Annotated in this window: 105 protein-coding genes and 1 tRNA gene (1 of these 106 running past the window's edge); 29 read left to right on the top strand and 77 right to left on the bottom strand. The window is 66.4% G+C overall.

Going from position 1 to position 115,343, the window contains the following annotated elements; translation table 11 throughout:
- Nucleotides 1-383 precede the first annotated feature (383 nt).
- The 16 genes from tyrS to infC form a co-directional block, all read right to left on the bottom strand.
- Complete coding sequence (tyrS, locus tag FS507_RS12775; protein WP_145943180.1) at nucleotides 384-1,655, bottom strand: tyrosine--tRNA ligase; 1,272 nt, start codon at nucleotides 1,653-1,655, stop codon at nucleotides 384-386.
- 35 nt (nucleotides 1,656-1,690) lie between these two features.
- A complete protein-coding gene (locus tag FS507_RS12780; RefSeq protein WP_075815413.1) occupies nucleotides 1,691-1,864 on the bottom strand; it encodes a Trm112 family protein in 174 nt (57 codons plus the stop codon).
- A 112-nt stretch (nucleotides 1,865-1,976) separates the two neighbouring features.
- Entirely contained in the window at nucleotides 1,977-3,407 is a 1,431-nt protein-coding gene (gene argH / locus FS507_RS12785; protein ID WP_145943262.1) for an argininosuccinate lyase, read from the bottom strand.
- Between the two features lie 36 nt (nucleotides 3,408-3,443).
- Nucleotides 3,444-4,643, bottom strand: coding sequence for an argininosuccinate synthase (locus FS507_RS12790; RefSeq protein ID WP_145943181.1), 1,200 nt, complete (start codon nucleotides 4,641-4,643; stop codon nucleotides 3,444-3,446).
- Nucleotides 4,644-4,712: 69 nt separating this feature from the next.
- Complete coding sequence (gene argR, locus FS507_RS12795) at nucleotides 4,713-5,252, bottom strand: arginine repressor (RefSeq protein WP_145943182.1); 540 nt, start codon at nucleotides 5,250-5,252, stop codon at nucleotides 4,713-4,715.
- Entirely contained in the window at nucleotides 5,237-6,136 is a 900-nt protein-coding gene (gene argF, locus FS507_RS12800; RefSeq protein ID WP_145943183.1) for an ornithine carbamoyltransferase, read from the bottom strand. The genes argR and argF overlap by 16 nt, the downstream gene beginning before the upstream one ends.
- The gene (locus FS507_RS12805) at nucleotides 6,133-7,311 is read right to left on the bottom strand and encodes an acetylornithine transaminase (RefSeq protein ID WP_145943184.1); all 1,179 of its coding nucleotides are present in this window, start codon (nucleotides 7,309-7,311) and stop codon (nucleotides 6,133-6,135) included. The genes argF and FS507_RS12805 overlap by 4 nt, the downstream gene beginning before the upstream one ends.
- On the bottom strand, nucleotides 7,304-8,239 hold the full coding sequence (gene argB / locus FS507_RS12810; protein WP_075815421.1) for an acetylglutamate kinase: 936 nt from the start codon (nucleotides 8,237-8,239) through the stop codon (nucleotides 7,304-7,306). The genes FS507_RS12805 and argB overlap by 8 nt, the downstream gene beginning before the upstream one ends.
- A 10-nt stretch (nucleotides 8,240-8,249) precedes the next feature.
- On the bottom strand, nucleotides 8,250-9,518 hold the full coding sequence (gene argJ, locus FS507_RS12815) for a bifunctional glutamate N-acetyltransferase/amino-acid acetyltransferase ArgJ (protein ID WP_145943185.1): 1,269 nt from the start codon (nucleotides 9,516-9,518) through the stop codon (nucleotides 8,250-8,252).
- Between the two features lie 21 nt (nucleotides 9,519-9,539).
- On the bottom strand, nucleotides 9,540-10,553 hold the full coding sequence (argC, locus tag FS507_RS12820) for an N-acetyl-gamma-glutamyl-phosphate reductase (protein WP_145943186.1): 1,014 nt from the start codon (nucleotides 10,551-10,553) through the stop codon (nucleotides 9,540-9,542).
- Nucleotides 10,554-10,653: 100 nt separating this feature from the next.
- Nucleotides 10,654-13,218, bottom strand: coding sequence for a phenylalanine--tRNA ligase subunit beta (gene pheT, locus FS507_RS12825; RefSeq protein WP_145943187.1), 2,565 nt, complete (start codon nucleotides 13,216-13,218; stop codon nucleotides 10,654-10,656).
- Nucleotides 13,219-13,311: 93 nt separating this feature from the next.
- Complete coding sequence (pheS, locus tag FS507_RS12830) at nucleotides 13,312-14,334, bottom strand: phenylalanine--tRNA ligase subunit alpha (RefSeq protein WP_145943263.1); 1,023 nt, start codon at nucleotides 14,332-14,334, stop codon at nucleotides 13,312-13,314.
- A gap of 131 nt (nucleotides 14,335-14,465) precedes the next feature.
- Nucleotides 14,466-15,353 (bottom strand): TrmH family RNA methyltransferase, encoded by an 888-nt coding sequence (locus tag FS507_RS12835; protein ID WP_440130360.1) that lies wholly within the window; start codon nucleotides 15,351-15,353, stop codon nucleotides 14,466-14,468.
- Between the two features lie 129 nt (nucleotides 15,354-15,482).
- Entirely contained in the window at nucleotides 15,483-15,866 is a 384-nt protein-coding gene (gene rplT / locus FS507_RS12840; RefSeq protein ID WP_075815427.1) for a 50S ribosomal protein L20, read from the bottom strand.
- Nucleotides 15,867-15,967: 101 nt separating this feature from the next.
- A complete protein-coding gene (rpmI, locus tag FS507_RS12845; RefSeq protein WP_075815429.1) occupies nucleotides 15,968-16,162 on the bottom strand; it encodes a 50S ribosomal protein L35 in 195 nt (64 codons plus the stop codon).
- Nucleotides 16,163-16,211: 49 nt separating this feature from the next.
- Nucleotides 16,212-16,733, bottom strand: a complete 522-nt coding sequence (infC, locus tag FS507_RS12850) for a translation initiation factor IF-3 (RefSeq protein WP_075815431.1) — start codon at nucleotides 16,731-16,733, stop codon at nucleotides 16,212-16,214.
- A gap of 285 nt (nucleotides 16,734-17,018) precedes the next feature.
- Here infC and FS507_RS12855 point away from each other — a divergent pair, with 285 nt between their 5' ends.
- Nucleotides 17,019-18,917, top strand: a complete 1,899-nt coding sequence (locus FS507_RS12855) for a DUF2339 domain-containing protein (RefSeq protein WP_145943188.1) — start codon at nucleotides 17,019-17,021, stop codon at nucleotides 18,915-18,917.
- Here FS507_RS12855 and uvrA read toward each other — a convergent pair.
- Nucleotides 18,909-21,755, bottom strand: coding sequence for an excinuclease ABC subunit UvrA (gene uvrA / locus FS507_RS12860; protein WP_145943189.1), 2,847 nt, complete (start codon nucleotides 21,753-21,755; stop codon nucleotides 18,909-18,911). The genes FS507_RS12855 and uvrA overlap by 9 nt on opposite strands.
- 123 nt (nucleotides 21,756-21,878) lie before the next feature.
- Between uvrA and FS507_RS12865 the strand changes: the two genes are divergently transcribed.
- Entirely contained in the window at nucleotides 21,879-22,511 is a 633-nt protein-coding gene (locus FS507_RS12865; RefSeq protein ID WP_260853425.1) for an MBL fold metallo-hydrolase, read from the top strand.
- A 4-nt stretch (nucleotides 22,512-22,515) separates the two neighbouring features.
- Here the strand turns inward: FS507_RS12865 and FS507_RS12870 are convergent, their stop codons facing one another.
- The gene (locus FS507_RS12870; RefSeq protein ID WP_145943190.1) at nucleotides 22,516-23,238 is read right to left on the bottom strand and encodes an aspartate/glutamate racemase family protein; all 723 of its coding nucleotides are present in this window, start codon (nucleotides 23,236-23,238) and stop codon (nucleotides 22,516-22,518) included.
- Nucleotides 23,235-24,644, bottom strand: coding sequence for an NCS1 family transporter (locus FS507_RS12875; RefSeq protein WP_145943191.1), 1,410 nt, complete (start codon nucleotides 24,642-24,644; stop codon nucleotides 23,235-23,237). Before FS507_RS12875 ends, FS507_RS12870 begins: the two co-directional genes overlap by 4 nt.
- 180 nt (nucleotides 24,645-24,824) lie before the next feature.
- Here FS507_RS12875 and FS507_RS12880 point away from each other — a divergent pair, with 180 nt between their 5' ends.
- Nucleotides 24,825-27,119 (top strand): HelD family protein, encoded by a 2,295-nt coding sequence (locus FS507_RS12880; protein ID WP_145943192.1) that lies wholly within the window; start codon nucleotides 24,825-24,827, stop codon nucleotides 27,117-27,119.
- Nucleotides 27,120-27,129: 10 nt separating this feature from the next.
- A complete protein-coding gene (locus FS507_RS12885) occupies nucleotides 27,130-27,603 on the top strand; it encodes a nucleoside deaminase (protein WP_145943193.1) in 474 nt (157 codons plus the stop codon).
- Nucleotide 27,604: 1 nt separating this feature from the next.
- Here the strand turns inward: FS507_RS12885 and FS507_RS12890 are convergent, their stop codons facing one another.
- From FS507_RS12890 to FS507_RS12905, 4 genes are read right to left on the bottom strand one after another with little or no spacing between them, the layout of a single operon-like run.
- Nucleotides 27,605-28,051, bottom strand: a complete 447-nt coding sequence (locus FS507_RS12890) for a universal stress protein (RefSeq protein ID WP_145943194.1) — start codon at nucleotides 28,049-28,051, stop codon at nucleotides 27,605-27,607.
- Nucleotides 28,052-28,101: 50 nt separating this feature from the next.
- Nucleotides 28,102-30,231 carry an excinuclease ABC subunit UvrB gene (gene uvrB, locus FS507_RS12895; protein WP_145943195.1) on the bottom strand — a complete coding sequence of 710 codons (2,130 nt, stop codon included), beginning with the start codon at nucleotides 30,229-30,231 and terminating at the stop codon, nucleotides 28,102-28,104.
- Nucleotides 30,232-30,236: 5 nt separating this feature from the next.
- Nucleotides 30,237-30,821: a dephospho-CoA kinase gene (coaE, locus tag FS507_RS12900; RefSeq protein ID WP_145943196.1), complete on the bottom strand. Its 585-nt coding sequence runs from the start codon at nucleotides 30,819-30,821 to the stop codon at nucleotides 30,237-30,239.
- A gap of 55 nt (nucleotides 30,822-30,876) precedes the next feature.
- Entirely contained in the window at nucleotides 30,877-31,290 is a 414-nt protein-coding gene (locus FS507_RS12905) for a hypothetical protein (RefSeq protein ID WP_145943197.1), read from the bottom strand.
- A gap of 66 nt (nucleotides 31,291-31,356) precedes the next feature.
- Here FS507_RS12905 and FS507_RS12910 point away from each other — a divergent pair, with 66 nt between their 5' ends.
- The gene (locus tag FS507_RS12910) at nucleotides 31,357-32,628 is read left to right on the top strand and encodes a DUF4185 domain-containing protein (RefSeq protein ID WP_145943198.1); all 1,272 of its coding nucleotides are present in this window, start codon (nucleotides 31,357-31,359) and stop codon (nucleotides 32,626-32,628) included.
- Between the two features lie 87 nt (nucleotides 32,629-32,715).
- On the opposite strand, the gene FS507_RS12915 is transcribed toward FS507_RS12910, so the two are convergent.
- A complete protein-coding gene (locus FS507_RS12915) occupies nucleotides 32,716-34,029 on the bottom strand; it encodes an acetyl-CoA C-acetyltransferase (RefSeq protein WP_145943199.1) in 1,314 nt (437 codons plus the stop codon).
- Nucleotides 34,030-34,273: 244 nt separating this feature from the next.
- On the opposite strand from FS507_RS12915, the gene FS507_RS12920 reads away from it, so the two are divergent.
- The 4 genes from FS507_RS12920 to FS507_RS12935 all read left to right on the top strand — a co-directional run bounded on the left by FS507_RS12920 (nucleotide 34,274) and on the right by FS507_RS12935 (nucleotide 39,403).
- A complete protein-coding gene (locus FS507_RS12920; RefSeq protein WP_145943200.1) occupies nucleotides 34,274-35,611 on the top strand; it encodes a 3-oxoacyl-ACP reductase in 1,338 nt (445 codons plus the stop codon).
- Between the two features lie 15 nt (nucleotides 35,612-35,626).
- Nucleotides 35,627-36,553, top strand: coding sequence for a MaoC/PaaZ C-terminal domain-containing protein (locus tag FS507_RS12925; protein ID WP_260853426.1), 927 nt, complete (start codon nucleotides 35,627-35,629; stop codon nucleotides 36,551-36,553).
- Nucleotides 36,554-36,710: 157 nt separating this feature from the next.
- On the top strand, nucleotides 36,711-37,295 hold the full coding sequence (locus tag FS507_RS12930; RefSeq protein ID WP_145943201.1) for a YdhK family protein: 585 nt from the start codon (nucleotides 36,711-36,713) through the stop codon (nucleotides 37,293-37,295).
- Nucleotides 37,296-37,327: 32 nt separating this feature from the next.
- Complete coding sequence (locus FS507_RS12935; RefSeq protein ID WP_260853428.1) at nucleotides 37,328-39,403, top strand: heavy metal translocating P-type ATPase; 2,076 nt, start codon at nucleotides 37,328-37,330, stop codon at nucleotides 39,401-39,403.
- A 5-nt stretch (nucleotides 39,404-39,408) separates the two neighbouring features.
- On the opposite strand, the gene FS507_RS12940 is transcribed toward FS507_RS12935, so the two are convergent.
- The 3 genes from FS507_RS12940 to FS507_RS12950 all read right to left on the bottom strand — a co-directional run bounded on the left by FS507_RS12940 (nucleotide 39,409) and on the right by FS507_RS12950 (nucleotide 44,270).
- On the bottom strand, nucleotides 39,409-41,418 hold the full coding sequence (locus tag FS507_RS12940) for a glucose PTS transporter subunit IIA (RefSeq protein ID WP_145943267.1): 2,010 nt from the start codon (nucleotides 41,416-41,418) through the stop codon (nucleotides 39,409-39,411).
- A gap of 172 nt (nucleotides 41,419-41,590) precedes the next feature.
- Nucleotides 41,591-43,057: a 30S ribosomal protein S1 gene (gene rpsA / locus FS507_RS12945; protein WP_038548998.1), complete on the bottom strand. Its 1,467-nt coding sequence runs from the start codon at nucleotides 43,055-43,057 to the stop codon at nucleotides 41,591-41,593.
- Nucleotides 43,058-43,175: 118 nt separating this feature from the next.
- Nucleotides 43,176-44,270 (bottom strand): isocitrate/isopropylmalate family dehydrogenase, encoded by a 1,095-nt coding sequence (locus FS507_RS12950; RefSeq protein ID WP_145943268.1) that lies wholly within the window; start codon nucleotides 44,268-44,270, stop codon nucleotides 43,176-43,178.
- A gap of 79 nt (nucleotides 44,271-44,349) precedes the next feature.
- On the opposite strand from FS507_RS12950, the gene FS507_RS12955 reads away from it, so the two are divergent.
- A complete protein-coding gene (locus FS507_RS12955; protein ID WP_145943203.1) occupies nucleotides 44,350-45,360 on the top strand; it encodes a DUF368 domain-containing protein in 1,011 nt (336 codons plus the stop codon).
- A 31-nt stretch (nucleotides 45,361-45,391) separates the two neighbouring features.
- Nucleotides 45,392-46,099 (top strand): MgtC/SapB family protein, encoded by a 708-nt coding sequence (locus FS507_RS12960; protein WP_145943204.1) that lies wholly within the window; start codon nucleotides 45,392-45,394, stop codon nucleotides 46,097-46,099.
- A 6-nt stretch (nucleotides 46,100-46,105) separates the two neighbouring features.
- Here the strand turns inward: FS507_RS12960 and polA are convergent, their stop codons facing one another.
- Nucleotides 46,106-48,814: a DNA polymerase I gene (gene polA, locus FS507_RS12965; RefSeq protein ID WP_145943205.1), complete on the bottom strand. Its 2,709-nt coding sequence runs from the start codon at nucleotides 48,812-48,814 to the stop codon at nucleotides 46,106-46,108.
- A 101-nt stretch (nucleotides 48,815-48,915) separates the two neighbouring features.
- On the opposite strand from polA, the gene FS507_RS12970 reads away from it, so the two are divergent.
- Entirely contained in the window at nucleotides 48,916-49,566 is a 651-nt protein-coding gene (locus FS507_RS12970; protein WP_145943206.1) for a TetR/AcrR family transcriptional regulator, read from the top strand.
- Between the two features lie 69 nt (nucleotides 49,567-49,635).
- A tRNA-Leu gene (locus tag FS507_RS12975) sits at nucleotides 49,636-49,720 on the top strand.
- 60 nt (nucleotides 49,721-49,780) lie between these two features.
- On the opposite strand, the gene FS507_RS12980 is transcribed toward FS507_RS12975, so the two are convergent.
- Nucleotides 49,781-50,368: a metallophosphoesterase gene (locus FS507_RS12980; RefSeq protein ID WP_145943207.1), complete on the bottom strand. Its 588-nt coding sequence runs from the start codon at nucleotides 50,366-50,368 to the stop codon at nucleotides 49,781-49,783.
- 92 nt (nucleotides 50,369-50,460) lie between these two features.
- On the opposite strand from FS507_RS12980, the gene FS507_RS17640 reads away from it, so the two are divergent.
- Nucleotides 50,461-50,607 carry a hypothetical protein gene (locus FS507_RS17640; protein WP_186314685.1) on the top strand — a complete coding sequence of 49 codons (147 nt, stop codon included), beginning with the start codon at nucleotides 50,461-50,463 and terminating at the stop codon, nucleotides 50,605-50,607.
- Between the two features lie 5 nt (nucleotides 50,608-50,612).
- Here FS507_RS17640 and FS507_RS12985 read toward each other — a convergent pair whose 3' ends face one another.
- Nucleotides 50,613-51,872 carry a glutaminase gene (locus tag FS507_RS12985; protein WP_145943208.1) on the bottom strand — a complete coding sequence of 420 codons (1,260 nt, stop codon included), beginning with the start codon at nucleotides 51,870-51,872 and terminating at the stop codon, nucleotides 50,613-50,615.
- Between the two features lie 44 nt (nucleotides 51,873-51,916).
- Between FS507_RS12985 and FS507_RS12990 the strand changes: the two genes are divergently transcribed.
- From FS507_RS12990 to ehuA, 3 genes are read left to right on the top strand one after another with little or no spacing between them, the layout of a single operon-like run.
- Nucleotides 51,917-52,879 (top strand): ABC transporter substrate-binding protein, encoded by a 963-nt coding sequence (locus tag FS507_RS12990; protein WP_145943209.1) that lies wholly within the window; start codon nucleotides 51,917-51,919, stop codon nucleotides 52,877-52,879.
- Entirely contained in the window at nucleotides 52,876-53,877 is a 1,002-nt protein-coding gene (locus FS507_RS12995; protein WP_145943210.1) for an amino acid ABC transporter permease, read from the top strand. Before FS507_RS12990 ends, FS507_RS12995 begins: the two co-directional genes overlap by 4 nt.
- Nucleotides 53,874-54,653: an ectoine/hydroxyectoine ABC transporter ATP-binding protein EhuA gene (gene ehuA / locus FS507_RS13000; protein WP_312978094.1), complete on the top strand. Its 780-nt coding sequence runs from the start codon at nucleotides 53,874-53,876 to the stop codon at nucleotides 54,651-54,653. Before FS507_RS12995 ends, ehuA begins: the two co-directional genes overlap by 4 nt.
- 22 nt (nucleotides 54,654-54,675) lie before the next feature.
- Here ehuA and FS507_RS13005 read toward each other — a convergent pair whose 3' ends face one another.
- Nucleotides 54,676-55,062, bottom strand: a complete 387-nt coding sequence (locus FS507_RS13005; RefSeq protein WP_145943211.1) for a hypothetical protein — start codon at nucleotides 55,060-55,062, stop codon at nucleotides 54,676-54,678.
- A gap of 64 nt (nucleotides 55,063-55,126) precedes the next feature.
- Here FS507_RS13005 and FS507_RS13010 point away from each other — a divergent pair, with 64 nt between their 5' ends.
- Both FS507_RS13010 and FS507_RS13015 read left to right on the top strand, forming a co-directional pair.
- Nucleotides 55,127-56,491 carry a DUF4921 family protein gene (locus FS507_RS13010; protein ID WP_145943270.1) on the top strand — a complete coding sequence of 455 codons (1,365 nt, stop codon included), beginning with the start codon at nucleotides 55,127-55,129 and terminating at the stop codon, nucleotides 56,489-56,491.
- 15 nt (nucleotides 56,492-56,506) lie between these two features.
- Nucleotides 56,507-57,739 (top strand): amidohydrolase, encoded by a 1,233-nt coding sequence (locus FS507_RS13015; RefSeq protein WP_145943212.1) that lies wholly within the window; start codon nucleotides 56,507-56,509, stop codon nucleotides 57,737-57,739.
- A 21-nt stretch (nucleotides 57,740-57,760) separates the two neighbouring features.
- Here the strand turns inward: FS507_RS13015 and FS507_RS13020 are convergent, their stop codons facing one another.
- The 17 genes from FS507_RS13020 to hisD form a co-directional block, all read right to left on the bottom strand.
- Nucleotides 57,761-58,657 (bottom strand): patatin-like phospholipase family protein, encoded by an 897-nt coding sequence (locus tag FS507_RS13020; RefSeq protein WP_186314686.1) that lies wholly within the window; start codon nucleotides 58,655-58,657, stop codon nucleotides 57,761-57,763.
- A gap of 57 nt (nucleotides 58,658-58,714) precedes the next feature.
- Nucleotides 58,715-60,130: a pyruvate kinase gene (gene pyk / locus FS507_RS13025; protein WP_145943213.1), complete on the bottom strand. Its 1,416-nt coding sequence runs from the start codon at nucleotides 60,128-60,130 to the stop codon at nucleotides 58,715-58,717.
- Nucleotides 60,131-60,163: 33 nt separating this feature from the next.
- A complete protein-coding gene (gene lgt / locus FS507_RS13030; protein WP_145943214.1) occupies nucleotides 60,164-61,075 on the bottom strand; it encodes a prolipoprotein diacylglyceryl transferase in 912 nt (303 codons plus the stop codon).
- Nucleotides 61,072-61,845 (bottom strand): tryptophan synthase subunit alpha, encoded by a 774-nt coding sequence (trpA, locus tag FS507_RS13035; protein WP_145943215.1) that lies wholly within the window; start codon nucleotides 61,843-61,845, stop codon nucleotides 61,072-61,074. Before trpA ends, lgt begins: the two co-directional genes overlap by 4 nt.
- Nucleotides 61,842-63,194: a tryptophan synthase subunit beta gene (trpB, locus tag FS507_RS13040; RefSeq protein WP_186314687.1), complete on the bottom strand. Its 1,353-nt coding sequence runs from the start codon at nucleotides 63,192-63,194 to the stop codon at nucleotides 61,842-61,844. Before trpB ends, trpA begins: the two co-directional genes overlap by 4 nt.
- Nucleotides 63,195-63,224: 30 nt before the next feature.
- Entirely contained in the window at nucleotides 63,225-64,037 is an 813-nt protein-coding gene (gene trpC, locus FS507_RS13045; protein WP_145943216.1) for an indole-3-glycerol phosphate synthase TrpC, read from the bottom strand.
- 86 nt (nucleotides 64,038-64,123) lie between these two features.
- On the bottom strand, nucleotides 64,124-64,786 hold the full coding sequence (locus tag FS507_RS13050; protein ID WP_145943217.1) for a TIGR02234 family membrane protein: 663 nt from the start codon (nucleotides 64,784-64,786) through the stop codon (nucleotides 64,124-64,126).
- Nucleotides 64,783-66,363 (bottom strand): anthranilate synthase component I, encoded by a 1,581-nt coding sequence (locus FS507_RS13055; RefSeq protein ID WP_145943218.1) that lies wholly within the window; start codon nucleotides 66,361-66,363, stop codon nucleotides 64,783-64,785. The genes FS507_RS13050 and FS507_RS13055 overlap by 4 nt, the downstream gene beginning before the upstream one ends.
- The gene (hisI, locus tag FS507_RS13060; RefSeq protein ID WP_145943219.1) at nucleotides 66,356-66,751 is read right to left on the bottom strand and encodes a phosphoribosyl-AMP cyclohydrolase; all 396 of its coding nucleotides are present in this window, start codon (nucleotides 66,749-66,751) and stop codon (nucleotides 66,356-66,358) included. Before hisI ends, FS507_RS13055 begins: the two co-directional genes overlap by 8 nt.
- A complete protein-coding gene (hisF, locus tag FS507_RS13065) occupies nucleotides 66,748-67,524 on the bottom strand; it encodes an imidazole glycerol phosphate synthase subunit HisF (protein WP_145943220.1) in 777 nt (258 codons plus the stop codon). The genes hisI and hisF overlap by 4 nt, the downstream gene beginning before the upstream one ends.
- Nucleotides 67,525-67,531: 7 nt before the next feature.
- Complete coding sequence (locus FS507_RS13070) at nucleotides 67,532-68,530, bottom strand: inositol monophosphatase family protein (RefSeq protein ID WP_145943221.1); 999 nt, start codon at nucleotides 68,528-68,530, stop codon at nucleotides 67,532-67,534.
- Nucleotides 68,523-69,281 carry a bifunctional 1-(5-phosphoribosyl)-5-((5-phosphoribosylamino)methylideneamino)imidazole-4-carboxamide isomerase/phosphoribosylanthranilate isomerase PriA gene (priA, locus tag FS507_RS13075; RefSeq protein WP_145943222.1) on the bottom strand — a complete coding sequence of 253 codons (759 nt, stop codon included), beginning with the start codon at nucleotides 69,279-69,281 and terminating at the stop codon, nucleotides 68,523-68,525. The genes FS507_RS13070 and priA overlap by 8 nt, the downstream gene beginning before the upstream one ends.
- Nucleotides 69,282-69,318: 37 nt before the next feature.
- On the bottom strand, nucleotides 69,319-69,972 hold the full coding sequence (gene hisH / locus FS507_RS13080; protein ID WP_145943223.1) for an imidazole glycerol phosphate synthase subunit HisH: 654 nt from the start codon (nucleotides 69,970-69,972) through the stop codon (nucleotides 69,319-69,321).
- 78 nt (nucleotides 69,973-70,050) lie between these two features.
- On the bottom strand, nucleotides 70,051-71,310 hold the full coding sequence (locus tag FS507_RS13085) for an MFS transporter (protein ID WP_260853443.1): 1,260 nt from the start codon (nucleotides 71,308-71,310) through the stop codon (nucleotides 70,051-70,053).
- Nucleotides 71,307-71,903, bottom strand: a complete 597-nt coding sequence (hisB, locus tag FS507_RS13090; protein WP_145943224.1) for an imidazoleglycerol-phosphate dehydratase HisB — start codon at nucleotides 71,901-71,903, stop codon at nucleotides 71,307-71,309. Before hisB ends, FS507_RS13085 begins: the two co-directional genes overlap by 4 nt.
- A complete protein-coding gene (locus tag FS507_RS13095) occupies nucleotides 71,900-73,015 on the bottom strand; it encodes a histidinol-phosphate transaminase (RefSeq protein ID WP_145943225.1) in 1,116 nt (371 codons plus the stop codon). The genes hisB and FS507_RS13095 overlap by 4 nt, the downstream gene beginning before the upstream one ends.
- Complete coding sequence (hisD, locus tag FS507_RS13100; RefSeq protein WP_145943226.1) at nucleotides 73,015-74,325, bottom strand: histidinol dehydrogenase; 1,311 nt, start codon at nucleotides 74,323-74,325, stop codon at nucleotides 73,015-73,017. The genes FS507_RS13095 and hisD overlap by 1 nt, the downstream gene beginning before the upstream one ends.
- Before the next feature lie 89 nt (nucleotides 74,326-74,414).
- Between hisD and FS507_RS13105 the strand changes: the two genes are divergently transcribed.
- On the top strand, nucleotides 74,415-76,100 hold the full coding sequence (locus FS507_RS13105; RefSeq protein ID WP_145943227.1) for a hypothetical protein: 1,686 nt from the start codon (nucleotides 74,415-74,417) through the stop codon (nucleotides 76,098-76,100).
- Between the two features lie 13 nt (nucleotides 76,101-76,113).
- Here the strand turns inward: FS507_RS13105 and FS507_RS13110 are convergent, their stop codons facing one another.
- Both FS507_RS13110 and FS507_RS13115 read right to left on the bottom strand, forming a co-directional pair.
- Nucleotides 76,114-76,635, bottom strand: coding sequence for a hypothetical protein (locus FS507_RS13110; RefSeq protein WP_145943228.1), 522 nt, complete (start codon nucleotides 76,633-76,635; stop codon nucleotides 76,114-76,116).
- Complete coding sequence (locus tag FS507_RS13115) at nucleotides 76,632-77,330, bottom strand: hypothetical protein (protein WP_145943229.1); 699 nt, start codon at nucleotides 77,328-77,330, stop codon at nucleotides 76,632-76,634. Before FS507_RS13115 ends, FS507_RS13110 begins: the two co-directional genes overlap by 4 nt.
- 113 nt (nucleotides 77,331-77,443) lie before the next feature.
- On the opposite strand from FS507_RS13115, the gene FS507_RS13120 reads away from it, so the two are divergent.
- Genes FS507_RS13120 through FS507_RS13135 form a run of 4 tightly spaced genes read left to right on the top strand, consistent with a single transcriptional unit; the run spans nucleotide 77,444 to nucleotide 80,340 of the window.
- Nucleotides 77,444-77,974 (top strand): TetR/AcrR family transcriptional regulator, encoded by a 531-nt coding sequence (locus FS507_RS13120; protein WP_145943230.1) that lies wholly within the window; start codon nucleotides 77,444-77,446, stop codon nucleotides 77,972-77,974.
- Nucleotides 77,975-77,985: 11 nt separating this feature from the next.
- Entirely contained in the window at nucleotides 77,986-78,846 is an 861-nt protein-coding gene (locus FS507_RS13125; RefSeq protein ID WP_145943231.1) for a BRCT domain-containing protein, read from the top strand.
- A gap of 16 nt (nucleotides 78,847-78,862) precedes the next feature.
- A complete protein-coding gene (locus FS507_RS13130) occupies nucleotides 78,863-79,366 on the top strand; it encodes a hypothetical protein (RefSeq protein ID WP_145943232.1) in 504 nt (167 codons plus the stop codon).
- Nucleotides 79,363-80,340, top strand: coding sequence for a GTP pyrophosphokinase (locus FS507_RS13135; protein WP_145943233.1), 978 nt, complete (start codon nucleotides 79,363-79,365; stop codon nucleotides 80,338-80,340). Before FS507_RS13130 ends, FS507_RS13135 begins: the two co-directional genes overlap by 4 nt.
- Here FS507_RS13135 and FS507_RS13140 read toward each other — a convergent pair.
- The 4 genes from FS507_RS13140 to dnaE are packed head-to-tail and all read right to left on the bottom strand — an operon-like array spanning nucleotide 80,322 to nucleotide 85,150.
- On the bottom strand, nucleotides 80,322-80,678 hold the full coding sequence (locus tag FS507_RS13140) for an RNA-binding S4 domain-containing protein (RefSeq protein ID WP_145943234.1): 357 nt from the start codon (nucleotides 80,676-80,678) through the stop codon (nucleotides 80,322-80,324). The two genes, FS507_RS13135 and FS507_RS13140, sit on opposite strands and share 19 nt — an antisense overlap.
- A gap of 3 nt (nucleotides 80,679-80,681) precedes the next feature.
- A complete protein-coding gene (locus tag FS507_RS13145) occupies nucleotides 80,682-80,912 on the bottom strand; it encodes a hypothetical protein (protein WP_145943235.1) in 231 nt (76 codons plus the stop codon).
- Nucleotides 80,913-80,932: 20 nt separating this feature from the next.
- Nucleotides 80,933-81,568, bottom strand: a complete 636-nt coding sequence (locus FS507_RS13150; RefSeq protein WP_145943236.1) for an IMPACT family protein — start codon at nucleotides 81,566-81,568, stop codon at nucleotides 80,933-80,935.
- An 18-nt stretch (nucleotides 81,569-81,586) separates the two neighbouring features.
- Entirely contained in the window at nucleotides 81,587-85,150 is a 3,564-nt protein-coding gene (gene dnaE / locus FS507_RS13155; RefSeq protein WP_145943237.1) for a DNA polymerase III subunit alpha, read from the bottom strand.
- A gap of 209 nt (nucleotides 85,151-85,359) precedes the next feature.
- Here dnaE and FS507_RS13160 point away from each other — a divergent pair, with 209 nt between their 5' ends.
- The gene (locus tag FS507_RS13160; RefSeq protein ID WP_260853450.1) at nucleotides 85,360-86,619 is read left to right on the top strand and encodes an ATP-binding protein; all 1,260 of its coding nucleotides are present in this window, start codon (nucleotides 85,360-85,362) and stop codon (nucleotides 86,617-86,619) included.
- A gap of 54 nt (nucleotides 86,620-86,673) precedes the next feature.
- Here FS507_RS13160 and nadC read toward each other — a convergent pair whose 3' ends face one another.
- Nucleotides 86,674-87,591 (bottom strand): carboxylating nicotinate-nucleotide diphosphorylase, encoded by a 918-nt coding sequence (gene nadC / locus FS507_RS13165; protein ID WP_145943239.1) that lies wholly within the window; start codon nucleotides 87,589-87,591, stop codon nucleotides 86,674-86,676.
- Nucleotides 87,588-88,670: a quinolinate synthase NadA gene (gene nadA, locus FS507_RS13170; protein ID WP_260853452.1), complete on the bottom strand. Its 1,083-nt coding sequence runs from the start codon at nucleotides 88,668-88,670 to the stop codon at nucleotides 87,588-87,590. The genes nadC and nadA overlap by 4 nt, the downstream gene beginning before the upstream one ends.
- A gap of 62 nt (nucleotides 88,671-88,732) precedes the next feature.
- Between nadA and FS507_RS13175 the strand changes: the two genes are divergently transcribed.
- Nucleotides 88,733-89,905: an amino acid deaminase/aldolase gene (locus FS507_RS13175; protein ID WP_260853454.1), complete on the top strand. Its 1,173-nt coding sequence runs from the start codon at nucleotides 88,733-88,735 to the stop codon at nucleotides 89,903-89,905.
- Nucleotides 89,902-91,209: a D-arabinono-1,4-lactone oxidase gene (locus FS507_RS13180; RefSeq protein WP_145943240.1), complete on the top strand. Its 1,308-nt coding sequence runs from the start codon at nucleotides 89,902-89,904 to the stop codon at nucleotides 91,207-91,209. Before FS507_RS13175 ends, FS507_RS13180 begins: the two co-directional genes overlap by 4 nt.
- On the opposite strand, the gene rarD is transcribed toward FS507_RS13180, so the two are convergent.
- Genes rarD through lspA form a run of 4 tightly spaced genes read right to left on the bottom strand, consistent with a single transcriptional unit; the run spans nucleotide 91,206 to nucleotide 94,211 of the window.
- On the bottom strand, nucleotides 91,206-92,084 hold the full coding sequence (gene rarD / locus FS507_RS13185) for an EamA family transporter RarD (protein WP_145943241.1): 879 nt from the start codon (nucleotides 92,082-92,084) through the stop codon (nucleotides 91,206-91,208). The genes FS507_RS13180 and rarD overlap by 4 nt on opposite strands.
- The gene (locus tag FS507_RS13190) at nucleotides 92,081-92,755 is read right to left on the bottom strand and encodes a hypothetical protein (RefSeq protein WP_145943242.1); all 675 of its coding nucleotides are present in this window, start codon (nucleotides 92,753-92,755) and stop codon (nucleotides 92,081-92,083) included. The genes rarD and FS507_RS13190 overlap by 4 nt, the downstream gene beginning before the upstream one ends.
- Nucleotides 92,755-93,666, bottom strand: coding sequence for an RluA family pseudouridine synthase (locus FS507_RS13195; RefSeq protein WP_145943276.1), 912 nt, complete (start codon nucleotides 93,664-93,666; stop codon nucleotides 92,755-92,757). The genes FS507_RS13190 and FS507_RS13195 overlap by 1 nt, the downstream gene beginning before the upstream one ends.
- Before the next feature lie 26 nt (nucleotides 93,667-93,692).
- Nucleotides 93,693-94,211: a signal peptidase II gene (lspA, locus tag FS507_RS13200; protein ID WP_145943243.1), complete on the bottom strand. Its 519-nt coding sequence runs from the start codon at nucleotides 94,209-94,211 to the stop codon at nucleotides 93,693-93,695.
- 70 nt (nucleotides 94,212-94,281) lie between these two features.
- Between lspA and FS507_RS13205 the strand changes: the two genes are divergently transcribed.
- The gene (locus FS507_RS13205; protein ID WP_260853456.1) at nucleotides 94,282-95,217 is read left to right on the top strand and encodes a hypothetical protein; all 936 of its coding nucleotides are present in this window, start codon (nucleotides 94,282-94,284) and stop codon (nucleotides 95,215-95,217) included.
- On the opposite strand, the gene FS507_RS13210 is transcribed toward FS507_RS13205, so the two are convergent.
- Nucleotides 95,214-95,813 carry a hypothetical protein gene (locus FS507_RS13210; protein ID WP_145943278.1) on the bottom strand — a complete coding sequence of 200 codons (600 nt, stop codon included), beginning with the start codon at nucleotides 95,811-95,813 and terminating at the stop codon, nucleotides 95,214-95,216. The two genes, FS507_RS13205 and FS507_RS13210, sit on opposite strands and share 4 nt — an antisense overlap.
- A gap of 89 nt (nucleotides 95,814-95,902) precedes the next feature.
- Here FS507_RS13210 and FS507_RS13215 point away from each other — a divergent pair, with 89 nt between their 5' ends.
- Entirely contained in the window at nucleotides 95,903-96,793 is an 891-nt protein-coding gene (locus tag FS507_RS13215) for an asparaginase domain-containing protein (protein WP_145943244.1), read from the top strand.
- On the opposite strand, the gene FS507_RS13220 is transcribed toward FS507_RS13215, so the two are convergent.
- From FS507_RS13220 to FS507_RS13290, 16 genes are all read right to left on the bottom strand, one after another.
- Nucleotides 96,790-98,145: a DNA polymerase IV gene (locus FS507_RS13220; RefSeq protein WP_145943245.1), complete on the bottom strand. Its 1,356-nt coding sequence runs from the start codon at nucleotides 98,143-98,145 to the stop codon at nucleotides 96,790-96,792. The two genes, FS507_RS13215 and FS507_RS13220, sit on opposite strands and share 4 nt — an antisense overlap.
- Before the next feature lie 35 nt (nucleotides 98,146-98,180).
- Nucleotides 98,181-99,521 (bottom strand): HNH endonuclease signature motif containing protein, encoded by a 1,341-nt coding sequence (locus tag FS507_RS13225; protein ID WP_145943246.1) that lies wholly within the window; start codon nucleotides 99,519-99,521, stop codon nucleotides 98,181-98,183.
- A gap of 121 nt (nucleotides 99,522-99,642) precedes the next feature.
- On the bottom strand, nucleotides 99,643-102,849 hold the full coding sequence (gene ileS / locus FS507_RS13230; protein WP_145943247.1) for an isoleucine--tRNA ligase: 3,207 nt from the start codon (nucleotides 102,847-102,849) through the stop codon (nucleotides 99,643-99,645).
- A 285-nt stretch (nucleotides 102,850-103,134) separates the two neighbouring features.
- Entirely contained in the window at nucleotides 103,135-103,293 is a 159-nt protein-coding gene (locus FS507_RS17645; protein WP_186314688.1) for a hypothetical protein, read from the bottom strand.
- Nucleotides 103,294-103,332: 39 nt separating this feature from the next.
- Nucleotides 103,333-104,352, bottom strand: a complete 1,020-nt coding sequence (locus tag FS507_RS13235; RefSeq protein ID WP_145943248.1) for a DivIVA domain-containing protein — start codon at nucleotides 104,350-104,352, stop codon at nucleotides 103,333-103,335.
- Nucleotides 104,353-104,542: 190 nt separating this feature from the next.
- On the bottom strand, nucleotides 104,543-104,839 hold the full coding sequence (locus FS507_RS13240; RefSeq protein ID WP_075815553.1) for a YggT family protein: 297 nt from the start codon (nucleotides 104,837-104,839) through the stop codon (nucleotides 104,543-104,545).
- Nucleotides 104,840-104,845: 6 nt separating this feature from the next.
- Nucleotides 104,846-105,430, bottom strand: a complete 585-nt coding sequence (locus FS507_RS13245; protein ID WP_145943249.1) for a cell division protein SepF — start codon at nucleotides 105,428-105,430, stop codon at nucleotides 104,846-104,848.
- 70 nt (nucleotides 105,431-105,500) lie between these two features.
- Nucleotides 105,501-106,244 (bottom strand): peptidoglycan editing factor PgeF, encoded by a 744-nt coding sequence (pgeF, locus tag FS507_RS13250; protein WP_145943250.1) that lies wholly within the window; start codon nucleotides 106,242-106,244, stop codon nucleotides 105,501-105,503.
- The gene (gene ftsZ, locus FS507_RS13255; protein WP_145943251.1) at nucleotides 106,225-107,496 is read right to left on the bottom strand and encodes a cell division protein FtsZ; all 1,272 of its coding nucleotides are present in this window, start codon (nucleotides 107,494-107,496) and stop codon (nucleotides 106,225-106,227) included. Before ftsZ ends, pgeF begins: the two co-directional genes overlap by 20 nt.
- Before the next feature lie 146 nt (nucleotides 107,497-107,642).
- Nucleotides 107,643-108,356: a cell division protein FtsQ/DivIB gene (locus FS507_RS13260; RefSeq protein ID WP_145943252.1), complete on the bottom strand. Its 714-nt coding sequence runs from the start codon at nucleotides 108,354-108,356 to the stop codon at nucleotides 107,643-107,645.
- 6 nt (nucleotides 108,357-108,362) lie between these two features.
- Complete coding sequence (murC, locus tag FS507_RS13265) at nucleotides 108,363-109,829, bottom strand: UDP-N-acetylmuramate--L-alanine ligase (RefSeq protein WP_222121431.1); 1,467 nt, start codon at nucleotides 109,827-109,829, stop codon at nucleotides 108,363-108,365.
- A 41-nt stretch (nucleotides 109,830-109,870) separates the two neighbouring features.
- The gene (murG, locus tag FS507_RS13270; protein ID WP_145943253.1) at nucleotides 109,871-110,977 is read right to left on the bottom strand and encodes an undecaprenyldiphospho-muramoylpentapeptide beta-N-acetylglucosaminyltransferase; all 1,107 of its coding nucleotides are present in this window, start codon (nucleotides 110,975-110,977) and stop codon (nucleotides 109,871-109,873) included.
- Between the two features lie 3 nt (nucleotides 110,978-110,980).
- Nucleotides 110,981-112,435, bottom strand: a complete 1,455-nt coding sequence (locus FS507_RS13275) for a peptidoglycan glycosyltransferase FtsW (RefSeq protein ID WP_145943254.1) — start codon at nucleotides 112,433-112,435, stop codon at nucleotides 110,981-110,983.
- The gene (gene murD / locus FS507_RS13280; protein WP_145943255.1) at nucleotides 112,432-113,877 is read right to left on the bottom strand and encodes a UDP-N-acetylmuramoyl-L-alanine--D-glutamate ligase; all 1,446 of its coding nucleotides are present in this window, start codon (nucleotides 113,875-113,877) and stop codon (nucleotides 112,432-112,434) included. The genes FS507_RS13275 and murD overlap by 4 nt, the downstream gene beginning before the upstream one ends.
- A gap of 32 nt (nucleotides 113,878-113,909) precedes the next feature.
- Nucleotides 113,910-115,010 carry a phospho-N-acetylmuramoyl-pentapeptide-transferase gene (mraY, locus tag FS507_RS13285; protein ID WP_145943256.1) on the bottom strand — a complete coding sequence of 367 codons (1,101 nt, stop codon included), beginning with the start codon at nucleotides 115,008-115,010 and terminating at the stop codon, nucleotides 113,910-113,912.
- 8 nt (nucleotides 115,011-115,018) lie between these two features.
- A protein-coding gene (locus FS507_RS13290; protein ID WP_145943257.1) for a UDP-N-acetylmuramoyl-tripeptide--D-alanyl-D-alanine ligase crosses the window boundary here: on the bottom strand, nucleotides 115,019-115,343 show its 3' end. 1,205 nt of this gene lie beyond the right edge of the window; the window shows 325 of its 1,530 coding nt (coding positions 1,206-1,530); its start codon lies beyond the right edge, outside the window; it ends in the stop codon at nucleotides 115,019-115,021.

Genomic DNA, 115,343 nt, shown 5'->3' on the forward strand with positions numbered 1-115,343 from the left:
CCGGTGCGACAAAAAATACTTGGTTTGTTACGCTATTGAGTTCTCAAACAACACACGCACACAACAACCCCCACCAAAACCAGGAGGAAGCCACCGCAGCTGATTCACAAGGTACACCACCAGATTACCGGGAAGCAACCCACAGGTTAACAACCCACCACAGCCATCCAGGGCCATCCTTGCCGTCGCAACCACCAGGACAACATCCCGGCGTCTCGCTGACTCGCATCAATCTACACACACCCCCACCACACCCACAAACCACCAGGTCAGTAAGCCCGTCCGGGGCGCAGACGAGAACCAGAACGGCTGCGCCGCCACCTGGTAGCAGGTGGCGGCGCAGCCGCACATCACGTCGTGGTCAGTAGATCCGACTACTTCTACTACGCACCGAGAAGCCTGACTCCCGCGAAACGCTTCTTACCTTTCCGCAGGACCAGCCAGTCGCCGGCAAGGAGATCAGTCTTCCCCGGTACCCATTCCGCGTCAGTGACCCGGACGTTGTTGACGTAGGCCCCACCTTCACCGATCGTCCGACGCACCGCGCCCTTTGACTTCTCCAGACCAGTGGCGAGGAACAGGTCGACGACACTCGTACCCGGGGAAACCTCCGCGCAGTCGGTCTCCGACAGGGCCCCGGACAACGTCATCTCGTCGAGCTCCGCCAGTTCGGCCTTTCCGAAGAGAGCCTCCGCGGCCTTCTCCACCTTCTCGACCGCCTCGGCACCGTGCACGAGTTCCGTCATCTCCCGGGCGAGGGTGCGCTGGGCTTCACGCTTGAACGGGCGCTCGGCGACTTCGACAGCCAATCTGTCGAGCTCGTCCTGTCCCAGGAACGTGAACCACCGCAGGTAACGGATGACGTCAGCGTCGGCGGCATTGAGGAAGTACTGGTACCAGCTGTAGGGGCTCGTCATCTCCGGATCGAGCCAGAGCTTGCCGCCACCGGTCGACTTGCCGAACTTCCTGCCCTCTGAATCCGTCACCAGAGGCACGGTCAGACCATGGACCGTCTCACCGTCGACCCGACGATTCAGGTCCACACCCGAGACGATGTTGCCCCACTGGTCCGATCCACCGATCTGCAGCCTGCAGTCGTGGGTCCGGCGGAGCTCGACGAAGTCATTGGCCTGGAGAAGCATGTAGGAGAACTCCGTGTAGGACATTCCGTCGGTCTCCAGGCGTCGCTTCACCGTGTCGCGGGCGAGCATCGTGTTCAGCCCGAAGTTCTTGCCGATGTCGCGCAGGAAGTCGATCGCCGTCATCTTCGCGGTCCAGTCGATGTTGTTCGCCGGAATTGCCGCGTTCTCACCCTCGAAGGAGACGAAACGGGCGAGTTGCTTCTTGATGCGCCCGACATTCGCCTCCACCTCCTCGACGGTGAGCATGGTCCGCTCCCCCACGTCACGGGGGTCACCGATCATGCCGGTGGCGCCGCCTGCCATGACGATGGGGGTGTGCCCCGCACGCTGGAGCCGGGCCAGCATGAGGAGGGGGACGAGGTGGCCCGCGTGAAGCGACGGGCCTGTCGGGTCGAACCCGACGTACGCGGTCGTCGGTGTGGACAGTTCTTCGCGCAGCGCGTCCAGGTCAGTGGACTGCGCGACGAGGCCGCGCCATTGCAGGTCGTCAAGGACATTGCTCTGCTCGGTCATTCCTGATGGTCCTTCTGTACTTCTCGAGTGGGGGGTCAGTTCGTGGTCAGCGGCCAGCTGACGGCTTCGTCGGCGAGCAGGACGGGGATACCGTCCTGCACCGGATAGGCGACGTTCAGCCGTGGGTTGACCAGATACTCCCCGTGGACCTCCAGGGGTTGTTTGTCCTGGGGGCAGACGAGAATCTCGAGAAGTCGGGGATCGATCATGCGGGTCAGTCTATCCCCATGTCGGCGCCGTAGTCAGCAGAGGGTCCTGATCCCGGACCTCCGGTACGCTGCACCGAGACCGGTGACAGCCCCGGCCCGGGCTCGCCGGGACTCAGCGCAGGGGCGCGGCAGCCCATTCCCTCGCGTCAGCGACGGCCCGGGATACGCGGTTGAGCTGCTCCGCCACCCGCACACCGGCGGTACCGCCCCGTGTCGACCGTGATGCGACAGCCCCGTCGACCGTGAGAACCTCGCGTACATCAGCGGTCAGCACCGGGTGCACGCCGGCAAGTTCGTCGTCCGTGAGCGAGACGAGGTCCACTCCCCTGCTCTCGGCGATCCGCACACACTGCCCCGAGGCCTCGTGCGCGTCGCGGAACGGGACCCCCTGGCGGACCATCCACTCTGCCAGGTCGGTCGCCAGCGTGAACCCGGCCGGAGCCAGTTCACGGAGCCGTTCCGGGTGGAAGGTCAGCGTGCCCACCAGTCCAGCCATCGCGGGCAGCAGCAGCCGCAACTGTGCGACGGAGTCGACGATGGGTTCCTTGTCCTCCTGGAGATCGCGGTTATAGGCCAGCGGCAGTGCCTTCAACGTCGCCAGGAGGCCGGTGTGGTTACCGATGAGCCGACCGGTCTTGCCACGCATCAGCTCGGCGACGTCCGGGTTCTTCTTCTGCGGCATGATCGACGACCCCGTCGACCACTCGTCCGCGAGAGTGACGTACCCGAACTCCGGCGTCGACCAGGCGATGATCTCCTCGGCGAGACGAGAGAGATCCACGGCGACCTGCGCAAGGACGAAAGACGCCTCCGAGGCGAAGTCCCGCGAGCTCGTGGCGTCGATGGAGTTGTCGGCGGCCGAGTCGAAACCGAGTTCTGCGGCGATCGCCTCGGGATCCAGCGCCAGCGAGGAGCCCGCCAGCGCCCCGGAACCGTACGGGGACACCGCCAGACGCTTGTCGAGGTCCCGGAACCGCGCCACGTCCCTCAGCAACGGCTGGGCGTGTGCCAGCAGCTGATGGCCCAACAGGACGGGCTGGGCCGCCTGGAAGTGGGTCTTCCCCGGCATGATGACGTCCGGGTGTGCCTCGGACTGTGCGACGAGGGCGTCGACAACGTCGAGCACCCCCTCGGCGGTCTCACGGACGGCGTCCCGGACCCACATCCGGAACAGCGTGGCGACCTGGTCGTTGCGTGAACGTCCGGCCCGCAGTCGTCCACCGACCTCCGGCCCGACGCGATCGATCAACCCGCGTTCCATCGCACCGTGGACGTCCTCGTCCCCGGCGTCCGGACCGAAAGCTCCGGACGCGACGTCCTCGCCCAACCGGGTCAGGCCGTCGAGCATCGTCGCCAGATCGTCGTCGGAGAGCAGTCCCGCGCGGTGCAGGACCCTGGCGTGGGCCTTCGACGCCAGCACGTCATACGGGGCGAGCACCCAGTCGAAGTGGGTCGACTTGCTGAGCGCGGCCATGGCCTCGGTCGGGCCGCCGGCGAAGCGGCCGCCCCACAGCGCGCCTTCGTTGGTGCCGTGGTGCTCGATCGGGTTCTGTGCAGGGTTGTCGGTCGTCATACGGGACTACTTTCCGCCGCGGTCGCGCTTGTTGGCGATCTTCGAGGACAGGCCGTGGAGTTCGACGAAGCCCTTGGACATCGTCTGGTCGAAGGTGTCACCGGTGTCGTAGGTCGCAAGGTTGAAGTCGTAGAGGGACTCGTCGGAACGACGCCCGTTGACCACGATCGAACCGTTGTGGAGGACCAGACGGATGTCGCCGGTCACGTGCTCCTGGGTGGACTCGATGAAGGCGTCGAGGGACCGCTTCAACGGGGAGAACCACAGTCCGTCGTACACCTGGTTGGACCACTCGGCGTCGATTCCACGCTTGTACCGGGCGAGTTCACGCTCGATGGTCACGTCCTCGAGTGCCTCATGGGCGCGGATCAAGGTGAGTGCGCCCGGGGCCTCGTACACCTCGCGTGACTTGATGCCGATGAGACGGTCCTCCACCATGTCGAGCCGGCCCACACCCTGGGCGCCGGCACGGCGGTTCAGTTCCTCGATCGCCTCGAGCACGGTCACCTGGCGTCCGTCGATCGCGACGGGCTTGCCTGACTTGAAGGAGATGGTCAGTTCATCCGGCGCCTGTCCCAGGGACGGCTCCTCGGTGTACGCGTAGAGGTCCTTCGTCGGCGGGTTCCACAGGTCCTCGAGGAACCCGGTCTCGACCGCGCGGCCCCACACGTTCTGGTCGATCGAGAACGGCGACGACGCCGACTGCTCGATCGGGACGTTGTTCTCCTCGGCGAAGGCGATCGCCTTGTCACGGGTCCAGGCGAAGTCACGGGCCGGAGCGATGATCTTGAGGGACGGGTCGGTGTCCATGAAGCCGACCTCGAAACGGACCTGGTCGTTGCCCTTGCCGGTGCAACCGTGGGCCACATGCGTGCCGCCGTGCTGCTGCGCTGCGTCGACCAGGTGCTTGACGATCAGCGGACGCGAGATCGCGGAGACCATCGGGTACTGCTTCATGTACATCGCATTGGCTTTGATGGTCGGCAGGCAGTACTCCTCGGCGAACTCGTCACGGGCGTCGACGATGATCGACTCGACGGCACCGGCACCGATGGCGCGCTGGCGGACGGACTCCATGTCCTCGCCGCCCTGTCCGAGGTCGATGGACACCGCGACGACGTCACCACCGGTCATCTGCTTGAGGTACGGGATGGCGACGGTGGTGTCGAGGCCTCCGGAATAGGCGAGTACGACGCGGTCAGTCATGGTGTTCGTCAGTCCTTTCGGATAGAGGGGGATTGAGCGGGTGTAACAGTGACATTGTGTCCCGGCTTCTCAGCTGAGTGTATCTGGTGGCGCGGGCTCACCGTGCACGGACGGTACCGGCGACACCGAGATCTCGTACAGGTGTTCAGCCAGCGCCCGTCCGTTGACGGGGTCGCGGGCCAGGACGAACACGGTGTCGTCGCCGGCGATGGTCGCGACGACCTCGGGGAGGTCGGACCTGTCGATGACGCTTGCCAGGTACTGCGCCGCCCCCGGCGGGGTACGCAGCACGGCTGTGTTGCCTGAGTGGTCCGTCCCGACCAGCAGCTCGACCAGGATGCGGCGCAGCCGCGCCGGTCCGTCCGCCGAGAGGTCGGTGTCCGTGGCTCCGAGGCTGTAGAACGACTGCCCGTCGGCCCGCACCTTCCGTGCTCCGAGATCGACGAGATCGCGGGACAGGGTGGCCTGGGTGATGTCCACCCCTTCGGCGGCGAGCAGATCCTGGAGCTGACGTTGGCTGGCGACCCTGTGGGTGTCGACGAGCCTGGAGATCAGTCCCTGCCTGGCCGACCGTGTCAGGGGCGACGGTTGGTTTATCGCAGCAGCCATTCCATCAGTGCCTTCTGTGCGTGGAGACGATTCTCCGCCTCGTCGAAGACGATCGACTGCGGCCCGTCGATGACACCTGCGGTGACCTCGTAGCCGCGGTAGGCGGGCAGGCAGTGCATGAACACCGCGTCCTTGTCAGCGGTGTCCATGAGATCCTCGTTGACCTGGAAGGGCACCAGCGCCTCAGTGTCGCGGTCCTCGTCCATACCCATCGAGACCCAGGTATCGGTGATGACGACGTCGGCCCCGGTCACGTCCGGCACGTCGGTGACCGTCAGCCGCGCGCTTGTCTCGTCCGCGCGGAGCCTGGCACGGTCGATGAACCGCTGTTCGGGCTGGAATCCTGCAGGTGCGGCGATGGTGATGTCCACCCCCGCCGTCGCGAACCCGAGCATGTAGGAGTTGGCCATGTTGTTGGCCCCGTCTCCGAGGTACACGGCCTTGAGCCCCTTCAGGTCACCCTTGTGCTGTCGGATCGTCAGCAGGTCGGCGAGGATCTGGCACGGGTGGAAGTCGTCGCACAGGGCGTTGAGGATCGGCACGGTCGCGGTTTCCGCCATGTCATGGAGATTCTGGTGGGCCCCGGTCCGCCAGACGACGGCGTCGACGAAGCGGGAGAGCACGGCACCGGTGTCCTGGTAGGACTCCTTCTTGCCCATCTGGGACTTTCCGGAATCCACGACGATCGGGTGGCCACCCAGCTGGTTGATCCCGACGTCGAAAGAGAACCGGGTGCGGGTGGAGGTCTTGTCGAACAGGACGGCGACGGACTTGTTCTTCAGACTGGTCCGGTAGGGGTCCTTGACCATCTCCATGCCGAGGTCGAGAATCTCGGCCTGTTCAGCGACGGAGACAGCATCGTCCGCGAGGAAGTGACGGGTCATGACAGCAGCTCCTTGAGTGTTGCGAGGGATTCACGGACGTCGGTGTCCGTGATGGTCAGCGGAGGGACGAGCCGCAGGACGTCCGGCGATGGTTGATTGACCAGCAGGCCGGCGGTACGCGCATCGTCGGCGAGACCGGGATGTGGTTCATGCAGCACAACGCCGAGCATCAGGCCCCGTCCACGGATGTGTGAGACCGCTGCCACCGGCTCGAGTTCTGCGCGGACCAGTTTCTCCATGTCGACGACGTGACTGAGCAGGTCCTCCGTACGGATGGTGTCGATGACGGCACAGCCTGCGGCGCACGCGACAGGGTTACCGCCGAACGTCGATCCGTGCTGTCCCTTCGACAGCAGTTGTGCGGCCGGGGTGACGGCGACACAGGCACCGATCGGCAGGCCGCCGCCGAGCCCCTTGGCCAGGGTGACCACGTCCGGAGTGACGTCCTCCACCTGGTAGCCGAACCACCTGCCGGTACGTCCCATCCCTGCCTGGACCTCATCGACGACCATGAGGATCCCGTACTCGTCGCACAGCGCGCGGACGTCGGTGAGGAAGCCCTCGGGTGCGGGAACGACTCCTGTCTCGCCCTGGATCGACTCGAGGAAGATCGCGGCGGTGTCGGCGGCGCGACCGTCCTTCTCGACGAGTGCGCGCAGCGCGTCGATGTCCCCGTAGGGGTAGAACTCCACCCCGTCGGGGAGGGGCTCGAACGGGGCCCGTTTATCCGGTTGCCCGGTCAGTGCGAGCGACCCCATGGTACGGCCGTGGAAACCGTGCTCCGCGGCCAGGACGCGGCCGCGGCCGGTCAGGCGGGTGATCTTGAACGCGGCCTCATTGGCTTCGGCGCCCGAATTGGAGAAGAACACCTGGGCTTCAGGGCCGGTCAGGTCCTGGAGCTTGCCGGCGAGTTCGATGACCCGCGGATGGGCGTGGATGTTCGAGGTGTGGCCGAGGGTGGCCACCTGCCGTGAAACAGCGTCAACGAGGGCAGGATGGGCGTGGCCGAGTGCGTTGACGGCGATCCCCGCCAGCAGGTCGATGTACTCACGGCCCTCTGAGTCGGTGACGCGTGCGCCGGAGCCGGAGACCAGTTCCACGGCCGGCGTGCCGTAGGTCGGCATGACGGCGGATTCCCACCGTTCCTGCCAGTCAGTCCAGTCAGTGTCATGCATGGGGAGACTCCCAGTCGTCACGGGCGATCATCGTGCCGATACCGCCCTCGGTCATGAGCTCGAGGATCACGGAGTGTCGTTCGCGCCCGTCGATGACGTGGGCCGCGGAAACCCCGGTGCGCACCGCACTGAGGCACGCCTCCATCTTCGGGATCATCCCTGCGTCCAGGTCGGGGAGGATCTTGTCCAGTTCGTCCGGTGCGATCCTGGAGACCAGTGAGCTCTTGTCCGGCCAGTCGGTGTAGAGCCCCTCGACGTTGGTCAACACCACCAGGCGCTCGGCACCGACCGCGGCGGCCAGGGCACCGGCCGCGGTGTCGGCGTTGATGTTGTAGACGTTGCCGTCTTCGTCGGGTGCGAAGGGCGCCACGACCGGGATCCGGCCGGCGTCGATGAGATCCATGAGAACGCTGGCGTTGACGTGCGCGATGTCACCGACCCGCCCGAGGTCGACCTCCACGCCGTCGACCGTCGCCGTGCGCTTGACCGCGGTGAACAGTCCGGCGTCCTCACCCGAGGTGCCGACGGCGAAGGGCCCGTGCTGGTTGATGAGGTTCACCAGCTCCCGTCCGACCTTGCCGAACAGCACCATGCGCACGTACTCCATGGTCTCCGGGGTGGTGACGCGGAATCCGCCGACGAACTCCCCCGGCAGGTCGACCTTGTTGAGCATCTCGGTGATCTGGGGCCCACCACCGTGGACGACGATCGGGTGAGCACCCACCGTCCGCAGGAAAGCCATGTCAGCGGCGAAGGCGGCTTTGAGCTCCTCGTCGATCATGGCGTTGCCGCCGTATTTCACGACGACGATCTTGTCACGGTAGTGCAGCAGCCACGGCAACGCCTCAGCGAGGACGTTCGCCCTGGTGGCAGGGTCGAGGTCGGTGGCGCCGCGGTAGACGACCTTCTCGGGGTCGGGCTCGGTCATGACGGCTCCTCTATGAGCTGTAGGCGGAGTTGATGTGGACGTAGTCGTGCGAGAGGTCGGTGGTCCAGACCGTGGCCGTGCCCTCTCCCCCGGTGCCGAGGTCCACGAGTACGTCGATGTCGGGACCGGAGAGGTCGACGTCGCGGGCGCCGGGCGCACCGGTGGCGTTGACACAGACGGGCCGGCCGTTGAAGCTGACTGAGATCCGGTCAGGCTCCATGGAGACAGGTGCCATGCCCACCGCCGCGAGGGTCCGTCCCCAGTTGGGGTCAGAGCCGAACATCGCGCACTTGAACAGGCTGTCGCGCCCGAGGACGCGTGCCGCGACCTTCGCCTCGGCATCGGAGTCCGTGCCGGTGACGGTGATCGACACCCGCTTGGTCACACCTTCCGCATCCGCCTGCAGCTGCTTGGCGAGATCCAGGCAGACGCTGTGCACCGCGGTGCGGAACTCCTCCTCCGACGGGGTCACTCCCGAGGCACCGTTGGCCATGAGGATCACGGTGTCGTTCGTGGAGGTGGAACCGTCGATGTCGACGCAGTCGAAGGTGACCTCCGTGGATGCCTTGAGGGCCGGCGTGGGATCCTCGACACGTGCGTCGGTGGTCAGCACGACCAGCATCGTGGCGAGCGACGGGGCCATCATGCCCACCCCCTTGCCCATACCGCCGAGGGACCATCCGTCACCGTGGTAGACGGCCTGTTTACTGACGAGGTCAGTCGTCATGATGGCTTCGGCGGCCGCGGTGCCGGATTCCGGGGACACCGCGTCGGGACGCCGGACCTCCGTGGTCAGTGTGTCGACTCCGCTGAGGATCTTGTCCATCGGCAGGGTGTCCCCGATCAGGCCGGTGGAGCACACCGCCACCTCCGAAGGGGCGACCCCGAGCTTCTCTGCGACGGCGTGCACCGTCGCCTCGGCGTCACGGTCACCCTGCTCACCGTTGCAGGCGTTGGCGTTCCCGGCGTTGAGGATCACCGCACGGAACGTCCCGTCGTTGTTGGCACGGGTGAGTTTCACCGGTGAGGCGACGACCCGGTTGCGGGTGAACACGGCGGCAGCCGTGTAGTCGGGCCCGTCGTTGACCACGAGGGCCATGTCCGGATTGCCCGACGGCTTGATGCCCGCAGTGGTCGACGCTGCCCGGAACCCGGTCGCCGCAGTCACGCCGAGAGCCCGGGTCGTGTTCTCGACCGCGTCAGCGTCCTCGGTGTCCCGTCCATCCGTCAGCCGGTCCGGGAAGGTGGCGGAATCGTTCGGGTCGAATTCTTCGCTCATGGTGATGTTGTCCTCGTTCTTTCAGAGTCCGGCCATCGGGAGACCTGCGGTCTCGTTCCAGCCCTGGATCAGGTTCAGGCACTGCACGGCTGCACCCGCGGTGCCTTTGGTCAGGTTGTCGATCGCACTGGTCGCCACGACGACTCCGTCGGTCACAGTGACCTGGATGTGCACCATGTTGGTTCCGACCACGCTTTTGACCTCGGGCTGCTCACCCTCGGGGAGGAGATGCAGGAACGGCTCGCCGGCGCAGAAATCCTCGTATGCGGACCGGAGCTCGGCAGCGGTCCCCTGTGCCTGCGCGGTCACGGTGGTGAGTATGCCTCGTCCGAGCGGGGCAAGGACGGGGGTGAAGGTCACGCGTGCATCACCGCCGGAGGGAAGGACCCGCCTGATGTTCTGGGCGATCTCCGGAGTGTGCCGGTGGGTACCGACCTTGTAGGCGCGGACATTGCCCATCGTCTCACCGCCGAGGAGCTCGACAGCAGGCTTCTTGCCTGCACCTGTGACGCCGGTGACCGAAACCACGGAGACATCAGGACTCATCAGTCCGGCACTCATGCCGGGCAGCAGGGCGAGGGTGGCACCGGTCGGGAAACACCCGGGGACCGCGACGCCGCGCGCCGAGGCGATCATCGGCCGGTTTCCCGGAAGCTCGGGTATGCCGTACGGCCAGCTCCCCGGATACGTCCCCCCGTAATAGGCGTCCCAGTCCGACTCGGAAGAGAGACGCCGGTCGGCACCGCAGTCCAGGACGGCGGTGTCGCCGAGATCCAGTGATGACGAGACCCCGTGCGGCAAGGCGAGAACAGCGACATCGTGCTTCGACAGGAGGTCCTCCGTGGTCGCCTCGACGACACGGTCCGCCAGTTGCGGGAGGCCGGGGACGAGACTGCCGAACCGCTGGCCGGCATTGGAGGCACCGGTCAGGGCGCCTATCTCGAAGTCCCGACCGTAACCCGGGTGGTTCAGGAGAAGACGGAGCGCTTCCCCTCCCGCGTATCCGCTGGCGCCTGCGACTGCAATGGAAATCATTGTGCAAGTATGCACCGAGGAACGACGCGGCGCAAGTTATGCAGATCCTCGATTTTTATGCATCCCGATCACGGTCCCCCCGCCACCGACACCGCGTCCGTCAGCCCCGCAGGGTCGCACCGACCTTCTCCGCGGCAGCCGAGACCGCCGACTCCCGGGCCTCCGACGCCTCATCCTCGGTGAGCGTGCGGTCAGGAGCACGGAACCTGAGGGTGAAGGTCAGCGACCGCTTACCCTCTCCGAGAGCATCCGAGTGGTAGACGTCGAAGAGACGGATATGCTCGAGCAGGTCACCGGCGCCGTCTTCCAGCGCCGCCTGGACCTCGGCGGCCGGCGTCGTCTCGTCCACGACGACGGCCACGTCCTGGTTGACAGCGGGGAACGGCGAAATCACCGGGCGGGGGAACGACTCGGCCAGCGGTAACGCGTCAAGGTTCATCTCGAGCGCCACAGTCCGCTTCGGGAGGTCCGCACGCTCACAGACCTGGGGGTGCAGTTCACCCGCGTGGCCGACGACGACGCCGTCAACGAGGATCTCCGCGCACCGTCCCGGGTGCCAGGGCAGGTACTCGGCGTTTCGCAGGCTGATCTCGACGCCCACGGCGCGGGCGACGACCTGTGCCGCGTCCAGTACGTCACTGGCTTCGAAAGCCACCGCATCGCCCCAGGTGCCGTCGAGGATCCGGTTACCTGCTGCGATCACGGACACGTTCAGGGGCTGTTCCGGCAGTGAGGACAGGAGGGTGGAGATCTCGTCCACGGAGGGCCTGGCAGCCACCGACGGCATCGGCGACGTTCCCGACTCTGCGGTCGGACGGGTAACCTGTTCCACTCCGTAGAGTGCGACGTCGTGCTGTCCCCGGGCGATGTTGCGGCGCAGCGAATCGATCATCGAGGGCAGCAGGCTGGTACCGATCGTCGCGACGTCGCTCTCCAGGGGGTTGAGAACCCGCACGGCCTGTCGGCGGGGATCATCGGCATCGAGTCCCCACACGTCGAAGACGTCGTTGGGGACGAACGGGCTGGGGAGTACCTCCACATAACCGTTCCAGGCCAGTGCATGTCCGACTGAGCGACGCATGCGCTGGCGCGGCGAGAGGCCACGACCGGCCGGAGCTGTCGGAACGATCGACGGAATCTTGTCGAGCCCCTCAAGACGCAGCACCTCCTCGACCAGGTCGGCCGGCATGGTGAGGTCCGGGCGCCAGGTCGGGGGCGTCACCTCGATCGCCTTGGCTCCGTTGGCGTCACGCTCTCCGGTCTCACGTACCGAGCACCCCACCTCGGTCAACCGGGAGACAGTCGTGCCCGTCGGATAGATCATTCCCGCCGTCTTACCGGGGCGCGAGGTGTGCATGTCGATGACCGGCATGTCCGGGACCTGCCCCACCAGGCTGACACCCTTCTCCACCTCGCCGCCGGCGATGCGGGTGAGCAGCGCGACCGCGAAGTCGAGCGCCGCCTCGATCACCGCGGGATCCGTACCCCGCTCGAAACGACGTGATGATTCGGAGGACAGGCGGTGACGTCGGGACGTACGCGCGACGGTGATCTGGTCGAAATGGGCAGCCTCGAAGTAGACGCTCGTCGTCGCGGCAGAGATCTCGGAGGTGGACCCGCCCATGACCCCGGCCATCGACTGGATTCCGGTCTCGTCCGAGATCACCACGTCCTCACCCGACAGGGTGCGCTCTACGCCGTCGAGGGTGGTGATCTTCTGCCCCTCGGGAGCCCGGTGCACGTGGAGGTCGCCGGTGATGCGGTCGGCGTCGAAGGCATGCATCGGCTGCCCGAGCAGGAACATGATGTAGTTCGTGACGTCGGTCGGCGCATTGACCGGACGCTGACCGCACAGCAGGAGTTCGCGCTGCAGCCAGTACGGGGACTCTGCGTCAGCGGCGATCCCGGTGACCTTACGGATACCGAAACGCGCGCACTTCGTGTCCTCGTCGACGGTGATCTCCGGAAGGTCACCACGGTCCGTGCCGTGGGGAAGGCCCGCGAGCAGATCGGTCGGCAGGGCCGCCGCCGCGGGATCGTCGGCCGGGTCACGGAACGTCAGGGAGAAGGAACTGGCCAACTCCCGTGCCAGACCGCGGGCCGACAGCGCATAGCCCCGGTCCGGCGTGATGTTCACGTCGAAGACGGTGTCGTCGAGGCCGAGGAAGTCGCGCGCATCCTCGCCGACGACGATGCGTGGGTCTTCTGCCTCGGTACCACGGATGGCGATGATGCCTGCGGTCTGAACCTTCGCCAGGCCCAGCTCGGCGGCAGAACACACCATGCCTTCAGACGTCCTGCCGTAGGTCTCCCGGGCGCTGATCTCGAAACCACCGGGCAGGACGGCTCCGGGCAGGGAGACGATGACGATGTCGCCCTCACGGAAGTTCCGGGCACCACAGATGATGTGCTGGAGGTCGCCGGATCCGTTGGCCGTCGCGACATTCACGTCGCAGTAACGGATAGGCTTCTTGAACCCCTCGAGTTCCTCGATGTGCTCGACGCGTCCGAACACCAGCGGACCGGTGGTCGCTTCGATCTGCTCATAACCTTCGGTTTCGAACCCGACACGCACGAAGCCGGCGTCCAGCTCTTCAGCGGGGACGGCGAAGGGTGCGGTGGAGGTCTTGAGAAGGCGGGTGAGCCAGGACTGTGAGATCAGCATTGACGGGTGCTCGGTTCCTCTAGGTTGTTACGGGGTTGTTCCGGTGGTGTCGCAGTAGGACGTGGGCCGGGCCTGACGGGACGCCGGCCGGACTCAGCCGCGGATACCGAAAGGTTCGGTGAAGCGGATGTCGCCCTCCACCATGTCGCGCATGTCGGGGAGTCCGTTGCGGAACTGCAGTGTCCGCTCGATCCCCATGCCGAAGGCGAAGCCGGAGTAGGCCTCGGGATCCACTCCCACAGCCGTCAGCACATTGGGGTTGACCATGCCGCAACCGCCCCATTCGATCCAGCCGGCGCCGCCCTTCTTGTCGGGGAACCAGACATCCACTTCCGCCGAAGGTTCGGTGAAGGGGAAGAAGTTCGGACGGATCCGCGTGACCGCATCCTCGCCGAAGAGGGTGCGTGCCAGGTGGTCCAGCGTGCCCTTGAGGTGGGCCATCGTCAGGCCCTTGTCCACGGCCAGTCCCTCGACCTGGTGGAAGACGGGGGTGTGTGTCGCGTCCAACTCATCGGTACGGAAGACCCGTCCCGGGCACGCGATGTAGACCGGGACATCACGTTCGAGCAACGTCCGCACCTGCACGGGGGACGTGTGCGTCCGCAGGACCTGCCGTGAGCCTTCGGGCCCGACGTGGAACGTGTCCTGGAGCGTTCTCGCGGGGTGGTCCGGCAGGAAGTTGAGTGCGTCGAAGTTGAAGTACTCCGCCTCCACTTCCGGCCCCTCGGCGATCTCCCACCCCATACCGACGAAGATGTCCGCGATCTGCTCGGAGAGGATCGTGATCGGATGCTGGGCACCGCGCTGGCCGCGTGCGGTCGGCTGGGTGACGTCGATACGCTCCGCGGCCAGGACTTCCGCGTTCCGCTTCTCCTCAAGAGCGGTCTTCGCCTCGGCGTACGCCTTCTCGATTCGCCCGCGGGCCTGGTTGACGAGACGGCCGGCGTCCTTGCGCTGGTCCTTCGGCAGGGAGCCGAGGTTACGGCGTGCGGACGGCACGGGAGCGTCGTCACCGAGGTGGGCACGACGCAGCCCGGCCAGGGAATCCAGGTCCCCGGCAGCGGCGAACGCCTGTACGGCGGCGTCAGCCGCAGCCTCCAGTCCGGCTTCACTCATGTCGATGTCGTCAGCCACCTAGCGCACCTCGCACTCATTGTTGTCCCGGTCGATCCCCTTTTGGAGTCGATTCAAGATGATACCAATGTCACCCGCGCACCAGGATGTCGGGCACGACCTGCGTTACACCGTCACGCGCCCCGGGCCACCCGTGCCGTCTCATACAGGCAGATCGCCGCTGCGGTCACGAGGTTCAGGCTCTCTGCCCTTCCACCCATGGGGACTGACACCCTGACATCCGCCAGGTCCTGCCAGTCGCCGAGACCGTGGGCCTCGTTACCGAACAGCCAGGCGATCTTCTGTCCGAGCAACGGGACGTCGCCGTCCTGCGACGCGGCGGCAGCGTCAAGGGAGATGTCTCCGTCCCCGGCGGTCGCCAGCACGGTGTAGCCACGGTCGTGGAGCAGGTCGATGACGTCGGCGACCCCCGTGTGACGCGCGACCGGGAGATGGAACAGGGACCCGGCCGAGGACCGTACGGCCTTACCCCCCTGGGGATCCACCGTCGATCCGGCGAATACGACGGAGGCTGCACCGGTGGCGTCGGCGACACGGACCAGTGCGCCGGCGTTCCCGGGCTCGGCCGTCTCCACCGGTACGGCGACCAGATCGCCCTGCACCGCCTCCGACAGGTCTACGAGCTGACTCTGGCAGAGCGCGAAGATGCCGGTGGGAGACACCGACTCCGACAGGGCTGACGCGGCACGGACGGTGATCAGATGGACACGGACTCCACGGAGATCCTCACCGGTCAGCTGGTCAAGCTGGGCACCGATACTCTCCAGGCCCTCCTCGGTGAGGTAGACCTCGACCACGTCGCCGTAGCGCAACGCCGCAGAAACGGCGTTGGCGCCCTCGGCGAGGAAGCGTCCGGCCTTCTTCCGCGCAGCGGCACGGTGCAGCTTCGCCGCGTTGACGATACGCGGTGTCCGTTCAGTGAAGGGTTCGTCAGCCATCCAGGTCCGCCAGTCGGATGCCAGAGGCCGTGCGGGGGGTGGTGCGGACGGGAGTTCAGTCATGGTCAACGATCCTACCGCGGCGCGGGAGCTGACCCACCGGCGAGGCTGTCCCGGTGTCCGGATACGCGAAAACCGCGCCGACCGCCCGTGGATCGTACCGGGCGGTGACGCGGTGGGACGCCGGCGACCTTAGTTGGACAGCGGCGCGTTGACGTCCGCCGGGAGGGCGGCCTTGGCTGCCTCAACCAGGGCGGTGAAAGCCTGCGGATCCGAGACGGCGATCTCGGCCAGGTTCTTCCGGTCGACCTCGATGCCTGCGAGACGCAGACCCTGGATCAGACGGTTGTAGGTGATGTCGTTCGCACGGGCGGCGGCGTTGATGCGCTGGATCCACAGCTTGCGGAACTCGCCCTTGCGGGCACGACGGTCGCGGAACGCGTAGGTCTTGGAGTGGAGGACCTGCTCCTTGGCCTTGCGGTACAGGCGGGAGCGCTGGCCACGGTAGCCGGAGGCCTCGTTGAGAATTTCGCGGCGCTTCTTCTTCGCGTTCACTGAGCGCTTGACACGTGCCATGGTGGGACGTCCTTATCTTCTAGCTTCTTGATCTTCGGGAACTACCGGTGCCCCGGCGGTTCCTGGAATTACGGGTTACGAGTCGAGACGAGAGAAGGCGCTCAGGCCTTGCCCAGCAGACGCTTGACGCGCTTGACGTCCGCCGGTGCAACGTCCTCGGTGCCCTTGAGGCGACGGGTGCGCTTGGAGGGCTTTCCCTCCAGGAGGTGGCGACGGTTGGCCTGCTCGCGGCGCAGCTTGCCGGAACCGGTGACCTTGATGCGCTTGGCGGTGCCCTTGTGGGTCTTCTGCTTCATCGTGGATCCTTAACTTCTTCGTGGATAGGTGCCGACCGGGGTCGGGGAACTACTTCTTGCCCTTGCGGACAGGTCCCAGCACCATCGTCATATTGCGACCGTCCTGCTTTGCACGGGTCTCAACAACGCCGAACTCACGCACATCCTCAGCCAGCCGCTCGAGCAGCCTGAAACCCAGCTCAGGGCGGGACTGCTCTCGTCCGCGGAACATGATGGTGACCTTGACCTTGGACCCCTTCTCCAGGAACCGGACCACGTTGGACTTCTTCGTCTCGTAGTCGTTGTCGCTGATCTTGGGGCGGAACTTCTGTTCCTTGACCACGGTCTGCTGCTGGTTCTTCCGAGCCTCGCGAGCCTTCTGGTCCTGTTCGTACTTGAACTTGCCGAAATCCATGATCTTGCACACGGGCGGCTTGGCGTTCGGTGCAACCTCGACCAGGTCGAGATCCGCGTCATAGGCCAGCTTGCGTGCATCGTCGATACGGACGATACCGACCTGTTCGCCACCCGGACCGACGAGTCGGACCTCGGGAACTCGAATCCGGTCGTTTATGCGAGCTTGTGCGCTGATGAGAACTCCTCAGTAGCAGTGGTAGAAACGTGTACCGCGTACTGCGAGTGTTATCCCCCGGACGGCACTTCTGTACCGCACCTCGGACGGCCGCCGGTTCTCCACGGGGTGGCGATGGGCGACCGTTCCAGTGACCCGAGCCCTGCCGGAGAGGCGGTCTCAGGTGGGAGTGACTCCACTTGCAGCCTGACATCGTTGACAGGCGGTAGTGCGCACAACACTAGCACTGCACTGCCGGACACACAAACTCCGCATCCGTGGACATCTGCCTGGTAGTTTTAGCTCATGAACAGGATGTACACGTCCGAGGAGTCCGGGGGCCGGCCACCTGACATCGACCAGCTGCGCCGCGAACTCGAGTCGGCCCTCCTGCGCTCGGAAAAGGCGCACCACGAGACGGTGAGGATCACCACGGAACTGCTGGCCCGGCTGGACACGGCACCGACGGAACCGACAGAACCGTCGACACCAGCGAAAACTGAAGCACCGGCTGGGGAGGCCGACGCCACGCGACCCGAATCATGGCCCACGGCCCGGTCGGCCGGGCCCGGGCCGTTCCCTGCACCGTCGGGAGCCAGCCCCCAGGTGGAAGTATTCGGGGGCGGGGCGGAGCCGGCACCACCGGGGCCGGTCTCCAGGTTCCTGGAGGACAAGGACAAGATCACCGTCGGAGTGTCGGTGTTGGGCGCTGTCATCACCGTCATCGGACTGGTCTTTCTCGCGGTCCAGGCATTCAGCCGTGGGTGGCTCGGGCCGGCGAGCGCGGTTTCCGGGGCGGCCGTGCTCTGCCTCCTGCTGATCATCGGCGGTTTCGCGGTACACCACCGTAGTCCCCACGGTCCCACCGCACCAGCACTGATCAGTGTCGGAGTCCTCGGCATGTTCACGGACCTCTGGGTGCTGGTGTTCGGCCTCGAATGGACGAGCCCGGCACTCGGGGTTGTCCTGGTCGCAGGGATCGCTTCCGCCGGGCTCCTGACAGCCTGGTCCTGGTCGCATCAGGTTCTCGCGGTGATCCTGCTACTCGCCGGGACAGGGTTCCTCACACCGGCGGTGATCCACCTGTTGCAGGTCGCGTCGTCCTCCCGCTTTGACGCCCTGTCACTCATCGTCCTCGCTCTCATCGGCGCCGCAACCACCTGGCACCGGGAGTGGAAGGCGGTCGCCCTGTCCTCCGCCGCCGTCTTCGTTCTCGGGACAGTCGTTCTGTACGGCGACGGCCAACGGGTCACGCTTGTCGCCAGTTCACTCGTCGGGGTCGCCGTGATGTCCTGCCTGGCATGGTGCACACCGGCGCAGCCAGCCGGTCTGTCCGCCCTGTCACGGTGGCTACCGGTGTCCACAGTCCCTGTTATCCTGCTGCTCTCCGACGGGTCGGACCATCTGTCCGTCGCCGCCACCACGGTCGCGTGCCTGCTCATCGCCGGCGGCCCGGTCGTCTATGCGGCAGCGGGGTCCGTCGTGTCGAAGATGCCGCTTCGTCCCGACGTCCCAGACCACGACGGACGCTCCCCCGCACTACGCGCGGCACTGTGCTGCGGCGTCGCCGGGATTGTCCTCGTGCTGATGATCCGTCAGGACGACCCGTATGCCACAGCGTCACTGTGGTGGATGATCGCGCTCATCGGGGTAGCCACGATCCTGTTGCTGTTGTCGGACCGGGTGCCGGTCCCTCTGGTCTGGATTGTTTTCGCCGTGACCCTCATCTACGCCGTGCCCCGGGCGTTACCTGCCTGGGTGGACACGGACGCCTCCCCTGTCCTGATGTGGCCCGCTCTCGTCCTCACGGCCGCCCCGGGTGCACTGGCGCTGGTCTACTCGCGGCGGTTGGGTGCCACGAGAGAGATCTCACTGATCCTCGCTGCGGTGGTGCTGGTCGTGGTCACCTCAGCGCTTCCGTTGATCTTCCTGACCGCGAGTGAGTCTGACGTCGCGTTCATGGCGGGTCACCTGGTGACCTCGGTGACATGGATGGGGCTCGGAGTCACGATGCTCGCCCGGGACAACGGAGCGTCCGGGCTCGCACTGGCACTGCTGGCGTCGGCGAAACTGGTGTTCTATGACCTCTCGGCCCTGGCAGGCCTGATCCAGGTTGCGGTCTTCATCATCTGCGGGGCGATTCTCCTGGGTGCCGCGATTCTGCGCGAACGCAGACGGGATCACCCCGCCCCGACGTCAGAGTAGCTCTGTGAGGAATGAGCCGGTGTGGGACGCATCCACCGCGGCGATGTCCTCCGGAGTCCCCTCCGCAACGACGGTTCCGCCGCCCGAGCCCCCCTCGGGGCCCATGTCGACGACCCAGTCCGCGGCCTTGATCACATCGAGGTTGTGCTCGATCACGAGGACCGTGTTGCCCTTGTCCACAAGACCCTGGATGACCAGCATCAGCTTCCGGATGTCCTCGAAGTGCAGACCCGTCGTCGGCTCGTCCAGGATGTAGACGGTCCGCCCGTTGGAACGCTTCTGCAGCTCGCTGGCCAGTTTCACACGTTGGGCCTCACCACCGGACAGTGTCGTCGCTGCCTGACCGAGCCGCAGGTACCCGAGCCCGACATCGACGAGCGTGTCCAGGTAGCGGGCGATCGACGTGATCGGGGCGAAGAACTCGGCGGCCTCGTTGATCGGCATGTCCAGGACCTCGGAGATTGTCTTCCCCTTGTAGTGGACCTCGAGGGTTTCCCGGTTGTACCGCGCGCCGTCACACACTTCACACGGGACGTAGACGTCCGGCAGGAAGTTCATTTCGATCTTCAGCGTCCCGTCGCCACGGCAGGCCTCACACCGGCCGCCCTTGACGTTGAAGCTGAAGCGACCGGCCTTGTACCCGCGGACCTTCGCCTCGGTCGTCTCGGCGAAAAGGGTGCGGATCTTGTCGAAGACCCCGGTATAGGTCGCCGGGTTGGACCGGGGGGTCCGACCGATCGGGCTCTGGTCCACCCGAACGAGCTTGTCGAGCTGATCGAGGCCGGTGACCTTCTTGTGGTGCCCCGGGACCTGCCGTGCACCGTTGAGCTCATTGGCGAGAACCTGTGCAAGGATGCCGTTGACAAGACTGGACTTACCGGAGCCTGACACGCCGGTGACGCAGGTCAGGACTCCCAGCGGAAAACTGGCGGTGACATTCTTGAGGTTGTTCTCCGTCGCCCCGTGCACCGTGATCGACCGCGACAAGTCCACCTCACGTCTCTTGTCGGGGACGGCGAGGACCCGCCGCCCTGACAGGTACTGGCCGGTGAGCGATTCCTCTGCGTCGACGATGCCGTCGGGCTCCCCTTCGTAGACGATCTTCCCGCCGTACTCACCTGCACGTGGGCCGATGTCGACCAGCCAGTCGGCTGTCCTGATGGTCTCTTCGTCATGTTCCACCACGATCAGGGTGTTCCCGAGGTCCCGAAGATGCTGAAGTGTGCTGATGAGTCGCTTGTTGTCCCGTTGGTGCAGACCGATCGAAGGTTCATCGAGGACGTAGAGCACCCCGGCAAGACCGGAACCGATCTGCGTCGCCAACCGGATACGCTGTGCCTCACCACCGGACAGGGTGGCCGCCGCACGGGACAGGTTGAGGTAGTTCAGACCGACGTCGAGGAGGAATGTCAACCGTGCCTGAATCTCCTTCAGTACCCGGCCGGCGATCATTTCGTCACGCTTCGACAGGCTCAGCCGGTCCAGGAAGTCGCTCGCAGCCTCGATACTCAGGTCCGAGACATCCGCGATCGACTTCTCGCCGAGTTCCGAACTGATCGTGACCATGCGGATCTCCGGCCGGAGACGGGTTCCCTCACAGGTGGCACACGGAACTTCCCGCATATATCCGAGATAACGTTCCTTCTGGTGCTCGCTTTCCGCCTGGTCGATCTTGCGGTGCAGGTAAGGCATGACGCCCTCGAAGGGGGCCGAATACTGGCGCGACCGGCCGTAACGGTTGCGGTAACGCACGGTGATCTCCTCGGGATGCCCGTGGAGAACGGCCTTCCGTTCCTTTTTCGTGAGTTCGGACCACCGCGTCCGCGGGTCAATGCCGATATTCTCCGCCAGCGCGGCGAGAAGCTTGTCGAAGTACTTGTGGTTCGGGCTGGATGCCCAGGGGGCGATGGCGGACAGCAGCGGTGCATCATCGTCCGGGATGATCAGCTTCTCATCGACCTCCAGGCGCGTACCGAGGCCGTCGCACACCGGGCATGCCCCGTACGGACTGTTGAAGGAGAAGCTCCGGGGTTCCAGTTCGTCGATCGCGAGCGGATGACCGTTCGGGCAGGCCATGTGTTCGGAGAACCGACGGTAACGGTTGTCGTCGGTGTCCTCGAGGCTGACGAAGTCGATGACGACACGGCCGTCCGCGAGCCGTAGGGCCGTTTCCACCGAGTCGGTGAGCCGTTGCTTCTGGGAGGACTTGACCTGGAGGCGGTCGACGATCACGTCGATGTCATGCTTGACCTGCTTTTCCAGGGTGGGCGGGTCGGAAAGCCGGTAGGTCTCTCCGTCAACGAGCACACGGGAGTAACCGTCCGAGGCCAGGTCCTCGAAGAGGTCGACGAACTCGCCTTTCCTGGTCCGTACGACCGGTGCGAGCACCTGGAACTTCAGCCCCTCCTCCATGTCCAGGATCTGGTCGACGATCTGCTGGGGCGTCTGTGCCTGGATACGTTCTCCGCATTCCGGGCAGTGGGCCACTCCTGTGCGTGCGAACAGCAGACGGAGGTAGTCGTGGATTTCGGTGATCGTTCCCACCGTCGACCGGGGGTTCCGGTTCGTCGACTTCTGGTCGATGGACACAGCCGGGGACAGGCCCTCGATGAGGTCGACATCCGGCTTGTCCATCTGACCGAGGAACTGGCGCGCGTAGGAGGACAACGACTCCACATACCGTCGCTGCCCCTCTGCGAAGATGGTGTCGAAGGCCAACGATGACTTTCCCGAGCCGGACAGCCCGGTAAAGACGATCATCCGCTCGCGCGGCAGGTCAATGTCCACGCCCTGCAGATTGTGTTCCCGCGCTCCGCGCACGGTGAGGATCTCAGCCACCCGGTTCTCCTTCATGGAAGTTCGTCACTGCGTCGCCATCGTACGTGAAGGCCCCCGCGCAGTCGAACGGATAGTCGAAAACAACGGTGCCGCCGAGGTGGTGGCACCGCTATGGTGGGGACCATGGATTCCGCACAGATCACCACGACGACAGTAGGCCCGATGGGCAACAACTGCTACCTGGTCAGCGCCGGAGGCGACGCGCTGCTCATCGATGCGGCGGACGACGCCCGGCGACTTCTCGCAGTCGCCGCCGATGCCGGCGTACGGATCACCGATGTGCTCACCACACACCGGCACGACGACCATGTCCAGGCACTCGGCGAGATCCTCGCCGCCACCGGAGCGCGCCACCATGCCTCGGCCCAGGATGCACCGGACATTCCGGCCACCGTGGACAGAACCTGGGGTCATGATCCGGACAGCGACACCCCTGAGACCTTCATCACCTCCTCCCCTGCCCTGGATGCTCTCGGGATGCGACTGGTTCTGCTCCGTGGCCACACGGCCGGAGGCCTGGGCGTCATCCTCCCTCAGCCCGACGGCACCGAGGATCTCTTCTCCGGGGACAGTTTGTTCCCCGGGGGAGTCGGCAAGACCGAGACGGCGGAGGACTTCACGTCATTGCTTTCCGACGTCTCACGCCGCTGTTTCAGTCTTCCCGACAGCACCCGGGTGCATCCGGGGCACGGGGACAGCACGACCATCGGCGCAGAACGTCCACATCTGGAGGAGTGGCGCGAACGCGGGTGGTGAGCCGCTAGTTCTGCAGCGGCCACCCTGCCATCCGCTTCGGCCGTGGCGGGGCGTACGTCCGGATCTTCGATGTGGTAAGCCCGAGGTTCACCAGCGACTCCGCCAACTGGACGGCAGCCGCGACTCCGTCCACCACGGGTGTTCCTGTCGCAGCGCGAACCGCCTCGTCCAGTCCCGCCATTCCCCCGCAGCCCAGGACGATCACCTCGGCGCGGTCCTGCTCGACCGCGAGACTCGCCTCCTCGGCGATGGCCTCAACCGCGGCTTCTGCAGACTCCTCCAGCTGCAGCACGGACAGCCCCGAGGCCCGCACGGAGGCGCAGGTACGGTCGAGTCCCGCCAAGATTAGACGATCCTCGATGAGCGGCACGGTCCGGTCGAGTGTGGTCACCACACTGTAGGAGCGTCCGACTAGGCTCGCGATATGGCCGGCCGCCTCGGTGATGTCGACCACCGGGACGTCCAGCATCTCCTGCAGCGCCTCTCTGCCATGCTCGCCGAAACCGGCCTGGATGACCGCGTCGAACGGTCCGTTGTACCGGGAGACCGCTTCCATCACGCCGACAGCGGCCAGGTGGCTCTCCATGTTCCCCTCGACGGATTCTGCACCGAAGCGTGGGGTCAGCGCCACGATCTCGGTACCGCCGGATGCCGCGGCCTCCGCCTGCGTGCCGATCGAGGCGGTCATCGAGGCGGTGGTGTTGACGTTAACGACGAGGATTCTCATGCTCGCTCCTTCTGAGTGGTGGTGTCGGCGACAGCTGCGGCCTCCATGCCCGCGAGGAAGCGACGGGAGGACGGCAGTGTCTTCATGAGCACCCAGTAAACCAGTGCCGCAGGCACAAGGCTCACGTACCATCCGACGTCGGAGAAAGGAAGGGTCGTGAGGACACCGACGACTACGGCGACGACGGCCGCCCAGTTCACCCCACGGAACGGTCCGCGAGGATCGTAGAGTTCGGTGATGTCGAGGTACCGGCGTCGGATCAGATAGTAGTCCACGACCATGACCGCGAAGATGGGCCCCAGGAAGGCGGAGTACACCTGCACGAACGTCTGCAGGCCGTCGGCGTTCTCGTCGCGGACCAGCAGCCAGGGGAACGTCGCCGGAGCAAGCACACCCACCAGAACCGCAGCGGTGCGAAACTTTATGCGGAACATGTCCATCAGGACGTACGTGGGGGGAACCACGTTGTTCAGGACGTTGGTGGTTACCTGGGCGAAAGCGATGAACAGGAGCGTGACGACTAGCAGCGGGGTGTTGTCGACCGCGTTGGAGAACACGTCGATCGGGTCGACCACTCCGGTCGCCTCCGAGACCATCAGGCCGATCAGCCCCATGAACAGGGTCACGGGCAGGATCGCCGCGGTGTACAGCGAGAACATCGTCGCCGGCCCGCTGGAGGTGGAGTGTTCACGCGAGTAGTCGCTTACGTTAAGCATCATCGTGGCGTAGATGCCGAGGAAGAGCATCGTGGCTCCCCAGAATGGCAGCCCCCAGGAGCCCTCGGCGTGCAGGCTCTCGCCGAGCTCCGCCCCGTAGCGGTCGATCACACTGAAGAACATGTACACCAGCGCGCAGAGGATGAAGACCGCACCGATGTTCTCCAGCCATTTGATGCCCTGGAAGCCTGCAACCGACAGGGCGATCTGCAGTGCCTGGAAGAGGATGAAGAACAGCACAATGTTGCTGAACCCAAAGAGGGTGTCGCTGATGGAATTGATCGCCATCGCCCCGACCCAACTCTGGAACCCATACCAGACCAGGGCGGGCAGGGCGCGGACCAGGCCGGGGATCCTCGTGCCGACGAACCCGAAGGAGCTACGAACTTGGACCATGAAAGGGATGCCCCATCGGTGGCCGGCGGCGCCGTTGATCGTCAGGCCCGCGGTGATGACCACGCACCCGATCACCATGGCCACGATGGCCTGCACAAGGTTCAGGGTGCCCACCAACGAGGATCCCATGGTAAAGGTGCCGATCGAGACACAGCCTCCCATCCAGGCGAAGAGGTAGGATGTCCTGCCCATGATGCGGGTCTGCTGGGGTGCAAGGGACTCCTCGCCAGCGGCCTTCCCCGCGTGGTCCGGGCCGGTCGCCGGCGAGCTCTCTGGGGTTCTCTCGTTGGTCACGGTGGATTCCTTCTCGCTGAAACGTCATAGGTTTTCTTGATACCAGCACAGCATATTTTTGTTTCGTCCTCTTTTCCCCCGGCTGAACAGACGCGACGTGCCGACATCTGTCTTCCACGGCGTAGAATGGCCGTTCCTGTCGCGACGCCGACGGAACCCGTTCAAGAGATTCAGGAGACCATGAGCGCCACCTCTTCCGAGCACCCCGACATCTCCGCAGAGCAGGAACATCTCGATGCTCTGCTCGCTGTCGTCGACGAGTCACGCGAGCGCCTCACAGACCGGATGCGCAAAGCGCAGCGTCGCCGCGCCGATATCGATCAGCCGCAGACACTCCTCGAGCGTGACCATGAGACCTACGAGGTCGCAGGACGCCTGGACGAGTTCTCTGCCGCGGAGATCGGGCTGTTCTTCGGACGCATCGACGTCGATGACGATGACCCGGAGAACCCTGTCACGGACATTCCCGGGGAGCCTGCCCTTGACCGCCGGTACATCGGTCGCATCGGGCTACACACCTCAGACGACGACATGCGGACCCTCCTGATGGATTGGCGGGCTCCCCTTGCCCGGCCGTTCTACCTGGCCACCACGCTTCATCCTGAAGGAGTCCACGTCCGCAGGCACATCCGGACGCGTGGTCGTACCGTAACCGACGTCGCCGACGAGCGGCTTTCCGGCGGTTGCGACGACAGTGCCGGTGACAGGGACGGATCCGTCGCACAGGAAGGGGCCCTCCTGCATGCGGTGAACCGTGCCCGGGACCGCCACATGCACGACATCGTCGACACTATTGTCGCTGAGCAGGACCGGATCATCCGCGAGGACCACCGCGGTGTGACAGTGGTCCAGGGTGGCCCCGGCACCGGCAAAACCGCGGTCGCGCTGCACCGGACGGCCTACCTCCTGTACACGTGGCGCGAGCAGCTCTCGAACACCGGCGTGCTGATCATCGGCCCCAACCGTCGTTTCCTGGACTACATCTCACAGGTGCTGCCCAGTCTGGGTGAGACCGGCGTCGTTCTGGCCACACCTGGCTCGTTGCTGCCCGGCATCACCGCACGCCCGCTGAGTTCGGAGTCGCTGAGCACACAGGAAGTCAAGGGGTCGTTGGAGATGCTCGAGATCCTGTCACGGGCAGTGCGCGACCTGCAGATGGTGCCGGAGCAGCCCGTGGACTTCCTCATCGACGGTGTCACGGTGTCCCTGACTCCACAGATCGCCCGGCAGGCACGTGCGCGGGCCCGCCGGACTCACCGCCCCCACAACCTGGCCCGCAGCCGGTTCCGGGATGCCGTGCTCGACCTCATGCGCGATGCCATGGCGGACGCCATCGGTGCCGACCCGCTCGGCGGGGAGAACCTCCTGACCACAGCCGACCGTGAACAGCTGCGCGAGGACCTGGCGGAGGAACCCGCCATCGCCGACACCGTCGACGACCTGTGGCCGGAGCTCACCGCCGAGGAGGTGCTCTCGGGGCTCTTCAGTTCACGAGAGGCAATCGACTCGGCAGCCAGCGACTACGACGACCTGACCCGGGCATCCCTGCTCCGCGAGGATGCTCCGGATGACTGGACCGAGGCGGACGCCCCGCTGCTGGATGAGCTTGCCGAGATCCTCGGTATCGCCGGAGCCGAAGAGGCGGAGGCAGAGGAACGTCGCCGGTGGAAATCTCAGGTGGATGAGGCGCAGGAAGCCCTCGACATCCTCAGTGGGTCGGCCTACCAGGATCTCGACGACGGTACCGACGCGGAGATTCTCATGGCCTATGACGTCATCGACGCCGAACAACTCGCCGAACGTCAGCGCGTCCGGTCGTCGATGTCCACGGCGGAACGCGCCGCGGCTGACCGCACCTGGGCGTTCGGACACGTCATTGTCGATGAGGCCCAGGAGCTGTCCGCCATGGCGTGGCGGATGATCTTCCGCCGCTCACCGAACCGCTGGATGACACTGGTCGGAGACCCCGCCCAGACCGGCAGCCCGGCGGGTGTCGAGGACTGGGCCACCGCACTGGAACCGTTCGTCAAGGACCGGTGGAAGCTCCACGAACTGACGGTGAACTACCGGACGCCGGCGGACATCGCCGAGATCGCCACCCGTATCCTCGCCGAGGTCGCACCTGGTCAGGACGTTCCCGCCTGTCTCCGCGACACGGGGAGCGGCGTCCGGGAGTTCCAGATGACCGGACTGCCGGACGCGGTCTCCAGTGCTACGGACAGTGCGGGTGAGGGGCTGGTGGGTATCATCGCCGCCCCGCAGCGTATCGCCGGCCTTGAACAGGAGTTCGCGGCAGATGCCGTGCTGGTCTCGGATGTCAACGGGGCCAAAGGCCTGGAGTTCGACGAGGTCGTGCTCGTGGAACCGGAGGAGATCGTGTCTGCCTCCCCGCAGGGGTTCAACGACCTCTACGTGGCGGTCACGCGTGCCACACAGGGTCTGAGTCTCGTCCATGACCTGCCGTTACCCTGGTAGTAATGGAGGGATGAGTATCTCTGACCGTGACCGTGGATTCCTCCGTCTCGCCGTCGACCAGGCCCGTGAGGCCCGCCGTGCGGGCGACGATGCTTTCGGGACCGTGCTCGTCGGGGAGAACGGTGAGGTCCTTTTCTCTGACCGCAACCGGGTGGTCTCCGACTCCAGTCCCCTGCGGCATCCGGAGTTCACCGCAGCTGAGTGGGCCATCGCGCATCTCGACCCCCGTGAGCGGTCGCGGAGCACGGTCTACACCTCCGGTGAGCACTGTCCGATGTGCGCGGCCGCGCACGGCTGGGCCGGTCTCGGCCGCATCGTCTACGCCTCGTCGGCGAAGCAGTTCAAGGCCTGGGCCTCAGAAGACGGGCGGCCTGCCGCACCGGTCGCCTCGTTGCAGGTCCGGGACATCGTCCCCGGGATCACCGTCGACGGCCCTGACGCCGAGCTGTCCCGGGAGGTCCGGGAACTGCACCGGCCGTCGTGAACTACACCGTGTGGACGATCATCACGTCGCAGTCGGACTGACGTGCGACGTCCGCCGGCACGGATCCGAGCAGCCGTCCGGTCAGTGAGTTGATGCCGCGGTTGCCGACGATCAGCAGGTCCGCCGACTCGTCGGTGACGATGGCCATGAGGGCGTCCACCGGGGCCCCCTCCTTCACGGCGGTGGAGACTTTCGTGGCCCCCACTTCTTCGGCCGCGGCGACCGCCGCAGCCAGATTCTCCTGTGCCGGGTCCCCTCCGACCACCGTCTTCGAGTCCATCCGGATAGCTTTCACCGCCGACTCGGCGTTCTTGTAGTAGGCGCATCCGATCACCAGCCGGGCATCGAATGCCGCGGCCAGTGCTGCTGCCCGTTTCACCGCCAGGACGGATGACGATGATCCGTCGGTTCCGACGACGATGGTCTCATAGGTGGTGCTATCGCTCACTGCCAGCCCTTTGTGATCGTGGATGGTTTCCACACGAAAGCCTACCCCAGTCAGATCCCTGCTTCGATCATGCCGCGCAGTTCCTTCTTAAGGTCGGCGATCTCATCTCTCAGCCGCCCAGCGAGCTCGAACTTCAGTTCCCGCGCGGCATCCTGCATCTGCGTCGTGAGATCCGCGATGAGCTTCTCGAGCTCGGGCCGCGCCATGGACCCTGTGTCCTGAGCTCCGGCCGCCACAGAGTCGCCCGAGGCGACGTTGACGTCCGCACCGAAACCTGTCGACGCCCCGTCCCCCTCCTCACTGCGGTTCTCGTACACCTGGTCGAGGATGTCTGCGATCGCTTTACGCAGGGGCTGCGGGTCAATTCCGTGTTCTTCGTTGTAGGCGATCTGCTTGGCACGCCGCCGTTCGGTCTCGTCCATGGCGTACTGCATCGAGTCGGTGACCTTGTCTGCGTACATGATGACCTCACCCGAGACATTTCGGGCGGCACGTCCGATGGTCTGCACCAGGGAGCGTTCCGACCGGAGGAAACCTTCCTTGTCTGCGTCGAGGATGGCCACGAGCGAGACTTCCGGAAGATCGAGCCCCTCACGCAACAGGTTGATACCGACGAGGACGTCGTACTCCCCCAGCCGGAGTTGCCGCAGCAACTCCACCCGCTTGAGTGTGTCGATGTCCGAGTGCATGTACCGCACCCGCACGCCGTGCTCGAGAAGATAGTCGGTGAGATCCTCTGCCATTCGTTTGGTCAGGGTGGTCACCAGGACGCGTTCCTGCTTTTCGGTACGCTGACGGATCTGCTCGATGAGATCGTCGATCTGTCCCTCGGTAGGCAGGACCTCCACCTTCGGGTCGACCAGACCCGTCGGACGGATGACCTGTTCGACGAACTCGCCACCTGTCGCCGCCATCTCGTAGTCGCCCGGAGTCGCCGACATGTAGACGCACTGCCCTTTGCGGTCGTCGAACTCCTCCCAGGTCAGGGGTCGGTTGTCCAGGGCGCTGGGCAGACGGAAACCGAAGTCCACGAGGTTGCGCTTGCGCGACATGTCGCCTTCGAACATGCCACCGATCTGCGGTACCGTGACGTGGGACTCGTCGATGATGGTGAGATAGTCCTCCGGGAAGTAGTCGATCAACGTCGCAGGGGCCGAACCCGCCTCGCGCTGGTCCACGTGGCGCGAATAGTTCTCGATACCCGAGCAGTAGCCGACCTGCTGAATCATCTCCAGGTCGTATTCGGTGCGCATACGGAGGCGCTGCGCCTCAAGCAGTTTTCCCCGGCCCTCCAGTTCGGCGACGCGTTGCTCGAGCTCCGCCCGGATATCCTCCATCGCCTTCTCCATACGGTCCGGCCCGGCCACATAGTGTGTGGCCGGGAATATCCGGATGTCCTCTACTTCCCGGATGACGTCCCCGGTAAGAGGGTGGATGTAGAAGAGACTGTCGATCTCGTCTCCGAAGAATTCGACGCGCACCGCCAGTTCCTCGTAGGCGGGGATGATGTCCACGACGTCTCCCTTCACCCGGAACGCCCCACGGGTGAACGAGACATCATTCCGGTCGTACTGGATGTCGACCAGGAGACGGAGGAAACGGTCACGCTCGACCTCTTCCCCGACCTTGAGGACCACGGACCTGTCGAGATAGGACTGCGGGGTCCCCAGCCCGTATATGCAGGAGACCGAGGAAACGACGACGACGTCACGACGTGACAGCAGGTTGGACGTCGCGGAGTGGCGGAGACGTTCGACGTCGTCGTTGATCGACGAGTCCTTCTCGATGTACGTGTCCGTCTGCGCGATGTAGGCCTCCGGCTGGTAGTAGTCGTAGTAACTGACGAAGTATTCGACGGCGTTGTTGGGGAGCAGACTACGAAGTTCATTCGCCAGCTGTGCCGCGAGCGTCTTGTTCGGTGCCATCACCAGCGTGGGGCGCTGCTGCTGCTCGATGAGCCAGGCCGCGGTCGCCGACTTGCCGGTACCCGTGGCACCCATGAGGACGACGTCGCGTTCCCCCCGGTTCAGTCTCTCATCGAGTTCCTTGATCGCGGCCGGCTGGTCACCGGCGGGTTCGTAGTCGCTGATGACCTCGAACCGGGCGTCGCTGCGCTCCACCTCCCCGACCGGCCGGAACTCGGATTCGGAGAGGACCGGGTGTTCTGCTGCGAAAGCCATGGAAGCTACACCTCGTCCCAGAATGCGTCGACCTGGGCGACCAGCGCTTCAAGGTCGCCGCTGTTGTCCAGGACGACATCCGCGGCCGCGAGCCTCGTCTGCCGGTCCACCTGTGCGGCGAGGCGACGGCGGGCGTCGTCCTCGTCCAGGCCCCGGGACTCCACGAGACGCGCGATACGCACGTCATCGGGGGCGTCGACGACGAGAACCGTGTCGACAGTCTCGGTCTCACCGTTCTCGATGAGCAGCGGCATGTCGTAGACGACCACGTCCCGCCCCTCCTCGGCGGCGGTGTCGAAGAGTTCTGCGGTACGGGCGCGTATGCGTGGGTGGGTGATGGCGTTGAGTCTGTCCGTGGCAGCGGTCGAGGCGAACGCCTGGCGGGCGAGCTCCGCCCGGTCGAGCCCCCCTTCCGGGGTGAGCACGCCATCGAAAGCGTCGGCGAGCTCGGCGAGCGCCGGCTGACCCGGTTCCACGATCTCACGGGCCACCTTGTCGGCGTCCACGACGAACGCGCCTTTCTGCCGGAGCCGTTCGGCCACCGTCGTCTTTCCGGAACCGATACCACCTGTCAGGCCGATAATGCGCATGTCGTCAAGGATAGCGCTGTCGGCCGGTATCGGCACCGGTCGAGGCGCGGACGGATCAGGAGCCGGGCAACGGCAACGTGAGAGAGCCGGTCACTGAGCCGGTGCCGGACGACGTCAGGGCCGCCCCCGCGGCCGTGAGGCACTGGACGTTCGCTGCATTGGCGTTGGCGAAGAGATAGCGGAGTTGATTGGCGGTCTCCCGCGCCGCTGCCTCATTCGCCTCGGCCCACTGTCCGGCGAGTTCCGAGAGCCGCTGACCGATGTCAGCACAGAACGCCTGGTCTCCCGTGCCGAGATTGCGGTTGAGCAGGCTCCCCGCCGAACCGTCGACCTCCTGAAGGTCAGGCAGGTCCGGAATCGTCTCGGTCGTGTCAGCGTCGGCAGCGTTGGCAGCAGGAGCGAACACGATGGCTACGGCGAGGAGAACCGTGGCGCCTGCTGTCATCCGCCGGAAAGGAGTACGCGTCATGCCACTGGACTATAGTCGCACTTATTCCCTTGCGTAACTTTAATGATGTTTCTTCACAGGAGCCCCATGTACTCTTCCTCTCTCCGACGGGTCTCGACGGTAACCCTCACCGCAGTGGTGACGGCAGCGACGGCGACCGTCCTCGGCACCGGCTCTGCCTCCGCCGCTCCGTGCGACACCTACGCCCCCAACCTCATCGACCGGGCGTCGGCGCTACTCAGTTCGGGGTCCGGCAGCTCCGGCAGCTCCGGTAGCTCGAGCACCTCAGGATCTCTGACGTCCTGGGCCGGCGACACACCGTGGGATCTTCCGAACGTGTCGAGCCCGACCGAGGCGATGTACATGGTGACCGGGCCGAACAGTCCGGACGAAACCCAGCGGCTGGGGTTGGCGTCCACCGACCTCGGTTTCATGTGGGATGCGGGCGCCGGCCAGACTCTCATGGCCTTCGGCGACAGCTTCGGATGCGACTCCGGTCTCAGCGGGTGGCACTCCAATGCACTGTTCTCCTCGCACGACACCGACCCCTCCGACGGGCTGTACCTCGACGGCACCGCCGACGGCGGGCGGTCCGGTGAATTCCTCCCGGTGTCCCTGAAAGAGCCCGGTGTCGAGCACACGAAGATCCCGACCTCGGGTATCGAGGTCAACGGTCGCCAGTACGTCGACTTCATGTCGGTGAAATCCTGGGGGAATGCCGGCCAGTGGACCACCAACTACGCACAGACGGTGGAGTCCACCGACGGAGGCAAGGAATTCCTGCCTGTGGACGCGTCGACCAGGGCATCCTCCAAGGCATCCGGAGACGACAGGATCGCCCGTGTCACCGGTGGCCGTGCGGTGGTCGACAACTTTCAGATGACCGCCCTGACCAAGCATTCGGAGAACGGGATAGACTACGTCTACGCCTACGGCACTCCGAGCGGCCGGGACGGGGCGGCGCGACTCGCCCGCATCAGTGAGCCGACCTTCCCCGACTGGTCACGCGCCGAGTACTGGGACGGATCCCGGTGGACGGAGGACGCCACCTCCGCGGCGAAAGTCCTGGACGGGCGGGTCTCGGAGCTCTCGGTGCAGTACAACGACTACCGCGACTCATGGTTGGCGATGTACGAGTCCACCGAGGGAATCGTCCTGCGTGAGGCGGATTCCCCCACCGGACCGTGGTCGGGGAAGAAGACCGTGGTTTCCCGGCTCCAGACGCCGGACGCCTACGGTGCGTTCATGGTGCCGACGCAGGCCGCGGACGACCCGTCGCGCCTGTATTTCGTGATGACGACGTGGTCGGGCTACAACACAGCGATGCTGCGCACCGACCTGGACCGCGTGTTGGACTGACCATTCCCCGAAGCAGACAGCAACCCCGGAGGTCGGTGTGGCCGACCTCCGGGGTTGCTGTCTGCGGGGTTACCGTCTGGAGTACACCTAGCGCTCGATGATCGCGGTGACGCCCTGTCCACCGGCGGCGCAGATGGAGACCAGGGTCCGACCGCCGCCGTTCTGTTCGAGGGTCTTCGCGGCAGTGGCGATGATGCGGCCACCGGTCGCGGCGAAGGGGTGGCCTGCGGCCAACGACGAGCCCTTGACGTTCAGCTTCGAACGGTCGATGGCACCCAGCGGGGCGTCCAGGCCGAGACGGTCGCGGCAGTAGTCCTCGGACTCCCACGCCTGCAGGGTCGCCAGGGTCTGGGACGCGAAAGCCTCGTGGATCTCGTAGAAGTCGAAGTCCTGGAGGGTCAGACCGTTGCGCTCCAGGAGACGCGGCACTGCGTAGGTCGGGGACATCAGCAGTCCGTCAGGGGTCAGTCCGTCACGACCGTGCAGGAAATCGACCGATGCGGTCTCGGAGTCGACCAGGTAGGCCTGGACCGGCAGGTTGTGGGCCGCTGCCCACTCCTCGGAGGCAAGCAGCACCGCAGAGGCGCCGTCGGTCAACGGGGTGGAGTTGGCTGCGGTCATGGTCGCCTGGGTGCCGTGGGCGGCGGCGTCCTTCTTACCGAAGACCGGCTTGAGCTTCGCCAGCTTCTCGACCGACGAGTCGGCGCGCAGGTTGGTGTCACGCTGGACACCGAGGAACGGGGTCACGAGGTCGTCGAAGAAGCCTTCGTCGTAGGCTGCGGCGAGCTTCTGGTGTGACTCCACTGCCAGCTTGTCCTGGTCCTCACGGGTCACGTTGAGCTCACGTGCGGTGATGGCGGCGTGATCACCCATGGACAGGCCGGTGCGCGGCTCACCGTTCTGCGGCTGCTCCGGAGCGATCTGGGACGGACGGACCGTCCCCAGCAGCTTGACCATCTCACCGGTGGTCTTGGCGTTGTTCACCTTGATCAGGGTCTTGCGCAACTCGTCGTTGACGGCCAGCGGCGCATCGGAGGTCGTGTCGGTACCACCGGCGATGCCGGCGTCGATACGACCAAGCGCGATGGCGTCAGCGACCTGGATGGCGGCCGCCAGGCCCGTTCCACAGGCCTGCTGAAGGTCGAAAGCGGGGGTCTGGGAGTCCAGTGCGGAGCCCAGCACGACTTCGCGGGTCATGTTGAAGTCACGGGCGTGCTTGAGGACTGCTCCGGCGACGACCATGCCCAACTGCTCGTCCTGCAGGCCGTAACGGGCGACCAGGCCGTTGATGGCCGCCGTCAGCATGTCCTGGTTGGAAGCGTTCGCGAACTCCTTGTTGGAGCGGGCGAAGGGGGTGCGGTTGCCGCCGAGAATGGCGACCTTACGAGGCGAAGTAGTCATCTGGGTGTTTCTCCATCGTGTGTTGTCGTGTCGTCGTGGGTCGTGGTGTCGGCCAGACGTTGCCGGGAAGTCTACCGGTGCGGTTCCGTCTGGACCGGCCCCTGAATTTTTATGTAACCCCCGTCACGGAATCTTGAGACGTGGTTCGGGGTCACACACTAGGGTACAAATGTGAACATACATTGTTCGGGCGTCCGTAGGTACGCTTTCGAATAACGGATCCACTACCAAGGAGTTACGAACGTTGTCTTCCTCCAACAAGGGCCTGCTTGATCAGGTCGTCAATTCCAGCCTCGCAGGAAAGCTCGGTGTCCCCCAGGGTGAGCCGCTGCGTCGCTACAAGAAGGGCGAGCCCGCCCTGGACGGTCCGGTGGTCATCGGCGGCGACGGCCGCGTCGCAGCAGGTGTCAAGCCGCTGCTGAGCAACGACTACCAGTTCGTCGACGGCGGCACCGACGCCAAGCGTGCCGCTCTCGTCTTCGACGCCACCGGCATCACCAAGCCGGAGGAGCTCCACCAGCTCTTCGACTTCTTCAACCCGCAGATGCGCAAGCTGCTCCCCTGCGCCCGACTGGTGGTCATCGGCACCACCCCCGAACTGGTGAAGGACCGTGACGAGCACATCGTCCAGCGCTCCCTCGAAGGGTTCACCCGGTCAGTGGCCAAGGAACTGCGCCGCGGTGCGACCGCACAACTGGTCTACGTCGCACCGGAGACCTCCTCTGACCTGACCGGTCTCGAATCCACTCTGCGCTTCCTGCTCTCCGGCAAGTCCGCCTTCGTCGACGGCCAGGTCATCCGGGTCTCCGCTGACGCCTCCACCGCCCCCGAGTCGTGGGATGAGCCGCTCGCCGGCAAGATCGCCGTGGTCACCGGTGCCGCCCGCGGTATCGGTGCCGACATCGCCAAGGTTCTCGGCCGCGACGGCGCCAAGGTCATCTGCGTGGACATCCCGGCCGCCGGCGAGGGTCTCGCGGAGACCGCCAACGCGGTCAAGGGCTCGTCCCTGCCCCTGGACGTGACCGCACCTGACGCGGCAGAGAAGATCAAGTCCCACGCCGAGGAGCGCCACGGCGGCAAGGTCGACATCATCGTCCACAACGCCGGAGTCACCCGCGACAAGCTGCTCGCCAACATGGACGAGGGCCGGTGGAACATGGTGCAGAACATCAACCTCGTCGCACCGGTACGCATCACCGAGGGGCTGCTGCAGAACGGCGGGCTCGCTGACGGCGGACGTGTCGTCGGCGTGTCCTCGATGGCCGGCATCTCCGGCAACCGCGGTCAGACCAACTACGCCACCACCAAGGCCGGCGTCGTCGGCCTCGTCGACTCCTTCTCCGAGGAACTCGCCGACAAGGGGATCACGGTCAATGCCGTGGCACCGGGCTTCATCGAGACCGCCATGACCGACGCGATGCCCTTCGGCACCCGCGAAGTGGGTCGTCGTCTCAACTCCCTGGCGCAGGGCGGCCACACCGTCGATGTCGCAGAGACCATCGCCTACTTCGCCGGCAACGCGTCCAACGCCGTCACCGGCAACACGGTGCGCGTCTGCGGCCAGAACCTGCTCGGCGCATAGGAAGGAACCCTCACCGTGACTGTCACTTACAAGGAACTCCCCGCCATCCCCGACCTCATGGCGGAGTACAAGGGTGCCGCCAAGAACATGGTTCCTGTGGTCGGCGCAAAGCGGTCAGCCACGAAGGACCCGTCGACGGGTTTCGAGGTCAAGGGTGTCACCATCGATATCCCCCACCTCGCCGCGTACGCGGACGCCACCGGCCTGCGCCTGGGCAACGAGCTGCCGTACACCTACCCCTACGTGATCTCCTTCGCACTGGTGATGAAGGTGATGTCGACCGACGACTTCCCTTTCAACGCCGTCGGCGGAGTGCATCTCACCAACGTGATCGAGCAGTCCCGCCCGCTGACCGTTGACGATGTGCTGCACATCCGTACCCACGCCGAGAACCTGCGTAGGCACCGCAAGGGACTGCTGATCGACATGGTCACCGAGGTTTTCGTCGAAGGTGAGGACAGCGACACCCCGGTGTGGAGGCAGACGTCCGGCTTCCTCGCCAAGGGCGCCAAACTATCGTCCTCCGCCGACGCCACTGTGGCGGGCCGCGACGAGGACACCGGTTCCCTGTTCGAACGTCCCGATGTCCCGGAGGACCCCACACCGACGGCGACGTGGCCTGTCGATCAGGCCGGCATCAAGGTCTACGCGGACGCCTCAGGCGACAAGAACCCGATCCACGTGTCCTCATTGGGCGCAAAGGCATTCGGTTTCCCCGCGACGATCGCCCACGGTATGTGGTCAGCGGCCCGGATCCTCAGCGGGCTGGAAGGCCTGCTGCCGGCCGCAGGGAAGTACTCGGTGGAGTTCGCCAAGCCGATCGTCCTCCCCACGAAGGTCGCGTTCTTCACGGAGAAGGACGGCGAGAACTGGAACATCCAGTTGCGCAAGGCCTCCAAACTGGAGACGCTCCACGCGATCGCAGAGGTGACGCCCGCGTAGTCACCCCGTTGCCTCGCCAGCATCGTTACCGAGCCCCGCACACCCCCGGTGTGCGGGGCTTCTGCAGTGCCGCCCCGCTCAGACGGGGGTGCCTACAGGCGGAGAACGTATACTCCCTAGGGGTATACCGACAACCACACGGAAGGCAGGACCCCGTATGACCAGACGACTGGTAACCCTGACCGCAGTTGCTCTCCTCGGCGGCGCACTGACGCTGACAGCATGCAGCTCCGACCAGAATGACAGCACGACAACCGAAACCCCGCACGACGACGCACACATGGACGACATGGACCATATGGACCACATGGACCATCCCGCTGACGGAGGCCCCGCTCCCGAGGGCATAACCGAGGCAGAGGACCCCGGTTATCCCGTGGGAACGGACGTCGTGCTCACGGCCGACCACATGGCAGGCATGGACGGTGCCACCGCGACCATCTCGGGGGCCTTCGACACCTACACCTACTCCGTCTCCTACACCCCCACCGACGGAGGCGAGCCGGTCTCCGACCACAAGTGGGTCGTCCAGGAGGAACTCGCCGATGTCGGCGACGAGCGGGTGGCGGACGGCGAAACCGTCACCCTCGAGGCCGACCACATGCCGGGGATGGACGGCGCCGAGGCGACGATCGACAGCTCGACCGATGAGACGGTCTACATGGTCGACTACGATGCCGACGGCATGACCATGACGAACCACAAATGGGTCACCGAGAGCGAGATCCGCCCGGCCGAGTAGCCGCTCTGAGGCCCAAGGAGGAGAACCGCGAGATGCACGACCACCACACTCACCACGACGCACACACCGAACAGAGTCACGACGCACACTCTGAGCACGACGGCCACGGCGCTCACAGCGGCCACGGCCATCACGTGGCCCAGTTCCGACGCCTGTTCTGGATCATGCTTGTCCTCGCCGTTCCCGTCGTGGCGTTCAACGACATGTTCGCCAGCCTGATCGGATACACCCTGCCGGACACCGGGATCGTCGAATGGGTATCCCCTGTGCTCGGAACCGTCATGTACGTCTGGGGAGGACGCCCGTTCCTGACGGGCGGCAAGGACGAGATCATGTCGCGGCAACCGGGGATGATGCTGCTGATCGCGCTGGCGATCACCGTCGCTTTCATTGCCTCCTGGGGCGCAAGTCTCCACCTGTTGAGCCACGAGCTCGACTTCTGGTGGGAGCTGGCGTTGCTCGTGGTGATCATGCTTCTGGGCCACTGGATCGAGATGAGGTCCCTGGCACAGACCTCGTCTGCGCTCGATTCACTTGCCGCACTACTGCCAGACGAAGCCGAGAAGGTCGCGGAGGACGGGACAGTCTCCACGGTCTCTCCGGACGAACTCCAGTTGCATGATGTCGTGATCGTGCGGCCGGGTGCCTCCGTTCCCGCCGACGGCACCATTGTCGACGGCTCGGCGTCCATGGACGAATCCATGGTGACCGGCGAATCAGCGACCGTCCGCCGCGACGTCGGCGACGATGTCGTCGCCGGTACCGTCGCGACCGATTCCGGCCTCCGAGTGGAGATCAGTGCCGTCGGGGACGACACCGCCCTGGCCGGTATCCGGGCGCTGGTATCCGAGGCCCAGAACTCCTCCTCACGGGCGCAACGACTCGCCGACACCGCTGCGGGATGGCTCTTCTGGTTCGCGCTCGGAGCCGCGGTCATCACGGCGGTGGTCTGGTCCGTCGCCGGACGGCCGGAGGATGCCGTGGTCCGTACGATCACCGTCCTGGTCATCGCGTGCCCCCATGCGCTCGGCCTCGCCATCCCTCTGGTGGTGTCGATCGCCACGGAACGCGCGGCGCGCTCAGGCATCCTGATCAAGGACCGGCTCGCTCTGGAATCCATGCGGTCGGTGGACACCGTCCTCTTCGACAAGACCGGGACCCTCACCCGTGGCGAACCCGCCGTCACCGGGATCGCCGTCGGCGACGCCGGTCTCGACGAGGACCGGATTCTCTCGGTCGCGGCAGCTGCGGAAACCGACAGCGAACATCCTCTGGCCCGGGCGATCACGGGTGCTGCACAGCGTCGCGAGCTTTCTGTCCCCCGGGCAACGGACTTCTCTTCATCACCAGCCGTCGGAGTGAAGGCCACAGTGGACGGAGCCACCGTCGAGGTCGGCGGACCCTACCTCCTTGAACAGCACGGGGCCTCTGAACTGGCCGATGCAGACCACTGGCGTGAGGAAGGTGCCATCATCCTTCACGTCCTCGTCGACGGCACGGTGGCGGGCGCACTACGGTTGGCCGATGAGATCCGTCCCGAATCATGGGAGGCGGTCGAGGAACTGCACACGCGGGGTGCACAGGTCATGATGATCACCGGTGATGCGCAGGCAGTGGCGGATTCCGTCGCCACGGAACTCGGGATCGACCGGGTCTTCGCCGGGGTCCGTCCCGAGGACAAGGCCGCGAAGGTCTCTGAGCTCCATGACCAGGGACGGCGGGTCGCCATGGTCGGCGACGGTGTCAACGACGCCCCCGCACTCGCCGCCGCTGACGTCGGAATCGCCATCGGCGCAGGGACCGATGTCGCGATCGGTTCAGCCGGCGTCATCCTCGCCAGCTCCGATCCCCGGTCCGTCCTGTCCGTCATCGACCTTTCGCGTGCCACGTACCGCAAGATGACCCAGAACCTCTGGTGGGCCGCAGGCTACAACCTGGTCTCTGTGCCGTTGGCCGCCGGGGTGCTTGCGCCGGTCGGCTTCGTCCTGCCGATGAGTGTGGGCGCGATCCTGATGTCGGCGTCGACGGTGGTGGTCGCGTTGAACGCCCAGTTGCTGCGCCGGGTCGACCTGCATCGGTCAGCTCCTCATGGCCGTCCAGGGGAGTGACGGTGCTACGGTGCGGTCGCGGCCTCCGCAGATTTCGCCGTGACCGTGATGATGTCGTCGCCGAAAGCGGCGACCGGGGCCGGCAGCCCTTCCACCGTCGAAAAACTCTTTGTGTTGACCACGATGACGGGGGTCACGGCCGAATACCCGGCATCACGGATCCGCTGGGCGTCGAACCGGATCAGGGGCGTACCTGCTGTCACTGTCTGCTTCTTCTCGACAAGGACCTCGAAGCCCGCACCGCCCATCTTCACCGTGTCGATGCCGATATGGATCAGCAGGTCGATTCCGTTGTCCAACCGTAGCCCGACGGCGTGACCGGACTTCTGGACCGTCAGAATCTTCCCGTCGTCGGGCGCCACGACCGTGTCACCCGACGGTTCGATGGCGATCCCCTGCCCGAGTGCCGCCGAGGAGAAGGCGGGGTCGTCGACCCCGGACAACGGTACGGCTCTCCCCTCGACAGGGGCGGTGACCACGGTGACCGTCCCGGGCTCCAGAGCAGACTTCGACGTTGCTGCGGCAAGATCTGACTCCGGTGCCCCGCGCCCCTCACCGTCGGCACCGCCCTCCTTCTCGCGCTCGGCGGCGAGTCCTGCGAGAACCTCCGCTTTCTCGTCCTTACCCCGGTAGTCGAAGAAGACGACCAGCAGCATCGAGGTGAAGAACGCGGCGGCGATACCGATGAGGTATCCGCCCCACGGGTCCATGGCGGGGAAGGTCAGCAGAGAGGTGAACACGAAGGCACTTGCCTTGACGTCGAAGAACCCGATGATGACGCCGCCGACCAGACACCCCGGCAGCAGCCGGACGTAGGTCTTCTTGAACCTCAGCAGGACACCGTAGAGCGACGGTTCCGAGATGCCCCCGAACAGACCGGCCATCAGACCACCCAACGACACCTGTCGCATCCCCCTGTTCTTCTCGCGGAAGGAGATGAACAGGACCCCTGCCACGACACCGAAACAGGCGAAGTTCCAGGCCCCCATCGGCCCCTGGATGAAGTCGTAGCCGAGGGTGGCGATGTTCTGGATCATGATGGCGTTGAGCGGCCAGTGCAGACCCAACGGCACCAGGAAAGGGTACAGCAGCGGGATGATCACCGCGAGGATGAACGGCGAGACCCCATTCAGCCACAGCAGGAAATCCGAGATACCGTTCCCGATGCCGATACCGAACGGTCCCAGGAGGAATGCCGTGGCCGGGATCATGATCAACAGGGAGAAGAACGGAACGAAGACCATCTGGACCGCCGCGGGAATGATCTTCTTCAGCCCCTTCTCCACCCAGTACAGCCCGATGGCAGCGATCAACGGCGGGAAGACCTGTGAGGAGTAGTCGTTGAGCACCAGCGGAATGCCGAAGATGTGGACGGTCTCCCCTGCATCTCCGAGTGAGAGGAACTCCGGCGTCAGAAGCGCCGCCGGGATGGCGGCCCCGACCCACTCGTTCGCGCCCAGCTTCCGCGCCGCGGTTGCGCCGATCATGATCGGGAGGAAGTAGAAGACCGACCGCCACATCGCATGCAAGAGGACGTAACCGTCAGGCTGGTCCGCCATGTCGGCCCGGAAGTCCTGCATGTTGAAGGTGTCTGCCAGCACGAGCATCGTGATGATCAGGGACGCACCCAACAACGCCCACAGCACCGGGCGGAAGGTGTCTGAAAGGAATTCGAAGCAGTAGTTGACCCAGTCGTACCGGCCGCGGACCCCGCCGTACTCCTTCTTCGACGAGGACCTCGCCCCCGCCTCGGTGTCCCCCATCCCGGGCTCCTTGACGATGGCGTTGTAGTAGTCGGCGACCCCTCCCCCCATCACCACCTGGAGCCCGGTACTTCCCTGTTCGACGACACCGAGGACGGCCGGATCACTGTCGAGTGTGTCCTTGTCCACTTTCGAACGGTCGACCAGGTCGAAGCGGAGTCGTGTTGCGCAGTATGTCAGTGAGGAGACGTTGTCCGCTCCTCCGATCTCCCGGAGGATGTGCCGGGACGTTTCTGTGGTCGCAGAGGCCATGTGTCGTTCCGCCTTGGTGAGGTGAAAGGGGGTGCGTCGCCCGGGTCGGGTGACGTCCTCCACATCATAGAACTTCACCATGAAAAAGATAAGGTCCCCGGACACAGCAGAAGACCCGGCCCACCCCGGGAACGGGGTGGGCCGGGTCAGTACCGCAGCTCAGGCGACGGTATTACTCACCGGAACCGGCGAGCTTCTCGCGCAGAGCGGCGAGCTGCTCGTCGGACGCCAGGGAGCCGGCGTCGGAGGTGGTCTCCTCGACAGCGGCGGCCGGCTTGTCCGAGTTGCTGGAGTAGGAGCCGTTGTCGGCGGCCTCGTCAGCTTCGGCAGCCTGGGCACGGTGGCGCTCGATCTGTGCGGCGTGCATCTTGTGACGACGCTCAGACTCGGCGTAACGAGCCTCCCAGGCCTCACGCTGCTCGTCGAAGCCTTCCATCCACTCGTTGGTCTCCGAGTCGAAGCCCTCCGGGAAGATGTAGTTGCCCTGCTCGTCGTAGGAGTCGGCCATACCGTACTTGGACGGGTCGAACTCCTCGGCGAAGTCCTCGTCGGCCTGCTTCAGCGACAGGGAGATACGACGACGCTCGAGGTCGATGTCGATGACCTTGACCATGAGCTCCTGGCCGACGGTGACGATCTGGTCCGGGACATCCACGTGGCGCTCGGCCAGCTCGGAGATGTGGACCAGGCCCTCGATGCCCTCCTCGACGCGGACGAAAGCGCCGAACGGAACCAGCTTGGTGACCTTGCCCGGGACGATCTGACCGATCGCGTGGGTCCGGGCGAAGACGCGCCACGGGTCCTCCTGGGTGGCCTTCAGCGACAGGGACACGCGCTCGCGGTCCAGGTCGACGTCGAGGACCTCGACGGTGACCTCGTCACCGACGGTGACAACCTCGGACGGGTGGTCGATGTGCTTCCAGGACAGCTCGGAGACGTGCACCAGGCCGTCGACACCGCCGAGATCGACGAAGGCGCCGAAGTTGACGATGGAGGACACGACACCCTTGCGGACCTGGCCCTTCTGCAGCTGGTGCAGGAACTCGGAGCGGACCTCGGACTGGGTCTGCTCGAGCCATGCGCGGCGGGAGAGGACGACGTTGTTGCGCTGCTTGTCGAGTTCGATGATCTTGGCCTCGATCTCCTGGCCGATGTACGGCTGGAGGTCGCGGACGCGACGCATCTCGACGAGGGAGGCGGGGAGGAATCCGCGCAGACCGATGTCCAGGATGAGGCCGCCCTTGACGACCTCGATAACGGTACCGGTGACCGGCTCGTCCTTCTCCTTGAGCTCCTCGATGGTGCCCCAGGCGCGCTCGTACTGTGCGCGCTTCTTGGACAGGATCAGGCGGCCTTCCTTGTCCTCCTTGGTGAGGACCAGGGCGTCGACCTCGTCGCCGACCTCGACGACCTCGCCGGGATCGACATCGTGCTTGATGGACAGCTCGCGGGAGGGGATGACACCCTCGGTCTTGTATCCGATGTCAAGCAGGACCTCGTCGTGGTCGACCTTGACGACGGTACCTTCAACGATGTCACCGTCGTTGAAGTACTTGATGGTGGCGTCGACTGCGGCGAGGAAATCCTCAGCGGAGCCGATGTCGTTGACGGCTACCTGAGGAACGTTGTTGGTGGGCATATGTGAAGTTGCTCCGAGACGGATTGTTCTTAGTGATGGACAGGGGGCACCGTTCCACCAGCGTTCAGTGTGACGGCACCGTCGCGCGCCTGCGGACAGACGGTTAACGGACTGTAGGCTACACGACCCCTCCGAGCTGTGCAAATACCGTCTGGGAGAACTCCTCCGTGCCCACTCCCGCAGCCCCTGCGAGATCCGGTGTCGGAGAGTGGGTCAGAGCATGCCGGACCGCGGCAGCGAGAGCGTCCCCCGCCTCGGCGTAGCCGAGGTGACTGAGCATCATGGCGGCGGAGTTCATGATGCCGGCGGGGTTGGCGACGCCACGACCGGCGATGTCGGGAGCCGACCCGTGGGCCGCCTGGGCCATCACCGCCCGGTCTCCGGCGTTGATACTGCCTGCCGCCCCCAATGAACCACCCAGTGCCGCAGTCAGGTCCGAGAGAATGTCCCCGAACATGTTCTCCGCCACGATCGTCCGGTGCCGTTCCGGACGGACGACAAGATCGGCACACAGGGCGTCGATGTGCACCGGCAGCAGCTCCACCCCGGTCTCGGCGGCCATGGCCTCCGCCTCGTCCAGGTACATCCCGGACGTCCGGGCCAGAACGTTGGCCTTGTGAGCGACAGTGAGCGGCCCCCCTCTTTCAGCGGCGACACGGCCGGCACGCCGGACGATCCTGCGCACTCCCTGCCGGGTGAATGTGCCGATCGCCAGTGCGACATCCGGCGTGACCATCACATCTCCCGTCCCGGCGTACATGTTGCGGTCGGCATACAGCCCCTCAGTGTTCTCCCGCACAACCACCAGGTCCATCCCGGGTGCGACAGCACCGGGCAGACCACGGACGGGACGGATGTTCGCCCACAGGTCCCCGCGGACCCGCAGTGCCGCCGACGGGTTCTGCTGCTCCCTCGCCTCGGGCGGGTAGGAGGCGTTGTCATGGGGGCCGAGGACCCAGCCGTCCAGCCCCGCGACAGCGGACCATGTCTCATCAGGGAGGATCTGTCCTGTCTTCCTGAAAGCCTCCCGTCCGACGAGGAGCGGCACCCACTGCACCGTGTACCCGCCGAAGTGGTGGAGGGCGGTGGTGGTGGCGGTGACCGTGGGATCCACGATCTCCGGGCCGATCCCCTCACCGGGCCAGTACCCCAACGTCAGCGCGTGCTTCCGGGAACTCTTCGGGGAGCTCTTCCGGGAACTCTCAGTCGTCATACTCACGACGCACCATCCTAGGCGACCGGACACGCGTCCCGCGCGCAGGTTTCACCCTCCCCCGGAGAATCCGGATACGATGACGCCCGTGAATGACAACACCCCCCGCCCAGACCAGACAGACGTCCACCCGCCTGCGTTCGAACGAACACCCCTGAATCCGGGGACCGTGGTCTTCAACTTCGTCCGTGGTGGCCTGATCGGTTCCGCTGAGCTCGTCCCCGGTATCTCCGGCGGGACGGTCGCCCTGGTCACCGGCGCCTACGAGAGGGTGCTCCACAACGCCAACCGCCTTCTGGACGCGCTGAAGGCGTTTGCCACTGACCGGGCCGAAGGTGCCCGGCGGTTCAAGGCCGTGGACTGGACCATGCTGCTTCCCATGGCGGTCGGAATGGTCGCCGTGGTGTTCGCGTTGGCGGGCGTCCTCGGCTCCTTCGTGGAGGACCATCCGGTTCCCGCCAAGAGCCTGTTCCTCGGCATGGTCGCGGTCTCCGCTGTGGTACCGCTGCTGATGATCGACACCACCGACCTGAAACGTCGCCTCCCGGCAGCGGTTCCCCTCTTCATCGTCGGCGCACTGTTCACCTTCATCGCGACAGGTTTCTCCTCGTCGACGAATCCTGACCCGAACCTCCTGCTGGTGTTCATCGCTGCTGCTGTCGCGGTGTGTGCGCTGATCCTCCCCGGTGTCTCAGGGTCGTTCTTCCTCTACGCGATCGGCATCTACTCGGCGACCCTGACCGCTGTCAGCGACCTGGACGTGACCTACATCCTCGTCTTCGGTCTCGGCGCGCTGACCGGGCTCGTGCTGTTCGTGCGGGTGATGGAGCACCTCCTGACCAAGCACCGCACCCTGACCCTGTTCACGATGACCGGCATGCTGCTGGGGTCACTGCGTGCTCTCTGGCCGTGGCAGGATGAGGACGCCGGAATCCAGGCGCCCGGTGACCAGGCCGGACTCGCGCTGGGACTGTTCGTCCTCGGTGCTGCCGTCGTCACCGCCATGGTCGTCTTCGAACAGGTCACGAAACGCCGCCGGACGCAGGACCACTCCTCACGTCCCGACAGGTCCTCCGGTCGGCTTCCCTGATCCTGGTGGGCCGGAGGCCTAGCATGGGGGGATGATCGCTGTCACCGACCAGTTCTGGCCCCAGGTGGGTCTGCTGCTGCTCGCCTTCGCGCTGAGCACGGTAGTGGGGGTGGAACGGCGTCTGCGTGGACACAACGGAGGCCCCGGCACACTGGCCATCGTCGGAACCTCGTCGGCCTTGTTCGTGATGTTGAGCAAGTACGGTTTCGCGGATGTCGTCTCCGACCAGACCAGTTACGATCCGTCACGGGTGGCGGCATCCGTGGTGTCGGGGATCGGTTTCCTCGGTGCCGGGCTGATCCTCACCCGCCGTGGTGCCGTCGTGGGCCTGACCACGGCCGCGTCCGTATGGGAGGTCGCCGCGATCGGGGCCTCTGCCGGGGCCGGGCTCTGGACGCTTGCCGTCGCGGTCACGGTGCTCCACATGGTGATCACCTTCGGGCTACGTCGACTGTCACGGCTGCTCCCCGGCCCCCACAGTCACGTCCTGGTAGAGGTCACCTACGACGACGGCCGGGGGCTGCTACGGGTGGTGCTGACCTCCATCACCGGAAGCGGCTGGACAATCCGTCAGGTGCACCAGGAGCACACGACCACGCCCGACGGGCACGACGACCGTCCTGCCACCGTCACCCTCGAGCTTGTCGGGCGCCACCGCGCCGACGCCCTGGTGACCTCACTGTCCGGTATGGACGGGATTCGACGGGTGGAGATCCTGTCGAGCGGCGATCTGGAGTAGGTTCCGTCAGTGCCCGGCGGCCTCCCAGTTCGCACCGGTGCCGGTCGACACGTCCAGCGGGACCCTCAGTTCGGCGGCACCGTCCATCTGTTCCTGAAGCAACGTCGTCATCTCCTCGAGTTCCCCGTCGACAACCTCGACGACGAGTTCATCGTGGACCTGCAGCAGCACCCGCGAGGCCATGCCGCGTCTGGTCATCTCGCGGTCCACCCGCACCATCGCACGTTTGATGATGTCCGCCGCTGTCCCCTGGATCGGAGCATTGAGTGCGGCACGTTCAGCATTGTCGCGCGCGACCCGGTTGGTGGAGTTGAGCTCGGGAAGATAGCGTCGACGCCCGTAGAGTGTCTCGGTGTAACCGTCCTCCCGTGCCTGGTCCACAACCTCGTCGAGATACTTCTTGACCCCGCCGAAGCGTTCGAAATAGGTGTCCATGATCTTCTTCGCCTCACCGGCGGCGATATTCAGCTGCTGGGACAGGCCGAAGGCACTCAGACCGTAGACGAGCCCGTAGCTCATCGCCTTGACCCGCCGGCGCAGTTCCGGGGTGACCTCGTCCACCGGGACGTCGAAGACCTTCGAACCGACGTAGTTGTGCAGGTCCTCGCCCTGTCGGTAGGCCTCGATGAGACCGGGGTCCCGGGAGAGGTGCGCCATCACGCGCATCTCGATCTGGGAGTAGTCCGCCGTCAACAACGTGGTGTACCCAGCCCCCACCTGGAAGGCACCACGAATATGGCGACCGGCCTCGGTACGGACCGGAATGTTCTGCAGATTGGGTTCAGCCGAGGACAGGCGCCCCGTCGCAGCACCGCGCTGATTGAAGGTGGTGTGAATCCGCCCGTCGTCCGCCGTCGCTTCAATGAGGCCGTCGATGGTGGTCTTCATCTTCTGGTACTCACGGTGGGCCATGAGGTGGCTGAGGAACGGGTGCCCGGTCTGCGCCGTCAGCTTCTCGAGTTCGCCGGCTGCGGTGGAGTAACCGGTCTTGGTCTTCTTCGTCGTGGGCAGACCGAAGTCCTCGAAAAGCACCTTCTGCAGCTGCTTCGGGCTCGACAGGTTCAGTGATTCATCGCCGGCCAGTTCACGGGCGGCCGAGACTTCCTCGGAGATGCGGTCCGCGTAGTTGTCCGAGAGTTCCTGCAGGGCCGGTCGGTCGACGGAGATTCCGTAACTCTCCATCCTCGCCAGAATCGTCGCCAGGGGCACCTCAAGGTCGAGGTAGAGCTCCATCGCGCCGATGTCGGCGAGCTCCGGGGTGAGGGAGGTGACGAGTTCGCACACAGCCTGGGCCCGAGCGAGCGTCGAGGCGCCTTCAGCGAGTTCATGTCCGGCATGGCGCTGCAGGACGTCGGCCAGCCCGGTGGACCGGACGTCGGGACGCAGAAGGTAGGCGGCCAGAGCGGTGTCGTGTTCGACCCCGTCCAACGCCACCCCGGCTCCGTTGAGCATGTGCCAGGACCGTTTGGAATCATGCAGCCACTTCGCCGCCGAGGCATCGGCGAGATATCCCAGTAACGCCTTCTCATCCTTCGGGTCCTGATCCGACAGGTCGATCTGCACGGCGTGGAGGACCCCGTCCTCCCCCGTCACCGGGTCAAGCAGGACAACCTGGTCAGCATGTCCCCCGAAGGGCGTCCCTTCGCCGCTGACCTCAACGACCAGTGGTCGGTTGACCGACGCATCGCCGTGACTGCGTCCGTCCTTCCACCCGGCGCGGTCGGTGAGCCATTTCGCCAGTTTGCCGTCGGCAAGATCGTCGACTGTGAGCTCAACTGCTGCGCCGTCCTCGAACTCGATACCCATCACGCGGAATGTCCGGTTACGCAGGTTCGCACCGAACTGCAACGAGTCGAAGAGACTGCCCGCCTCGGAGGCGTCGACCGCCGCAGGCCGCAACGCCGACAGCGGGTCGCCGTCGCTGCCGAGGTCGCCGAGGTCGAGGTCCCGGACCATCTCCGTGACCTTACGGGCGAGGATCACGTTGTCGATGTTGTCCCGGAGTGATTCCCCGACCTTGCCGCCGAAGTCGTCGATGTGCTCGATGACTGCATCCAGACTGCCGTACTTGCTGATCCACTTCTGGGCTGTCTTCGGACCGACACCGGGGACCCCGGGCATGTTGTCGGAGGTGTCTCCACGCAGTGAGGCGAGGTCCGGGTACTGCGTCGGGGTGACACCGTACTTCTCCTCCACCCGGGCCGGGGTGAACCGGTCGAGTTCTGAGACTCCACGGAGGGTGTAGAGCACCGTGACGTCATCGTTGACGAGCTGGAGACTGTCCCGGTCGCCGGTGCAGATCACGGTGTGCATGCCTGCCTCCGCGCCACGGCAGGACAACGTGGCGATGATGTCGTCGGCCTCATAGGACTCCTTGGTCAGGGTCCGGATGCCCAGTGCCTGGAGCGCCTCCTGGATCAACTCGACCTGGCCACGGAACTCCTCCGGTGCCGGTGGCCGCTGCGCCTTGTAGGCGGGCAGGTCCTTCTCACGGAACGTCGGCCCCGACAGGTCGAATGCCGCCGCGATATGTGTCGGCTTCTCCGTCTCGACCAGTCCGAGGAACATACCGAGGAAGCCGTACACGGCGTTGGTGTACTGTCCCCCGGTCGTGGAGAAGTTCTGGGCCGGCAGTGCGTAGAACGCCCGGAACGCCAGTGAATGCCCGTCGAGCAACAGGAGGGTGGGACGCCCGTCCCCGGAGTTGTCTGTCATGTGACCTTCCTGCATGTCCGTACACGTGTCTGTCATGTGTCGGACACACTTCTCGTGGTGGCTACGGCGGTTGGAGTCATGCCCCGGCTATTCTAGTCGCCATGAGTGACCAGACAGAGAGTATCCCGGGCGAACCGGCCTTCCCGCACGACGCCGAGCCGCAGACCTCGGCACGGCGGCGGGCGGAGGAGACACGGGTGAGCATCCTCGAACGTGCGAGGACCGCGTTCAACCAGCGCCCCTACAGTGAGGTGTCACTCAAGGACATCGCCAATGACGTCGGTGTCAGTGCCCCGCTGATCATCAAGTACTACGGGACAAAGGAGAACCTCTACGAGGCCCAGCTTGATTTCACCGAGGCAGCCGAGCGTCTGAACAACGTGGCATTCGCCGAAATGGGGACCCACCTGGCGCGACTGGCGGTGACGTCTGCCGACGACAGCCCCAATTCGCTGGTGCGCAAACTGGCCGATGCCGGCGGAAACCGGCATATCGTCGACGCCCTCGGGAAGGTCTTCCGCCGACAGGTCGTCGCCCCGGTGCTAGAGAGGGTCGCGGCAGAGTCTCTCGACCAGTCGTCCACCGACGCGGAGATGCGCGCGGAGGCGGCGATGTCGATGGTCATCGGACTTGCGCTGATGCGCAGGCTGGTCACCCAGGAGTATTTCCATGACGCCGACGTGGACGCATTCGTGGAGTACTACGGCGGCCTGATCCAGTGCGTCCTCGACGGTGCGGACGCCACACCGTGACTCCTTTCCCGGTACCGCCTACCCCGTGTTGTCCGCGGTAACACCTCTGCCGTATGATTCCCGGGGTCGGCCCTGGTGGCGGAATTGGCAGACGCGCTGCACTCAAAATGCAGTGTCTTCGGGCGTGTGGGTTCGAGTCCCACCCAGGGCACCACACAACCCCGCCGGTCTCTACGGAGTCCGGCGGGGTTTCTGCGTTACACGGGGTGCGGCTTCACCGACGTACGAGTGCCGCCAGGTCGTCTTTCCTCGCCGGCCGCATCCCCCACGCGTCGAGACTGACGCAGAGTTGCAGTGTCCCGGACGTCGAGTAGCTGACGTTGTCAGTGGAATGGGTGTGCCCGTGGATGACAGGTGCACCGCAGTCCCTCGGCCGCCACTGGACGTGGCGGTCCGGACTCGTATGGTCGCCGTCATAGGGGAAGTGGTTGACGACCGCCCTTCGTCCCTCGATCTTGAGGGTCATCGCCGATGAGACCGTGTCAAACGTGCGGAGGAAGCGGGAGTGGCCGGTCAGGGACCGGGCATGCATCGGATGGACGGCGTCGTGATTTCCGGCCAGCAGGTGGAGCCGTGCCCCGGTGGCGTCGCGCACGTCCGCCAGCAGGTGCAGCGCACGGTCCTCCTGGTCAGGTATGCCCGAGGAGATGTCACCGAGGACGAAGAGGCGGTCGCCCGGCACCAGGGCGCCTGTCAGGTTCCGGAACAGGACCGCATCGTGGTCCGCAGTGGTGGCGAATCCCCTCGCCGTAGCCGGGGTGAGGTGTCCGAAGTGCGGGTCCGCCGTAAACCAGTCCGTCATTCATTCCATGGTACTTGCTCCACCGATACGCTACATTGGGTGGGCAAACTGTCGGGAGTCGCCCGGCGCGCTATTTCCCCAGGAGGAAAACCGTGGACCTTCCCATCGCTGAAGCTGTCGAGACCTCTGGCGCCTACGCGTCCAACGCACTGTTCATCGCGGGATCGGTCCTGTCGTCGCCGGTCGGTCTCATCGGCGACCTGGGGTCTTTCTTCAGTTCATTCCTGCCGCGTTTCTGACGGGCCTACTGGTCGTCGATCTCCGCTGCTGTGGTGGCCACTGTGGTCCCGTCCTCGAACCTCCGCTTTCCGAGGACGTTGTTCGGGTCGACGACGGCGACCTTCTTGCCGTTCTCCCGGATCCGGCGCAGCCCTTCCTTCACCATGCGACGTCCGACCGGGTTGCTCTCGGTGACCCGTCGGGCGTCGATGATCACCCGTGGTGTGGTGATGTCCTGGTTCTCCGCGGCTGTCAGGAATTCCTCGGCACCGGAGAAGTCGAGGCCACCCTGCAGACGGAACACCGTGGTCCTGCCGCGGGTCCGGATGCCACGCACCGAACTACCCTTACGGGTCACCGCGGACATCAGGTGCAGCCCCATGTCCTCGGACAACGCCCGGAAGATCTTCGCGCCCCGGACACTGTTCCCCGATTCGTCGAGGCGCGGTGAGAAGGTCGCGATCCCCAACTGTCCGGGCAGGGTTCCCATCAGACCGCCCGCGACCCCGGACTTCGCCGGAATACCTACGCTGGCCATCCATCTCCCCGCTCCGTCGTACATCCCCGCCGACGCCATCACCGCCTGCACCTGCCGGCACACCAACGGTTTCAGGATCCGTTCACCGGTGAAAGGTTGAATCCCGCCGAGTGCGAGAGTCGCCCCCATCACCGCCAGGTCCTTGACGGTGACCCGGATCGCACACTGCCGGGTGTAGCTGGCCACGGCATCCTCCGCGGAATCCACGATGACGTCGTAACTGCGCAGCATGTGGGCCAGTGCCAGGTTGCGGTCGGCGGTACCGGTCTCGGACTCCGTGACATTCTCGTCCACGGTGAGTTGACGCCCCGCCAGCCGGGAGAAGTAGTCCACGATCACCTCAACCCGGTCGTCGACCGACGAGTCCTCCCCGTTGATGAGCTGATTGACCGCGATGGCTCCCGCATTGATCATCGGGTTGACCGGGCGGTGGGTCCTGCCGTCGAGGGAGAGCTCGTTGAAGGCCTCGCCGGACGGCTCCATGCCCACCGTCTCGATCACCTTCTCCACCCCGCAGTCCTGCAGTGCTGCGGCGTAGGCGAAGGGCTTGGAGATCGACTGCATGGTGAACTCGCGCTCATCGTCACCGACGCTGTAGATCCATCCCTGGTTGGTGCACATGGCCAACGCCAGCGGTGTGGGGTCCGCCTTCGCGAGCTCAGGGATATAGTCCGCTACCGCCCCGTCATCGTCGTCTCGGACTTGGTCAAGAATGTCATTGAGATAGTCTTCGACGAGAGAATCCATGGGGCCCGAGACTAACAGAATCCGGCGCCGATATACTTCCCCCCATGACACCCCACTCCGTTCCGCGACCGGGCAGATCCGCCCGTAAGGTCGGCTCGGTCCTGGGGGCCCTGATGATCTCGGCGTCCCTGGCGGCCTGCGTCACCAACGAGGAGTCCGGTAATCCCGACGGTTGGGTCGACACCCTACCCGATCCCGTTCCTGCCCTCCAGGAACTGCTCCCCCAGGAGTACCGCGACTCCGGACACATCTCGGCCTCGACCAACCCGACATTCCCGCCCAACCAGTTCAAGGATCCTTCCGGGAACATCATCGGCTTCGAGGTGGATCTGGTCCGCGCCGCCGGTGCCGTCCTGGGGGTGGACGTCGGTTTCCAACAGCAGGACTTCAACCTGATCCTGCCGTCGATCAACGCCGGCACCGTGGACATCGGCACGTCCGGGTTCTCCGACACCGAGGAGCGCCGGCAGTCCTATGATTTCGTGGACTTCTACACGTCGGGCATTTCCTGGGCGACGACGCCGGGCAAGACGGTTGACCCGTCCGATGCCTGCGGTCTCACCGTGGCGGTTCAGAAGGGGACCTACTCCGACACCGACGATGTGCAGGTCAAGTCCGATCAGTGTGTCGCCGCCGGTCGCCCGGCAATCAACAAGCTGGTCTACGACTCCGCCAATGCCGCGGCAAACGCCACGGCATTAAAGCGTGCCGACGCGATGAGTTCCGACTCCGCGGTCACCGACTACGCCATCCAGTTGTCCGACGGGAAACTGGTCCCTGCGGGGGGCGCCTTCGACACCACGCCTTTCGGTTGGGCGTTCGCCAAGAACTCCGACCTCATCCCCGCATTCGCGGCAGCGCTGGAGTTTCTGATCACCTCCGGCCAGTACGAGGAGATCCTCGAGCCGTGGGGCCTGACCGACGGCGCCGTGGACGCCGTGACCGTCAACACGCAGGACTATCCCCTCCCTGCCGCAGCATCCGCCGACGAAGGAGCGACTTCATGAGCGACCACCCCCGGGCGCAGCAACGTACCCGCCCGACCGACAACGACGTCGTCCCTCTGCGCCACCCCGGCCGGGTCATCGCATCGGTGATCCTGCTGATCCTGGTCGCCCTCTTCGTGTGGGACGCGGCACACAACGACGCCTACGGCTGGGGAACCTACGCCTCCTACCTCTTCGACACGCGCATCGCGGAAGCGGCGCTGCACACACTCGCGCTCACCGTCCTGGCCATGATCGTCGGTGTGGTGCTGGGAGCGGTCCTGGCGGTCCTGCGGATGTCACCCAACCCGGTGACCAGCGGCATCGCCTGGCTCTACCTCTGGATCTTCCGTGGCACCCCGGTGTATGTGCAGCTGGTGTTCTGGGGTCTTCTGGGCGCGATCTACCAGACGGTGAACCTCGGATTCACCGAGGTCTCACTGGAGTCGGTGCTCTCCAATTTCTTCTGGCTCGCCGTGATCGGCCTGGGCCTGAATGAATCTGCCTACATGGCGGAGATCGTCCGCGCCGGCATCCAGGCCGTCCCTGAAGGACAGTCCGAGGCGTCGAAGGCGCTGGGCATGACGTGGTGGCAGAACATGCGGCGCACCGTGCTCCCCCAGGCCATGCGGATCATCATCCCCCCGACCGGCAACGAGCTGATCAGTCTCCTGAAGACCACCTCACTGGTGATCGCCCTGCCCTACGCCGGTGAGCTCTACGGACGGTCCATGGACATCGCCTACGCCATGTTCGAACCGGTCCCGATGCTGCTCGTCGCCGCGACCTGGTACCTGGTGATTACCTCGATCCTGATGGTCGGCCAGCACTACCTGGAGCGCTTCTACTCCCGTGGGTCCTCCCGGGCGCTGACCAGCCGGCAGCTTGCCGCACTCACCGACGCAGAGGGGTTGCCCCCGCTGAACATCACCGTGGAGGACCCCGGCAACCCACGCACCGGTGCTGCGCCGACCGACAGTGGACACGACAGCGGAAACAACAAGGAGAACGGTCGATGAGCCCCCAGCCCGCCACCCCGATGATCGCCGTCAAGGACGTGTGGAAACGCTACGGACGACTTGACGTCCTCAAGGGCATCGACCTGGAGGTTCCCGCCGGCGGGGTCACCTGCCTCATCGGCCCCTCCGGTTCCGGAAAGTCCACGCTGCTGCGGTGTGTCAACCACCTGGAGAGCATCGACGCAGGACGCATCGAGGTCAACGGGGACCTCATCGGATACCAGGAGCGCAACGGTCGTCTCCACCAGATCTCCGAGCGTGAGGCCTCCCGCCAACGCGCCGACATCGGCATGGTCTTCCAGCAGTTCAACCTGTTCACCCACCGCACCGTGCTCGCCAACATCATCGAGGCCCCGGTGAAGGTCAAGGGGATCCCGAAGGCGGAGGCAGAGGCCACCGCCCGTGAGCTGCTGTCGATGGTCGGCCTGGCGGACAAGGCTGATGCATGGCCCGTCCAGCTGTCCGGCGGCCAGCAGCAGCGGGTGGCGATCGCCCGCGCCCTGGCCATGAAACCCAAGCTGATGCTCTTCGACGAGCCGACCTCCGCCCTGGACCCGGAACTCGTCGGCGAGGTCCTCAACGTGATGCGGCGTCTCGCGGACGACGGTATGACCATGCTGGTGGTGACCCACGAGATGGGTTTCGCCCGGGAGGTGGCGGACGAGGTGGCCTTCATGGACGGCGGACGCATTGTCGAGCACGGCCCGGCCCGTCAGGTGATCACCGATCCCCGACAGGAGCGCACCCGGTCCTTCCTGTCGAGCATCCTCGACTGACAGGTGTCCGGGGACGTCGCCCTCAGGGGCGGATGTCGACGTGCCACGGCACCCGTGGGGTGCCGGGGTCGTCGAGGACCTGCTGGAACAGCTGTTCGGCAGGCTGCTTGTCCCGGGTGACCAGAACATCGGACAACCGGGCGGTCAGTGCACTGATACTGCCGTCATGCCTGGTCACGTCCACCGTGATGGTCGCAGGCTCCGGGGCCTGTCCGGCGTTCTCTGCGTCGTCGGCGAATCCGTAGTCACGCCACACCTCCTCGAGACTGCTGTCGGCCGCAGTTCCGGTCGACACCTCCAGGTCGGCGGTGAGAACCTCGGCGTTGAGGTCCAGCAGGTGGCGGACATCGTCGACGATGCTGTCGCGCTGGTCGGCGGTGGAAAGGATCTTGAACACGATCTGAGGCATGGGCACCAGTAAAGCACTGACTCGCTCCCACGGCCAGGGTCCGAGCGACTACTGTTGGGTAACTGTGATCGGCCACTCCTCCATCTCCCCAGCACCGGTGCCCCCGCTGACGACACTGCCGGACGGCACCATCAAACAAGTCAACCCGTTCTCCGGGACGGAAGTGTGGACCGTGCCCAGTCGCGGTCACCGTCCCGTCCGGGAACGTCCCGAGGACGTCTTCGACATCACCGACGACAACCGTGACAACCAGACCGATTTCGGGATCGCCGATCTGCTCAGAACCACTCCTGAGAAGGCCCGGATGGTCATCGACGACAACGGTGACCCCCGCATCCTGCGCGGCCTCACCGTCTCCGACCTCTCCGAGACTGATCCGCTGTTCCGACGCGTCGCGAACCTCTACGAGATCCTGACCTACGACTACTGGCTGGTGAACTACGGGCACCGGATGGACGCCACCGCGGCCCGTCACATGGCCGAGTACCTCTCCGAGCCGGAGGGACGGGAGCACGTCGAACGTCTCCTACGTATCCGGATGGAAGCCGCCGGGCGTCCCGCCGACGAGATCGAGGCACTGTTCACCGGGGACAGGGCCGTCCAGAGTGTCAATGAACTCGGGGGGCCGTTGTTCGGCGGCGGTCATGACATCATCCTCGCCCGCGACCACTACGTCCCCGGTGCCACCCGGAGTGACCAGCTGCTCAGCTCCGGTGAGATGAGCTGGTCGGACCACCGGCTCTACATCGCCTTCACCGTCGACGCGATGGACCGGCTCTACCGGGCGAACCCGTACGTCCGCTACGTCGCGGCCTTCCAGAACTGGCTGGAGCCCGCCGGTGCGTCGATCGAGCACCTGCACAAGCAACTCGTGGCCATCGACGAGCACGGTCTGCAGAATGAGACGGAGATCGCCCAGGTCCGGGCGAACCCGAACATGTACAACCAGTGGGCGGTGGACTACGCCGGGCACCACAACCTCATCGTCGCCGAGAACGACCACGCCGTCGCATTCGCAGGATTCGGTCACCGGTGGCCCACACTCGAGGTCTTCTCCCGCTCCGGCACCACCGAGCCCTGGCTGATCAGCGGTGAGGAACGCGACGCAATGGCCGACCTCGTCCATGCCTGCCATGTGGCCGCCGGACCGCACATGCCGTCCAACGAGGAGTGGCTGCACCGGCCTCTGGACGTCGACGTCCCGATGCCGTGGCGCATCATGATCAAGTGGCGTGACTCCACCATGGCCGGGTTCGAGGGAGGGACGAAGATCTTCATCAACACCCTCAGCCCGGCGGGTCTGAAGGCCAAGGTCCTCGCGCGCCTCGAGGACGCCCGTGACCAGGGTCGACTGGCACCAGGCATCCGGCTCGGCGACGAGATCGACTTCCAACGCAACTCCCTGCGGTACAACCCGGCGGTCCGGTAGCTAGAATTGTCCCCCATGAGTAGCAGCGGGATCGCGGAGTTCATCGACAACCACGGTGTCGACCTGTCCTGGGCAGGCGACTTCTACACCTGGATGCATCAGCATCCTGAACTCAGTGAACACGAGGAGCAGACGGCCGCGCACATCCTGCAGCGCCTGGAGTCACTCGGAGCCGAGGTGACCTCGGGTATCGGGGGACACGGGATCACTGCGGTGTGGCGCAACGGCGACGGCCCGACCGTGCTCTACCGGGCCGACTTCGATGCACTGCCGGTGACCGAGGACACCGGTGCCCCCTATGCCTCCCAGAACCCGGGCGTGATGCACGCCTGCGGGCACGACGTGCACACCACCGCCCTGATGAGTCTGTGCGAGATCATGGACGCCCGGCAGGACGCCTGGTCCGGCACGTTCATCGCCCTGTTCCAGCCGGCGGAGGAGGTGACCCGCGGGGCGACCTCCATGATCGAGGACGGGCTGGCTCAGCGGATCCCCGCCCCAGACGTCTGTCTCGGGCAGCATGTGATGCCAGGACCGGTCGGGACGGTCTTCTCCGCCGCCGGCCCGGTCATGGCCGCCTGCGACACCATCACGGTGACGCTGCACGGGGTCTCGTCACATGCCTCAGCACCCCACAACTCGATCGACCCGACGTTCCTCGCCGCCATGATCGTGGTCCGACTCCAGGGCATCGTGGGCCGTGAGGTCGCCGCGGACGACTTCGCGGTGGTCTCGGTGGGGACGCTCACCGCCGGCCACACGAACAACACCATCCCCGACACCGCGACCCTCGTGCTCAACTGCCGTTTCTACGACACCGGGGTGCGGGACCGCACCTATGCGGCCATCGAGCGGGTGATCCAGGCTGAGTGCACGGCATCCGGGACACCACAGCCCGCCGATATCGTCTACTCGGCCCGCGGGGAGCTCACCGACAACGACAGCACCGTGCACGAGACCGTCCGCCCGGTCTTCGACGCCGTGTTCGGCGACCGGTCACAGGACGCGTCGCGGTGGACAGCGTCAGAGGACTTCTCCGAGATTCCGCGGCACTTCGGGGTCCCCTACGAATTCTGGCTGACCGGGTGCACCGACCGGGACGAGTGGGCTGCCGCGGTGACCGCTGACCGGGTGGCACAGGACATCCCCGGGAACCACTCGCCGCACTTCCTGCCCGCGGCCGGCACCGTGGGTGCCGCGACGCGGTCCGCCGTCGCCGGAGTGCTGGCCTACCTCTGGCGCTCCTGACCCCGCCCCGGGGCGGGCCAGTCAGGCCGTCGGGACCGCCGGACGCCCCAGGAAATCGTCCATGGCAGACCAGTCCCGCCGTGCCTGCTCCGTCCCCCGGTGCAGCGAGTCACGCAGGACGTCGACCTTGCGCTCCGTGGAGCTCACCGGCGCCTCGTCCTCCGGGAAGTGGAGGAACGCCCGCCCGGCCCGCTCCAGCGCGTACAGGCGGTCCATCGTGGCGTTGTAGCGGATGTGGCGGGTGACGAGGGCCTCCGCCACCGCCGGGTACCGGCGCAGCAGGGTGCGCCACACCTTCGTCTTGCCCATCGGTGGTTTCACATAGCCCCGTGGGTGGGTCAGGACGGCGAAGAACTGGTCGTACCCGTCCGCGAGCGCGGCCTCCAGAGGAATGCCACCCGACGGGCCCAGCGCGCCGTCGACATAGGGTACCCCGTCGATGCGGGGCACGGGCATCGCGAAAGGGATCGTCGAGGACGCCCTGACCCGGTCCATCAGTTCCGCACCGGAGGTGATGTCCTCACGCCCCCAGTAGACCGGGTCGCCGTTGTCGGCCCGGGTGGCGCAGATACGGAACTCCGTGTCCCCGTCGAGGACCTGCCGGGCATCGTACGGACGAGGAAGGTCAAGGGTAGGCGCCTGACCGTAGATGTATTCCGCGTTGAAGTAGCCCTTCCCCCGCAGCAGCCACGTCCAGCCACCGAAGTGCGGGTCCGTCGCGAAGTCGACGAAACTGTGGCGCAGTCGGTCCCGTTCACCACTGAGGTAGCTGACCAGGTGTGACGCACCGGCCGACACTCCCCCGACCCAACCGAACCGGACGTCGTGTTCCATGAGGACATCCATGGTTCCGGCGCTGTAGGAGGCCCGCATGCCCCCACCCTCCAGCAGCAGTGCGGTGTCGCGTGCGTCGATCATCTGCGGTCAGGCCTCCTTCGCCTCTGTCAGCTACGTCAATTCCGGGATGTACCGCCCCTAGGCGGTGTCCTCCCCGAGAAGGTGCACGTGGATCATGTTGGTGTTTCCCTCGGTGCCGGGGGGCGAGCCTGCCACGATGACGACCGCGTCCTCGCGGGTGAAGCCGGCCTGTCCCAGCAGGATCGAGTCCACCTCCTGCATGATCTCGTCGGTGGTGGACACCTCATTGGTCAGGTAGGACTCCGCGCCCCAGGTCAGGGCGAGCTGATTGCGGACCTCCTGGGACGGGGTGAACACCAGCAGCGGCAGGTCTGAGCGTAGACGTGCGACACGGCGGGCGGTGTCACCGGAGGCGGTGAAGGCGATCAGGGCACGGGCGTTGAGCCGCTCGCCGATGTCCTTGGCGGCGAAGCTGATCACACCGCGCTTGGTGCGCGGAACGTGGGACAGCGGAGGAACCTCACCGTCGATCTCGGCGGCGGTGACGATCCGGGACATGGTCTTGACCGTGTCCACCGGGTACTTGCCGACGGAGGTCTCGCCGGAGAGCATGACGGCGTCGGCACCGTCGAGCACCGCATTGGCCACGTCGGATGCTTCGGCGCGGGTGGGGCGGGAGTTCTCGATCATCGAGTCCAGCATCTGGGTGGCGACAATCACCGGCTTGGCGTTCTCGCGGGCGATCTGGACCGCCCGCTTCTGCACCAGGGGCACCTCTTCCAGCGGGACCTCGACACCGAGGTCACCGCGGGCGACCATGATGGCGTCGAAGGCGAGGATGATCGGCTCGAGAGCGTCGACGGCCTCCGGCTTCTCGAGTTTCGCGATGACGGGCACGCGCCGACCCACCTCATCCATGATCTCGTGGACGAGCTCGACGTCCGCCGGTGAGCGGACGAAAGACAGTGCGATGACGTCGGCACCCATGGTCAGGGCGAAACGCAGGTCTGCGATGTCCTTCTCCGAGAGCGCGGGAACGGAGATGTTCATCCCCGGCAGGGACACACCCTTGTTGTTGGAGACGGGGCCGCCTTCGACGACCTCGCACACGACGTCGTTCCCCTCGACGGACTTGCAGACGAGCCCGACCTTCCCGTCGTCGACGAGCAGCCGGTCGCCGGGACGGGCGTCCCTGGCGAGCTGCTTGTAGGTCGTCGACACGCGGTCGTGGGTGCCGGACACGTCGTCGACGGTGATCCGGATCTCCTCGCCGGTCTCCCAGTAGGTCTTCTCCTCGGCGAAACGGCCGAGCCGGATCTTGGGGCCCTGCAGGTCGGCGAGCACACCGACCGAGCGGCCGGTCTCCTCCGCGGCCTGGCGGACCCACTCATAGTTCTGCTGGTGATCCGCGTGCTCACCGTGCGAAAAGTTCAGCCGGGCGACATTCATCCCCGCCAGAACGAGTTCACGGATTTTGTCCGCGGAGGCCACTGCCGGGCCCAGGGTGCATACGATCTTGGTGCGTCTACTCACCTGTCCGAGGATAACCCCGTCCCCCGGTGCCCGCTACTGCAGGGTCGGCTCCTCGTCCGTCCCTGCGTCCGTCTCAGCGGCGGGTCCGGCGACGTACTCGGGGGTTTCCCGAGTCCGTGAGCGCGTCACGACGAACAGGACGACGGCACCGATGAACACCACGGCGGACACCACGCTGTTGATCCGGATGTCACCGAAGACGGTCGTCGCAGCGTCGGTGCGGATCAGTTCGATGAAGAAGCGGCCGAAGGTGTAGCCGGCCACGTACAGCATGAACACCCGTCCCCCGCCGAGCCGGAACCGACGGTCGGCGACGACCAGCAGCACCACGACCAGCAGGCTCCACAGCAGTTCGTAGAGGAACGTGGGCTGCACGGTGGCCAGGACGAACCCGTCCGAGACACCGTTCATCTGGTCGATGTTGCCGTTCTCGTCGACCCGGCGGTAGATCTCCAGCGCCCACGGCGCGTCAGACTCCCCGCCGTACAGCTCCTGGTTGAACCAGTTGCCCAGACGCCCGATGGCCTGGGCAAGCAGGATCGGCGGGGCCACGGCGTCGGCGAAGGGCGCCAGCGGCACCTTCTTGTAGGCCAGGATGGCCCACACCGCGAGCCCGCCGCCGAGTACCGCGCCCCAGATGCCTAGACCGCCGTTGGTGATCTTGAAGGCGTCGACCCAGTTCCGCCCCTCACCGAAGTAGAGGTGGTGGTCGGTGATGACGTGGTAGATCCGGCCACCGATGATGCCTGCGGGCACGGCGGCGATCGCACTGTCGATCACGGTCTCCGCACGTCCTCCCCGCGCGACGTAGCGACGCACGGTCCAGTACACCGCGACGACGATGCCGAGCAGGATGCACAGGGCGTAGGCACGGACCGCCACCGGTCCGAGGTGCCACACACCCTGCGGAGGCGACGGGATGGCGGCGAGGATGTCGGTGGTCACCGGCGGACCCCCTCGTAGAGGTCCGAGGCCAGTGTCTCCAGGGCCGCCGTTCCTGACGCCGCCGCTGAGATCAGGGCGGACCCGACGATGACCCCGTCGGCGTACTCGGCGATTGCGGCGGCGTGGTCCCCGGTCTTCACCCCGAGGCCGACGGCGACGGGCAGGTCCGTGGCGGCGCGGGTCCGGGCCACAAGATCCCGGGCGTCGGCGGAGACGTCGTCCTGTGCACCGGTGACACCCATGTGCGACTGCGCGTAGATGAATCCACCACCGGCCTTGACGGTGAGGTCCAGGCGTTCGGGTGTGGTGGACGGTGCGACGAGGTAGACGTTGTCGAGTCCGTTGGTCCTGCACGCGTCATTCCACCGCGCCGACTCCTCGGGCAGAAGGTCCGGGATGATCGACCCGAGTCCACCGGCGGCGGCCAGCTCCTCGGCGAACCTCTCCGGGCCGTACTGCAGGATCGGGTTCCAGTAGCTCATGATGACGGCGTCACCACCGGCGTCGGTGATGGCACGGACCACGGTGAAGGTGTCCTTCACCCGGAAACCGGCGTCGAGTGCGGTCGTCGCCGCCTCCTGAATCGTCGGGCCGTCCATCATCGGGTCGGTGAACGGGATCCCGACCTCGATGAGGTCGGCGTAGCGGGACAACGTGGTCACCAGCTCCACGGATGCCTCGGCCGTCGGGTAGCCCGCGGGGAGATAGCCGACGAGTGCCGCCCGGCCCTCGTCCCTGGCTCCGGAGAAGATGTCGGACAGTCTGCTCATCGGTTGTTCTCCTCGTCCAGTGCCTCACCCTGTTCCTCGTCCGACTGCTCGGGGTGCATGCCGAACCAGGTCGCGGCGGTGTCGACGTCCTTGTCACCGCGACCGGAGACGTTGACGATGAACAGTGGGCGCTCCCTGTGCTCCGTGGTCCGGGTCCCGTCGGCGTACTGTGCACCGACCTTCACCGCCAGTGCGACGGCATGGGCGGACTCGATCGCCGGGATGATGCCCTCGGTACGGGTCAGCAGACGGAAAGCCTCCATGGCCTCGGTGTCCGTGACAGGCAGGTACTCGGCCCTCCCCTGGGTGGCCAGGAAGGAATGCTCGGGGCCTACCCCGGGGTAGTCCAGTCCCGCGGAGATGGAGTGCGACTCGGTGATCTGGCCGTCCTCGTTCTGCATCAGTGCGGCGAAGGCCCCCTGGAAGACTCCTTCCGACCCCACGGTGATCGGTGCGGCGTGCCGGCCCGTCTCGACACCGTCGCCGCCGGCTTCAGCTCCGATGAGCTCAACCCCCTCGTCGTCGATGAAGGGGTGGAACAGCCCGATGGCATTCGATCCGCCTCCGACGCAGGCCATGACCGCGTCCGGCAGGCGTCCCGCCCCGGCGAGGATCTGCGCACGGGCCTCCACACCGATGATGCGCTGCAGGTCGCGCACCATCTCGGGGAACGGGTGGGGTCCGGCGGCGGTGCCGAAGCAGTAGTAGGTGTCATCGGCGTGGGACACCCAGTAGCGCATCGCCTCGTTGATGGCGTCCTTCAGCGTCGCTGACCCCACCGTCACCTCGATGACCTCGGCGCCGAGGAGCCGCATCCGGGCGATGTTGAGGGCCTGGCGCCGGGCGTCCACCTGACCCATGTAGATCCGGCAGTCCAGGCCGAGCAGCGCGCAGGCGGTGGCGGTGGCCACACCATGCTGGCCGGCACCGGTTTCGGCGATGACGTTCGCCTTGCCCATGCGCTTGGCCAGCAGAACCTGACCGAGGACGTTGTTGATCTTGTGCGACCCGGTGTGGTTCAGGTCCTCCCGCTTGAACCACACGTCGGCACCGACGGCGTCGGAGAACCGGGCGCCGTAGTACAACGGCGACGGACGTCCCGTGTAGGTGCGGTGCAGGTCGTCGAGCTCGTCGAGGTACTCCTGGTCCGCACGCGCCTTAGCCCAGGAGTCCTGGATCTCCTCGATGACGGCCATCAGTGCTTCAGGAATGTACCGTCCGCCGTAGTTTCCCCAGTGACCGTTGTCGTCCGCGTCGTGCGCCGTCGGCACGGCGAGGACCTCCCCCGCAGTGGGCAGGTTGAGCGTGTTCTTGAAGTCACTCTTGTCGTTCCCGGATGGTGTACTCACACCCAGGAACTGTACCTTACGTGCCCCCGGCTACTTCGGGTCCGGTCGGAACGCGGGGTGCTGTCCGGCGGCGACGAGGGCGCGGCACGCCTGTCCCGGGTTGGCGGCGGTCACCAGTCCTTCACCGACCAGGATCGCATCGGCCCCGGCGGTGGCGTAGGCCTGCATGTCGGTGGTGTTGCGCACCCCGGATTCGGCGATCTTGATGACGGAGTCCGGCAGCTGGGGAACGATCCTGCTGAACACCCCGGGATCAACCTCGAGGGTCTTCAGGTTACGGGCGTTGACACCGATCACCGAGGCGCCCGCGGCGAGCGCACGCTCGGCCTCCTCCTCGGAGTGGACCTCCACCAGCGCGGTCATCCCCAGCGACTCGGTGCGGTCCAGCAGGGCGGCGAGCCGGTCCTGTTCCAGTGCCGCGACGATGAGCAGGACGACGTCGGCACCGTGGGCCCGGGCCTCGTGCACCTGGTACGGGTTGACGGTGAAGTCCTTGCGCAGCAGCGGGACGTCGACCGAGGCCCTGACCTTGTCGAAGTCGGCCAGTGAACCGCGGAACCGGCGCTCTTCGGTGAGACAGCTGATCACCGCTGCACCGTTGGCGGCGTAGGCGCTGGCCAGAATCTCGGGCTCGGGGATGTCGGCGAGATGTCCCTTCGACGGGCTGGCCCTCTTGACCTCGGCGATCACGCTCACGTCGGAGCCACCCAGTGCCGCGCGGGCGTCGAGGGCGGGCGGCATGTCCCGGGACATCGCCTTGATCTCGGCGAACGGGACCGCGGACTCGCGCCGCGCGGTGTCCTCGAGCACCCCGGCGATGATCTCGTCGAGTACGGTTGCCATCTTTCCTCCCGGCAGGTCAGGTCTCTAAACGAACTTCCATGCTATCCCCGCGCACGCGTGACGGTGACATCGGGGTGATGTGGCCGTCACACCCGGCGGTCACCGTCGCCTGGGTCACGGTCAGTGGGGTCCACCCCGGCGTCGAGGGCGTCCCACAGGACGCGCCCGGAACCGGGGTTGTCGTCCAGGTCCTTCTCCACGCCCTCGCGGCGGGCCTCCGGCGTCTCGTACTTGCTGTGCCCTGACCGGGCCGCACCCGGTTTCATGGCCAGCAGCACACCGCCGACGACGCCCAGGGCGGCCGCAGCCAGGAACAGGACGACCGGGGCGGTGTGCACGTGTCCGTCCAGGACGACAGCCCATTCCGAGATCTGCACGGGGTCGGACTCACGCTGTGTCCCCGCACCGCTGACCAGCAGGGACTGCGCCCTCCCCAGGTCCGGTTCCCCGGAGAGCAGCATCACGGCGGCGACGCCGGCGACAGCGGCGAGCAGGGCGGAGATCCCACCCAGGATGCGCCGTGCCAGGGGTTGCAGGGCCATCGACAGGATCATCGCGGCGAGCATCGCCAGAGCCAGTGGAGTTCCAGCGGCGTCCCACACAGACCCGATGATGGTCTTGACCGACTCACCGCTCTTGTCGTCCTCGACGGTCACGGTCAGCCAGGTCATCTGCCCGGCGCCCCAGAGTCCTGCGGCGCTGAGGACCGTCAGCAGGAGCGCGAGGCTTCGCCCACCGAGACGTTTCACTGGTCGACCTCCATGTCGGCCCCGGTGGTGGCCACGTCGACCATCGTCTCCGCTGCGGCGACGGCACGGAGCACAGCCAGGGCCTTGTTCCTGGTTTCCTCGTCCTCGGCATCAGGGTCGGAATCGGCGACGATGCCGCCACCGGCCTGCACGTACACCGTCCCGTCCTTGTACAGGCCGGTACGGATGGCGATCGCCTGGTCGGCGTTCCCGGAGAAGTCGAAGTAGCCCACGGTCCCACCGTAGACACCTCGGCGTGTGTCCTCCAGTTCATCGATGATCATCAGGGCCGACGGCTTGGGGGCGCCGGAGAGGGTGCCGGCCGGGAAGGTGCCGACGAAGGCGTCGAGCGCGGTCCTGCCCTCGGCGAGGCGACCGCTGACCCCGGAGACCAGGTGCATGATGGCGCTGTAGCGTTCCACGTGGCGGAAGTCGTGGACCTCCACCGTGCCCGGTGCACAGACCCGGCCGACGTCGTTACGACCCAGGTCAACCAGCATCAGGTGCTCCGAGTTCTCCTTCTCGTCGTTGACGAGCTCCTTCTCCATGAGCTCGTCCTCCTCGAAGGTCGCGCCCCGGGGACGGGACCCGGCGATGGGGAAGGTGGTCACCCTGCCGTCGGAGACCTGGACCAGCGACTCCGGCGAGGATCCGATGATCTGGAACGCCGTCTCGGTGAAGGAGTCGTCCGGGACGTTGAGCAGGAACATGTACGGGCTGGGGTTGGACACCCGCAGCATGCGGTAGATGTCCAGCCCCGGCACGTCGGTGTCGAGTTCGAACCGCTGCGACAGGACGATCTGGAAGGCGTCACCGGCCCGGATGTGTTCCTTGCAGGTCTCGATACGGGCCTTGTGGTCCTCCAGGGCACGCTGGCGGCGCGGCTGCGGGGCCGGTGTCGAGAACGTCGCCGAGGGCAGGTGGGCGCCCGAGGCCAGGCGGCGTTCCATCTCGTCGACCCGGGCCACGGCGTCGGCGTAGGCGCCCTCCACCCGGTCGTCGGAGCCGTCCCAGTTCACCGCGTTGGCGATGAGCCAGACCGTGCCCTCGTGGTGGTCCATGACAGCGAGGGTGTCGGCGAGCAACTGCACCATGTCGGGGACCTGCAGGTCGTCGGTGCAGGTGTCGGGGATGTCCTCGATGTAGCGGATCACGTCGTGGCCCATGTAGCCGACCAGGCCGGACGTCAGCGTGGGTAGACCGGGCATCGGGTCGGTGTGCAGCAGCTCCAGGCTCTCACGGATCACGGCGAGCGGGTCGGTACCTTCCGGTACACCGGCCGGCGGAGTGCCGATCCAGCGGACGTCGCCGTTCTTCGCCGTCAGCGCGCACCGCGCGCCGGTACCGATGAAGGAATGACGTGACCAGGACTGCCCCGGTGCCGCCGACTCGAAGAGGAACGTCCCGGGACGGTCCCCGGCAAGTTTGGTGTACGCACTCAGCGCGCTCTCCCCGTCGGCGAGGATCTTACGTGCGACCGGGACGACGCGGTTGCGTGCGGCCAGGCGCCGGAATGTGTCGAAACTCGTGGTCTGGTAGGGGTCGGCGGAGTCGACTCTGTCATTCTGGTCAGTCATCAACTGGTCTTTCAGGCTGGAGCAGCCGGTCGGCGTCGAAGCAGGTGTGGTCCCCGGTGTGGCATGCACCGCCGGTCTGGTCGACGGTCAGCAGGACGGTGTCGCCGTCGCAGTCGAGACGCACCTCGTGGACGTACTGGGTGTGCCCGGAGGTTTCCCCCTTGACCCAGTACTCGTTCCGGGACCGCGACCAGTAGGTCGCTCTGCGGGTGGCGAGGGTGTGCGCCAGGGCGTGGTCGTCCATCCAGGCGAGCATCAGGACGTCTCCGGTCGCCTTCTCCTGCACCACGGCGGCCACCAGCCCCGCGTCGTTGGGTGCGAGACGGGCCGCGACAGCAGGGTCGAGGTCGACGCGGCGGATGTCGTCGTCGGTGGTCACCGCGCTCATCGCCGGACCTCGATCCCCTGCTCCGCCATCGCGTCCTTGACCTCGGTGATGGCGATGTCACCGAAGTGGAAGACGGAGGCCGCGAGCACCGCGTCCGCCCCTGCCTCCACGGCGGGCGGGAAGTCACCGACCGAGCCCGCACCACCCGAGGCGATGACCGGGATACTCACGGCCTGACGCACCAGCGAGAGCAGGTCGAGGTCGAAGCCGTCGCGTGTACCGTCGGCGTCCATGGAATTCAGCAGGATCTCACCCACCCCGAGTTCCTGGCCATGCACGGCCCATTCGACCGCGTCGATACCGGCGGACCGGGAGCCGCCGTGGGTGGTCACCTCGAAACCGCTGGGTTGGGGCGCCCCGCCCTCGGGGACGCGACGGGCGTCGACGGACAGGACGATGCACTGGGCCCCGAAGCGGGCGGAGAGTTCCCGGAGCAGTTCCGGGCGGTGGATGGCCGAGGTGTTCACCGAGACCTTGTCGGCCCCGGCACGCAGGAGCTGGTCCACGTCCTCCTCGGAGCGGACTCCGCCACCGACGGTCAGCGGGATGAACACCTGGTCTGCGGTCCGACGTACCACGTCGAGCATCGTGCCACGTCCCGCCTTCGACGCCGAGACGTCGAGGAAGGTCAGTTCGTCGGCACCTTCGGCGTCGTAGCGTGCGGCGAGTTCGACGGGGTCGCCGGCGTCCCTGAGGTTCAGGAAGTTCACGCCCTTGACCACACGTCCGTCGTCGACGTCGAGACACGGGATGACCCGTACTGCAACACTCATCGGTCAGTCACCTTATTCCTCCCCGGTCCATGATCTCCTGGGCGTTTCGTGCGGCGGTGCCGATCGGCACCGAACGGATGTGGTCCAGCAGGATCGAATGGACCTCGGGTTCGCCGGCCACCAGGCCGGACACGCCGGGACGCCACGGGTCACCGTTGAAGTCGGTGACCACTCCCCCGGCCTCACGCACAAGCAGCATGCCGGCGGCGTTGTCCCAGAGATTCGGGCTGAAGGTGACGGTGCCGCCGAAGATCCCGGCGGCGGTGAAGGCCAGGTCGATCCCGCAGGAACCGGTGACGCGCATGCGCGGGTACGTCCGGCCGATGGCGTTGAGCATGTCCTGACGGTACGAGATCGGGAGGTTACCGCGCCGTTGGGACAGGATCGAGCCGAAGCTGATCTGCGTCACCCCGGGGTCGGACGGCAGCATCGGACGCGCAGGGTGCCCGTCGACGTAGAGTCCGTGGCCTTTGCGTGCGGTGATGCGCTGGCCCAGCAGAGGCATCTCGGTGACCGCGACAACCGCCTCTCCCCTGTGGACCAGGGAGACCAGGATGCAGCAGAACGGGTTACCCACGGCATAGTTCGCGGTACCGTCGATCGGGTCGACGACCCAGCAGGTCTCCGGGAGTTCGTCGAGACCGGGGTTCTTGTCGGCGTCTGCGCGGTCGAGGGTGTCGGCGTCGGTGGCCCGTGGCCCGGGTTCCGACCGGTCGCGACGCGGCCCGTCGAGGTCATCGGCCTTGTCGTCGTTGGGGTTGATCTCGACCGGTTCGCCGGGGCGTACCACCCCGTACTCCTCGCCGTGGACGGGCAGACCGGTGTAGCTGGTCAACAGGTGCCGTAGCTGGCGTTCCACACTGAGATCGGCCTCGGTGGCGAAGTCACCGGGGCTCTTCATCACGGAGGGCTCGGCACCGACGGCGGCGGAGAACGTCGTCTCCGCTTCATCGACGGCGGCCTCGGCGACGGCCAGCAGCGCCCGGGTGTCGATCTCGTCACTCACCGGGCACCGCCTGTGTCTCCCCGCGGGCCGCCACCAGTGCCTCTTCCAGGGTGAACTTCCCCGCGTAGAGTGCTTTGCCGACGATGGCGGAGTCCACACCCTCGTCCACGACACCGGCAAGGGCCCGGAGGTCGTCCAGGCTGGAGATTCCGCCGGACGCCACCACCGGCGCGGAGGTCGCCGCCGCGACGTCGCGCAGCAGGTCGATGTTCGGGCCGTTGAGCATGCCGTCACGGGAGACGTCGGTGACCACGAAACGGGAGCAGCCCTGCGCGTCGAGCCGTTCGAGGACCTCCCACAGGTCGCCGCCGTCGGAGACCCACCCGCGTCCCCGCAGGCGCCACTCACCGTCGACCTGCCGGGTGTCCAGACCGATGGCGACGCGGTCGCCGTGCTCGGCGATGATCTTCTCGCACCAGTCCGGGTCCTCCAGTGCGGCGGTGCCGATGTTCACGCGACGGCACCCTGTGGACAGGGCACGCTCCAGCGAGGCGTCGTCCCGGATGCCCCCGGAGAGTTCGACGTTCACGTCCAGCCTGCCGATGACCTCGTTGAGCAGGTCGAAGTTGCTGCCCTTACCGAACGCCGCGTCCAGGTCGACGAGATGCACCCATTCCGCGCCTGCGTTCTGCCAGGCCAGGGCGGCGTCGAGTGGGGCGCCGTAGCTGGTCTCGGTGCCTGCGGCTCCCTGGACGAGGCGGACCGCCTGACCATCGGCGACATCAACGGCGGGCAGCAGAGTAAGAGTCATGTGAAATATCCTATCGCGTGATTCGAGGCGGGTCGTTCTAGAGCGTGGCGAGCCAGTTCCGGAGCAGCCGGGCGCCGGCCTCCCCGGACTTCTCCGGGTGGAACTGGGTCGCCCACAGCGGTCCGTTCTCGACGGCGGCGACGAACCGGCAGTCCTCGTGGGTGGCCCAGGTCACCGTCGGTGCCACGGTGTGGCCGTCGGTCTCGAGTTCCCAGGACCGGACACCGTAGGAGTGGACGAAGTAGTACCGCTCGTCTGCGGCTGCACCTGCAAACATCCGGGAGTCCTGCGGGGCGTCGACGGTGTTCCAGCCCATGTGGGGCAGGACGGACGCCTCCAGGCGCGCCACGGTGCCGGGCCATTCGCCGCAGCCGTCGGTACCGACCCCGTCGGTGCCTTCGACACCGCGGTCGAAGAGGACCTGCATCCCCACACAGATGCCGAGCACGGGGCGTCCCCCGGCGAGCCGCTCCCCGATCATCCGCGGCCCGTGGACGGCGCGGAGTCCGGTCATGCACGCGGCGAAGTTACCGACACCGGGGACCAGCAGACCGTCGGCGCCCAGGACGGTGTCCGGGTCGGCCGTGACGGTGACGTCCGCTCCGGCGTGCTCCAGCGCACGCTGCGCCGAACGCAGGTTGCCGGAGCCGTAGTCCAGGAGCGCGACCGTCGGGGATGCTTTTTCCACCATGGTCAGTGATCCTACAAGGCGATGTATCTCACAGGCTGCTCCGGGTACACAAGCGGGGAGACTGTGCCTGTGCTGCCTCTACGGTTCGCTGCCCGGGCGTAGGCTCCGCAGCCGGGTACGGACATTGTGGTGGTCAGCCACCCGGTTGCGGCCCAGGATCCTGTCGCCGGCGAGGGTGACGGTCCCGAGGCCGACGAGCCCCGCACCGACCACGAATGCGCCACCGTAACCGCTGGTGGTCGCGGCGACACCCAGCACGGAAGAACCCGTGCCGGTGCCGGAGTCGAAGCCGATGTTCCACATCGCGGATGCCTCCGAGACCCGTTCCTTGGGCATGCGGGAGAACATCATCAGCAGGGTCTCGGACTGGATCGCACCGAATCCGAGCCCGAAGACCGCCGCCGCACACAGCGCACCGGTGATCAGGACGGTGCCGGTCGGTGCCGTGAAGATGAGCGTCGACATGGCGAGCATCCCGCCGACGGCGAACAACGACGCCCAGACAACCAGACGTCCCGGCTCCCCGACCCGGTCGGCCCACCAGCCGGAGACGGTCCGGCCCAGGATCTGGCCACCGCCGATGACCGCCAGTGTCACCCCGGCCAGGGTCGCCGCGGCAGAGGCGTCGATCTCACTGACGGCGGGGGCGGTGAAGGTGGAGAAGGCGCCGAAGCCCATCGCACCGGTGCACAGTCCGACGATAGGGACGAGGACGAGCTTCCACAGCGGCGCACGGGCCTGCGTCCGATGCTGTGCCTGCCCGGTGTCCTTCTTCACCCTGGCGGCCTGCAGGGCGGGGATGCCGAGTGCGCCGGCACCACCGATCACACCGCAGCCCACGGCGACGAGGAACACCAGGTCGCCTGCGTGGGTGTAGAGCGGCAGCCCGATGGTGAAGCCGATGATCTCCCCGACACCGATCGATGCGCCGAAGAAGGCGTTCGCCCGGCCGAGCTGATGGGCCGGGACGAGTTCAGCGAGCAGTGCGGACTGGGCCACCGTGACCGCGCCGAATCCGATGCCCCGGATCGCCGAGACCACCAGCACCAGCCACGATCCACCGTCGATAAGGTAGAACACGGAGGGCACTCCGAGCAGTACCGCCCCGGAGACCATCACCGGGACGTACCCCCACCGGCGCAGCAGCCGGGGGACGAAGATCTGTGTGCCCACCGTCGCCGCCATGAAGACACCGGTGGACAGGCCTGCCAGGGAGTCGCCGTAGCCGGCGTCGAGCATCGCCACCGGGATGACCGGCAGCAGCAGCGACCAGCCGAGGAAGGCGCAGAACACGCTCAGCAGCATCAGGGGAACGCCCCTGACAGAGAGAACGGTCACAGGGTCCCCTTCGTCGACGGCACCCCCGTCACCCGCGGGTCCGGTTCCACCGCGGCGCGCAGGGCGCGGGCGACGGCCTTGTACTCAGCCTCGGTGATGTGGTGCGGGTCTCGGCCGTAGAGGCAGCGGACGTGCAGGGCGATCCGCGCGTTGAAGGCGAGGGTCTCGAAGAAGTGCTCGTTGATCACGGTGGCGTAGTGTCCGCCGATCACGGTGGTGAGCATGGTCTCCGGCTCGCCGGTGCCCACGAAGTACGGTCGTCCGGAGACATCCACCACTGCCTGGGCGAGGGTCTCGTCCATGGGGATGAAGGAGTCCGCGAAACGGCGGATGCCGGTCTTGTCCCCGAGTGCGTCGTTGATGGCCTGGCCCAGCACGATGGCGGTGTCTTCGACGGTGTGGTGCGCGTCGACGTCGATGTCACCGTCGGCGTGCACGGTCAGGTCGAAGCAGCCGTGGGAGCCGAAGGCGGTGAGCATGTGGTCGAAGAAGGGAAGGCCGGTGGCGATGTCGGTGTCCCCGGTCCCGTCGAGGTTGATCTCGACGGTGATCGAGGATTCCTTCGTGGTGCGTTCGATGCGGCTGGTTCTCACGTGTGTTCTCCGATGATCGTTGCGGCGGCGGTGAGGAAGGCGTCGTTCTCCTGCGGGAGCCCGACCGTCATCCTCAGGTGGCCGGGGACACCGACGTCACGGATGAGAACGTCGCTGTCGAGGAAGCGCCGCCAGATGTCGTGGGCGTCGCCGGGGACGGCGAAGAAGATGAAGTTGGACTCGCTCGGCACCACACCGTAGCCGAGTTCCTCCAGGGCCGCGACCACCCGGTCACGTTCGCCACGCAGTGCATCGACGGTGGCCAGCGTCTCGTCGCTGTGGCGCAGCGCGACCGTCGCCGCCGCCTGCGACAGCGTCGAGAGGTGGTACGGCAGTCGCACGAGCATGACTGCATCGATGAAGGCCGGGTCGGCGATGAAGTACCCGAGCCGTCCCCCGGCGAAGTCGAAGGCCTTGGACATCGTCCGGGACACCACCAGTGTCGCGGGGTACTCGGCGATCAGTTCGGTGGCACTGGGTTCGGCCGAGAACTCGGCGTAGGCCTCGTCGATGATCACGATGCACCCTGCCGCACGCCCGGCACCGAGGATCCGTCGCAGATCAGCCACGGAGGTCACCCCACCGGTGGGGTTGTTGGGGGTGGTGACGAAGACGATGTCGGGCTTCTTCTGACCGATGGCCCGCACGGCGGCGTCGACGTCGATACCGAAGTTCTCGCCCGTGCGTGCCATCTCGATGAACTCGGTCTGCGTCCCGGCGGCGAGGATCGGGTGCATCGAGTAGCTCGGCGTGAATCCGAGGACGCTGCGCCCGGGCCCGCCGAACGCCTGCAGCAGCTGCTGCAGGATCTCGTTGGAGCCGTTGGCGGCCCAGACGTTCTCCACGCCGACCTGCACACCGGTCTGACGGCTCACATAGGACGCCAGCTCCCCGCGAAGTTCCACGCTGTCACGTTCCGGGTAGCGGTTCAGGGTCGAGGCCAGGCGCGTCACTTCCGCCACGAGGTCCTCGACGAGGCCGGCGCTCGGCGGGTAGGGGTTTTCATTGGTGTTGAGCTGGTTGGTCACGGTGAGCTGCGGGGCACCGTAGGCGGTCTTTCCACGCAGCTCGGGGCGCAGCGGCAGGTCCGCCACGGTGATCTGGTCGGTCATCATCGCTCCTGGGTCTCGAATCGTGCGCGGACGGCTTCACCGTGGGCGGGCAGCTGCTCCGCGTCCGCGAGGGCGGTCACGGTGTCGGCGACCTCCTTGAGCGCCTCTCGGTCGTAGGAGATGACGTCGACGTGCTTGAGGAAGGTGTGGGTGGACAGTCCCGAGGAGTGCCGGGCGGTGCCGGACGTGGGAAGGACGTGGTTGGATCCGGCGGCGTAGTCGCCCAGCGGCACCGGCGCGTAGTGGCCGACGAAGACGGCTCCGGCGTTGGTGATCCGGGCGGCGACCGCCGCAGAGTCCTCGGTCTGCACCTCAAGGTGCTCGGCAGCGTAGGCGTCGGCGACCCGGACCGCTTCGTCGAGGCTGTCGGTGAGGATGATGCCGGACTGTTCCCCGGTCAGCGCCTCTGCCACGCGCGCGGCGTTGAGGGTGACCTTGTAGCGCGCCTCGATTTCCCGGTCGACGGCGTCGGCGAACTCCGGTGAATCGGTGATCAGCACCGAGGCGGCCATCACATCGTGCTCGGCCTGGCTGATCAGGTCGTAGGCCACGGCCACCGGGTCAGCGGAGTCGTCGGCGAGCACGGCGATCTCGGTGGGGCCGGCCTCGGAGTCGATGCCGACGACCGACCGGCACAACCGCTTGGCCGCGGTGACGAAGATATTGCCCGGTCCGGTGATCATGTCGACCGGCTCCAGGTCGGCGTCACCGTAGGCCATCAGGGCAACGGCCTGCCCGCCGCCGACGGCCCAGACCTCGTCGACACCGAGCAGGGAACACGCCGCGAGGATGGTGGGGTGGGGCCAGCCGCCGAAATCCGCCTGGGGTGGCGAGGACACCACCAGGCTCCCGACGCCGGCCTCCTGGGCGGGGACGACGTTCATGATCACCGACGAGGGGTACACCGCGTTGCCGCCCGGGACGTACAGGCCCACGCGGTTGACCGGGATCCACCGTTCGGAGACGACGCCACCGGGTGCGACCTCCACCGAGGCGTCCTGCGGCTTCTGCGACCCGTGGAACGCCCGGACGCGCCGGATGGCCTCCCGCAGCGCGTCGGTGACGGCGGGGTCCAGGTCGCGCAGCGCCGCGGCGATGACCTCCGCGGGCACCTGGACCGAGGACGGGCGCACGTGGTCGAACTTCTCGCCGTACTCCAGCGCAGCCTCGGCGCCACGTGCGCGGACGTCCTCCACGACCGGTGTCACCGCCGGAAGAACATGGTCGATGTCGGTGCCGCCACGCGGCAGGATTCGACGTAGTTCGGCGGTGGAGGGGGTCTGGCCCCTCAGGTCCAGGCGCGAGAGCATGGCGTGGGATCGTCTCCAGGGTCGGTGAACGGGTAACGTGTTGTGATTCTAGCCCGTTACCACAGTGAAGAAAGGACGGAGGGTCACCAGTGGCATCGCAGCCATCGCTCGTCGACCTGCTGCAGGCGTCCGTCGCCGCAACGTCCGTCGGAGACCACGCCACAAGTTGGCGTCTCACCAGTCAGTTCGGCACCCTGTACTGGTTGTCGGACCCGGACACCGATCTCCCGGCGGACTCCCCCGCACATCTGCGGACCGAATTCCACGTCCTGCGCGCGGCGGTGTCCGACCGCCTCGAACTCCACGAGGAGGCAGCTGAGGCGGTGTTCGAGTGGCGCCACCTCGCCAGGGACAACGACGACCATGCCTCGGCGGCCCTCGCCAACTCGGCACTGTGCCTGGTGGCCATGGTCGTGGAGTCCGACGGCGTCGACCTCGCGGCGCTGCCGCCCGCAGCCCGTCTGCTCGAGGACCTGCAGGGCGCGATCATGTCGTTCCGCCCCACCCCGGAAGGCCCCACGGTGGCCGCCGATCCGACGATCACGGGTGACAGTCTGCCCCGGCACCAGGCCACCTGCCTGTCGCTCGCGGCGATGGGTGGCTTGACGTGTGCCACATCGCTGGCCACCCCCGAGACGGCGCCGCTACGGCCGGTGTTCCGGGCGCTGGCGGACAGGTTCACCGTCGGCACCGTCTCCCCCGGGGACCGGGAACTGACCCGTGCCCAGCAACTGCACGCCGACGGGGAGATCGATGCGGCGGTCGCGGTCGCCACCGCAATGCTGGCGTCGGAGGCTCCAACCACGCGGTACGAGGCGCACGACCTGCTGGGATATTTCGCGCTCACCGCAGATGACAATGACAGCGTGCTGGAGCACTGGCGTCAGTGCGCGGAGATCGCCCTGGAGCTCGGGGCGCCCCTGGAGGGGATGCACCGGGCGGAGCAGGCGTGCCAGCTGCTCAACGCCGAGGGGGACTACGCTGCAGCCTACGACCTGGCCGTCCGCGTCGACGAGGCGGCCACCGGAGCACCCGTCTCCCCCGCTGTGCTGAACCTGCGTGCGGTCCGGGCCCGCGCCGCGATCGGGCTCGGCAACCTGGACGAGGGACTGTCCCTGGCCGTGGCGACGGCAGACTGGTCGATGTTCACTCCCGACAGTGAACGCACGTTGGCGTGCCTGACGATGGCGTGTGTCGCGGCGTCCTCCTCCGGACAGCATGTGGTGACCGCCGGGCTGCTGGAACGCAGTTGCGCGCTCTACCGTGACCTGGACCGGCCCCTGGCGGCGGCCCAGGCGTTGCGTACCGGTGCGAGGGAGCACCTCAATGTCGGCGACACCTCCCGTGCCGTCGAACTGATGGAACGCTCACGCCGGATCCTGGAGGAGGCGGACGACGATCCGATGTTCTCCTGGCACCTGGGTGACTGGAACGAAGACATGTCGGCGATCTGGGAGGAGGCGGGGCGTGAGGACCTCGCCCTGGAGTACGCCACCCGCGCAGCCCACTCGTTCACCGAGGCCCGGGACCACAGCAGTGCGGCGATGAACTGGGTTGCGGCGGCGTCGCTGTACCTGGAGCGTGGCGAGGACTCCTCCTGTGACGTGGCCCTGGACCGGGCTCACGGTGAGCTGCTGCTCGCCCCCGAGGAGATGGGGCTTGCCGAGGGGGCCGACGGTAGCGAAGGTACAGACGCCGCCGGAGTGTCCGACGGCGACCTCGGCGGTTCCGTCTGGCAGGCATACCGCGAACTGCGTGACCTGCGGGGGCAGTGACCGCCGGAGAGGCTCAGCGCTCGAAGGCGGAGTCCGGGGCGAAGAGCGAGCAGGTCCAGTAGACCACGGCAGCGGCGGCGGGTGCCGCCAGGTAGCCGGCGGCGCCGGTGACCTTGGAGACGATGGTGACGTCCTGTCCGGGTCTGAGGTTGTCAGCGAGACCCGCGGTGATGTCCGTGCCGTGGAGGGTGTCTGCGATCCAGTTGCCGAAGAGGAGGAATACGGCGGCGCCGAGGAAGGCCAGGGCGATCACCGCCAACAGCATCACCGGCCCCCGCAACCGCGGTGAACGCCAGAAGGACCAGCCGGCGAGGACCGCTCCGAGCAGCCCGGTAGCGAGGGCGAAGACCGCGAAAGACAGGAACGGTGCGCCGGACGTCGCCGGGTCGAGCTCGGCGGCGCCTGTGTCGGTGACCACCGCGGTCACCGCAGGGCGCCACCAGCCCCACAGGAGTCCGGAAATGCTGAAGACAGCCAGGAAGACCGTGAGGGTCTTCGCCGACTGTCCGATCAGTACGCGACGAGATACCGTCATGCGGCGTTACAGGTCTTCCACTGTCCGTCTTCCCGGACATACACAGCCGGCGTAGTCTGCCGCTGACCCGCGATCTCCGCGTCGATATTGGCAGTGGCGCGGTCGCCCTCCACCCGGATGTCATTGACGCCGTGGACCACGGGCAACGTGGTTCCCTGGTCGGCCATGACCTTGCTTGCCATGGTGTTCTCCGACTGGCGTCCCAGATCCTGCAGGATGGCGTCTCTGCCACCAACCTGGTCGAGGTTTGCACGACAGGAGGTGTCCACCACCATGCGCTGGTACTCGCCCCAAGGCTTGTCCTCGCCAAGACCTCGGGCAACGGCCGTGATCTGCGCGGCGTCATCACCGTTGGCGGCGTTCCCCGCCGGGGCGTTGGCGGGTTCGGGGGCCGGGGCGTCCGCCGGAGGCTCGCCCTCGCCCCGGTCACCTTCCGGCTGGTCGTCCGGTGCCGGTTCGGCGGACTCGCTGGGATCCGGCTCGGCAGACTCCGAGGCTTCCGGGGCTTCTGAAGCCTCCGTCGACTCGTTCGCGCTGCTGGACGCTGCGCTCGAGGAACTGGTCGTCGTGCTGCCGGCGGCGTCCCCGTCAGCATCGTCGGAGCCGCAGGCGGCCAGTCCCAGGGTCGCCGCAACGACCCCGGCGAGAACGGCCGTGGTGATTCCCGGCCGGTGGCCTGACACCCGTGGTGACATTCGTGGTTCCCTTCTCATGCTTGTTGTACAGCTACGACCCTACAACGTCACCCGCCGGCGGAACGTTAGCTGTGGACGGTCCTGAGTTGCATCGGGCCACTACACTGGGCGGGGTGCAGCTCAACCGCGACCGAATCCTCACCGCAGCCTTCGACATCCTCGCCGAGTACGGCCTCGGTGACCTGACGATGCGACGCCTCGCACGCACGCTCGACGTCGCTCCCGGGGCCTTATACTGGCACTTCCCCAGCAAGCAGGACCTGCTCGGTGGCATAGCGGGGCGAATCCTGGAGGCAGCCGGCCCGTCGGAACAGACAGGACCCGAGACGGCCGACTGGCGGGAGCATGCCTACACCACCGCCTCCGCCCTGCTCGAACAGCTCCTCGGGGTGCGCGACGGCGCCGAGGTGGTCGCTGCCGCACTGGCTGCGGGCACGGCAGCACAGGATCCCGCCGGTACTCTCGCCGATGCCCTGACGGGTTCACCTGCCGCGGACCGCGAGCTGACCGGTTGGGTGCTGTCGCGGTACCTGCTGGGCGCAGCGACCGACGTGCAGACCGCGCAGGCGGCCGGTGCCACTCCCCGCACCGTCGCGCAGGTGCTCTCCGGGGTCGAGCTCGTCCTGGACGGCATCGGTAACTAGGATCGGGCGCTATGAGTACCACGGCTGCAGCGCACACGGTCACCGCCCACGGGGCAGACGTCACGGTAGATGACAACGGGGTGCAGGTGCGGAGAACCCCGATGGGGCAGACCCTGCTGCCGGCCGAGCTGACTGTCACTCCGGACGATCTCCGCGGCTGGTACCGGCATGCGCCGTCCGACGAGTCCCCCGGCTGGATCCAGTTCTCACTGGCGACGCCTCCCGACAATGCCGTCCTCCGCCCGGTACGGGGTTTCCCGGCGACCCGTGGCGCGTCCAACATCGTGGTCTTCGCCCCCGGACAACAGGAACAGTTCACACGGGTCCACCAGCTGCTGAGCAACCTGCAGGCGGGTTTCCCGTTGGACACCGCCCCCACTTCCCCGGTCGAGAGGGACACGGTGTCGGCCACGTCCCCTGCATCGGCCCCCGAGCCGACGCAGGAGACGTCGACGCAGTCAGCACAGTCAGCAGAGTCAGCACAGTCAGCAGAGTCCTCGCCACGGCAGACCTGGCAGCGCGTCGCGACGCCGGACACCGTCCCGGAGCCCAACACCGAGGCCGATGCGAACGGACCGATCTTCGGACAGAATGTCACCGTCACCGGGGACTTCGCCCCGTACGAGAAGGGTGAGGTGTGGGACATGATCGCCGAGGCCGGCGCGACCGTCGGCAAGAATGTGACCAAGAAGACCACGCTGCTGGTCATCGGCGAATGGGGGTCGGTGACCAGCAAGGAGAAGCGTGCCCGCGAGCTGAAGGACAAGGGACAGGACATCACGCTGTGGAGCTTCGACGAACTGCTCTCCGCGTTGGGGAAGTCGAGGCGTCCTGACCTGGACGAGGTGAAGGGAACCTCCGCGCCCTTCTAGGAGTCTCTCTACCGGTATGAACCGGAAACTCCATCTGCACGTCACCACCACCTCCGCCGACCACGACCCCTACGACCCCGCTTCCATGGTCACCATTCCGCTGGGTGGTGGTCTGGGAGCGACCGTGCAGGACGGTTCCCGGCGTCTCACCGTCGCCGACCTGGGCGCACGCCACACCAGTGCGTCATTGTTGTGGCAGGACTCCGCCACTGGAATGCTCGCGACTCTCGGCGACCTCACCTCGGTGTACGGCACCGCCCTGCGGCACCGTGACGCCGAACCCGGGATCCGGGAGATTGCCGTCATCGGCGTACCTTTTCCTGCTGCGGGGCTTCTCGCCCACCCTCTCCTCGCAGTACCGACGCACCGCATTCTCACCGGTGGCCCCGGGCCGGTCCTGTTCTTCGTGACCGAGGACCAACGGCTGTTCGTTTCGTCCGGGGCGGCACCCTCAGTTTCCTGCACCGGGCCGATCGACATCTCGGAAGGCCACTGTCAGGCGCTAGAGTCGGTGCCATGAAAGATTCCACCGTCCTGCGGGATTTCGACACATGGCTCGCCGACCACCCCACGGTGGTCACGGACATACAGAAGGTCCTCTCCGACGAACTGTCCGACGCGGGTATCGCCTTCGACCAGGTCTCGGTGAGAATCAAGGACCGTGGCAGTTACCTGGCGAAGATCCATGACACCGTCCACCCCGACTACCGTGACTTCGACTCCGCCTATGACGTCCTGGGGGTCCGTGTCACCGTCTACACCACAGCCGACATCCTGCTGCTCGTCGGAGTGATGCGCAGTCTCTTCGACGTGGTCTCTGTGACCGACAAGTCGGCCCAGACCGCCGGGCGCGGCGAATTCGGGTACGCATCCTCCCACGTCATCGCCCGGGTCACGAGTTCCACGATGCCGTCATTGACCGATCTGGAGGGCAGGCTGATCGAGATCCAGATCAGGACGGTGCTGCAGCACGCCTGGGCGGAGTTCGAGCACGACGTGCGCTACAAGAACCCGGGTCACGTGATCAGTCCGGAAGTACACCGCGCCTTCACCCTGGCCGCCGGCCTCATCGAGCTCGCGGACCAGCAGTTCGACACGATTGCCCGTGCCACCAGCACTGACGGCGACACGACTGACGACACCGAGCTCACCGCCACCATGCTGCCGGGGGTGTTGACCATGCTCGTCGGTAATGAATACCCGATGTCCAAGGCTGACTACTACCGGTTCGCGGTGGACATGCTCGCGGCGAACGGGGTGACGACCATCGGTGAGCTCACGGTGCTGTGTGCGCCGGAAGCGCTGGTCCAGCTGCAGGAGACGATGGGCTACGGCTATCCCCCGGGACAGGTCCGCCTCATAGACGACCTGCTGTTGTTCACCTACGGCCGCGACCATATCCGCCGCACCGTGCACATCGGCGACCACGCCTCGTCGCGGCCCGGTCGCCTGGGCAACCGGTGGCAGCGGATGGGTCAGCGTCCGCGCAGCTGATCGAGCTGGCGACGTTCCCGCTTCGTCGGGCGCCCGGCTCCCCTGTCCCGTCGGGGGATCGAGGCCAGGACCTCCTTCGACGGTGGCGGCGGAGAGTGGTCGACGTAACACTGCCGTGCCCGTGGAGCCCCGACCCTCTTCGAGACGAGTTCGGCGACTTCGACGACATACTCGCGGTGATTCACCCAGGCACGTACCCGGTCCCCCACTGCCACGGTCTGGGCAGGTTTGACGGAGACATCGTTGACTTTCACATGCCCTGCACGGCAGGCGTCAGCGGCAGCGGACCGCGTCTTGTACAGGCGGACCGCCCACACCCATGCGTCAATCCGGGTCACGGATCACCACTGGTCCTTGTGGTTGAGCACCTCGCGGACCTTCACCACGTTCCATCCCAGCACCACCAGAGCGACCACCGCAATCGTGAAGAATAGCCCCGAAGCGACCCCCAGAATTCCGAGAATGCCCCCTGCAACCGCGATTCCCCCGGACACCTGGATCGACCGAGAACGTTTACGGACATCGGCCTTACGACGGGCAACGGGATTGTCGGAGTAGTTGTCCATGGGCATGGCCCCGAGTCTACCCCGGTTCACCCCGCCTTGACGTCGTCCCAGCGGGACCCGCCCCGTACAACTTCCAGAGTTCCTGCTGAGATTTCCCTGACAACGCCACCGGGGTCTTCTCCGGCGGCCACGGTGAGGGTCAACGTCACGGTCTGACCGTAGGAGGCCTCGACGTCCAGGCCCCGCGCCCGGAGCTCCGCCTCGATCTTGCCTGCCTCCGCGTGGTCGACATCCAGGGTCCACACGTCCCGGGGCTCACGACGCATCACCGTGATGTCCTCCAGCACGGCGCGGGTGGCGTCCTGGTACGCGCGGACCAGCCCGCCCGTGCCGAGCTTGACCCCACCGAAATAACGGACCACGACAACGGCGACGTCCTGCAGACCCGATCCACGGAGCACCTCGAGCATCGGCTGGCCCGCCGTGCCTGCTGGCTCACCGTCGTCACTCGAGCGCTCCACCGGGTTCGCACCGTCGACGTGCAGGATGTAGGCGCTGCAGTGGTGCCGGGCATCGGTGAACTCGGCCCGGATCTCAGCCAGGAACGCCCGGGCGGCGTCCTCGTCAGGCACCCTGGCTGCGCAGGCGATGAACCGTGACCTCTTCACCTCGGTCTCCGCGACCGGACGACCGGTGGCAGGGCGCAGGTAGGCATGACTCACGGGTTGTGTCACCCTGCGTCACCCGAGGACGCCGGCCCAGGTGGACGCCTTGAGGTCGCCCATCAACGACGACGTGCGCGCCACACGGAGATCCGGGGGCAGCATGTACTGGAGCTCCTCGGTGCCGTCGGTGAGCGTGAGGTAGACGTCGGAGTCACCGCGGTTGTTGTGCAGCACACCCTTGAGTCGGTCCATGTTGTCCGGGGTGCACTGGTCGATGCGCATCCGCAGTCTCAGCGGAACCCCGGCACCCGCGCCGACGGAGAGCTCCGCGAGCTTGAGGTCATTGCAGAACAGGCTCGTGCGGTCGTCCCTGATGCTCACCTCGGCCTGGGCGAGGATGATGTTGTCCTCGGCGATCATCGGCGCGACCATTGAATAGGTCCGGGAGAAACACAACAGTTCAATCTGGGCACCGTGCTGGTCCTCGATCGTGACGATGGCCCAGGGGTTGCCCTTCTTGTCCACGCGGCGGTCCACGCTGGAAATGATCCCGCCGACCTTGATCGTGCGCTTGTCCGGCAACTCACCGGAGATCACGGTGGTCAACGGCGTGTCGATCTGGGAATCCAGGGAAGCCTCGAATCCGTCGAGGGGGTGTCCCGACACGTAGAGGCCGAGCATCTCCCGTTCCAGGGTGAGTTCGTGCTTGCGTTCCCAGTGCTGGTCGGGAATATCCACCTTGAAGGCGTTGTCCTCCACCGCATCGAGTCCGGAGAACAGGTCATACTGGCCCCGGGCCGCCGCCTTCTTGGTGGAGGTGACCGAATCCACGGCGTCTTCGAATACCAGCATCAGTCCCTTGCGCGGGTGCTCGAGCGAGTCGAAGGCACCTGCCTTGATGAGGGACTCCGTGACCCGCTTGTTGCAGGCGGTGGCGTCGATCTTGTCGAGATAGTCGGAGAAGTCGTCGAAGGCCCCCTTCTCTTTACGCGTCGCGACGATCGAGTCAACGACATCCTCACCCACGTTACGGACAGCACCCAGGCCGAAACGGATGTCCTGGCCCACAGGCTTGAAAGTGTAGTCAGATTCGTTGACGTCCGGCGACAGTACCTTGATCCCCAGGTGGCGGCAGTCGGCGAGGTAGATCGCGGACTTGTCCTTCTTGTCCGCCACGGAGGTCAGCAGGGCAGCCATGTACTCGGCGGTGTAGTGCTCCTTGAGATAGGCGGTCCAGAAACTGACCAGGCCGTAGCCGGCGGCGTGTGACTTGTTGAACGCGTAGCCGGCGAACGGGAGGATGGTGTCCCAGAGTGTCTTGATCGCCTCGGCGGAGAATCCGTTCTCCTTCATCCCCGCCTCGAAGTTCTCGAACTCCTTGGCCAGGACCTCCGGCTTCTTCTTACCCATGGCCTTACGGAAACCATCGGCCTGACCTGCGGTGTAGTTCGCGACCTTCTGCGAGATCCTCATGATCTGCTCCTGGTACACGATCAGACCGTAGGTCTCTTCCAGGATCTCCTCGAGCGCCTCGGCAAGTTCGGGGTGGATCGGTTCAATGGGCTTACGTCCGTTCTTACGGTCGGCGTAGTCCCAGTGCGCACCGACACCCATCGGCCCCGGGCGGTACAGCGCGAGCGCGGCGACGATGTCGTTGAAGCCGGTCGGCTTCATACGTTTCAGCAGCTCCTGCATTCCGCCGGAGTCGAGCTGGAAGATACCGAGAGTGTCGCCACGGGCCAGCAGCTCATATGACTGTGGATCATCGGTGGTCAGGCCCTCGAGGTCCAGGTCCTCGTCCCGGTTCTTCTTGATGTTCTCGATGCAGTCGCCGATGACGGTGAGGTTGCGCAACCCCAGGAAGTCCATCTTCAGCAGCCCGATGGCCTCACAGGCCGGGTAGGGCCAACCGGTGATGATCGCGCCGTCCTGCTGACGCTTCCACATCGGGATGTGGTCCAGCAGGGGCACGGACGCCATGATCACCGCACACGCGTGCACGCCGGCTTGGCGGACGACGCCTTCCAGGCCGAGTGCGTCGTCGTAGATCTCCTTGACGACCGGATCAGTCTCGATGAGGGTGCGGATCTCCGCGGCCTCCTGATACCGGTCATGGTTGGGGTCCATGATTCCGGACAGGGGGATGTCCTTGGCCGCCTGGGCCGGTGGCAGCGTCTTGGTGATGCGGTCGGCGATCTGGAAGCCGGGCTGACCGTGGTGGGCACGGGCGGCATCTTTCAGCGCCTGCTTGGTCTTCACCGTGCCGAAGGTGATCACCTGGGCGACCTTGTCCTGGCCCCAGTTATCGGCGGCGTAGCGGATCATCTCGCCGCGACGACGGTCGTCGAAGTCGATGTCGATATCCGGCGCCGAAGGGCGCTCGGGGTTGAGGAACCGCTCGAACATCAGGCCGTGGTCGATGGGATCGATGTTGGTGATGGTCAGTGCATAGGCGACCAGGGCGCCGGCGGCCGAACCACGCCCCGGCCCCACACGGATGCCGATCGAGCGGGCATGTTTGATCAGGTCGGCGACGACGAGGAAGTAGGACGGGTAGCCCTTCATGTCGATCACGTCGATCTCGTACTCGGCGCGGTCGATGTACTCCTTCGGGACCTCACCGCCGTGGAAGCGTTCCTTGAGTCCGTCGTGGACCTCACTCCGCAGCCAGGTCGTGGGGGTGTGCCCCTCAGGCACGTCGTAGTTCGGCATGCGGTCGTGGGTGTGTTCCTCCCACAACTCACCGTAGTCCTGGACGCGCTCAGCGATCCAGAGGGTGTTGTCACACCCGTCCGGGACGATCGGGTCCCAGTACTTGCGCAGCTCCTCGGCCGGTTTGATGTAGTAGCCGTCGCCGGAGAACGCGAACCGGCGCCCACCTTCATCGAGGGTGGGCTCGTCCATGGTGGCACCGGTCTGCACGCACAGCATGACCTCGTGCGGCTTGGCCTGCTTCTGCAGGACGTAGTGGCAGTCGTTGGTGACCAGCGGGGGCAGGTCGAGTTTCCGGCCGATCTCCAGCAGTTCGTCCCGGACCCGCTTCTCGATCTCCAGGCCGTGGTCCATCAGTTCGAGGAAGTAGTTGTCCTTGCCGTAGATGTCCTGCCACATCGCGGCGGCCTCGAGAGCCTTGTCGAACTGGCCGAGCCGCAGGCGGGTCTGGACGTCACCCGACGGGCAGCCGGTGGTCGCGATGATGCCCTCCGCATGCTCGGCGACGATCTCGGCGTCCATACGCGGGTACTTCGAAACCTGTCCCTCATAGCTGGCCAGGGAAGACAGCCGGAAGAGGTTACGCAGGCCCGTGGCGTTCTCCGCCATCATGGTCTGGTGCAGGTAGTAGCCACCGCCGGCGACATCATCGCGCTTCTGCTCGGGCTCACCCCATTTGACGCGGTCCTTGATGAGGCGGGACTCGGGCGCCATGTAGCACTCGATGCCGATGATGGGCTTGATGCCGGCACCGGTCATCGCGCGGTAGAAGGCGTCGGAACCGAACATGTTGCCGTGATCAGTCATGCCGACCGCGGGCATCCCCTGGCGTGAGACCTCTTCGGCGAGCAGATCCACCTTCGCCATGCCGTCGAGCATGGAGTACTCGGTGTGGTTGTGCAGGTGGACGAAGGAGGACTTCTTCATGTCGGACAGTCTACCGCCGGGGACACGACGACGACAGTTCCACTGCAGTGATCTCTGACCTGCAACGACGACGCCCGGTTCTTGATCCGCAGTGTACGGTTCTACTCCGGCAAGACAACTCCGTTCCCGACGAAACGACGGTTTCAGAGCCGACGAAACAACGGTTAGAAAGGCGACGAAACGACGGTTAGGGTGCTACCATGCAGGTCATGGCACCTCCATATCTTCACCGCTACATCGACCGGGAACTCGACGAAATCCTTCCCGACGCGGCTGCCGTCGCCATCGACGGCGCCAAGGGTGTGGGCAAGACTGCCACGGCGTCCCGCCGTGCCGACGAGGTCCTCGCACTCGATTCCCCGGAGACCCGCCAGCTCGTCGAAGCCGACACCGTCCGCCAGATCACCAGGGCAGCCACCGTCTGTCTCGACGAATGGCAGCACTATCCGCCGGTCTGGGATGCCGTCCGCCGCCAGGTGGACTCGCATGCTTCGACCCGCTTCATCCTCACCGGCAGTGCCGGACTCCCCGCGGGCACCGACACCCACTCCGGAGCAGGCAGGATCCTTTCACTGCGGATGCGGCCGCTGTCGGTCCCGGAACGCGGAACCGTCACACCGACCGTCCTGCTTTCCGAGCTCTTCGACAGCAACGGACAGGCCTCTGTCACCGGCCGGACGGAGGTCGATCTGGAGGGCTACGCCGACATGATCTGTTCCACCGGCTTCCCGGGCATCGTCGGCCTGACCGGCAGGCTCCGCCGCTCCCAGGTGGAGGGGTACATCTCACGGGTCATCGACCGGGACATCGCCGACTCCGGGATACTCGTCCGCAAACCCGGCGCGTTACGGGCGTGGTGGACCGCCTACGCCGCCGCGTCGTCCACCGCGGCGAACTACACCACGATCCTGGATGCCGCGACCGCCGGTGACGCCGAGAAGATCTCCAAGGACGCCGCACTGTCCTACCGGGAGCTGCTCACCCAGCTGTGGATCCTTGACCCCGTACCTGCATGGACGCCTGCACTTCTCCCGTTCAAGAGATTGACGACGACCCCGAAGCATCAGGTGGTGGACCCTGGCATCGCCGCCGCGTTGCTCGGAGTGACACCACAGATCCTCACCTCAGGATCTGCCGGCAGCGGGGAACTGTTCGGCCAGCTGCTCGAGTCCCTGCTCACCCTCACTGTCCGTGTCGCCGGACAAGCTGCCGAAGCGAAGACCTACCACCTGCGCACCCGCGGTGGGGAGCGGGAAGTCGACCTCATCCTCGAACGCTACGACGGGAAGATCATCGCCCTCGAGGTGAAGCTCTCCCCTGTCGTCCGCGACGACGACGTCAAACACCTGCACTGGCTCGGCAACCAGCTCGGTGACCGCCTGGCTGAAAAAATCATCGTCACAACCGGGCACGAGGCTTTCCGCCGGGCTGACGGCGTCGCCGTCGTACCCTTGGCCCTGCTGGGTTAGGGGGCATTCTCCTCCGCCACAGCACCATCACCCGTGGCATCCTCATCTCGTACATCACAGGTCCAACCCGATGTCCAGCGCCGTCACCGAATGGGTCAACGCCCCCACGGCCAGCGAATCCACCCCGGCCGCGGCATACTCGCCGGCGACGTCCAGTGTCAGCCCGCCGGACGACTCCAGAAGCACGCCCGGCGCGATCTCATCGCGCGTCCGTACCGCCGCGACTGTGTCCGGTACCGCGAAGTTGTCCAGCAGCACCTGCTGTGGCGGCACGTCGACCGCCAGTACCGCACGCAACTGGTCCAGGTCATCGACCTCGACCTCGCACCACAGTGCCGGATTGTCCGCTCGGACCGCCAGATAGGCGGCGACGACTCCCCCACCCGCGACGACGTGGTTGTCCTTGACCATGGCCTGGTCGGAGAGGTTGTAGCGGTGCGGGGTCCCGCCTCCGTGCACGACGGCCCGCTTCTGCAGCAGCCGCAGTCCCGGCAGTGTCTTGCGGGAGTCCCGCACGACTGTGCCGGCTCCCGGAGGAGAAGAAGGAGGAGAAACAGCCTCCACCCACTGTGCGGTGTGCGTCGCCACACCTGAGGCGTGGGACAGCACATTGAGCACGGTGCGCTCCAACTGCAGAATCGCCCGTACCGGACCGCTCAGGATCCCCACGACCGCCCCTTCGGTGACGTGCGTGCCGTTGTGCACCGGGTCCTGCAGTTCCACACGTCCACCGAGAACGGGGTAGGACGCTCCCGCCTCCAGGACCGCCTGGACGGCGTCGACGCCGGAAATGACCCCGTCCTCGCGCGCCACCAGACGTCCGCTGCCGTTCAGGTCTTCCGGGACGGTGGCCAGGGTCGTGGCGTCCCCGGAGGCGATGTCCTCCTGCAGGGCCGCCCACGCCAGAGCGGAGAACAGGGTGGGGTCACCGTCGAGAGCACCGAGGTCGGTCTCGGGAAATGTGCCGGTCACTCGCCTCCTCCCGGTGTGCCGACCGAGATCATCCGTTCAACGGCCTGCCTGGCCTTGTCGGCGACGTCCTCGTCGACATCGACCTCGTCTGTGCCCAGCGCGAGGCAGCGCAGCAGTGCCGCCGGGGTGATCATCTTCATGTAGGGGCAGGACGCGCGTTCGTTGACCGGTGCGAAGTCCACCTCCGGCGCCACACCTTTGAGCTGGTGGAGCATGCCGACCTCGGTCGCGACGAGCACCTTACCCCGCCCCTGGTCGGAGGCCGTACGGGCCGACGTCAGCATCTCACCGGTGGAGAGCATGTGGACCCGTTCCGGGTCGATCACGCCCTCACCTGCCAGGTAGATCGCCGAGTTCGCGCAGCCGCACTCCGGGTGGATGAAGAGGTCTGCGTCAGGGTTCTCCTCGGCACGGCGCGCCAGTTCCGGCCCGGAGATTCCGGCGTGGACGTGGCATTCCCCGGCCCAGACGTGGATGTTGTCCCGACCTGTCTGGCGTCGCACGTGGGCGCCGAGGAACTGGTCGGGCCCGAAGAGGATCTCCCGCTCGGCAGGCAGTCCGGCCACCACATCCACGGCGTTGGAACTGGTGCAGCACACGTCGGTGAGGCCCTTCACCGCGGCGGTGGTGTTGATGTAGCTGACGACCAGGGCGTCGGGATGCTCGGACTTCCACTCGGCGAGCTCCTCTGCGGTGAGGGAGTCCGCCAGGGAGCAACCTGCGTCCTCGTCGGGGATCAGGACGGTCTTGTCCGGGGAGAGGATCTTGGCGGTCTCGGCCATGAAGTGCACACCGCAGAAGACGATGACCTCGGCGTCGGTCTCGGCGGCGATCCGTGACAGTGCGAGGGAGTCTCCGGTGTGGTCGGCGATGTCCTGGATCTCCGGAAGCTCGTAGTTGTGGGCCAGGATCACCGCATTGCGCAGTTGTTTGAGACGACGGATCTCCGCGGCCCACTCCGCATCGCCGACGATGCCCTCCCACCGTCCGATGTCCCCCTCGGGACCGGTGTGCCCTGGAGCGCGGAAGACCCTCTCCAACAGGGGACTCCCGAATTGTTCAACAGTCGTCACAGTCATGTCCGGTGATGATATCCGAAACCACCGCACGCCGGGTGGTTTCGCGACGTATCCTCAACCTCGTGAGTACTCCACGACCTGCGGTGCGCGAGGCGGTAGCGCACCTCGACGCCCCGTTCTCCGTCCTCGACCTGGACAATGCGCTGGCCAATGCCGGTGACATGGTCCGGCGTGCGGCCGGCACCCCGATCCGGCTGGCGACGAAGTCGGTACGCATCCGACCGCTGATCCAACGGCTGTTGACGATCGACGGCATTGAGGGGCTGCTGTCCTACTCTCTCGGCGAGGCACTGTGGCTGGCCGACGAAGGCGTCAGCGACGATATTCTCGTCGCCTACCCCAGTGCCGACCGCCAGTTGCTCCACCAGTTGATGTGCGGCGAAGACTACCTGCGCTCGATCACGGTGATGGTCGACTCGGTGGAGCACCTGGATTTCATCGACGCCGTCGTCCCACCGACTGAACGCGGGAACCTGCGGGTGTGTATCGATATCGACGCCTCCCTGACTGTCGGACCCGTCCATCTGGGCGCACGACGGTCTCCGGTGCATACCGTGGAGCAGGCCCGTGCTCTCGCCGAGCTCATCAGCGACCGCGACGGTTTCACCCTGGTCGGACTGATGGCCTATGAGGGGCAGATCGCCGGGACCACGGACTCCTCAGCCCTGGTCTCGGCGGTCAAACGTATTTCGGCGAAGGAGTTGGCGGGACGGCGTGCGGCGATTGTCTCCGCCGTCAGCGCCGTCGACGGTGACCTGGAGTTCGTCAACGGCGGTGGCACGGGGTCGATCGAGTCGACCGTCGCCGAAGAGGCCGTCACCGAGATCGGCGCGGGATCGGGGGTCGTCGGGCCCGGCCTGTTCGACAACTACTCGTCCTTCCGCCCCCTGTCGGCCGAGTGGTTCGTCCTGCCGGTCGTCCGACGCCCGGCGCCGGACTTCATCACCGTCGCCGGTGGTGGACGCATTGCCTCGGGCCCTCCCGGCGCCGACCGGGTGCCGGTCGTCGACTACCCGCGGGGCCTGTCACTGACGTCCGCCGAGGGTGCCGGCGAGGTGCAGACGCCCTTGCGTGGCGACGTGGCAGCGGCGATGGAGCTCGGCGACCATGTCTGGTTCCGCCACGCCAAAGCCGGTGAGCAGGCCGAGTTCACCGACTCCGTGCTTGTCGTCAGTGACGGCGACATCATCGACGAATGGCCCACCTACCGGGGTGAGGGAAGGATCTTCACATGAGATGGCACAACTGGTCCGGCGGTCAGACCGCCGACCCGGCGCGTTTCGTCCAGCCGACGACCGAGGCCGGAGTCGTCGACGCCGTCCTCCGTGCCGCCGAGGACGGTCTGCGGGTCAAGGCGGTCGGTGCCGGTCACTCGTTCACACCCGTCGCGGTGACCGACGGCGTCCTGGTCAACCTCGACCACCTCACTGGCATCGTCTCGGTCGACAGTGAGGAGATGGAGGTCACGTTCCTCGCCGGCACCCGGTTGCGGGACGTACCCGCCCTGCTGCAGCCCCACGGACTGGCACTGGCCAATCAGGGGGACGTGGACCCGCAGTCCCTGGCCGGTGCGGTGAGTACCGGAACGCACGGCACCGGGATCGGGTTGACCGGCTTCGCCGGAATGGTCCGTGGACTGCGCACCGTCACCGCCGACGGCACCGTGCACGACGTCGGCCCCGGCGATCCACTCTTCGACCTGGGGAGGGTGTCACTGGGGGCGTTGGGGATCACCACGCGCGTCACGATGTCGGTGGTGGAGTCCTTCGTCCTGTCCGCGGTGGAGAAGGCCGAACCTCTTGCTCCCCTGGTCAGTGACTTCCCGTCACGGGCCTCGGACGTCGACCACCTGGAGTACTACTGGTTCCCCGGCACCGACGTGGCGCACGTCAAGACGAACACCCGCCACAGTCCACGATCGGCAGCCACCGCCGGCCTGCCCGGTCCTGTGCCGCGCTGGCGGTCGGTCATCGACGACGAGCTGGTCAGCAACGCCGCCTTCGGGGCGATGTGCGGGCTGATGCACCTGGCACCACGCACGACCGGGGCGATGAACCGCCTGGCCGCGGCGACGTTGGCACAGCGTGAGTACGCCGACACCGCACACAAGGTGTTCGTCTCTCCCCGCCGGGTCCGTTTCAACGAGATGGAGTACGCCGTCCCCCTCGCTGACGCGTCCGAGGTCCTCGCCGAGGTGCACCGGGTCATCGACACCTCAGGCCTGCCCGTCGGGTTCCCCGTCGAGGTCCGCTGCACCGCGGCCGACACGGTCCCGCTCTCGACGGCCAACGGGCGGGAGTCCTGCTACATTGCGGTGCACCGATACCACCGCGACGACTACCGTGAGCTCTTCTCCGTCGTCGAGCCGGTGCTGGTCGCCGCCGGGGGACGTCCCCACTGGGGCAAGCTCCACACCCTCGACCACGCTGGTCTGGCCGCCGTACACCCCGACCTGGGCGCTGTCGCCGACCTGCGGGAGCGTGTCGACCCGGAGGGGATGTTCCGTAATCCGATGGTGGACCGCGTCTTCGACCTCTAACTGAGCCGTTTCAGCCGGTTGGTCCGACGCGCATGCAGCAGCGTGTCGGTGATGAAGACCAGCAGCGCCACCCAGATGATGGCGAACCCGACCCAGCGGGCCGGTTCAATGTGTTCACCGACCACCAGCACGGCCCAGAGCATCTGCATCACCGGGGTGAGGTACTGCAGCATCCCGAGACTGGTCAACGACAGTTCATGGGCCGCACGGGCGAAGCACAGCAACGGCAGCGCAGTGATCGCACCCGCGGTGATCAGCAACAGAGCATGACCGACCCCGTGCCCACCCTGGACCATCGTGTTCTCCCCCTGGGTCTGCAGCCACGCCAGGAACAGCACCCCGACAGGCGCGAGAACCGCGGTCTCCGCCGTCAGCGACTGCAGCGGAGTCAGCGGCACCCGCTTCTTCAGCAGCCCGTAACCGGCGAAGGACAGGGCCAGGCCGAGCGACACCACCGGTGGCGAACCCAGTGCCACCGTGAGGATCACGACGGCCACCGCCGCGATACCGACGGAGACCCACTGCAGGGCTCTCAGCCGCTCCCGCAGGACCAGCACACCCAGTAACACGCTCACCAACGGATTGATGAAGTACCCCAGTGCGGCGTCGGCGACGTGGTCGTTGTTGACCGCGTAGATGTACAGTCCCCAGTTTCCCGCGATGAGCACCGCCGCCGCCGTGATACGCAGCCAGAGTGACAGCGGGATCCGTCGCGCCCACCGGAACCCGGTGGTGCACGCCATCACCACGACGACGAACGCCAGCGTCCACACGAAACGGTGGGCCAGGATCTCCATCGGCACCGCCGGGCGCAGCAGGGGGAAGAACGCGGGGAAGAACCCCCACATCAGGTAGGCGAGCACACCCCAGATCACCGGATCTCCTCCCGGTCGGCCACGGTCACCGGTCTCAAACCGAACCGTCCGTACGCGGCGTCCGGTGGCAACGCCTCCACGGCGAGGACGTCGGGGCGATCGCTGAGCTCCTGCAGCTCCGCAGGCGTGCCGTGGACCAGGACGCCCAGGACGTCGAGCGTCGGGTCGTCCAGTCCGACCCCCGCACTCGCAGCGACCTGTTCCCGGGTGGCGGCGAACACGTCCTCACGCCGGTGGCCGTCCGCGGGCTCCGGTATCTCCCACCGCGACTCCGCGGACAACAGGGTGGACACCCGCAGCGCGGACATGCCGGAGAAGATCTCCGCGAGCTCATCCGGGTCGGCCGGCTCGACCGGAGACACCAGTGCCCACCGGGCGGCGTCGGCGGGCTCGGCGGGCTCAGCGTCCTGCACCGATTCAGCGGCCCGAGTGAGGTACTCCTCCACGGTCTCGCTGTTGTCCGGCCCGAGGACGTCACCGTTGATCGCCTGGGGACGGGACATGCGCTCCGAACTCGCCAGGGCGATCACCGTCACCGCCAGGCACACAAGACACACCACCGACAGCCACATGACCCAGGCGGGGCGGCGGGTGTCCTCCCATTCCCGCCGACGACGTACCTTACGGTCCGGCGCGATCCGGCGGGACGGGCGGGGTCCGGCGGATGCCATCAGTTCACCTCCCGTAGGCGGTCGAGAGCCTCACGGAGATCCGCCGGGTACGGTGACTCGATGTCCATCCAACTGCCGTTCGGGTGGGTGAATCCGAGGTGGACGGCATGGAGCCACTGCCGCTCCAGCCCCAGGAACTCGGTGAGCGCCGGGTCGGAGCCGTACATGGGGTCCCCACAGCACGGATGGTGCAGGGCAGAGAAATGGACGCGGATCTGGTGGGTCCGGCCGGTTTCCAGATGTACCTTCACCAGGGTCGCCTGGCGGAACGCCTCGAGGGTCTCGTAGTGGGTGACGGCGTGTCGACCGTCCTCACGGACCGCGAACTTCCACCCCGCACCGGGGTGCCGCGCGATCGGTGCGTCGATCGTCCCCACCGTCGGGTCCGGATGCCCCTGGACCAGGGCGTGGTAGGTCTTGTCCACGGTGCGGTCACGGAACGCCCGCTTGAGCACCGTGTAGGCACGCTCGCTGGCGGCGACGACCATCACCCCGGACGTCCCGACGTCCAACCGGTGGACAATACCCTTGCGCTCCGGAGGTCCGGAGGTCGAGATGCGGAAACCGTCGGCCGCCAGGCCGGAGGTCACCGTCGGTCCTTCCCATCCGATCGTCGGATGCGCGGCGACCCCGACCGGTTTGTTCACCGCTATGATGTCGTCGTCGGCGTAGAGGATCTCCATCCCGTCGACATGTTCGGCGGGCTCGTCGGCGAGATCCCGCTCGGGCTCGGGCAGCGTGACGTCCAGCCAGGCGCCGGCCACCAACCTGTCCGATTTCCCCGCCGGACGGCTGTCCTGTGTCACGTCTCCTGCCTCGGCGAGTTCGGCGACGACGGTGCGCGACAGGCCGAGCAACTTCGACAGTCCGGCGTCCACGCGCATGCCCGCCAATCCGTCGGGCACCGGCATCATGCGCGACTCCCTGGGACCCGCACTCACGACGGCTGCACCTCCTGCTCCTCGGCCCGGTCCTCTTGCCTGCTCTTCCTCGGCTCGATGAGCAGGGCGTACACCAGGTACACCACCACACCGACACTGATCGCCGCATCCGCGACATTGAAGATCGCGAAACTGCCGACGGAGACGAAGTCGACGACATGGCCGTGCAGTCCACCCGGGTCCCGGAAGATCCGGTCGATCAGATTCCCTGCCGCTCCACCGCCGATCAGCCCCACCGCAGCGACCGCCCAGGGGTTACGCACCCGGAACGCCAGAACGATGCAGATCAGCACCGCGACCATCTGGATCACGGAGAACACCACGGTGGCACCCTCCCCCATGGAGAAGGCCGCGCCGGAATTGCGGATCAGGTACAACCGGGCGATATCGCCGATCACCGGGTACGCCGTAGTCGGCTCGAGATTCTCCACGACGAGCCACTTGGTGAGTTGATCGGCGGCGACGATGCCGAGCAGCGGGAAAAGCGCCCAGGGGCGGACGTTGAAAACAGTCACGGCGTCGATCTTATCGCGTCGCCGCCTGTGGACCTCAGTTGGTGCGCCGGCAGTTGGTACGCTGACGGGCGTGCGCACTCAACGACGCGTGTCCCTGCGACGGGCACTTCTGCCGACCCTGCTGTCGACCCTGCTGACCGGGTCAGTCCTTACCGCGTGTTCCTCCGATGACGACGCCTCGCCCGAAGCCCCCGTTGATGCCCCGGTTTCCGGGGTGTCTGTGACCGTCGACGACACCGGTGACACCCCGAGGGAGCCGTTGGTCTGGTTCAGCGACGCCGGGGAAAAGGAGACCGTCTTCCGTGCGACGCAGGGCTGGGGGCAGACCACCGAGGGCGACGGCAGTGACGAGGGTGAGGACGACCTGCCCTACGACGACGTCACCATGGAGGTCCCTCTCACCTCGTCGAGCTCGACCGACGGAGATGAACTGGAAGCCACCGTCGTGGCAGGACGCCCCACGGGGGACAACACCGACGGAAACGATGACCTGGCCACGGCTGAAGGGTTCACCATGAACCAGAAGTACAACCAGGACGGGCGGGTGACGTCCCGCGGATTCTCCGCCCCGGAAGGCGCATCGGACGCAGCACGGTCCAATGTGGAACGGTCCTTCACCCAGATGACTGACATTCCGGTCGTCTTTCCCGCCGACGACCTCGGGACCGGCGCACGATGGACCGTGACCGGACAGGTCGAAGACCCGATGCTCGGTGTCTCGATGAGACAGGGCGTCACCTACACCCTGCTGTCTCGGGAGGGGTCGCGCATCGAACTGGACGTGGACGTCGAGCGCACCCCCTCAGTCCAGAGGATGTCAGGTTCCGACCTGACGGTCACCGATTCCAGTAGTGAGTCCAACGGAAACATCACCGTCGACCTGCGACGCCCGGTGCCGGTGTCGGGAATGATCGAGACCACGACAAGCGTGACCTACGGTGAGACCGACTCTCCGGTCACCGTTGTGCAGACCTCGCGCACGAGGTCGAGCTGGGAACCTGCTTAAGCCGCGGGCTCCGCAGCAGGCACGTCACCCTCCGGAGCCGGTGCGTCCTGGGCAGGGGCCGGAGCATCGCCTTCCGGTGCCGGCGCGTCCTCGAGGAACGGTGCACATGTCTCGGGCACCTGGTCCGGTGCCACGTTACTGACCAGGGTGCATGCCCACTCCTGGGACAGCTTCCACTGACCGTTGTCGTCAACGAACTTCACGCCCTGAATGAGCTGTGGCTCCTGGTCAGGCAGCGTCATGTTCATCGTGGTCTCGACGGTGTTCTCGACGGTGCCGGGCATGACCGGGTCAATCACCTCGAATGTCGCGCCCGATTCCTGCTTCGAGGCCGTCATCACGTCGAAGAGCTCCACGGCCTGCTCCCCGTTCTCCACGGTGTCGGCCTTCTCCTCGGCCGGGACGTCCGGGGCCACTGCACGGTCGAGGATCTCGCCGAGCTCCTGGGCCGTAGGCAACGGGGTCTGCTCGGTCGTCTGCTCAACTGTGGTTTCTGCGGCGGTGGTGTTGTCGTCGGCGTCGTCTGAGGAACAGGCGGTCGCGGACAGGCCGGCGGTGAGGGCGACGGCTGCGGCGATGGCGCGGGTTCGCTTCAATGATCTCACGGTGACGAGGCTCCTTTTGCGTGTGGATGTACAACGGATGACGAGAGTCTACCGTCGAACAGGCGGTAGCCTTGAAATCCGTGACTGACACGACTGCTGATACGCCCACCGTGCTCGCCACCGGCGGCACGATCTCCTGCACCTCGGACACCCTCGGTGACCTGGTGCCCACCCGGGGCATCCGTACTCTCCTCGACGACGCCGGTGTCCCCTTCTCCTCCGTGACCGCGCGGGACGTCCTGCGGCTCGATTCGTCGACGATGGGTCTTGCTGACCTCGACGCGCTTCTCGTTGAGATCCATGCAGCCCGAGAACACGGGCCCGTTGTGGTCACCCACGGCACCGACTCCATGGAGGAGACGGCCATGGCCGTCGACCGGCTCGTCGGAGGCCGGGTCGTCCTCACCGGCGCCCAACGGCCAGCGGACGACCCGTCACCCGACGGACCAGGTAATCTCCGCGATGCCGTGGAAGCAGTCTCGTGCATCGAGGCTCCGAGCGTGGTCTTCGGCGGCCGGAGGTCCCCTGCCTACGGTGTCCGGAAAATCCACACCACGGCAGATGTGGCTTTCGATGCCCCCTCGATCCCCCGCCCAGCGGCCCTGGCTACGGCACCGGTGCCGCTGGACGGTCTTCGCGTTGACGTCGTCGCAGCGTACCAGGGTGCCGACCCTGCCGCGGTGAGGTCGGCACTGAGTGCAGGGGCCGACGGTGTCGTCATCGCCGCTTTCGGTTCCGGGAATGTCGGAGCCCTGGCCGACGGGGTCGCCGATGCCCTGGCCGACGGGGTCCCTGTGGTGGTGGCCAGCCGGGTCCCGACAGGTGGAGTTCAGCTGGTCTACGGCGGCGCAGGCGGAGGACGCAGCCTCGCCAGGGCAGGAATCCGGTCCGCCGGCGAGCTCACCCCGCCACAGGCGCGGATGGAGCTCCTGTGCGAACTCGCGGTCAAACGCGCACAGCTGCTCCGCTAGCGGAGACTGTCCAGCGGATCGGCGGGACGGAGAGCCGGGTCATCGACGGCCAGCGACCTCGCCCTCCCCGGACCCGTTGACCGGGTCTCGAACCGCACGCTCACCACTCCCGCCCCGGTTCCCTGGACCCAACCGTGCCCGAATTCCGCGTGGTGCACGTCCACGGTCGGCCGCCAGGACACCGGCTGGATGCCGTGTTCCTCGTCCTCCTGGCCCGTCGCCTCGTCGGCCACGTCATCGAACTCTGATTCGGTAGCGACCTCTGCTCCCGGGACGGCCACACCTGGTTCAGGGAAGAGGACAGCCTGGCGCTCCTCGGTGAGTCCGGAAAGACTCACACCGACCAGACGTACCGCACCGGAGACTTCGGGACGTGGAACAACTGAGCGTGCTGCTGCGATGATCTCGTCCAGGTCATCTGTGGGCGTGATCAGTGTCGTGGACCGGGTGTGGGCCTTGAAGTCCGCGGTCCGGGTCTTCACCGTCACCGTCCGCGCCGCCCGTCCGTCGCCGAGCAGACGGTGGCGTGCTGCGGTGGCCGCACGTACCAGGACCGGGTCGACGTCCACGGTCGTCGTTGCGTCGGTCTCGAGTGTGCGCTCCGCAGACACCTGCTTGGCGCGGGCGCGGGGGGCGACAGGCCGTGAATCCCGCCCGCGGGCGTACCCCTGGACCTGCAGCCCCACCGAGCCGAGGAGCCCTTTGACGTCGACGTCGTCCATGTCGGTGAAGTCGCCGATCGTGGTAACGCCGACTTCTGCCAGCTTGTTCTGTGCGACCGGTCCGATACCCCACAACTCACCGACCGGACGGGTCGCGAAAACCTCCGCCCTCCGTTCGACGCCCACGACTGTCACACCATGGGGTTTGGCGAGGTCAGACGCCATCTTGGCATCCATTTTCGTGGATGCCACGCCGATGGAACACGGCAGTCCGACCTCGTCATCCACCCGCGTCTGCAGGTCCCGCGCCCAGTGCTCAACCTCCTGGGGGGTACGTCCCCCCAAGGATTCGGGCTCGACGAAACCTTCGTCGACACTCAGCTGCTCGACGGTGTCGCCTTCTCTGCCGAGCAACTCGAAGACCTGTGCGGACACTGCGGAGTACACCGCGAACCGTGGTGTCACGACGACAGCTTTGCCACGGCACAACCGGACCGCCTGCTGCATGGGCATGGCGGACCTGGCCCCGTAGACACGGGATTCGTATGAGGCGCCTGCGACAACCCCGCGTCCTGAAGCGCCCCCGACCAGGACCGGACGACCCGCCAGCGTTGGCCGCGTCAACTGCTCGACGGAGGCGAAGAACGCGTCCATGTCGAGGTGGACCACCCACCGCTGCCTGGTGTTCATTCCACCGATTCTAGGCAGTACGTTGTCCGGGGCCCTCAAAAAGGCACCAGCTCTTCCGCCTCTGCCTCAGCTACGGCGTCTTCAATGTCGGCGAGCCACCGCAATCTCGCCGCATTATGGCTCGCCAGGGTCCGCACCTTACGGTGCAGTCGCGAGTCGAAGTCGAGGACAGCATCCGCCAACGGTCCCGTCGGCGTCGAGACGTAGACATGGCCGTCCTCCACGCTGGTCCACCAGTCCGAGCCGTCCGGATTGAGGGTAACGTCGTACAGCCCCCGGGTCTTGAGACTGTGACACCCGGGGCACAAGGAGTGCATCGCCCACGTCGCGGTCTTTCCGCCCGGAGACACGTCCTCGATTTCGCCGTCTCCGCCAGTCCACCTGGTGACGTGGTCGAGTTGGGCGGTGGCGGCAGGACTGTCGCATCCCGGGAATCTGCAGGTGCCGTCTCTGCCGGCATCGGTCGCGCGCTGATGCTCGGACGGAGAGTAGCCGGAGACCTCACTGTGGCCGACGACGCACAGGTCAGTGACCCGCGCCATCCACCGCTCAGTGGCGACCTCGTGCAGCCAGGTGCTCTCCAGGTGCATCCGGCCGTTGTCGAGGTTCCGGTAGCAGTTCAGCGTGACAGAGACGTCGCCCGCTCTGCCGTGCACCAGGTCGAGCAGTGCGCGGGACCTGCTGCACTTCCGTGCCGCGGCGACCGCGTCGATGATGCGGATCATGCCCACCCCCTCGTCTGTCGGGAGAGTGACATGGAAGGTCGTCGCCGCATCTCCGCGGGTATCCACCGCGAAGTCGAGCTGATGCTGCGGCGGTGGCGGTTCACCCCGGCCTTCCGGGTCAAGAGGACGTGCCGACGGCTGGATTTCGGCGATGACCTCCTGTGCCAGTCGACGCAGTGTGACCACCCCCGGCACGGCCTGACGAGGCATGACGGGGGTCACCAGAGCCACAATGCCCCGCTCGACCTCGTCAAGATGTTCGTCATCCACTGCTGCAACCGAGTCAGCGAGCGCCCGAAGGTGGTCGAAGGAGAAAGCGCCACCCTGCAGATGTCGCCCCAACACTCTCATCCGGGTGATCATCGTGCCGATGTCACAGTAGGCCAGCGCCTTCCCCTTGGAGACCCCGAGCCCCACAGACAGCTTCCTGACATGACGGGACACTTCGCTGGACGGTGACGGTGCCGCGTCACGCGCTATATCGAGCTCCAGCCGGTTGATCTCCCTCTTCGCGCTGTACATTGCCTCCTGGGCACTCACCGCCCAGCACGGCTCATCGAGGTCCTCCTCGACATATTCGACATCACAGTCGAAACACAGCTCCTCGTAATCACGTTCGATAACACTGAGATCCGCCCTACCCTGCACCATGATCTTCCCCTCATCGCTGCGGACACCACCCTCGACTGCCTCTTACTCTACCGAATCTGTGTTCGATCAGCAAGAGGAAAAAGAACCCCGGACGGATTCCCGTCCGGGGCGCGAGGTGGGGCTACACCTTCACAAGATCCGCAGACACTCCGTCGCCCACGTCATGGGGCAGAGACTCTCCGACGACCACCGACACCGACGTCGCCAAGACCTCACCCGCGATCGTCCCGGTGTGCTCATCGGCCCAGGCCTTCTTCTCCTCCGGCACCGACAACGTCAGCGTGATGCGGTCCGAGACATCGAAACCGGACGCCTTCCGGGCGTCCTGAACGCCACGGACCCGGTCCGCTGCCCACCCCTCGGCCTCGAGTTCCGGCGTCACGGTGGTGTCAAGGACGACGAGACCGTCCCCACCCGGGATCTCGGCGGTGTTCTCCGGGTCAACCGCCACGAGTTTGCGGCTGAACTCACCGTCGACCAACTCGATGCCATCGGCCGTGACCGTCCCGTCATCCGCGACAGTGTAGTTGCCGGTCTTGACGGCCTTGATCACCTTCTGGACGTCCTTGCCCAGACGCGGGCCGGCAACACGGGCATTGACCACCACGTCAAAACGTCCCACGGACGAAACATCATCAGTCAGCGTCACAGACTTGACATTCACCTCGTCGCGGATGATCGACGCGAAGTCTTCCAGTGCGTCCGACTCAGGCAGCGCCACTGTGAGCCCCGGCAACGGTAGACGGTTGCGCAGCTTGTGGGACTTGCGCAACGACGACGTCGCCGAGCACACGCCGCGCACGGCGTCCATCGAGGCCACCAACGCCTCGTCCGCCGGAAGCTCATCAGCCGACGGCCAGTCGGTGAGATGCACCGAACGTTCACCTGTCAGGCCCCGCCAGATGACCTCCGTGGTCATCGGCAGCAACGGAGCCGCAATGCGGCACAGCGTCTCCAGCACCGTGTACAGGGTGTTGAACGCTTCCGGGTGCCCGTTCTCGCCGGAGTCCCCCGCCCAGAAACGGTCGCGGGACCGCCTGACGTACCAGTTGGTCAACACGTCACAGAACTGGCGGATCTCATCCGTGGCGGAGGCGATGTCCGTGGCGTCCAACGCACCGGTGACCGCGGACACGGTGTCGTGCAGCTTCGCCAGAATATACCGGTCGAGCACGTTCGTCGAAGCGGTGTCCCGCTGCGCGGGGGTGTGGGCGTAGAGCCGCAGGAAGGAGTAGGCGTTCCACATCGGCAGCATCGCCTGGCGGACGCCCTCCCGGATTCCCTGCTCGGTCACGATCAGGTTCCCGCCACGCAGGATCGGCGAACTCATCAGGAACCACCGCATCGCATCCGAACCGTCACGGTCGAAGACCTCGTTGACGTCGGGGTAGTTACCCTTCGACTTCGACATCTTCAGTCCGTCGTCGCCCAGCACAATGCCGTGCGACACCACCTTCGTGAACGCGGGGCGGTCGAACAACGCCGTAGACAACACATGCAGCAGGTAGAACCAGCCACGGGTCTGCCCGATGTACTCCACGATGAAGTCCGCCGGGGAATGGGTGTCGAACCACTCCTTGTTCTCGAAGGGGTAGTGCACCTGCGCGAAGGGCATCGAACCGGAGTCGAACCACACGTCGAGGACGTCCGGAACACGGCGCATCGTGGACTGTCCAGTGGGGTCATCAGGGTTCGGCCGGGTCAACTCGTCGATGTAGGGACGGTGCAGCGACTCCGGGCGCACCCCGAAATCCGCCTCCAGCTCATCAAGCGAACCGTACACGTCGATGCGCGGATACTGGTCGTCGTCCGACACCCACACCGGAATCGGCGAACCCCAGTACCGTGAGCGGGAGATGTTCCAGTCACGGGCTCCCTCGAGCCACTTGCCGAACTGGCCGTCCCGGATGTGCTCCGGGATCCACTCGATCTGCTCGTGGTTCAGCTCCACCATCCTGTCCCGGAACGTGGAGACCGACACGAACCAGCTGGGCAGCGCCATGTAGATCAGCGGCTCACCGGAACGCCACGAGTGCGGGTAAGAGTGCTCGATGGTCTGGTGGCGCACCACCCGTCCCGCGGCCTTGAGGTCACGGATGATGTCCTTGTTCGCGTCGAAGACCAGCTGTCCCTCGTAGTCGGGCACGAGGGAGGTGAACTTGCCGTCCATGTCCACCGGCACGACGGTGTCGATCCCCGCCGCATTGCAGGTGGTCATGTCGTCCTCACCGAAGGCGGGTGCCTGGTGGACGACACCGGTACCGTCCTCGGTGGTGACGTAGTCCGCGGCGAGGATGCGGAACGGCCGCTTCTCCCCCAGCTCGGCACGGTCGGCGAAGTAGCCGAAGACCGGCTCGTAGGTCAGTCCGACCAACTGCTCGCCGGTGAACTCGGCAACGACGTCCGCAGCCTCGCCCAGCTCACTGCCGTAGGCGGCCATCAGGTCCTTCGCCAGTAGGACGGTGCGTCCGGCGACTGCGTCAGCACCGTCATCAGCGACCGCGACCAGTACATAGGTGACCGACGGGTTGACCGCCAGGGCGAGGTTCGACGGCAACGTCCAGGGTGTCGTCGTCCACGCCAGCGCCGACGCCCCGGCAAGCTCCGGGTGCGCCGCCAGCGTCTCCACCGCCGCGGTACCTGGATGCGCGCCGGTGACCGGGAACGTGACGGTCAGAGTGGGATCCTGACGCATCTTGTAGGAGTCGTCCAGGCGGGTCTCCTGGTTGGACAGTGGCGTGTGCTCGGCCCACGAGTAGGGCAGCACCCGGAAGCCCTGGTAGATCAGCCCCTTGTCGTACAGGTTCTTGAAGGCCCAGATCACAGACTCCATGTAGGACAGGTCCATGGTCTTGTACCCGTTGTCGAAGTCCACCCACCGGGCCTGACGGGTGACGTAGTCCTTCCACTCGTCGGTGTAGCGCAACACCGACTTCGCGCAGTACTCGTTGAACGAGGCGAGCCCCATCTTCTCGATGTCGCCCTTGTCGGTGATGCCGAGCTGCTTCTCCGCCTCCAGCTCAGCAGGCAGGCCGTGGGTGTCCCAGCCGAAGACACGCGGGACGCGGTAACCGCGCATCGTCTTGTAACGCGGGACGATGTCCTTGACGTAGCCGGTCAACAGGTGCCCGTAGTGCGGGAGACCGTTGGCGAACGGCGGGCCGTCGTAGAAGATGTACTCCGGCGCGCCCTCACGGTTGTCGAGGGACGCCTGGAAAGTGTCGTCCTGCTTCCAGTAGTCGAGGACGGAGCGTTCCATCGTCGGGAACGAGCTGGTGCCGTTCGACATGTCGGTGTGCGGGTACGCTCCGCCGGCGGGGGTGGTCATCGCGGACTCCTCGTAAGGTCGTGTGCTTTCTCACGGTCCGCGGGGACGTCGCCTGTGCCGGCAACGCGGTACCACCCCGCTTGGGCTCCCCGACGACACCGCCGAGCCGGGGAATCCCGCTTGTTCCTACGGCTGTGACGTGCCGCGACCACGTCCGGTTCTACTCGGCCCGCCCCGCCCGGGGACACACCTTTCTTCCGGATCGCTCCCCGGTGATGGCCGGATCACTGCGATTGAAAAACCCCGCACGGCGGTGCGGGGCCGGTCAGACATGAAGTATACGCCTCATCGTCTCCGGTGGAGAAACAGGTCGACGACGAAGATGACGATCCCCACGGCCGCCACCCCGATGCAGATCCACGCCCACAGCGCCGACCCCACATAGAGGGCGACGAGCAGGGCGAGGAACCCCAGGAGGGACATCAGGAGAGACAGTGCGAGCATCGTTACCGCCGTCCGTCGTCCACGCCGTTGACCGGGGAACTACTTCTCGCTGAAGTCGATGTTGGAGTTCGGTGCCGCGGTGCTGCGGCTGTTGAGCTCCTCCAGCTGGGACTCCAGGAAGGTCTTCAGGCGGGTACGGTACTCCCGCTCGTAGGTGCGCAGTTCCTCGATACGGCTTTCCAGCGCGGTCTGCTGCTTCTTCACCGTGGTCATGATCTCGGTGTGCTTGCGCTCTGCGTCCTGCTGCAGGGCGTCCGCCTTCTCCTGGGCGGCGCGGACCTGCGCCTCGGACTGGGCGGTCGCGTCGGAGATCAGGGTCTCGGACTTCTGCGTTGCGTCGGCGACGAGTGTGTCGGCCTTCTTCTGGGCCTCGGCGACCGTCTTGCGGGCCTTCTGGTCCGCCTCGGCGAGCTGCTTCTCGGAGCGCTTCTGCGCGTCGGACAGCTGCGAGCTGGCCTTCGAGTTGGCCTCCTCGAGGGTGCGGTTGGCTTCGTCACGTGCATCGTCCAGCATGGCCTGCGACTCGGACTTGGCGTCGCCGGTGAGCCGGTCGGCCATCTCCTGTGCCATGCTCAGCACCCGGGCGGCCTGCATGTGGGTGTCGGCGTTGGCTGTGCCGGACTCCTGTGCCGTCTCCGTGACCGGTGCCTGGGCAGCGGCCGCGGCCGGAGCCTGAGTCGCCTGCGACGAGGCAGCCTCGGCACGCTTCTCGGCGTCGGCGGCCTTGTTCTCCGCGGCCGTGGCACGCTTCTCCGCTGCGGCGGTGGCGTCCTGCGCCTTCTTCAGCTCGGCTTCGAGCTCGGTGACCCGGGCACGGGCCTCCTCGAGCTCAGCCGTCAACTCGGAATCATCGGACGACGCGGGGGCAGCAGCCGGGGCTGCGGCAGCTGCGCCGGACCCCACCTGCCCACGGAGGTCGTCATTCTCGTCCTGGAGTTCGGCGAGCGTGTCTTCGACGAGATCGAGGAACTGGTCAACCTCGTCCTCGTTGTAGCCACGCTTGCCGATCGGCGGCTTGCTGAATGCCACGTTATGAACGTCAGCGGGAGTCAACGGCATCGGTAGTTCCCTTCACAGTCGATATGTTCCGCCGGCCGAGGGGGCCGGGCGGCGAGTCAGTCACGATCTTATCAGCGACCACGTCCACAAGGCTTCAGGTTCAACCTTATGTGCAGTCTTTCAGGTCAGTTATACAGGAGGGGTTTTCCCACCTGCAAGAATGTCAGGGCAGAAGCGCCCGCCCGGACGGTCACGCCTGGGCGGCGATACTCATCAGGATCGTGATGAGAATCGAGATCCCGAAGAAGAGCACCAGGACCGACACATCCAGCGCGACCCCGCCCAACCGGAGAGGTGGGATCACCCGACGCAACGGACGCACCACGAAGTCGGTGAGCACGAAGATGGGCTCGGCGACGAGAGCGAACCGACGCGAGGGACGCCACTGGCGGGAGAAAGAACGGATCATCTCGATGATGACCCGCGCGAGGAGGATGAACCAGTACAACCTCAGGAGCAGTGCGATGAGATAGAGAGTTGTGGCCACGGTGTTCTACTGGTCCTCCACCAACTGGTCGAGCTGGCTCTGGTCTAGGGTCACGGAGGCGGGGATCAGGGCGAAGTTTCGCAGCCCGCCGAGCTTCTTCAGTGTACCGTCCAACCCCTTGGCGAGCCCGACGGAGAAGTCCAGCACGCGGCTGGCCTCGGCCTTCTCCATCCCGGAGAGGTTCAGCACGACGATGTCCCCTGCCTTGAACTCCGTCGCCAACTCCCCTGCCTGCTGGAACGAACTCAGGGCCAGGCGGACGACCTGAGGCTCCCTGGCGGGTGTCGCCGGCACCGGCGCGACAGGTGCCGCGCCCACGTCGGCGCGGCGTGGCGGCCGGGACGAGCGGTAGTCGTAGTCGGAGCGGTCGGAGCGGTCTGCACGGCCCACCCGGTCGGAGCGCTCGATCCGGTCTCCCCGGTCACGGTCGTAGTCCCGCTCCCGGTCGTCCTCGCGGTCCTGGTACCGCCCCGACTGCCGGTAACCGCCACGGTCCTCCTCGAACTCGTCGCGGTAATACGGGTCATCGAAGCTGTCAACGTCACCGAAGCCGAAGAAATCCTTGACCTTCCCGGTGATTCCGTCTGCCATGGTCTGTCTCGCTTTCTCTGGGATGTGTCGTACGCGGGTCGTCTGCTGTCAAAAATACCGGGAAGTGGCGTCAGACGTCAGGAATCCAGACCACTGAAGCCTGGCGCCCTGTCCGACCTTCCCTCCGGTACGAAAAGAAGTTCTCCTCGGAGACCGTGCTCCGCGGGTCCGCGTCGACTGACGTGATCCCGGCACCGAGCAGCTGCCGGGTGACACCGGCCCGGATGTCCAGGCCCGGAGTGCCCCGGGTCGTGGTCGTCCGGGACCCGGGCAACCGCTCTTCGACGTCCCGGGCCATCTCCTCGGGAACCTCGTAGTCCTCGCCGGCCGCCGCCGCACCGAGAAGCGCGTGGATCCTGGCGGGGACGGCACCGAGCTCCGTCATCGCGGCGACGGTCGCCGGCACCACTCCGTTGCGTGCACCCATCCGTCCCGCATGCACCGCGGCGACGACACCAGCCTCCTCGTCGGACAGGAGGATCGGGACACAGTCGGCGGTCAGGACGACCAGTGCGACACCGGACTCCCGGGTCACCAGCGCATCGGTGAACTCGACGGGCCCGCCGTCAAGGGACTCGAGCAGTTCACCGGTCACCTCCGTGACATTCGGCGAGTGGATCTGCTCCATGTAGACCATCCGCTCGGGAGGTACACCGATCAACTCCGCCAGCCGCAACCGGTTGGCAGCCACGGCCGAGACGTCGTCACCGACATGGTCGGCGAGGTTGAAGGAGGAGAACTCCCCCGACGACGATCCACCGTGCCGGTCGGTCACCACCTTACGGACACGACGGTCAGAGGAAGGTCGGGACATCGAGATCGTCATCCCCCTCATCGCCACGGTCGTCACGGCGGGTGTCCCGACGGTCGCCGTTCGAGGTGAACAACCCCGAGGAGTTCGGCGTCTCCGAGGATCCCGGGACGCCCGACCGGGAACGGCGGGTGAAGCTGCTCGAGCCGGCGTTCTGCGGCTGGGCCTCGCTCCGCTGGGCGGCCGGGGCGTCGTCCCCGTTGAAGATGCCGGGCTGGGACTGCTGCGGCTGTTCGGCGGCGGGAGCGGCGCCGGCACCGTTCTCCGGCGCACGGTGCTGCCCACGACGCGGTGTCGCAACCACGTTCGGGGAGTCGTCGAAGCCCGTGGCGATGACGGTCACACGGACCTCGTCGCCCAGCTGGTCGTCGATGATGGTGCCGAAGATGATGTTGGCGTCCTCGTCGGCGAGGTCCTGGACGATCGTGGCCGCCTCATTGACCTCGAAGAGTCCCAGGTCGGACCCGCCGGCGAAGGACAGCAGCACGCCCTTGGCGCCCTGCATGGTCGTCTCCAGCAGCGGAGAGTTGATCGCCAGTTCGGTCGCCTTGCGGGCGCGGTCGTCGCCGCGTGAGCTGCCGATGCCCATCAGGGCCGAACCCGCGTCGGTCATCACCGAGCGCACGTCGGCGAAGTCCACGTTGATCACGCCGGGAGTGGTGATCAGCCGGGTGATGCCCTCGACACCGGAGTGCAGGACCTCGTCGGCCTTACGGAAGGCGTCCATCAGCTGGAGATCGGCGTCGCCCATCTTCAGCAGGCTGTCGTTCGGGATGACGATGAGTGTGTCGCAGACGTCACGCAGCGCCTCGATCCCCTCGAGTGCCTGCTTGGAACGACGCTGCCCCTCGAAGGTGAACGGCCGGGTGACGACGCCGACGGTGAGCGCGCCCTTCTTCTTGGCGATGTTCGCCACCACCGGCGCGGCACCTGTCCCGGTGCCGCCGCCCTCACCACAGGTCACGAAGACCATGTCGGAACCTTCGATGACCTCCTCGATCTGCTCCTTGTGGTCCTCCGCCGACTTCCGTCCGACCTCGGGGTTCGCGCCGGCACCGAGACCGCGGGTCTCGGCCTGGCCGATGTCCAGCTTGGTGTCCGCGTCGGTGAGCAGGAGTGCCTGCGCGTCTGTGTTGATCGCGACGAACTCCACACCCTGGAGATTCGCGTCGATCATCCTGTTCACGGCATTGACACCACCGCCACCGACACCGACGACGGTGATCTTGGCGAGGTGGTTGTCGTAGAGGGTCATGGTGTGCGCTCTCTTTCCCGGGGGTGCCTGTTGTGCTGTCGCTCTAACTCTGCGACCAATTGTGTGTGACACGGCGGTGATTTCCGCGCACATTTTTCTTGCGTGTCGTATCCCTCAACGTCGGGTTGAGAGTTGTCGGGGGCGGTTCAGTCCCGCACCGAGGGCAGTGCCGGGTTCGAGACATTCCACCGCTGCCCCTCCCTGGTGAGCACCACCCGTGTCGCCTCAGCCTTCTCCTCGGCGCGGTCGGCGGAACCCCAGTACACCTCGCGCCCCTCGGCGAAGCGCAGGGTGACCTCCTCCGCAGACGACGCGTCGACCTCCTCCACCGTCCCGCGGAGCTCCTCCGGCAAGGCCCCGAGCACCGTACCTGCCGCTTCGAGGGCGCCGGAGTCGTCGGCGGACGCCTGCACCGGCACCGCCCCCTCCGGACTCTCACCACGGAGGAAGACGCGGCCACGTTCGTTGATCACCAGTGGACCGTCGTCACCGTCGACGACACCGACGGCGTTGTACTCGGTGATGTTCACCCGCACACCCGACGGCCAGTCACGGGAGACGGTCACCTTCTCTACCCATGGCAGCTCGGAGACGGACCTCGCCGCGTCACCGGTGTCGGCGAACAGCAGGTTCTGCCCCTCCACCGGAGATGCCGCGGAGATGACCTCTTCCGGTGTGAGGTGCCCCGTCCCCTCGACGTCGATGGTGCGGACCTGGAACAACGGACTGAACACGACGACGGCCGCGAGGACCACGAGCAGGCCGAGAGCCCCCAGGACGACGGCGAGCCTGCGCCGTCGACGAGGGTCCCGTCGACCCTTCCGCCGTGCCCGGGCGGCACGGGTGTCACTGCTCACCATCGGACATCAACCCTCGTCCGGAACGGTCTCGTCGAGTGCCCGCAGAATCTCGTCGGCGAGCATCGTGACTGTCCCGGCCCCGACTGTCAGCACGACGTCCCCGTCCTCGGCCAGCTCTGCGACCCGCGCGGGTGCGTCGGCGAAACGGGGCTCGTAATGCACCTCGGTCGCCCGGTCCACCCGGTCGGTGATCACCCGGCTGTCCACGCCCTCGACCGGTTCCTCCCGCGCGCCGAAGATGTCCAGCACCACCACGACGTCCGCGAGGGACAACGCCTCGGCGAACTCCTCGGCGAAGGCGAGGGTACGGGAGTACAGGTGCGGCTGGAACACGGCGACGACACGGCCGGACTGCCCGGTGTCCTCGTGGCGGGCACGCACCTTCTCACGCGCGGCCGTCACGACGGCGCGGACCTCCGTCGGATGGTGGGCGTAGTCGTCGTAGACCTCCACCCCTCCGACGCGGCCGTGGTACTCGAAGCGTCGACGTACCCCGTCGAAGGACGCGACACCGGCGGCCATCCCGTCGGCCGGGGCACCGACCAGGACGCCCGCGACCAGCGACGCCACCCCGTTGAGCAGCATGTGCCGCCCCGGGGTGCGCACGGTCACGTGGACGGTGTCGACGGAACCCGCGGCGAGCCGGACCTCCGCGTCGGTGCCACCGTCCGACAGCGTGCCGGTCGACAGGATCTCCGCGGCCACGGGGACGGTCGGATGGGCTGCGGCGGCCGCCGCGGTCCCGTAGCCGAGCACACGGACCCCCTCGGCGACGTGGACCTCACCCGCGACGACTGATTCCGCCAGCCGTGCGCTCCCGTCGTCGTCCAGACACAGGACGAGCGCACCGCCGGGGACGACACGTCCGGCGAACTGTTCGAAGACCTCCCGGTACGCCTGCTCCGTGCCGAAGAAGTCGAGATGGTCCGGTTCGATGTTGGTGACCACCGCGACCTCCGGCGAGTAGGACAGGAATGAGCCGTCCGACTCGTCGGCCTCCGCGACGAAGACGTCGCCGGTGCCGTGGTGGGCGTTCGTCCCCGCCCGGTTGAGCTGCCCGCCGATGGCGAACGACGGGTCCATGCCCGCGTGCTGGAGTGCGACCACTGCCATAGAGGTCGTCGAGGTCTTGCCGTGGGTGCCGGCCATCAGCACCGCCCGCCTGCGCTCCATCAGCAACGCCAGGACGTCGGAGCGTCGCAGCAGAGGGACACCGGCCTCACGCGCCGCCACGAGCTCCGGGTTGTCCTGCGGGATCGCGGCGAAGGACGTCACCACCGCATCCGGCAGGCCGCCGCCCGGCGTGCCCGCCGTCAGGTTCTCCGCCCGGTGTCCCACAGAGACGTCCGCGCCCGCGGCACGCAGCGCCAGCACGATCCGTGACTCCTTCATGTCCGATCCACTCACGGACACCCCACGGTCCAGCAGGATCCGCGCGATGCCGGACATCCCGGCACCACCGATCCCGACCATGTGGACGTGCCGGAGATCATCCACCGAACTCACCGTTGTGCTCACTGCTCATCCCCTACCTCACTGATGACGATCTCGGCGATGCGGTCCGCCGCGTCGCGGTGGCCGGCCGCCGCCGCAGCGTCACCGGCACGCCGCAGCCTCTCCTTGTCCCGCAGGAGCGGGACAACCTCACGTGCAACCCGACCGGGGTCGAGCTCGGCGTCGGGGACGATCACCCCGCCACCCGCGGCGACGACCGGGCGGGCGTTGAGCTCCTGTTCCCCGTTGCCGTGCGGCAGGGGAACGTACACGGCCGGCAGTCCGCAGGCCGAGATCTCCGCCACCGTCATCGCACCGGAACGGCACAGCACCATGTCGGCGGCCGACAGGGCGAGGTCCATGCGGTCGATGTAGGGCACCGCGACGTACGCCGGGGCGCCGTCAGCCGACGGCACCGACGGTGCCTCGTTCTTCCTGCCGTAGGCGTGGAGGACGCCGATACCCGCGTCAGCGAACGTTCCCGCGGCCCCGCTGACGGCGGCATTGATGGAAGACGCCCCCTGGCTCCCCCCGGTGACCAGCAGGACCGGTCCGTCCTCGTCCAACCCGAAGAACTCACGCGCCTCGGCGCGCAGTGCCTGACGGTCCAACGCCAACAGTGAGTCACGGACGGGGATGCCGACGACGTCGGCGTCCAGTCCGGAGTCGGCGGTTGCGGCGAGGGCCCGTCCCCCGAGCCGGACGCCGAGCTTGTTGGACATGCCGGCACGCGCATTCGCCTCATGGACCACGATCGGCACACCGAGCGACTTCGCGGCCAGGTAGGCGGGGGCGGAGACATAGCCGCCGAATCCCACGACCACATCAGCCTTCAGGTCCTTGAGCGCGCGGCGGGTCCGTCGCAGCGCCCCGATCAGTCGGAAAGGCAGCGTGAAAAGATCCTTGTTCAGCGTGCGCGGCACCGGTACCGCAGGGATCAGCTCCAGATCCACGCCCCGGGCGGGGACCAGTGTCGTCTCCAGGCCCCGGGTCGTCCCCAGGGCTGCCACGCGGGCGTCCGGACACGCCCGCCGGATGGACTCTGCCACGGCGAGGGCGGGCTCGATGTGACCCGCCGTCCCACCGCCCGCGAGGACGACGGATATCGGACGGGATGAGGGGGACACGGCTTAACGCCTCCTGCGGTTGTGCTGCTGACTGGTGCGGTGACGGGGTTCCGGCAACGGCTCCCGGGCCCCACGGTGACGCGAGGCGCCGGACCTGACCGGCTCTCCCGGCGGCTGTCGTCGCCGGGTCACCGGTTCACCGTACCGCTTCGGTTGTTCGCGGACGCGCTCACGACGCTCCTGGCCGGGCCTGTAGGGTTCCGGCTCCGGCAGGAACAGGATGCGGTCGATCAACGGCCGTCCTTCATGCTGCATCGACGACACGGTGGCAGGTTCATGCCGGGCGATGTTCGCCAGCAGTCCGAGGGAGGCGAGCGTGACCACCGCAGAGGAACCACCGGCCGAAATCAGCGGGAGCTGAACACCGGTCATCGGGAACAGCCCCACGACATACCCCATGTTGTAGAACGCCTGGACCGTGATACCCATCGTCAGGGCCGCGGCGAGGAGCCGGAGGAAAGGATCGTTCTGCGCCATCGCGGTACGGATACCGAACCACGCCAGCACCCCGAACAGGATGACGACGAGTCCCGCACCGAGCAGCCCGAGCTCCTCACCGATGATGGCGAAGACGAAGTCGTTGGCCGCCTCGGGAAGATAGAGCCACTTCGCGCGTGACTGGCCGAGCCCCTGGCCGAGCAGACCTCCGTCGGACAGCGAGAGGATCCCCTGCCGCGACTGGAACGTCGCGCCGCGGGACGTCGCCTCGTCGAAACTCAGGGTGAAGGTCTCGGTCCAGGAGCTGAACCTCGCGCTACGGAACGCGTGCTGGAGGCTGAAGATCACGCCCGCCACACCGGCGACGGCGAGCACCGACATCAGCGCGGTCGTGCTGACGCCGGCGAAGAAGAGCATCGCCGCCATCACGGCGGCCAACGACAGCATCATGCCCAGGTCGTCCTGCAGGAGCACCAGGCCCAGGATCACCGCCGCGACGATGAGGAAGGGGTTCAGGACGAACCGCGCCGAACTGCTCACCCGGGAACGGGCCGCCACGACAGCTGCGCCCCAGACCGCCAGGGAGAACTTCGCTACCTCGGAGGGCTGGATACCGACACCGGCGAAGCGGATCCAGGAATTCGAGCCGACCTCGGTCCCGCCGACACCGATGCCGGGGATCAGCACCAGGATCAACAGCACCACCGAGACACCCAGGAAGACCACCGAGAGGTTGCGCACGGTGGACGGTGTCACCCGCAGGAAGAACCACATGGCGACGAGACCGGCGGCCACGACGACCGCCTGTTTCATGAACTCGCCGAAGACACCGGTGTCGCTGTCGATGGAGGTCACCATCGACGACGAGAGAACCATCGTCAGGCCGATCACGACGAGGATGGCGGTCACACTCATGATGACCTTGTAGTTGAACTGCGGCGTGCTCAGCACACGACGGAACTTGTCCCCGAGTCCGCGCCACGGCGACTCGGTGCGTCCGGAATCGTTCTTCACCGTCATCGGTCAACGTCCTTTCCCGCCGGTTGTCCCGCCAGTTCCGCGAAGAGGTCGCCTCGTTGCGACATACCCTCGTACATGTCCAGTGACGCTGCCGCCGGGGCGAGGACGACACTGTCGCCGACGCCGGCGAGCGACCGGGCCGCCGCGACGGCCTCAACCATCGCGGTGACCGGGTCAGCGTCGTCGATGACGCTCACCGGGAGATCCGGTGCCACCGTGGCCAACGCGTCCGCGAGGATCCGCCGGTCGACCCCCAACAGTACGGCTCCCCGGAGTCCGGGCGCGACCTCTGCGACGAGGTCGTCCACGGCGGCTCCCTTGAGCTGGCCGCCGGCCACCCAGACCACGTGGTCGAGGCCGCGCAGTGCCGCCGATGCGGCGTGGGGGTTCGTCGCCTTGGAGTTGTCCACCCAGCGCACACCGTCGGTCTCAGCCACGACCTGGCCCCGGTGGGCCTGGACACGGAAGCCTGCCAGAGCGCTGGACACCGCCTCCGCCGACACACCGACGCTGCGTGCCAGTGCCGCCGCCGCCGCAGCGTCCGCCACACCGGCCGGACCGGGAGGGGAGATTCCCTCGGCGCTGGCGAGGTCAGTGAGCTGTCCGGTCGCCGGGTCCAGCTCGACGATCCGACCGTCCCGCACTCCGGTGACGACGGCCACGGGCCCGTCCGACAGCACGACGGCGGCGGGATCACCCGTGGTGAAGGCACGCCGTTCACCGGAGACCACGTGCGCCCCTGACGTGACGTTCGGGTCGTCGGCGGCGATCACCGCGACCGCGCCGGTCAAGGCACGCATCTTGTCTGCGACATAGTTCCCGAAGGATCCGTGCCAGTCCAGGTGGTCCTCGGCGAGGTTCAGCACGCATCCCGCGTCCGGGGCGAACTCCGGAGCCCAGTGGAGCTGGAAACTCGACACCTCGGCAGCCAGGACCTCGATCCTCGGCTCGGCAAGCAGGGCCTCACCCGGAGGCGTCCCGATGTTGCCGACCGCACGAGACCGTCGACCGTCCGCCTGCAGGATCGCGTCGAGCATGGCCGTCGTCGTCGTCTTGCCGTTGGTCCCCGTGACCGCCAACCAGGTCCTCGGTGCGCCGAACAGGGCGGCCCTGTCCGCCAACCAGGCCGCCTCGACATCGCCGACCACCGCAACCCCGGCCTCCGCGGCGGTGGCCGGGAGCGGTCCGTCCGGCCGCCACCCCGGTGACGTGATGACCAGGTCGAAGCGTCCGTCCCCCAGCCGGGTCAGGGCTTCGGCGACGGTCACGGCGTAGGCGCCGGTCTCCGTTCCCAGCGTGCCGCCGGCGACGACGTTGTCGTCGGCGATCGTCACCGTGCACTCCAGGTCACCCAGCATCCGGGCCACCCCTGCACCGGCCACGCCGGCGCCTGCGACGAGGACGTCACCGCCTCGCATCGCTTCGACGACCTGGTTCACCATGTGATCGTTCTCCTGTCGTGGGACTGTAGGTGTCAGAGTGGTGAGTTGCTCAGCCACTCGGAGTAGAACACGGCCACACCGACCACGGCGAACAACGCCGACAGCAGCCAGAAACGGACGGTGACCGTGGTCTCCGCCCACCCCCCGGCCTCGAAGTGGTGGTGGAAGGGTGCCATGCGGAAGATGCGTCGCCCGGTGGTCTTGAAGGACACGACCTGGATGACGACGCTGGCCGCCTCCATGACGAACAGGAGGCCGACGACGACCATCAGCAGCTCGGTCCGGGACGCGATGGACAGGCCGGCGACCAGGCCGCCGAGGGCCAGTGAGCCGGTGTCCCCCATGAAGATCTTCGCCGGGGCGGCGTTCCACCACAGGAATCCGACGCAGCCGCCCAGCCCGGCGGCTGCGAGCATCGACAGGTCCAGCGGGTCCCGCACGGCGTAACACCCCGCCTCTGCCGCACCGGAGCACGAGTTGCGGAACTGCCAGAAGGTGATCACCACATAGGCGGACAGGACCATCGCCGTGACACCGGAGGCCAGCCCGTCGAGACCGTCCGTGAGGTTCACGGCATTCGACCAGGCGGAGATCACCAGGTAGATGAAGATCAGGAAGAGGATCGTGCCGATGACCGCTCCACCGACAGCAAGGTCGAGGGTGTTGATGTCCCGGGTGAAGGAGAGCTTCGTCGACGCCGGCTTCAACCCGTCGGAGTTGGGGAACTGCAGCACCAGGAAACCGAAGATCAGGGCGGTGACCAGCTGGCCGGCCAGCTTCGCCTTCGCGTTCAGGCCGAGGTTCCGCCCCTTGACGACCTTGATGTAGTCGTCGGTGAAACCGAGCCCGCCGAGTGCGAGTGTCAGCCCGAGGACCAGCCAACCGGATACGCCGGGGCCGGTACCGTTGGTCACCAGACCGACGAGAACGGCGACGACGTAGCCCGCGGTGATGCCCGCCAGGATCGCGATACCACCCATGGTGGGCGTGCCACGCTTACGCAGGTGCGACTTGAGCCCTTCTTCCCGGATCTCCTGGCCGATGCCTTCCGCGGAGAACCGCCGGATCAGCACCGGGGTGAGGAAGATCGAGACGAAGAACGCCACGAGGGCGGCGACGATGATCTGTGTCATGGCTTCGGTTACCTGCTCTCTTCTTCGCCGACGAACAGCCCCTCGGCGACACTCCACAGGCCGTCGGCGTAGGACGCCTTGACCAGGACGACATCATTGGGTTCGACGTTGAGGTCGAGGAAGTTGACGGCGGCGTCGGCGTTCTCGACCTGTCGCACGGAGACCCCGTGGGCTTCCGCTGCCTCCGCCAGGGCGCTCTGGTTGACCCCGTTACCCACGATCACCGCATGACCGATACGCCGCTGGGCGAGGACGTCGCCGAGGAGCGCATGCTCGTCACGCGCATCGTCACCCAACTCCGCCATCTGCCCCAGCACGGCCCAGCTCTGCACG

The organism is Corynebacterium glyciniphilum AJ 3170, assembly GCF_007673095.1.
Lineage (GTDB): Bacteria > Actinomycetota > Actinomycetes > Mycobacteriales > Mycobacteriaceae > Corynebacterium.

Coding starts and splice junctions, on each gene's coding strand:
- FS507_RS12805 (WP_145943184.1), bottom strand. CDS start 7,311: ATGCATGACACTGACTGGACTGACTGGCAGGAACGGTGGGAATCCGCC.
- FS507_RS13275 (WP_145943254.1), bottom strand. CDS start 112,435: ATGACGGTGAAGAACGATTCCGGACGCACCGAGTCGCCGTGGCGCGGA.
- uvrB (WP_145943195.1), bottom strand. CDS start 30,231: ATGGCTTTCGCAGCAGAACACCCGGTCCTCTCCGAATCCGAGTTCCGG.
- FS507_RS13095 (WP_145943225.1), bottom strand. CDS start 73,015: ATGACCGACCAGATCACCGTGGCGGACCTGCCGCTGCGCCCCGAGCTG.
- murD (WP_145943255.1), bottom strand. CDS start 113,877: ATGGTGAACCAGGTCGTCGAAGCGATGCGAGGCGGTGACGTCCTCGTC.
- rpsA (WP_038548998.1), bottom strand. CDS start 43,057: ATGCCCACCAACAACGTTCCTCAGGTAGCCGTCAACGACATCGGCTCC.
- FS507_RS13180 (WP_145943240.1), top strand. CDS start 89,902: ATGAGATGGCACAACTGGTCCGGCGGTCAGACCGCCGACCCGGCGCGT.
- pheS (WP_145943263.1), bottom strand. CDS start 14,334: ATGAGTGAAGCCGGACTGGAGGCTGCGGCTGACGCCGCCGTACAGGCG.
- FS507_RS12935 (WP_260853428.1), top strand. CDS start 37,328: ATGCACGACCACCACACTCACCACGACGCACACACCGAACAGAGTCAC.
- FS507_RS13020 (WP_186314686.1), bottom strand. CDS start 58,657: ATGATCGACGCACGCGACACCGCACTGCTGCTGGAGGGTGGGGGCATG.
- FS507_RS13125 (WP_145943231.1), top strand. CDS start 77,986: ATGAGTACCACGGCTGCAGCGCACACGGTCACCGCCCACGGGGCAGAC.
- FS507_RS12865 (WP_260853425.1), top strand. CDS start 21,879: ATGGATTCCGCACAGATCACCACGACGACAGTAGGCCCGATGGGCAAC.
- FS507_RS13260 (WP_145943252.1), bottom strand. CDS start 108,356: ATGGTGAGCAGTGACACCCGTGCCGCCCGGGCACGGCGGAAGGGTCGA.
- FS507_RS13145 (WP_145943235.1), bottom strand. CDS start 80,912: ATGCCCATGGACAACTACTCCGACAATCCCGTTGCCCGTCGTAAGGCC.
- FS507_RS12940 (WP_145943267.1), bottom strand. CDS start 41,418: ATGGCCTCTGCGACCACAGAAACGTCCCGGCACATCCTCCGGGAGATC.
- pgeF (WP_145943250.1), bottom strand. CDS start 106,244: ATGTCCCGACCTTCCTCTGACCGTCGTGTCCGTAAGGTGGTGACCGAC.
- FS507_RS12990 (WP_145943209.1), top strand. CDS start 51,917: ATGACACCCCACTCCGTTCCGCGACCGGGCAGATCCGCCCGTAAGGTC.
- FS507_RS13005 (WP_145943211.1), bottom strand. CDS start 55,062: ATGCCTCAGATCGTGTTCAAGATCCTTTCCACCGCCGACCAGCGCGAC.
- FS507_RS12955 (WP_145943203.1), top strand. CDS start 44,350: ATGACGCCCGTGAATGACAACACCCCCCGCCCAGACCAGACAGACGTC.
- FS507_RS13195 (WP_145943276.1), bottom strand. CDS start 93,666: ATGCCGGTGCCCGACGGATTGGCGGGCATGCGCGTGGACGCCGGACTG.
- FS507_RS13115 (WP_145943229.1), bottom strand. CDS start 77,330: ATGTCACCACGGGTGTCAGGCCACCGGCCGGGAATCACCACGGCCGTT.
- FS507_RS12835 (WP_440130360.1), bottom strand. CDS start 15,353: ATGACTGAACTCCCGTCCGCACCACCCCCCGCACGGCCTCTGGCATCC.
- argR (WP_145943182.1), bottom strand. CDS start 5,252: ATGGCTGCTGCGATAAACCAACCGTCGCCCCTGACACGGTCGGCCAGG.
- FS507_RS12985 (WP_145943208.1), bottom strand. CDS start 51,872: ATGGATTCTCTCGTCGAAGACTATCTCAATGACATTCTTGACCAAGTC.
- hisI (WP_145943219.1), bottom strand. CDS start 66,751: ATGAGCGCGGTGACCACCGACGACGACATCCGCCGCGTCGACCTCGAC.
- FS507_RS13225 (WP_145943246.1), bottom strand. CDS start 99,521: ATGGTGCAGGGTAGGGCGGATCTCAGTGTTATCGAACGTGATTACGAG.
- FS507_RS12870 (WP_145943190.1), bottom strand. CDS start 23,238: ATGAGAATCCTCGTCGTTAACGTCAACACCACCGCCTCGATGACCGCC.
- hisF (WP_145943220.1), bottom strand. CDS start 67,524: ATGAGTGTTGCAGTACGGGTCATCCCGTGTCTCGACGTCGACGACGGA.
- FS507_RS13235 (WP_145943248.1), bottom strand. CDS start 104,352: ATGCCGTTGACTCCCGCTGACGTTCATAACGTGGCATTCAGCAAGCCG.
- rplT (WP_075815427.1), bottom strand. CDS start 15,866: ATGGCACGTGTCAAGCGCTCAGTGAACGCGAAGAAGAAGCGCCGCGAA.
- polA (WP_145943205.1), bottom strand. CDS start 48,814: ATGACAGACAACTCCGGGGACGGGCGTCCCACCCTCCTGTTGCTCGAC.
- nadA (WP_260853452.1), bottom strand. CDS start 88,670: ATGACTGTGACGACTGTTGAACAATTCGGGAGTCCCCTGTTGGAGAGG.
- argB (WP_075815421.1), bottom strand. CDS start 8,239: ATGACCGAGCCCGACCCCGAGAAGGTCGTCTACCGCGGCGCCACCGAC.
- FS507_RS12950 (WP_145943268.1), bottom strand. CDS start 44,270: ATGACGACTGAGAGTTCCCGGAAGAGCTCCCCGAAGAGTTCCCGGAAG.
- coaE (WP_145943196.1), bottom strand. CDS start 30,821: ATGCGCATTATCGGCCTGACAGGTGGTATCGGTTCCGGAAAGACGACG.
- hisH (WP_145943223.1), bottom strand. CDS start 69,972: ATGGTGGAAAAAGCATCCCCGACGGTCGCGCTCCTGGACTACGGCTCC.
- FS507_RS12885 (WP_145943193.1), top strand. CDS start 27,130: ATGAGTATCTCTGACCGTGACCGTGGATTCCTCCGTCTCGCCGTCGAC.
- FS507_RS12980 (WP_145943207.1), bottom strand. CDS start 50,368: ATGACGGACTGGTTTACGGCGGACCCGCACTTCGGACACCTCACCCCG.
- trpA (WP_145943215.1), bottom strand. CDS start 61,845: ATGAGCAGACTGTCCGACATCTTCTCCGGAGCCAGGGACGAGGGCCGG.
- FS507_RS13160 (WP_260853450.1), top strand. CDS start 85,360: ATGGCACCTCCATATCTTCACCGCTACATCGACCGGGAACTCGACGAA.
- dnaE (WP_145943237.1), bottom strand. CDS start 85,150: ATGAAGAAGTCCTCCTTCGTCCACCTGCACAACCACACCGAGTACTCC.
- FS507_RS12910 (WP_145943198.1), top strand. CDS start 31,357: ATGTACTCTTCCTCTCTCCGACGGGTCTCGACGGTAACCCTCACCGCA.
- argJ (WP_145943185.1), bottom strand. CDS start 9,518: ATGAGCGAAGAATTCGACCCGAACGATTCCGCCACCTTCCCGGACCGG.
- hisD (WP_145943226.1), bottom strand. CDS start 74,325: ATGCTCTCGCGCCTGGACCTGAGGGGCCAGACCCCCTCCACCGCCGAA.
- FS507_RS13130 (WP_145943232.1), top strand. CDS start 78,863: ATGAACCGGAAACTCCATCTGCACGTCACCACCACCTCCGCCGACCAC.
- FS507_RS13220 (WP_145943245.1), bottom strand. CDS start 98,145: ATGAACACCAGGCAGCGGTGGGTGGTCCACCTCGACATGGACGCGTTC.
- priA (WP_145943222.1), bottom strand. CDS start 69,281: ATGACTCTTACTCTGCTGCCCGCCGTTGATGTCGCCGATGGTCAGGCG.
- tyrS (WP_145943180.1), bottom strand. CDS start 1,655: ATGACCGAGCAGAGCAATGTCCTTGACGACCTGCAATGGCGCGGCCTC.
- FS507_RS12960 (WP_145943204.1), top strand. CDS start 45,392: ATGATCGCTGTCACCGACCAGTTCTGGCCCCAGGTGGGTCTGCTGCTG.
- mraY (WP_145943256.1), bottom strand. CDS start 115,010: ATGACACAGATCATCGTCGCCGCCCTCGTGGCGTTCTTCGTCTCGATC.
- ileS (WP_145943247.1), bottom strand. CDS start 102,849: ATGACCACCCCCGCCGGCGGAGCGTACCCGCACACCGACATGTCGAAC.
- argC (WP_145943186.1), bottom strand. CDS start 10,553: ATGATTTCCATTGCAGTCGCAGGCGCCAGCGGATACGCGGGAGGGGAA.
- ftsZ (WP_145943251.1), bottom strand. CDS start 107,496: ATGACCCTCTACGACAACCACCTCGCCAAGATCACCGTCGTCGGTGTC.
- FS507_RS13190 (WP_145943242.1), bottom strand. CDS start 92,755: ATGGCATCCGCCGGACCCCGCCCGTCCCGCCGGATCGCGCCGGACCGT.
- FS507_RS12970 (WP_145943206.1), top strand. CDS start 48,916: ATGAGTGACCAGACAGAGAGTATCCCGGGCGAACCGGCCTTCCCGCAC.
- argF (WP_145943183.1), bottom strand. CDS start 6,136: ATGACCCGTCACTTCCTCGCGGACGATGCTGTCTCCGTCGCTGAACAG.
- rpmI (WP_075815429.1), bottom strand. CDS start 16,162: ATGAAGCAGAAGACCCACAAGGGCACCGCCAAGCGCATCAAGGTCACC.
- FS507_RS13055 (WP_145943218.1), bottom strand. CDS start 66,363: ATGACTGACCAGAATGACAGAGTCGACTCCGCCGACCCCTACCAGACC.
- FS507_RS12905 (WP_145943197.1), bottom strand. CDS start 31,290: ATGACGCGTACTCCTTTCCGGCGGATGACAGCAGGCGCCACGGTTCTC.
- FS507_RS13110 (WP_145943228.1), bottom strand. CDS start 76,635: ATGACGGTATCTCGTCGCGTACTGATCGGACAGTCGGCGAAGACCCTC.
- FS507_RS12780 (WP_075815413.1), bottom strand. CDS start 1,864: ATGATCGATCCCCGACTTCTCGAGATTCTCGTCTGCCCCCAGGACAAA.
- FS507_RS12880 (WP_145943192.1), top strand. CDS start 24,825: ATGAGCGCCACCTCTTCCGAGCACCCCGACATCTCCGCAGAGCAGGAA.
- FS507_RS12915 (WP_145943199.1), bottom strand. CDS start 34,029: ATGACTACTTCGCCTCGTAAGGTCGCCATTCTCGGCGGCAACCGCACC.
- murC (WP_222121431.1), bottom strand. CDS start 109,829: ATGGTCGGGATCGGTGGTGCCGGGATGTCCGGCATCGCGCGGATCCTG.
- trpC (WP_145943216.1), bottom strand. CDS start 64,037: ATGGCAACCGTACTCGACGAGATCATCGCCGGGGTGCTCGAGGACACC.
- FS507_RS13015 (WP_145943212.1), top strand. CDS start 56,507: ATGAGTAGCAGCGGGATCGCGGAGTTCATCGACAACCACGGTGTCGAC.
- ehuA (WP_312978094.1), top strand. CDS start 53,874: ATGAGCCCCCAGCCCGCCACCCCGATGATCGCCGTCAAGGACGTGTGG.
- FS507_RS12855 (WP_145943188.1), top strand. CDS start 17,019: ATGAACAGGATGTACACGTCCGAGGAGTCCGGGGGCCGGCCACCTGAC.
- FS507_RS13245 (WP_145943249.1), bottom strand. CDS start 105,430: ATGGCAGACGGAATCACCGGGAAGGTCAAGGATTTCTTCGGCTTCGGT.
- FS507_RS13135 (WP_145943233.1), top strand. CDS start 79,363: ATGAAAGATTCCACCGTCCTGCGGGATTTCGACACATGGCTCGCCGAC.
- FS507_RS12995 (WP_145943210.1), top strand. CDS start 52,876: ATGAGCGACCACCCCCGGGCGCAGCAACGTACCCGCCCGACCGACAAC.
- pheT (WP_145943187.1), bottom strand. CDS start 13,218: ATGCTGATCTCACAGTCCTGGCTCACCCGCCTTCTCAAGACCTCCACC.
- FS507_RS12790 (WP_145943181.1), bottom strand. CDS start 4,643: ATGACTGACCGCGTCGTACTCGCCTATTCCGGAGGCCTCGACACCACC.
- FS507_RS17645 (WP_186314688.1), bottom strand. CDS start 103,293: ATGCTCGCACTGTCTCTCCTGATGTCCCTCCTGGGGTTCCTCGCCCTG.
- FS507_RS12930 (WP_145943201.1), top strand. CDS start 36,711: ATGACCAGACGACTGGTAACCCTGACCGCAGTTGCTCTCCTCGGCGGC.